General features: G+C 63.2%; 104 protein-coding genes and 1 pseudogene (2 of these 105 only partly in view). 53 read left to right on the plus strand and 52 right to left on the minus strand.

Annotation, left to right across the window (positions count from 1 at the left end; all coding sequences use genetic code 11):
• From RQP54_RS07480 to RQP54_RS07495, 4 genes are all read right to left on the minus strand, one after another.
• A protein-coding gene (locus tag RQP54_RS07480; RefSeq protein ID WP_315677557.1) for a hypothetical protein crosses the window boundary here: on the minus strand, positions 1–72 show its beginning. 582 nt of this gene lie to the left of the window's left edge; 72 of the gene's 654 nt are visible here — the first part of the coding sequence; its start codon is at positions 70–72; the stop codon falls past the left edge of the window.
• Between the two features lie 230 nt (positions 73–302).
• Positions 303–479: a hypothetical protein gene (locus tag RQP54_RS07485; protein WP_315677558.1), complete on the minus strand. Its 177-nt coding sequence runs from the start codon at positions 477–479 to the stop codon at positions 303–305.
• A 136-nt stretch (positions 480–615) separates the two neighbouring features.
• Entirely contained in the window at positions 616–1,476 is an 861-nt protein-coding gene (locus tag RQP54_RS07490; protein WP_315677559.1) for a hypothetical protein, read from the minus strand.
• Positions 1,469–2,251, minus strand: coding sequence for an NAD-dependent deacylase (locus RQP54_RS07495; RefSeq protein WP_315677560.1), 783 nt, complete (start codon positions 2,249–2,251; stop codon positions 1,469–1,471). The genes RQP54_RS07490 and RQP54_RS07495 overlap by 8 nt, the downstream gene beginning before the upstream one ends.
• 712 nt (positions 2,252–2,963) lie before the next feature.
• Here RQP54_RS07495 and RQP54_RS07500 point away from each other — a divergent pair.
• From RQP54_RS07500 to RQP54_RS07510, 3 genes and pseudogenes are all read left to right on the plus strand, one after another.
• Positions 2,964–3,638 (plus strand): hypothetical protein, encoded by a 675-nt coding sequence (locus RQP54_RS07500; RefSeq protein ID WP_315677561.1) that lies wholly within the window; start codon positions 2,964–2,966, stop codon positions 3,636–3,638.
• Positions 3,639–3,662: 24 nt separating this feature from the next.
• Positions 3,663–3,971, plus strand: coding sequence for a hypothetical protein (locus tag RQP54_RS07505; protein WP_315677562.1), 309 nt, complete (start codon positions 3,663–3,665; stop codon positions 3,969–3,971).
• A gap of 90 nt (positions 3,972–4,061) precedes the next feature.
• Positions 4,062–4,937, plus strand: a pseudogene (locus RQP54_RS07510) (SIR2 family NAD-dependent protein deacylase).
• Here the strand turns inward: RQP54_RS07510 and RQP54_RS07515 are convergent.
• The gene (locus RQP54_RS07515) at positions 4,913–5,833 is read right to left on the minus strand and encodes a DUF6745 domain-containing protein (RefSeq protein WP_315677563.1); all 921 of its coding nucleotides are present in this window, start codon (positions 5,831–5,833) and stop codon (positions 4,913–4,915) included. The pseudogene RQP54_RS07510 and the gene RQP54_RS07515 sit on opposite strands and share 25 nt — an antisense overlap.
• Before the next feature lie 1,117 nt (positions 5,834–6,950).
• Here RQP54_RS07515 and RQP54_RS07520 point away from each other — a divergent pair.
• Positions 6,951–7,640, plus strand: coding sequence for a hypothetical protein (locus tag RQP54_RS07520; RefSeq protein WP_315677564.1), 690 nt, complete (start codon positions 6,951–6,953; stop codon positions 7,638–7,640).
• Between the two features lie 31 nt (positions 7,641–7,671).
• Here RQP54_RS07520 and RQP54_RS07525 read toward each other — a convergent pair whose 3' ends face one another.
• Positions 7,672–8,685, minus strand: a complete 1,014-nt coding sequence (locus RQP54_RS07525; RefSeq protein WP_315677565.1) for a WYL domain-containing protein — start codon at positions 8,683–8,685, stop codon at positions 7,672–7,674.
• A 446-nt stretch (positions 8,686–9,131) separates the two neighbouring features.
• Here RQP54_RS07525 and RQP54_RS07530 point away from each other — a divergent pair, with 446 nt between their 5' ends.
• The gene (locus RQP54_RS07530; RefSeq protein WP_315677566.1) at positions 9,132–11,231 is read left to right on the plus strand and encodes an ATP-binding protein; all 2,100 of its coding nucleotides are present in this window, start codon (positions 9,132–9,134) and stop codon (positions 11,229–11,231) included.
• 172 nt (positions 11,232–11,403) lie between these two features.
• Positions 11,404–12,474, plus strand: coding sequence for a hypothetical protein (locus RQP54_RS07535; protein WP_315677567.1), 1,071 nt, complete (start codon positions 11,404–11,406; stop codon positions 12,472–12,474).
• 48 nt (positions 12,475–12,522) lie between these two features.
• On the opposite strand, the gene RQP54_RS07540 is transcribed toward RQP54_RS07535, so the two are convergent.
• From RQP54_RS07540 to RQP54_RS07560, 5 genes are all read right to left on the minus strand, one after another.
• Positions 12,523–13,074 carry a hypothetical protein gene (locus RQP54_RS07540; protein WP_315677568.1) on the minus strand — a complete coding sequence of 184 codons (552 nt, stop codon included), beginning with the start codon at positions 13,072–13,074 and terminating at the stop codon, positions 12,523–12,525.
• Between the two features lie 23 nt (positions 13,075–13,097).
• The gene (locus tag RQP54_RS07545) at positions 13,098–13,583 is read right to left on the minus strand and encodes an HAD domain-containing protein (protein ID WP_315677569.1); all 486 of its coding nucleotides are present in this window, start codon (positions 13,581–13,583) and stop codon (positions 13,098–13,100) included.
• Positions 13,584–13,976: 393 nt separating this feature from the next.
• Positions 13,977–15,086, minus strand: coding sequence for a two-component system response regulator (locus RQP54_RS07550; protein ID WP_315677570.1), 1,110 nt, complete (start codon positions 15,084–15,086; stop codon positions 13,977–13,979).
• Between the two features lie 4 nt (positions 15,087–15,090).
• On the minus strand, positions 15,091–18,432 hold the full coding sequence (locus RQP54_RS07555) for a response regulator (RefSeq protein WP_315677572.1): 3,342 nt from the start codon (positions 18,430–18,432) through the stop codon (positions 15,091–15,093).
• Complete coding sequence (locus RQP54_RS07560) at positions 18,429–20,870, minus strand: alkaline phosphatase family protein (RefSeq protein WP_315677573.1); 2,442 nt, start codon at positions 20,868–20,870, stop codon at positions 18,429–18,431. Before RQP54_RS07560 ends, RQP54_RS07555 begins: the two co-directional genes overlap by 4 nt.
• A gap of 73 nt (positions 20,871–20,943) precedes the next feature.
• On the opposite strand from RQP54_RS07560, the gene RQP54_RS07565 reads away from it, so the two are divergent.
• On the plus strand, positions 20,944–21,660 hold the full coding sequence (locus RQP54_RS07565; RefSeq protein ID WP_315677574.1) for a hypothetical protein: 717 nt from the start codon (positions 20,944–20,946) through the stop codon (positions 21,658–21,660).
• 39 nt (positions 21,661–21,699) lie between these two features.
• Here RQP54_RS07565 and RQP54_RS07570 read toward each other — a convergent pair whose 3' ends face one another.
• Both RQP54_RS07570 and rsmI read right to left on the minus strand, forming a co-directional pair.
• Positions 21,700–22,971, minus strand: coding sequence for a hypothetical protein (locus tag RQP54_RS07570; protein WP_315677575.1), 1,272 nt, complete (start codon positions 22,969–22,971; stop codon positions 21,700–21,702).
• Between the two features lie 76 nt (positions 22,972–23,047).
• On the minus strand, positions 23,048–23,995 hold the full coding sequence (gene rsmI, locus RQP54_RS07575; RefSeq protein WP_315677576.1) for a 16S rRNA (cytidine(1402)-2'-O)-methyltransferase: 948 nt from the start codon (positions 23,993–23,995) through the stop codon (positions 23,048–23,050).
• Between rsmI and RQP54_RS07580 the strand changes: the two genes are divergently transcribed.
• The 3 genes from RQP54_RS07580 to RQP54_RS07590 all read left to right on the plus strand — a co-directional run bounded on the left by RQP54_RS07580 (position 23,995) and on the right by RQP54_RS07590 (position 25,734).
• The gene (locus RQP54_RS07580; RefSeq protein ID WP_315677577.1) at positions 23,995–24,378 is read left to right on the plus strand and encodes a YraN family protein; all 384 of its coding nucleotides are present in this window, start codon (positions 23,995–23,997) and stop codon (positions 24,376–24,378) included. The two genes, rsmI and RQP54_RS07580, sit on opposite strands and share 1 nt — an antisense overlap.
• Positions 24,379–24,469: 91 nt before the next feature.
• A complete protein-coding gene (locus tag RQP54_RS07585; RefSeq protein ID WP_315677579.1) occupies positions 24,470–25,069 on the plus strand; it encodes a phosphoheptose isomerase in 600 nt (199 codons plus the stop codon).
• Positions 25,066–25,734, plus strand: coding sequence for a BON domain-containing protein (locus RQP54_RS07590; RefSeq protein WP_315677580.1), 669 nt, complete (start codon positions 25,066–25,068; stop codon positions 25,732–25,734). Before RQP54_RS07585 ends, RQP54_RS07590 begins: the two co-directional genes overlap by 4 nt.
• Before the next feature lie 81 nt (positions 25,735–25,815).
• Here RQP54_RS07590 and RQP54_RS07595 read toward each other — a convergent pair whose 3' ends face one another.
• From RQP54_RS07595 to RQP54_RS07605, 3 genes are read right to left on the minus strand one after another with little or no spacing between them, the layout of a single operon-like run.
• On the minus strand, positions 25,816–26,739 hold the full coding sequence (locus RQP54_RS07595; RefSeq protein WP_315677581.1) for an NAD(P)-dependent oxidoreductase: 924 nt from the start codon (positions 26,737–26,739) through the stop codon (positions 25,816–25,818).
• Positions 26,736–27,875 carry a PilT/PilU family type 4a pilus ATPase gene (locus RQP54_RS07600; RefSeq protein WP_315677582.1) on the minus strand — a complete coding sequence of 380 codons (1,140 nt, stop codon included), beginning with the start codon at positions 27,873–27,875 and terminating at the stop codon, positions 26,736–26,738. Before RQP54_RS07600 ends, RQP54_RS07595 begins: the two co-directional genes overlap by 4 nt.
• Positions 27,876–27,896: 21 nt before the next feature.
• Positions 27,897–28,940, minus strand: coding sequence for a type IV pilus twitching motility protein PilT (locus RQP54_RS07605; protein ID WP_315677583.1), 1,044 nt, complete (start codon positions 28,938–28,940; stop codon positions 27,897–27,899).
• A gap of 57 nt (positions 28,941–28,997) precedes the next feature.
• Between RQP54_RS07605 and RQP54_RS07610 the strand changes: the two genes are divergently transcribed.
• Both RQP54_RS07610 and RQP54_RS07615 read left to right on the plus strand, forming a co-directional pair.
• On the plus strand, positions 28,998–29,705 hold the full coding sequence (locus RQP54_RS07610) for a YggS family pyridoxal phosphate-dependent enzyme (RefSeq protein WP_315677584.1): 708 nt from the start codon (positions 28,998–29,000) through the stop codon (positions 29,703–29,705).
• The gene (locus tag RQP54_RS07615) at positions 29,686–30,978 is read left to right on the plus strand and encodes a hypothetical protein (protein ID WP_315677585.1); all 1,293 of its coding nucleotides are present in this window, start codon (positions 29,686–29,688) and stop codon (positions 30,976–30,978) included. Before RQP54_RS07610 ends, RQP54_RS07615 begins: the two co-directional genes overlap by 20 nt.
• Positions 30,979–31,060: 82 nt before the next feature.
• Here the strand turns inward: RQP54_RS07615 and RQP54_RS07620 are convergent, their stop codons facing one another.
• From RQP54_RS07620 to RQP54_RS07630, 3 genes are all read right to left on the minus strand, one after another.
• Positions 31,061–31,627, minus strand: a complete 567-nt coding sequence (locus RQP54_RS07620; protein ID WP_315677586.1) for a DUF3617 domain-containing protein — start codon at positions 31,625–31,627, stop codon at positions 31,061–31,063.
• 66 nt (positions 31,628–31,693) lie between these two features.
• Positions 31,694–32,170 carry an Lrp/AsnC ligand binding domain-containing protein gene (locus tag RQP54_RS07625; RefSeq protein WP_315677587.1) on the minus strand — a complete coding sequence of 159 codons (477 nt, stop codon included), beginning with the start codon at positions 32,168–32,170 and terminating at the stop codon, positions 31,694–31,696.
• Positions 32,167–32,592, minus strand: coding sequence for an Lrp/AsnC family transcriptional regulator (locus RQP54_RS07630; RefSeq protein ID WP_315677588.1), 426 nt, complete (start codon positions 32,590–32,592; stop codon positions 32,167–32,169). The genes RQP54_RS07625 and RQP54_RS07630 overlap by 4 nt, the downstream gene beginning before the upstream one ends.
• A 129-nt stretch (positions 32,593–32,721) precedes the next feature.
• Here RQP54_RS07630 and RQP54_RS07635 point away from each other — a divergent pair, with 129 nt between their 5' ends.
• From RQP54_RS07635 to RQP54_RS07645, 3 genes are all read left to right on the plus strand, one after another.
• Complete coding sequence (locus tag RQP54_RS07635) at positions 32,722–33,813, plus strand: ornithine cyclodeaminase (RefSeq protein WP_315677589.1); 1,092 nt, start codon at positions 32,722–32,724, stop codon at positions 33,811–33,813.
• Positions 33,810–34,736: an arginase gene (gene rocF / locus RQP54_RS07640; RefSeq protein ID WP_315677590.1), complete on the plus strand. Its 927-nt coding sequence runs from the start codon at positions 33,810–33,812 to the stop codon at positions 34,734–34,736. The genes RQP54_RS07635 and rocF (RQP54_RS07640) overlap by 4 nt, the downstream gene beginning before the upstream one ends.
• Before the next feature lie 180 nt (positions 34,737–34,916).
• Positions 34,917–36,290: a hypothetical protein gene (locus RQP54_RS07645; RefSeq protein ID WP_315677591.1), complete on the plus strand. Its 1,374-nt coding sequence runs from the start codon at positions 34,917–34,919 to the stop codon at positions 36,288–36,290.
• Between the two features lie 22 nt (positions 36,291–36,312).
• On the opposite strand, the gene RQP54_RS07650 is transcribed toward RQP54_RS07645, so the two are convergent.
• A complete protein-coding gene (locus RQP54_RS07650) occupies positions 36,313–37,278 on the minus strand; it encodes an FAD:protein FMN transferase (protein WP_315677592.1) in 966 nt (321 codons plus the stop codon).
• A 305-nt stretch (positions 37,279–37,583) separates the two neighbouring features.
• Here RQP54_RS07650 and nosZ point away from each other — a divergent pair, with 305 nt between their 5' ends.
• From nosZ to RQP54_RS07705, 11 genes are all read left to right on the plus strand, one after another.
• A complete protein-coding gene (gene nosZ, locus RQP54_RS07655) occupies positions 37,584–39,500 on the plus strand; it encodes a TAT-dependent nitrous-oxide reductase (protein WP_315677593.1) in 1,917 nt (638 codons plus the stop codon).
• A 61-nt stretch (positions 39,501–39,561) separates the two neighbouring features.
• A complete protein-coding gene (locus RQP54_RS07660) occupies positions 39,562–42,168 on the plus strand; it encodes a 4Fe-4S binding protein (RefSeq protein WP_315677594.1) in 2,607 nt (868 codons plus the stop codon).
• A gap of 10 nt (positions 42,169–42,178) precedes the next feature.
• Entirely contained in the window at positions 42,179–43,441 is a 1,263-nt protein-coding gene (locus tag RQP54_RS07665; RefSeq protein ID WP_315677595.1) for a nitrous oxide reductase family maturation protein NosD, read from the plus strand.
• On the plus strand, positions 43,416–44,345 hold the full coding sequence (locus RQP54_RS07670; RefSeq protein ID WP_315677596.1) for an ABC transporter ATP-binding protein: 930 nt from the start codon (positions 43,416–43,418) through the stop codon (positions 44,343–44,345). Before RQP54_RS07665 ends, RQP54_RS07670 begins: the two co-directional genes overlap by 26 nt.
• A 3-nt stretch (positions 44,346–44,348) precedes the next feature.
• Entirely contained in the window at positions 44,349–45,164 is an 816-nt protein-coding gene (locus RQP54_RS07675; protein ID WP_315677597.1) for an ABC transporter permease, read from the plus strand.
• Positions 45,161–45,700, plus strand: coding sequence for a nitrous oxide reductase accessory protein NosL (locus tag RQP54_RS07680; RefSeq protein ID WP_315677598.1), 540 nt, complete (start codon positions 45,161–45,163; stop codon positions 45,698–45,700). The genes RQP54_RS07675 and RQP54_RS07680 overlap by 4 nt, the downstream gene beginning before the upstream one ends.
• Positions 45,701–45,708: 8 nt before the next feature.
• On the plus strand, positions 45,709–46,350 hold the full coding sequence (locus tag RQP54_RS07685; protein WP_315677599.1) for a nitrous oxide reductase accessory protein NosL: 642 nt from the start codon (positions 45,709–45,711) through the stop codon (positions 46,348–46,350).
• Positions 46,351–46,431: 81 nt separating this feature from the next.
• Positions 46,432–47,376 (plus strand): PfkB family carbohydrate kinase, encoded by a 945-nt coding sequence (locus RQP54_RS07690; protein ID WP_315677600.1) that lies wholly within the window; start codon positions 46,432–46,434, stop codon positions 47,374–47,376.
• 25 nt (positions 47,377–47,401) lie between these two features.
• Positions 47,402–48,322: a pseudouridine-5'-phosphate glycosidase gene (locus tag RQP54_RS07695; RefSeq protein WP_315677601.1), complete on the plus strand. Its 921-nt coding sequence runs from the start codon at positions 47,402–47,404 to the stop codon at positions 48,320–48,322.
• Positions 48,323–48,378: 56 nt separating this feature from the next.
• On the plus strand, positions 48,379–48,798 hold the full coding sequence (locus tag RQP54_RS07700; RefSeq protein ID WP_315677602.1) for a nucleotidyltransferase substrate binding protein: 420 nt from the start codon (positions 48,379–48,381) through the stop codon (positions 48,796–48,798).
• Positions 48,798–49,130, plus strand: coding sequence for a nucleotidyltransferase domain-containing protein (locus RQP54_RS07705; protein ID WP_315677603.1), 333 nt, complete (start codon positions 48,798–48,800; stop codon positions 49,128–49,130). Before RQP54_RS07700 ends, RQP54_RS07705 begins: the two co-directional genes overlap by 1 nt.
• Before the next feature lie 83 nt (positions 49,131–49,213).
• Here RQP54_RS07705 and RQP54_RS07710 read toward each other — a convergent pair whose 3' ends face one another.
• The 7 genes from RQP54_RS07710 to RQP54_RS07740 are packed head-to-tail and all read right to left on the minus strand — an operon-like array spanning position 49,214 to position 56,132.
• Positions 49,214–50,026, minus strand: a complete 813-nt coding sequence (locus RQP54_RS07710; RefSeq protein ID WP_315677604.1) for a 3-keto-5-aminohexanoate cleavage protein — start codon at positions 50,024–50,026, stop codon at positions 49,214–49,216.
• Positions 50,027–50,036: 10 nt separating this feature from the next.
• Positions 50,037–50,456 (minus strand): hotdog domain-containing protein, encoded by a 420-nt coding sequence (locus RQP54_RS07715; RefSeq protein ID WP_315677605.1) that lies wholly within the window; start codon positions 50,454–50,456, stop codon positions 50,037–50,039.
• 10 nt (positions 50,457–50,466) lie between these two features.
• On the minus strand, positions 50,467–51,237 hold the full coding sequence (locus RQP54_RS07720; RefSeq protein ID WP_315677606.1) for an OAM dimerization domain-containing protein: 771 nt from the start codon (positions 51,235–51,237) through the stop codon (positions 50,467–50,469).
• Positions 51,234–52,796 carry a lysine 5,6-aminomutase subunit alpha gene (locus tag RQP54_RS07725; protein ID WP_315677607.1) on the minus strand — a complete coding sequence of 521 codons (1,563 nt, stop codon included), beginning with the start codon at positions 52,794–52,796 and terminating at the stop codon, positions 51,234–51,236. Before RQP54_RS07725 ends, RQP54_RS07720 begins: the two co-directional genes overlap by 4 nt.
• A 17-nt stretch (positions 52,797–52,813) precedes the next feature.
• Positions 52,814–53,902, minus strand: a complete 1,089-nt coding sequence (locus tag RQP54_RS07730) for a hypothetical protein (RefSeq protein WP_315677608.1) — start codon at positions 53,900–53,902, stop codon at positions 52,814–52,816.
• Positions 53,899–54,936 (minus strand): L-erythro-3,5-diaminohexanoate dehydrogenase, encoded by a 1,038-nt coding sequence (locus RQP54_RS07735; RefSeq protein ID WP_315677609.1) that lies wholly within the window; start codon positions 54,934–54,936, stop codon positions 53,899–53,901. Before RQP54_RS07735 ends, RQP54_RS07730 begins: the two co-directional genes overlap by 4 nt.
• 11 nt (positions 54,937–54,947) lie before the next feature.
• On the minus strand, positions 54,948–56,132 hold the full coding sequence (locus RQP54_RS07740) for a KamA family radical SAM protein (protein ID WP_315677610.1): 1,185 nt from the start codon (positions 56,130–56,132) through the stop codon (positions 54,948–54,950).
• Between the two features lie 151 nt (positions 56,133–56,283).
• Here RQP54_RS07740 and RQP54_RS07745 point away from each other — a divergent pair, with 151 nt between their 5' ends.
• The 4 genes from RQP54_RS07745 to RQP54_RS07760 all read left to right on the plus strand — a co-directional run bounded on the left by RQP54_RS07745 (position 56,284) and on the right by RQP54_RS07760 (position 62,325).
• On the plus strand, positions 56,284–56,742 hold the full coding sequence (locus tag RQP54_RS07745; protein ID WP_315677611.1) for an Lrp/AsnC family transcriptional regulator: 459 nt from the start codon (positions 56,284–56,286) through the stop codon (positions 56,740–56,742).
• 90 nt (positions 56,743–56,832) lie between these two features.
• Positions 56,833–58,974: an EAL domain-containing protein gene (locus RQP54_RS07750; protein WP_315677612.1), complete on the plus strand. Its 2,142-nt coding sequence runs from the start codon at positions 56,833–56,835 to the stop codon at positions 58,972–58,974.
• Positions 58,971–59,204: a hypothetical protein gene (locus tag RQP54_RS07755; protein WP_315677613.1), complete on the plus strand. Its 234-nt coding sequence runs from the start codon at positions 58,971–58,973 to the stop codon at positions 59,202–59,204. The genes RQP54_RS07750 and RQP54_RS07755 overlap by 4 nt, the downstream gene beginning before the upstream one ends.
• Positions 59,205–59,340: 136 nt before the next feature.
• Entirely contained in the window at positions 59,341–62,325 is a 2,985-nt protein-coding gene (locus tag RQP54_RS07760) for an L-glutamate gamma-semialdehyde dehydrogenase (protein ID WP_315677614.1), read from the plus strand.
• Here the strand turns inward: RQP54_RS07760 and RQP54_RS07765 are convergent.
• Together RQP54_RS07765 and RQP54_RS07770 are read right to left on the minus strand one after the other, a co-directional pair.
• Positions 62,322–62,816 carry a hypothetical protein gene (locus RQP54_RS07765; RefSeq protein ID WP_315677615.1) on the minus strand — a complete coding sequence of 165 codons (495 nt, stop codon included), beginning with the start codon at positions 62,814–62,816 and terminating at the stop codon, positions 62,322–62,324. The two genes, RQP54_RS07760 and RQP54_RS07765, sit on opposite strands and share 4 nt — an antisense overlap.
• Positions 62,817–62,826: 10 nt before the next feature.
• Positions 62,827–64,422, minus strand: a complete 1,596-nt coding sequence (locus tag RQP54_RS07770) for a HAMP domain-containing sensor histidine kinase (protein ID WP_315677616.1) — start codon at positions 64,420–64,422, stop codon at positions 62,827–62,829.
• A gap of 150 nt (positions 64,423–64,572) precedes the next feature.
• On the opposite strand from RQP54_RS07770, the gene RQP54_RS07775 reads away from it, so the two are divergent.
• From RQP54_RS07775 to RQP54_RS07785, 3 genes are all read left to right on the plus strand, one after another.
• The gene (locus RQP54_RS07775) at positions 64,573–65,334 is read left to right on the plus strand and encodes a substrate-binding periplasmic protein (protein WP_315677617.1); all 762 of its coding nucleotides are present in this window, start codon (positions 64,573–64,575) and stop codon (positions 65,332–65,334) included.
• Between the two features lie 174 nt (positions 65,335–65,508).
• The gene (gene ppk2, locus RQP54_RS07780) at positions 65,509–66,663 is read left to right on the plus strand and encodes a polyphosphate kinase 2 (protein WP_315677618.1); all 1,155 of its coding nucleotides are present in this window, start codon (positions 65,509–65,511) and stop codon (positions 66,661–66,663) included.
• Positions 66,660–67,283 carry a nitroreductase family protein gene (locus RQP54_RS07785; RefSeq protein ID WP_315677619.1) on the plus strand — a complete coding sequence of 208 codons (624 nt, stop codon included), beginning with the start codon at positions 66,660–66,662 and terminating at the stop codon, positions 67,281–67,283. Before ppk2 ends, RQP54_RS07785 begins: the two co-directional genes overlap by 4 nt.
• A gap of 42 nt (positions 67,284–67,325) precedes the next feature.
• Here RQP54_RS07785 and RQP54_RS07790 read toward each other — a convergent pair whose 3' ends face one another.
• The 5 genes from RQP54_RS07790 to RQP54_RS07810 are packed head-to-tail and all read right to left on the minus strand — an operon-like array spanning position 67,326 to position 72,343.
• Positions 67,326–67,784, minus strand: a complete 459-nt coding sequence (locus RQP54_RS07790; RefSeq protein ID WP_315677620.1) for a nitrate reductase cytochrome c-type subunit — start codon at positions 67,782–67,784, stop codon at positions 67,326–67,328.
• Positions 67,785–67,816: 32 nt separating this feature from the next.
• Positions 67,817–68,701, minus strand: a complete 885-nt coding sequence (gene napH, locus RQP54_RS07795) for a quinol dehydrogenase ferredoxin subunit NapH (RefSeq protein WP_315677621.1) — start codon at positions 68,699–68,701, stop codon at positions 67,817–67,819.
• On the minus strand, positions 68,698–69,540 hold the full coding sequence (napG, locus tag RQP54_RS07800; RefSeq protein WP_315677622.1) for a ferredoxin-type protein NapG: 843 nt from the start codon (positions 69,538–69,540) through the stop codon (positions 68,698–68,700). Before napG ends, napH begins: the two co-directional genes overlap by 4 nt.
• A 23-nt stretch (positions 69,541–69,563) precedes the next feature.
• Positions 69,564–72,092: a nitrate reductase catalytic subunit NapA gene (gene napA, locus RQP54_RS07805; protein ID WP_315677623.1), complete on the minus strand. Its 2,529-nt coding sequence runs from the start codon at positions 72,090–72,092 to the stop codon at positions 69,564–69,566.
• Between the two features lie 2 nt (positions 72,093–72,094).
• The gene (locus RQP54_RS07810) at positions 72,095–72,343 is read right to left on the minus strand and encodes a chaperone NapD (protein ID WP_315677624.1); all 249 of its coding nucleotides are present in this window, start codon (positions 72,341–72,343) and stop codon (positions 72,095–72,097) included.
• A gap of 190 nt (positions 72,344–72,533) precedes the next feature.
• Here RQP54_RS07810 and RQP54_RS07815 point away from each other — a divergent pair, with 190 nt between their 5' ends.
• The 9 genes from RQP54_RS07815 (at position 72,534) to RQP54_RS07855 (ending at position 83,630) form a co-directional block, all read left to right on the plus strand.
• Positions 72,534–73,181, plus strand: a complete 648-nt coding sequence (locus tag RQP54_RS07815; protein WP_315677625.1) for an ANTAR domain-containing response regulator — start codon at positions 72,534–72,536, stop codon at positions 73,179–73,181.
• Between the two features lie 353 nt (positions 73,182–73,534).
• A complete protein-coding gene (locus RQP54_RS07820; protein ID WP_315677626.1) occupies positions 73,535–74,779 on the plus strand; it encodes a CmpA/NrtA family ABC transporter substrate-binding protein in 1,245 nt (414 codons plus the stop codon).
• 25 nt (positions 74,780–74,804) lie between these two features.
• A complete protein-coding gene (gene ntrB / locus RQP54_RS07825) occupies positions 74,805–75,716 on the plus strand; it encodes a nitrate ABC transporter permease (protein WP_315677627.1) in 912 nt (303 codons plus the stop codon).
• A complete protein-coding gene (locus RQP54_RS07830) occupies positions 75,713–76,534 on the plus strand; it encodes an ABC transporter ATP-binding protein (RefSeq protein ID WP_315677628.1) in 822 nt (273 codons plus the stop codon). The genes ntrB and RQP54_RS07830 overlap by 4 nt, the downstream gene beginning before the upstream one ends.
• Positions 76,535–76,546: 12 nt before the next feature.
• On the plus strand, positions 76,547–79,000 hold the full coding sequence (nirB, locus tag RQP54_RS07835) for a nitrite reductase large subunit NirB (RefSeq protein WP_315677629.1): 2,454 nt from the start codon (positions 76,547–76,549) through the stop codon (positions 78,998–79,000).
• 11 nt (positions 79,001–79,011) lie between these two features.
• Positions 79,012–79,809 carry a type IV pili methyl-accepting chemotaxis transducer N-terminal domain-containing protein gene (locus RQP54_RS07840; RefSeq protein ID WP_315677630.1) on the plus strand — a complete coding sequence of 266 codons (798 nt, stop codon included), beginning with the start codon at positions 79,012–79,014 and terminating at the stop codon, positions 79,807–79,809.
• Between the two features lie 68 nt (positions 79,810–79,877).
• Entirely contained in the window at positions 79,878–80,261 is a 384-nt protein-coding gene (gene nirD, locus RQP54_RS07845) for a nitrite reductase small subunit NirD (protein WP_315677631.1), read from the plus strand.
• Between the two features lie 112 nt (positions 80,262–80,373).
• The gene (locus RQP54_RS07850; RefSeq protein ID WP_315677632.1) at positions 80,374–83,190 is read left to right on the plus strand and encodes a molybdopterin-dependent oxidoreductase; all 2,817 of its coding nucleotides are present in this window, start codon (positions 80,374–80,376) and stop codon (positions 83,188–83,190) included.
• Positions 83,191–83,255: 65 nt separating this feature from the next.
• Positions 83,256–83,630, plus strand: a complete 375-nt coding sequence (locus RQP54_RS07855) for a carboxymuconolactone decarboxylase family protein (protein ID WP_315677633.1) — start codon at positions 83,256–83,258, stop codon at positions 83,628–83,630.
• A gap of 21 nt (positions 83,631–83,651) precedes the next feature.
• Here RQP54_RS07855 and RQP54_RS07860 read toward each other — a convergent pair whose 3' ends face one another.
• From RQP54_RS07860 to RQP54_RS07895, 8 genes are all read right to left on the minus strand, one after another.
• Entirely contained in the window at positions 83,652–84,059 is a 408-nt protein-coding gene (locus RQP54_RS07860; protein ID WP_315677635.1) for an MAPEG family protein, read from the minus strand.
• Between the two features lie 60 nt (positions 84,060–84,119).
• Positions 84,120–85,358 carry an NADH:flavin oxidoreductase/NADH oxidase family protein gene (locus RQP54_RS07865; protein ID WP_315677636.1) on the minus strand — a complete coding sequence of 413 codons (1,239 nt, stop codon included), beginning with the start codon at positions 85,356–85,358 and terminating at the stop codon, positions 84,120–84,122.
• An 18-nt stretch (positions 85,359–85,376) separates the two neighbouring features.
• Entirely contained in the window at positions 85,377–86,564 is a 1,188-nt protein-coding gene (locus RQP54_RS07870; RefSeq protein ID WP_315677637.1) for a metallophosphoesterase, read from the minus strand.
• Positions 86,565–86,571: 7 nt separating this feature from the next.
• Positions 86,572–87,708: an L-dopachrome tautomerase-related protein gene (locus RQP54_RS07875; protein WP_315677638.1), complete on the minus strand. Its 1,137-nt coding sequence runs from the start codon at positions 87,706–87,708 to the stop codon at positions 86,572–86,574.
• A gap of 17 nt (positions 87,709–87,725) precedes the next feature.
• Positions 87,726–88,517, minus strand: coding sequence for an SDR family oxidoreductase (locus RQP54_RS07880; RefSeq protein ID WP_315677639.1), 792 nt, complete (start codon positions 88,515–88,517; stop codon positions 87,726–87,728).
• Positions 88,518–88,602: 85 nt separating this feature from the next.
• On the minus strand, positions 88,603–88,944 hold the full coding sequence (locus RQP54_RS07885) for a metalloregulator ArsR/SmtB family transcription factor (protein WP_315677640.1): 342 nt from the start codon (positions 88,942–88,944) through the stop codon (positions 88,603–88,605).
• Between the two features lie 144 nt (positions 88,945–89,088).
• Positions 89,089–90,015: an arginase gene (gene rocF / locus RQP54_RS07890; protein ID WP_315677641.1), complete on the minus strand. Its 927-nt coding sequence runs from the start codon at positions 90,013–90,015 to the stop codon at positions 89,089–89,091.
• A 1-nt stretch (position 90,016) separates the two neighbouring features.
• A complete protein-coding gene (locus RQP54_RS07895) occupies positions 90,017–91,027 on the minus strand; it encodes an asparaginase (protein ID WP_315677642.1) in 1,011 nt (336 codons plus the stop codon).
• Positions 91,028–91,157: 130 nt separating this feature from the next.
• On the opposite strand from RQP54_RS07895, the gene RQP54_RS07900 reads away from it, so the two are divergent.
• Together RQP54_RS07900 and RQP54_RS07905 are read left to right on the plus strand one after the other, a co-directional pair.
• Entirely contained in the window at positions 91,158–92,957 is a 1,800-nt protein-coding gene (locus tag RQP54_RS07900) for a carboxyl transferase domain-containing protein (protein ID WP_315677772.1), read from the plus strand.
• A 101-nt stretch (positions 92,958–93,058) separates the two neighbouring features.
• Complete coding sequence (locus tag RQP54_RS07905; protein WP_315677643.1) at positions 93,059–93,478, plus strand: hypothetical protein; 420 nt, start codon at positions 93,059–93,061, stop codon at positions 93,476–93,478.
• A 35-nt stretch (positions 93,479–93,513) separates the two neighbouring features.
• Here RQP54_RS07905 and RQP54_RS07910 read toward each other — a convergent pair whose 3' ends face one another.
• The 8 genes from RQP54_RS07910 to RQP54_RS07945 form a co-directional block, all read right to left on the minus strand.
• Positions 93,514–93,999 carry an acyl-CoA thioesterase gene (locus RQP54_RS07910; RefSeq protein ID WP_315677644.1) on the minus strand — a complete coding sequence of 162 codons (486 nt, stop codon included), beginning with the start codon at positions 93,997–93,999 and terminating at the stop codon, positions 93,514–93,516.
• 79 nt (positions 94,000–94,078) lie between these two features.
• Positions 94,079–94,738, minus strand: coding sequence for an urease accessory protein UreG (ureG, locus tag RQP54_RS07915; RefSeq protein WP_315677645.1), 660 nt, complete (start codon positions 94,736–94,738; stop codon positions 94,079–94,081).
• A gap of 46 nt (positions 94,739–94,784) precedes the next feature.
• The gene (locus RQP54_RS07920) at positions 94,785–95,462 is read right to left on the minus strand and encodes an urease accessory protein UreF (RefSeq protein WP_315677647.1); all 678 of its coding nucleotides are present in this window, start codon (positions 95,460–95,462) and stop codon (positions 94,785–94,787) included.
• A gap of 8 nt (positions 95,463–95,470) precedes the next feature.
• A complete protein-coding gene (gene ureE, locus RQP54_RS07925; RefSeq protein ID WP_409997534.1) occupies positions 95,471–96,010 on the minus strand; it encodes an urease accessory protein UreE in 540 nt (179 codons plus the stop codon).
• On the minus strand, positions 96,010–97,728 hold the full coding sequence (ureC, locus tag RQP54_RS07930) for an urease subunit alpha (RefSeq protein WP_315677648.1): 1,719 nt from the start codon (positions 97,726–97,728) through the stop codon (positions 96,010–96,012). Before ureC ends, ureE begins: the two co-directional genes overlap by 1 nt.
• Positions 97,728–98,033, minus strand: a complete 306-nt coding sequence (locus tag RQP54_RS07935) for an urease subunit beta (protein WP_315677649.1) — start codon at positions 98,031–98,033, stop codon at positions 97,728–97,730. The genes ureC and RQP54_RS07935 overlap by 1 nt, the downstream gene beginning before the upstream one ends.
• 9 nt (positions 98,034–98,042) lie before the next feature.
• A complete protein-coding gene (locus RQP54_RS07940) occupies positions 98,043–98,642 on the minus strand; it encodes a HupE/UreJ family protein (protein ID WP_315677650.1) in 600 nt (199 codons plus the stop codon).
• A gap of 13 nt (positions 98,643–98,655) precedes the next feature.
• Positions 98,656–98,958: an urease subunit gamma gene (locus RQP54_RS07945; protein ID WP_315677651.1), complete on the minus strand. Its 303-nt coding sequence runs from the start codon at positions 98,956–98,958 to the stop codon at positions 98,656–98,658.
• A gap of 91 nt (positions 98,959–99,049) precedes the next feature.
• Here RQP54_RS07945 and RQP54_RS07950 point away from each other — a divergent pair, with 91 nt between their 5' ends.
• From RQP54_RS07950 to urtE, 9 genes are all read left to right on the plus strand, one after another.
• Positions 99,050–102,511 (plus strand): ATP-binding protein, encoded by a 3,462-nt coding sequence (locus tag RQP54_RS07950; RefSeq protein WP_315677652.1) that lies wholly within the window; start codon positions 99,050–99,052, stop codon positions 102,509–102,511.
• Positions 102,508–103,476 carry a response regulator transcription factor gene (locus RQP54_RS07955; protein ID WP_315677654.1) on the plus strand — a complete coding sequence of 323 codons (969 nt, stop codon included), beginning with the start codon at positions 102,508–102,510 and terminating at the stop codon, positions 103,474–103,476. Before RQP54_RS07950 ends, RQP54_RS07955 begins: the two co-directional genes overlap by 4 nt.
• Positions 103,477–103,627: 151 nt before the next feature.
• On the plus strand, positions 103,628–105,937 hold the full coding sequence (locus RQP54_RS07960) for a bifunctional diguanylate cyclase/phosphodiesterase (RefSeq protein ID WP_315677655.1): 2,310 nt from the start codon (positions 103,628–103,630) through the stop codon (positions 105,935–105,937).
• Entirely contained in the window at positions 105,934–106,608 is a 675-nt protein-coding gene (locus RQP54_RS07965) for a methyl-accepting chemotaxis protein (RefSeq protein ID WP_315677656.1), read from the plus strand. Before RQP54_RS07960 ends, RQP54_RS07965 begins: the two co-directional genes overlap by 4 nt.
• A 143-nt stretch (positions 106,609–106,751) precedes the next feature.
• Positions 106,752–108,014, plus strand: a complete 1,263-nt coding sequence (gene urtA / locus RQP54_RS07970) for an urea ABC transporter substrate-binding protein (RefSeq protein WP_315677657.1) — start codon at positions 106,752–106,754, stop codon at positions 108,012–108,014.
• 72 nt (positions 108,015–108,086) lie between these two features.
• Positions 108,087–109,667, plus strand: coding sequence for an urea ABC transporter permease subunit UrtB (gene urtB / locus RQP54_RS07975; protein WP_315677658.1), 1,581 nt, complete (start codon positions 108,087–108,089; stop codon positions 109,665–109,667).
• Positions 109,664–110,767 carry an urea ABC transporter permease subunit UrtC gene (gene urtC / locus RQP54_RS07980; protein WP_315677660.1) on the plus strand — a complete coding sequence of 368 codons (1,104 nt, stop codon included), beginning with the start codon at positions 109,664–109,666 and terminating at the stop codon, positions 110,765–110,767. Before urtB ends, urtC begins: the two co-directional genes overlap by 4 nt.
• Positions 110,764–111,645 (plus strand): urea ABC transporter ATP-binding protein UrtD, encoded by an 882-nt coding sequence (urtD, locus tag RQP54_RS07985; protein ID WP_315677661.1) that lies wholly within the window; start codon positions 110,764–110,766, stop codon positions 111,643–111,645. Before urtC ends, urtD begins: the two co-directional genes overlap by 4 nt.
• A gap of 12 nt (positions 111,646–111,657) precedes the next feature.
• A complete protein-coding gene (urtE, locus tag RQP54_RS07990) occupies positions 111,658–112,350 on the plus strand; it encodes an urea ABC transporter ATP-binding subunit UrtE (protein ID WP_315677662.1) in 693 nt (230 codons plus the stop codon).
• An 18-nt stretch (positions 112,351–112,368) separates the two neighbouring features.
• On the opposite strand, the gene RQP54_RS07995 is transcribed toward urtE, so the two are convergent.
• Together RQP54_RS07995 and RQP54_RS08000 are read right to left on the minus strand one after the other, a co-directional pair.
• Entirely contained in the window at positions 112,369–113,199 is an 831-nt protein-coding gene (locus RQP54_RS07995) for an urease accessory protein UreD (protein WP_315677663.1), read from the minus strand.
• A gap of 66 nt (positions 113,200–113,265) precedes the next feature.
• A protein-coding gene (locus RQP54_RS08000) for an FAD-linked oxidase C-terminal domain-containing protein (RefSeq protein ID WP_315677664.1) crosses the window boundary here: on the minus strand, positions 113,266–113,397 show its 3' portion. Its footprint extends 1,347 nt past the window's final position; 132 of the gene's 1,479 nt are visible here — the last part of the coding sequence; the start codon falls outside the window, past its right edge — the gene reads right to left on this strand; its stop codon occupies positions 113,266–113,268.

The raw sequence follows: 113,397 nt of genomic DNA on the forward strand, positions 1-113,397 counted from the left end.
GCGATCTGGAAAATTCGTGGCTAACCAATCGGTCAGCTCCACAGGCAGATTGACCGGTTGATCGTCCTGCATATCTGCAGGACGGAACTCGTAGAAGTCACATTGGCGTATTCGAAACCACTCCTCAGGAGTAGATAAAAGCCTAGGCATGGTTACCTCATGTATGTGGTTGACTTGAAGTACTTATTTTGGGATGTATTGTTAAACCAATGAACAGGTTCCAGTTTCAACCGGTCCGTGTGATGCCGATGCGTATCTAGATGCTCCGTACTTGAGTGCGACAACCATCAGACAAATGGTATTCAAACTTGCATACGCATATGACCAGTCTCCTCATCAATGCTCTGAGACAAAGTTTGCACCAGATCCGCCATCGCCCGAACTCTCGCATCACCGCCTTTGTGATGAATTCGCAGTGATCCAAGCTTGGCTTTAACCTGCGTGACGACGACTGGCATCACCGATACGTCAGCAAACAAGCGTTCGACTTCGATGCAAAAACTATCAATGAGTGGGTACCACCCGTCGCCTCACTCAAAGCCCCAGTGCATCGAACTCTTGTCTGGTGTGGCATGGCGGTCCACAAACATACTGGGATACCGCTGAAACAGTCGGTCATCTAGCTCCTGGCGCATCTTCTTTTACCTTCTTGACGTAAGTCCTTTCAGGAGGGGATTTCCCGTCTTCCCAAACCGAATTTTTGACCCATTCGCCCTTGGAGATGTCGTAATTGAACTGGTACCGCACTACTACATCACACCACACAAAACCTATACGCAAAATCTCCTTGAGCGTAAGGGGCAGTCCACGCGAAATTTCCTCACTGTGCCGTAAGAGCTCATGAAAAATTCGGCCATGCGGCATAGGCTCAAACTCGTATCCATCAGGCCAATCTGAACCCGAAAGCACCCAATGGGGAGAAGCATCTGCTTGCTCCTCAAACAAACGCATTTTTAGTGCTGTCAACATGTCGTCACTGACCTCTCCATGGACAGGATCATCATCCCGGGCGATGAAGCTCAACTCGGCATCCATTTCATAGTCCCATAACGGGTCTTCCTCATTTGCCAAACAGCCATCAAGACTTTTCCCGATTTCTGTTGACCTGTCATCTATGAAGGAGGCAATGTCATTGAGATTTGCGTTGATGTTTTGGAGTTGATGCTGATCACAAGGTGGTAATTCCGTAGTCCGGCCTCGACTGAAGCCTTCATGATTCTTCCAATTCATTTCACTGAAACTATTGCGCATGTTGACTTCCAAATCGCTAAGGGACTGAGCCACGCGCAGCAGTTCGGCAGGCAAATCAATCGGGAAGTGTTTCAGTGAACGTAAGATTTCTAGGGCGTCAGAGTCTTGAGACAGGCTGGATTCAACTCTTTCAAGTTTCTGCTTGAACCAATACAGAGTTTCATTCAGCGACTCCAGTACGTATCGGGTAGGCGGTTTCATGTCTGGTGCGTCCAAATCAGACATGCTGAGATCCTTCGGATATAGCTTGGAGAATCGCAGGTAGAGCCTTCTCGGCCTTCTCTTTCAAGGTGAAGGTGGCCTGGTCATTCAATGCGGTTTCTTGGGGATTGACCTGGACTACACAAATAGGGCGTTTTGCTGCCATAAAAGCCAAATTGGCAGCCGGGTGAACATCCAACGATGTACCTATGCTGAAAAACAGATCGCAGTCGTTTACTGCGGCAACAGCATTGGCAAAATCGGCTTCTGGCAATCCCTCTCCAAACCAAACCACGCCTGGCCGGATCCACCCGCCACACCGGGTGCAACGAGGTTGAGGAGTTGAAGCCACAATCTGCCCCTCGGGCGAGGTCACATTCATAGTGTGCGGATGCGCACATGCTGCACACCTATGTGAGAACAAGCTGCCGTGAAGATGAATTACGCTTTGACTTCCTGCACGCTCATGCAGGTCATCAACGTTCTGCGTAATGACAGTGACTTTGGGCAGCAGTTTCTCGAAATTGGCAATTCCAAGATGACCGTCGTTCGGACTCGCCGCATGGATGGAAAGTCTGCGCAGTTCATACCATTTCCAGACTTCTTCGCGGTTGTTTTTGAAACCGTCCAGGGTGGCGTAAAGACGCCAATTCAATCGGTTCCAAGTGCCGTCTGCTCCATCACGAAATGTTGGAACTCCACTGGCCTTTGAAATTCCTGCACCAGTGAAAAAAACTGCATGGCGTGCATTGCAAATTTTTGTTATCAACCCTGCGGGTAACTTGCGCTCCGTGATCACGCTGACTCCTCTGAATAGATTAATTCTGAAGGTTGTCAGGTTACGATTTTGTACGACGAATTACGTCGCACAAAAGAAGGAAATTGTGACATCAAAACCACTTCCGGATGCCAATGTCCCCATACCTTCCAAGCCCGCGAGCACCCCGTTGCCTTAAAGAATTTGCACGATGGTTTCGTGCAAGTCACAGTCGATTTCTGTCCTCGATTGAATTCCGGAGAATCAGTAACTGGAGGTTCAAACTTGCATTCACTGACCTTCCTGGTTGCTTGCAGGTCTCAATCTCAGAAGGGGGAATTGATATATGGGTGGAATGGGACGATGAAACATTTGATCTCCTAGCGTCCTTTGATGTCTATCCGATCAAGGGGCCTAGCGGAACCGTTGAATGCAAATTGTGTTCACCACGAGAGGCCTACCCCAACCTTCGAGCACTGCTCAAAGACCATGTCTATGAGCCTTTCTTACAGTGGAGTAATGAAAAGCTCCACCCAGCACATGCTCTGGCGCTATACCGAAACAAAGGTTGCACATGGGCAAAGTTGATTCAGCCAGGTGCTGTTGACGATGAGCGTGATTGTCTACATGCACTTGTTCAATTCCCCCGTGTGGTCAGCAGTTCACAAGGCTCCATCGGTCATGCTGAATACGACGAATAACGTCGCATTGACAGCGATCATCTTGCTCATGACGATCAAACAAGGAGCTTGACATGACCGAGATACATGCTTACTCACCCGACGACACGCTTTGCTTCAAACTGCACACGGCTCGCACAGAGGTTCAAGAAACGGTTCAGGTCAGCATACCGGTTACCTTGCTCGTTCAACCCTCTCAGCAGGATCAGAAGGTCTTGGACATCCAAATCCGGGCTGCGCTACAGAACTTCATCGCTGCGGACTGGGTGTTTTCGACCATCCGTCGCGAAGGAGAAACTCTGGGCTATGAGCGGTTGCATCTGTCGGCCAAAGCCCGCGTTTCCCATGCTGAGATCTACAACCTCAAAGAGCGTGCCCGCAGTGCTGGACGCGAGGGCTTGGAGTTGGGTGACCCACGAATCAACTACAAACTTCCATCCACCAAAGTTTCTGAAGTCAACAACGCGATGCGCCTGCAATTGCTGGAAGACGTAATGCAGCAAATTCCGCTACTGAACAAAGCCACCAACAGGGAATGGCGCATTGGAGAAATCTATTTCGGTCAACGCAAGACGGGAAACGAGGAAGGTGTGACGCGCTTCGCAAAAGGGGGTTATCGCGAGGATTCTGATGAAGACGTTGGCTCAGATGTGGGCCTGACTGGTGGAGAGCGTTTTTCCCTGATCGCCGAAGTCACGCTGCGCAGCGTGAAGCCTGCGTCCGATGAGAGGTCTGTCTGCCCCAATTGAAGTCACTTCACAGTAGGCAAACCTATGCAAAAAATCCAACTGAACAAACCGCCCCCATTTCTCACTCACTATCTGCTTCTGCGTCCAGAGTGCTTGGTGCGCATGACCCTCCCTACCCACCTGACGCAGCACGAGGCCGACCGGTTGTCGGACTTCTTGAATGCCTTAGTACTCAGCCAGTCGAGCGATGATGGAGAGGATTGGCCATATGAAATGGACCTTGACCCCGATGGGGACTTGAATGAAGAAGAAATCGACGCAGAGGATGTTGAACTGGAGGAGTCTGAAACTCTGATAGAGGCGCAACGATTCGAGGACAAGACTGGCACCTGAGCTTCTCATCAGGGGGCGGTTGCTGGTGCACGCCATCTTGCCCACTAACAGTGCATAGATGGCGTGTGTATTTCGCTGAATTGGGTATTTATGACTTCAGATTTTCAGTTCCAAATTGATGCTGCAGCACTTGCTATTGCTGACGCCGACGCGCTGGTGATCACCGCTGGCGCAGGAATGGGGGTGGACTCTGGACTGCCGGACTTTCGGGGCAATGCTGGGTTCTGGAAGGCCTATCCAGCGTTGGCACACAGTGGCTTGGAGTTCACCAAAGTGGCGACCCCAACGATGTTTCAGGAAGATCCAACACTGGCCTGGGGCTTTTAGGGGCATCGTCTGAATCTCTACAGAGAAACCCAACCCCATAGGGGATTTTCAATACTCAAGCAGTGGGCGGACTCGAAGCCCATGGGAGCACGCATCTTCACCAGTAACGTCGATGGACAGTTCCAGAAAGCCGGTTGGAATGATGCCCAAATACGTGAGTGCCATGGGTCCATTCACCTACTGCAATGCTTGAACACCTGCACCGAGGAAGAATGGGAAGCTGACGGCTTTAATCCAGTTGTAGACCACGCACATTGCCGCTTGATCAACGAAATACCGAGATGCCGCAATTGCGGTGGTGTTGCTCGACCCGGCATATTGATGTTCAACGACTACGGATGGCTTGGAAATCGAATGGCCTTACAGCGCACGCTGGAGGAAATGTGGCTGGCCAAAATTTTCCGGGCAGGTGCCAAGGTGGTTGTGGTTGAGATCGGGGCCGGAACTGCAATTCCTTCGGTGCGAAATTTTGGGGCACGAATTGTCGAGCAATCGAGTGCTCGTCTGATACGAATCAACGCACGCGAATATGTAGTTCACAAAGAATCGGCCATAGGCATTGGCTTGGGCGCACTTGATGCCCTGAGCAGAATAGAAGCCGCCCGCGAAGCAACTCAAGACTCAAGCACCGGCGCGTAATCGCGCCAGTCTGAAAAAGTCAAAGATCCGTCCGCATTGCGCCAGGTGCTGGCTGTGGCCGCATGCACATTGGTGGCGGCTTCCCCGTCATAGGCCGTCGGATCTATACGCAACAGATACCGTTTGCACGCGCCGTCGGGCTCGGGCGTGCTGTTAAGCAGATCTACATAAATTGTGGGTAAGGCCCGTCCATCCTCATCAAAGTCATCTTCTTCGTCACTTAGCCACAATCTCGCGCTACGCAATCCGGGTTGCACGTGATTTGGACTTGCTTCATCGAGCAGCTTGAATCCACCATCAGCTGCGTAACGTTCAAGACCACCGTAGCGTTCAATCATTACGCTGCGAATTTCGCTATTGGTCTCTTCCTTGATCATTTGGACGGTGATCTGCGATGGTGAGGTGATGACGTTTTTGGGCACAGCAACGCCGTGCCACGCGAATACCTTGCAGCCATCGCCATACCGAATTGCAGGACCATCAGCGCAGTGCAACCGATCAGCTTCGTCCATACACCTTACTTCCGGCAGATCACTAAGAACACAAACTCCATCGAATAACCAAAGCCAGCCGCAGTTCTTTGCGATTTGGTACATCCAATGAGCCTGCTTGGGTTGTGCCAGCGGCAAGCCCGCTACGGCACTTGACGACATCCCACTGCATAGTCCCAGTGCTTCCAATTGGGTGGTGATAGTCCACCCCGACTCACCGAGGTCGTATTGGTAGTGCGCGTGGGCTGTGTGCAGTGAGTCCAGGTTGAACGCGGTGCGTAGATAGGCTCTCTCCAAAAGAGAATTTGCTGCTGCGGGTTGATGCCCTTGTGACTCTACCCGCAGCGTATTTTCATGTCCAACGACATGTGGCCATACTTGGAAATGGATCGCGCCGCGGTACATGGGTCGCGCCAACGGAACAGCGCATGCGTCAAATTGGTGCCCAATTTGCTTGGCCGTCACCTCCCAGGCACGTTGCCATATTTGGCTGCGTACTTCACCGAGTAGTTCCTCCCATCTCAGTAACAACGCCGTGGGGGATGGCATCCGGAAAACATCCCAGAGACAGGTCGCCGCATTTCTCGGCCCTAACGCTTTGACACTGGACAATATATCTGCCACCAAAGCGCCTTGCTCGGGTGAGCTCACCCAAATCGTTACTGGGGGACGTAAACCCTCATTGGAATAGAACTGCTGCACCCCTTCCTCTGCCATTGCACGGCAAGTGAGCGTTGATGCCGATGGTCTTACGTACGTTGATGACATGTGTCTTCAATCCCATACGTTAGAAATGCCAGCGGGCGCGTATTCCACTTGACGAGGAAGTTGATAGATTCCCGGTGGTATCTGTAGGGGCGCATGCTCTTCATGCCGCAATGTAACGATCGAGTGGACTTCCAAAAAGCGATTTCCGCCTGGTCCTACCCACAACCTCGCCTTGACGGGGTAGGAACACGTCAGTCCACTGGGAGCTCCAAATGCAAAGTCTTCATTTGCGGCACTGCCATCCCATAAATCGTAGATGGCGTGAGCATGTCCAGTGGATTCGCCATAGGCAAACACCAACCGCGTTCCATTGGCCGGCTGTTCAATACAACCCACGGGCAGACGTGGGACCTCTTGAAGCAAGACGTCTCCTTGACGGTAGGATTTGGGCAAAGGCATATCTACTCTCCGCAGGATTGATCGCCACGATTTGAACCCACTATCATTCATCTAAATACGACAAGATACGTCGCATAAAATTCATCAATCTATCGTTTGATACTGCCCTCAACTGTCGGACTGAATCAGCATACGCAGAGGTAACTCAGGTATCGACAGATGCTTGTGATATCGTTTCTCAACGATATGGAAAAAAAAAGCTTGTGAAGACAAAGCGTCTAGGCGTATGCGACACTTTACGTCGCAATTTGAGGCACTATTTCCCACCAGCCGAGGGCAGCAAGTCAAACGACTGACTTCGCCCTGCAGTGGCACAATGAATGAACCAAATTCAAGGCAGAAAGACGAGTTAGTAATGAGTAGTGTTCTCGAAAACGACGAAAAGGGGCCCAATGTGTATGGCGATGACGAGGACACAAGTGCGTTCTTGTCGGCTTTTCAAGTTGCATGGAAGAATTGCACCACCGACTACCAAAGCAGGCTCGTAAATTCTGAGCATACATTGCAGTCGGCCTTGTACTTCCACCTTCGAAATGCACTTGATCCCAAGCATTTCGTTCTTTACACGGAGATGGTAGTCAGGCTGGGCGAGGACGACAATGAAACGAAGAATAAGTCGGTAATTGACCTAGTCGTATCCAGACGCTTGGTTGATAGCAATCAACTGGAGGTCATTGGCGCTATCGAGGTGAAATTCACCCCACGAGGATGTCCAGTGAAGCATGCAGTTGAGAAAGACCTGCGTTCTCTCTCTGTGATTAGAAACCGCCGCTCAAGTGAGCACCGCGCAAATCTGAATGTGGAGCGTTTCGCCGGTGATGAGACACAAGTTCTAATCCATCGGGGACGAAAGATGGTTATTGCTGCTCTCATTGATTCCAAGCATAAAGATCGATTCGATCAACACTGCAATGATGGAATAGAGAAGGTTTGGGGTGGGCGTCACCCCAAAAATCTGGTTACAGCAATCGCCTACTCAAATGGTCCAATTGCAACTGATGTTTCCGGCGCGCCAATTGATCGATCACTTACAGAGTCGCTCTGATTCTGAAAGTAGTCCGCTGTAATCGTTTTGGCTATTGCACGCGTTTAACCAACTCTTTGGGCGCAAGCACTTCCACTCGCTTTCCAAACCCACGCAACCACCACTCGAGTTGCAGACTATCCACCACAGTCGCTGTAAATTCCAACTTGTCGCCTAGGTCTTGCACCTGCTGGTCCTTGCTGATTTTGCTCTCGGTTAGAAATTGGCCGCTGAGCTTTTCAATCCGAAACTTCAGCGTAATCTTTTCTCCATTCCCGAACCCAAAGCGTCCATCATCATCGTATCGAGCGAAGTCAAAATCGTTGACCCGCGGATGCTTCAGCTGCGAGTCTTTGGCTGAACGGAACCGATTCAATGCAAGCGCCCGCTCATTGTCATAGCCCTCAAACCTGCAGATCAAGAACAGGCGACTGCCTTGCTGTGCAAGGCCCAGTGGGATGACACGGCTCTGTTTTCTCTCGCCCTTTACATTGGTGTAGTCAACGTCCAGCCAGTGTTCAAAGTACAGCGCTGAACTCACCGCATCCATTACATCGGGTTTGATTTCGGGCGGGAGCAAAGGCATGTTCGGACTGACGACACGAATCTTGTCCAACCATCGCTTTTCCAACTTGGCATCTGCCGCCGGCCCCAAGTTGTATCGAGCCTGACTGAAAACCGAAGACATGGATTTGCTGATGCTTGGCGGCAGCAAGTAACTTAGATACTTCTCCGCCATTGTGAGTAGCAGGGACTCCTGAAGCGTAAGCCCAGGAATCGAGATGCCTTTGGCATCACTCTTCCACTTGTACCCATAGGGCTTGCTGCTGTCGTCTTTTTCGATGGCGAAATTTTCAGCAAGGGCTTCCATTTGCCTCTGTATTGAACGAACGTCACGCTCATAGCCCAAGGCATCCAGTCGCTCCTTGATCTGCGTAGTGGAAATTTTTCCCACCTTGGGAATCATGTCCAGTAGCGCCAAGGTCATCATCAATGTTTCATGGCCACTGGAGCGGCCAAAACTGGTGGGTTCGATCTTTGATTTGGATTTACGTGTTGTAGACATAGGCTCAATAGCTCCTGGGGCGCGATCTGACATTGGGCATGCAAGATCAGTCAACGTTGAATGAGCGGCGCATAGGCATGGAAATCAAGGTTCGCCATCTTTGATCGAATCAGAATTTTTTATCTCTTTGCGACGCGTGCAGTCGCAGCTCGAATGATTATTGATTCAATCCATCTCGGATCCAAGTGCGACGATAAACGATCATTTTTTTGAGACAGCAGCGCTATCGTTGGGAGCAGCTTTCAACACGCCATACCGCAAAGGGCTCCCAACAAAACTGACTCCATTCAGCAGAGAGAAAAGACTGAAGGCATTACTGTCGACTCAAAAAAAGTGAACAACCTGGGATGCGATCTCAAGGGGCATGCCACGAATCGCGACATTGGGATGCGTCACGATGTGTCGCATCAATCGACACAATTGAACGCTGAAACAAGGAGTTCCATATGTCATTCATTCGCACGAAGCGTGGAAGCATCGGCGCTATCGATACAAGGTCGATGGTGCGAGTCTGGTTGGTCAAAATACTCGTCGAGTTGGGCGCGCACAAGGAATTTCTTTCTGACCATTGTTTTTCGAACGACAGCATTGCTAATGCGATTGGCCTAGGCGGCTGGGTGGACTGGACGAGCAACGATCTTGACCGCAAAAAAGTCATGATTCAACTCCGCAAGATACACCGTGAAGTCTTGTCGCATCTCAATGACTACAAAGTGCCGGCGATTCTGAGAGAAAACGTCGAGCGCCTTGCAGAGCTGGCCGGACTCTCCGCCACAGACTGCCGGATACTTGAGTTCGCAGTGCTCATTCGCAATGAACCAGCTTTGGATCAAACCTGTGATCTCCTGGGCATGCTTTCATCACAGAAGGTCTTTCACGCGCTCTCTGTCATCTTGGGTCTTCATGAGGGAGACGTTCGGGCCTCGCTTTCATCGAGTGCGATATTGGCGAAATCTGGTCTGGTGGTGGTTGACCGAACTGGTAGCAGCCATTTGATTAGCAAGCTGGATTTGTTGTCCCATCACTTCGCAGATCTCATTTCGTCCAGCGATGTAGAACCCGAAGGCTTGCTCAAAGACACTGTGTATCGAGGCTTGCCTTCGAATCTCACCATAGCTGACTATGAACATGTTGAGGATTCGCTACATATTCTTCGGCCATTCCTGAAAAAGTCAATGGATACCGGACGCAAGGGGGTCAACATTTATGTGCATGGGGCACCGGGTACAGGTAAAAGTGAACTTGCGCGAACACTCGCGCAAGAGCTGCAATGTGATCTGTTCGAGGTTGCGAGTCAGGATGCAGAAGGTGACCCCGTTAGCGGCGTAAAGCGACTTCGTGCTTATCGTGCTGCGCAGTGCTTTTTCGCACTGCGTCGATCTCTTCTTGTTTTCGATGAAGCCGAAGATGTTTTCAATGATGGTGACGGTTTTATGGGGCGCAAAAGTACAGCCCAGTCCAATAAAGCATGGATCAACCGGATGCTTGAAGAGAATGTGGTCCCAACGATTTGGTTGTCCAACTCGATTCGAGGGATGGATCCTGCCTTCATCCGTCGCTTCGATGTTGTCTTTGAATTGACAGTCCCGCCCAAAAAGCAGCGTGAGCGCATCATTCGCTCTGTTTGCGATGACCTCCTGGACGAAAAGCAAGTGTCTCGGATCGCGGACGCTACAAATCTTGCACCTGCCATTGTTACGCGCGCATCATCAGTTGCGCGTTCAATTCAAACGGAACTTGGGGGGGCAGTTGGGGTTGCCAGCGCTATTCATAAGCTGATCAGCTCCACGTTGCAGGCTCAGGGGCACGGTGCACTGCATACGACCGAAACCAATCGGCTACCGGACATTTATGACCCCAACTTCATTCATGCTGATGCTGACCTGGTGAACGTTGCAACTGGACTTCAGTACAGCAAGTCTGGGCGAATCTGTCTTTATGGCCCACCAGGAACCGGAAAAACTGCATTTGGGCGGTGGTTGGCAGACCAGCTGGGCATGCCCTTGCTGGTGAAGCGCGCCTCCGACTTGATGTCGATGTGGGTTGGTGAGAACGAAAAGAATATTGCCCTCGCCTTCAAACAAGCAGAGGACGACGGCGCATTGCTATTGATCGATGAGGTCGATAGCTTCCTTCAAGACCGGCGCGATGCCAAGGCCAGTTGGGAATCGAGGCTGGTCAATGAAATGCTGACCCAGATGGAGTCTTTCTCGGGGGTGTTCGTGGCTTCCACCAATTTGATGACAGGCTTGGATCAGGCTTCACTTCGCCGGTTTGACCTGAAAGTGAAGTTTGGATTCTTGAAGCCTGATCAAGCCTGTGAAATGCTGGTTCGCCAGTGCGTGCACTTGGGCCTCGAAGCCCCATCTGCGTCTACCCTTGCCCGAACCGCCAGAATGAACATGCTGACGCCGGGAGACTTCGCTGCAGTCGCCCGTCAAAACAGATTCCGGCGGATTGGTTGCGCAAGTGATTTGGTTGATGCATTGGGTGCTGAATGCGCAATCAAGGAAGGCTCGCAGTCATCCATGGGGTTCTTGAACTGACTCACAACAAAGTTGGCTGAAGTATGCTGGCATGTGGTGGTGAGTTGCCCTGTAAATCGGGGAGGCCCATTGTGTTAAGTCCTCCTTGATCGGATCTGGGTTCTCGATCTATTTGCGACGCTTAATGTCGCAACCCGAATGATAGTTGAGTTATGCCAACTAGGACTTAATCATGACGACAAACAGTCACGACGCCTCCCACCTGCACGCCGTGAACATTGTGACTGGTATCCCCAGCGCTGAGGGAGTCAGTTCAATCCCAATTTCCGACTGTCAAATGCGTTCCCAATGCGGAAATTCAGATGATTTCTCAGAATGGGTCCAAATCCGCGTCATCGGGATAGGGCGTTCAGGTTGTCAAATCGTTGACCGTTTGTATCAACGGAAGTATGAGGAGCAATGTGTCCAACTCATCGCCATCGATGTCAACGAAGCTTCACTTTATCAATGCGGGGCTGACAAGCATATTCACTTAGCGGCATCTGTTGCGGATCGAGAAAAATACGTTGCTGAAATTCGCGTGCGTGTCGAGCAAGCAAAGGAGGCGATTTGTTCAGCAATGAGACGCGCGCACATGCTTTTCATCGTTGGCGAGGCAAGTGACTCAACTGGAAACGCTGCAGCCCCTTTGATTGCAAAGTGGGCCTCTGAGATGCACATACCAAATGTTGGTGCTCTCATCATGCCTTGCAAATCTGATACTGATATCGGCAATGAACTTGCTTACGATACTTTGAATCAGATGCGTTTGATCGCTGATAGTGTTATCGAGGTGAGCGCCGATGATGTTCGAAAACACCTGCACAGGCATGCGACATCCGCATGCATTTCGCTTGAGGCCAATGCTTTAGTCAGTGAGGCGATCAGAGGTGTTATCGATCTCGTCATGCTTCCAGGCTATGTGTGTGTGGACTTCGCCGATGTGTGCTCAGCATTCGATGAGCCTGATATAGGTGTCATCGGGATTGGGTTCGCTAGTGGCCCTGACCGTGCTCATTTGGCAGCGGAGCAAGCTTGGAGTAGTCCGTTAATGGGCGGCATTCAGACCTCTCAAATTAATGCACTGATTGCAATAATTTCTGTCGCACCGGGGACGTTCAGGTTGAGTGAAGGTAAGACTGTCATGACCACCATCCTGAACAAAGTAAGTAGCGAAACGTTCTTTATCTATGGAGCCCGTTTCAACCCCAGTCTCGGTGATCGGATTCAAGTGACAATCATCGCAACTGGCCACACTCGCTAACCATGCTCAGTTGAAATTTTCGATTGGGGACTACTGCACTCAATCCATTCATGCCAACCATCGATCTAGCAAGGATGACACATATGCCTTGTCCAGAACATGGCCAGCATTGGGAACCACCGTAGTTGGAATTTGGAGCATGCCAGCCCATCGCTTCACACTTTCTGGATCACTCTGCCAGTCTTGTGCACCTACATGGATTTCGCATCGCGTTGGAGGTGCGTAGGTGCCGGTTTCTGCCAACTCCATCAACTTCCCCGCATGCGGTGGAACGAATCCCATCCGCATCGTCTCATTGGAAAAATCCCCAATGATTGGGGATAACAGAAGCACCCATCCAACATAGGGAGGGAGCAGTCGCTGCGCATTCAAGAAAAGATAGGCACCGAAAGAGTTTGCAATCACTCGTGCCTCCGGCTTCCAAAACGCTGACTGAAGATCGTCTGCCACGATTTCAAGTTGCTCTGAAAACCTGAGCCTTCTAAATTCACCAATGGTTTCTCTCCCAGTGACTTCAAAGCCCCTGTTGGTCAGTGCTTGGCCAAGTCCGTTGGTCAGGCTTCCTCCATGCCCTGGGAGGTAGTAGATCGATGAACGCATCTTTACTTTCACCTATGCAAATCTCAATCCATGAGCAATACACCGTTACGGCCATGATCGAGCAGCGCATGCAAAGTTGGTAACTGCTCCACCAGCAATCCATGCTCTGATCGCGTCGCCAGAAGGTGCCCACACTTCGGGGAGAACCATTCGACAGTGTCATCTATAGCCACCCAGTGTGTTTGGGGTGTCGCATTTCTTCTTAGCCACTCACGACACTCCAGCTCCCGGTGGTATTGCAATTGATCCCGTGGAAGCGATCGCGAGTTGTCCGGATGTAAAACAGAGGGGGTTACGTCTATGACCCGTGCGCGAATTTCAGGAGTAAAAATTGCCTGCAGTTGCACCAAGCTATGGTCGTAACGCCAGCTAGAACTGATCACGACATCAACGTCTGGCGTTTGATGCAGAAGGCCTTCTAGCAATGGTAGCTTGCAAAAGAATGCATCGTTATTGCAGGGATCAGGATGGAGGACGCCGTCGAAATCAAGGAACAGAATGGTGGACATTCAGAAATGATGCATGGCGTATGCGACACGCAGTGACGCAAATGCGATTGTCTGCTTCGGAGCCCCAACTTCGACAAGTTGGAGTTCCGCTTTGGGTCGGGAGTACGCGTACGGTCCGAACCAGACCGGCCGTTGACGGCCCGGTTCTATCTCTGCACATTGACTGCCTGGTTTTAGCGGTACAGCGGACATAGGAGCCGCTGTGCCTCGAATGACTGGTAACGATCACCGAAGTCATTCGTGCCGCCGACCGCGACTGACTCAGTTCAGCCTTAACCGGTCTGTGCCAATGCAATTCACTGCAGCGAGCGGCTTCACTCACTCCGAACTCAGTCGGTCCTCGACCGGCCAGCACGAAGCAGTGTCTGGCCCACTGTGCTGTACGGGCTTGGCTCAGACCTCGTCGTCGGAGTATTCGGTGGCAATGGCGCGGAAGCCCGCTTCCACGGCCAGGAAGGCGTCGATGACGTCGGGGTCGAAATGGCTGCCTCGGCCCTCCAGCAGGATGCTCTTGGCCTTGGCATGGTCAAAGGCCGGCTTGTAGACGCGCTTGCTGATCAGCGCGTCGTAGACATCGGCCAGGGCCATCAGGCGGGCGGACAGGGGAATGGCGTCGCCGCGTAGTCCCTGCGGGTAGCCCGAACCATCCCATTTCTCCTGGTGGCAGTAGGCAATTTCCTTGGCGCACTCCAGGAACGGTACGCTCTTGCCCAGGCGCGCTTCGGCGGCTTCGATGGCCGCACGTCCGAGCGTGGTGTGCGTCTTCATGATCTCGAACTCTTCGGGCGTGAGCCGGCCGGGCTTGAGCAGCACGTGGTCCGGAATGCCCACCTTGCCGATGTCGTGCAGCGGCGCCGACTTGAACAGCAGGTCGATGGTGTGGTCGTCCAGCGTGGCAGCGTATTTCGGCAGCTTGCGCAGCTCCTGTGCCAGCAGGCGCACGTAGTGCTGGGTGCGCACGATGTGTCCGCCGGTTTCGTTGTCGCGCGTCTCGGCCAGCGAGGCCATGGTGAGGATCGTGACGTACTGGATTTCGCGCAGGTCTTCGGTGCGCCGCTGCACCTCTTGTTCCAGGTACTGGTTCTGGTCCTTGAGGAAATCGGCCGACGCCTTCAGTGCAAGGTGGGTCTTGATGCGCGACAGCACGATGGGGGGGCTGATGGGCTTGGTGATGTAGTCCACGGCGCCCAGCTCCAGACCGGTCTGCTCGTCGCTGGTTTCGCTCTTGGCGGTGAGAAAGATGACCGGAATGTCCCGGGTGTCGGGGGACGCCTTGAGCTGGCGGCAGACCTCGTAGCCATCCATCTCCGGCATCATGATGTCGAGCAGGATGAGGTCGGGTTTGGCGTCACCCGCCACGATCTTGAGTGCCCGCATGCCGCTGTTGGCGGCCTTGACCCGGTAGTGCGGGCCCAGCAGGTCGTTCATCAGCGAGAGGTTGGTCGGGGTGTCGTCCACCACCAGGATCATCGGGCGTTCGGCGGGGTTCGTCGTGGTAGGCATGGTGTCATTCCTGGGTGATCAGTTCCAGCGCCTCATCCAGCGCGAAACCAATGATGGCATTCTTGATCCGATGGAAGCTGCGGGGAAACGCCGCCATGAACAGGGATTCCCGTTCCAGAAAGTAGCGTTCGGCACTGGGGTCGTCTTCGGACAGCAGCATTTTCAGGCCAGTCAGGGCTTCTTCCACGGCTTCACTGGCAAACGCTACGGGGCTGGCCGCAGGCGTCTCCTGCAGGGGCAAGGCGGTCTGCAGTGCAGCTACCAGCTGCGCCAGGCTTGCGCGAACCTGTTCCAGCGCTGCTTGCCGGGCGTCGAGGCTGGCGGGCGGGGTCTGGCGCAGCAGGTCTTCCAGCGAGCCGGCCAGCGCCTGCAGGCCGCTGGCGCCAATGGTGCCGGACAAGCCCTTGAGCGTGTGTGCCACCCGCTCGGCGCCCTTGCGGTTGCCTTGGTCCAGTTCGTGGGCAATGCGGTCGGCCGCGTCGGACTGGTGGACCAGGAAGTCGCGCAGCAGGCCCAGATAGCGCTGGCGGTTGCCCAGGCAGCGGCGCAGTCCGGCCACCATGTCCAGGCCCTCGATGGCGCTGGGCAGGTCTGCCGCAGACGGATCGGCTGCCGGGGCAGGTGCCGCGGCGGAGCCCGGGGCGGCAACGGCCACGGTGCGTTGGCGCAGCGTGGCGGTGGGTATCCAGCGCAGCAGCACCTCGAACAGCAGGTGCGGCTCGATCGGCTTGGCCACGAAGTCCACCATCCCGGCATCCTTGCAGCGCTGGCGATCCGCCGCCATGGCATTGGCGGTCATGGCGATGATGGGGATGCGGCTCCAGCCGGGCAATGCCTGCAGGGTACGGGTGGCGTCGATGCCGTCCATCTCCGGCATCTGCATGTCCATCAGGATGGCGTCATAGCTGTTCTGTTGCGCCATCTCGACCGCTTCGCGCCCATTGTTCGCCACCTGCACCAGCACACCGGCCTCTGCCAGCAGCTCCTGGGCCACTTGCTGGTTGAGCGGATTGTCTTCGGCCAGCAGCACATGGGCATTGGCCAGGGCCTTGTAGGCGAGCGCGTCACTGGCGGTGGCGTGCTGGCGTTCACGCGCGGCATCCAGCGGCTCGCCAGAAAGCAGGCGCACCATGCTGTCGAACAGCAGCGACGGATTCAGCGGTTTGGACAGCACTTCGTGCACGCCGGCATCTGCTGCCTGCTGCAGCACGTCCTCGCGCGAGTAGGCGGTGACGATGGCCATGTGGGGTTGTCGCGGCAGTTCCAGGGTCTGGATCAGCCGCGCCGTCTGCACACCCGTCATGCCGGGCATCTGCCAGTCCAGCAGCACCACGTCGGGCAGCTGGTCCTGTTGTGCCAGCGTGCGCAGGGTTTCGAGCGCCTGTGGCCCCGATTCGACGCTGCTCACCTCGAAGCTCATGCTGGCCAGCAGCTTGACCATGACTTCGCGGGCCAGCGCGTTGTCGTCCACCACCAGCACACGGCTGCCGCGCAGGTCGGGCCGTGGCAGGCGTGGCTTGATTTCCTGGTGGCCGACGCCGACGCGCGCCGAGAACCAGAAGGTGGACCCCACACCCACCTCGCTTTCGACACCCACGTCGCCACCCATCAACTGGGCCAGTTGCTTGGCGATGGCCAGGCCCAGGCCCGTGCCGCCGTATTTGCGGGTGGTGGAAGCGTCAGCCTGCTGGAAACTCTGGAACAGCCGAGCGATCTGCTCCTGCGTCAGGCCGATGCCGGTGTCGTGCACGGCAAAGCGCAGCAGGGCATGGGCCTCGGTCTGTTCCAGCACTGAGACGCGGATGTCGATCGTGCCCGACTCCGTGAACTTGACCGCATTGTTGGTGTAGTTGATGAGGATCTGGCGCAAGCGCAGTGCATCGCCCAGCAGCACCGGGGGGACGTCGGGCTCAACGTTGATGATGAGTTCCAGCCCCTTTGCCGCCGCCTTCTCGGTCACCAGCGTGGCTACGTCGTCCATCAGGCTCTCCAGCATGAACTGCAGGTTCTCGATCTGCAGCATGCCCGCTTCCACCTTGGAGAAGTCGAGGATGTCATTGATGATGCCCAGCAGGTGCTGCCCCGATTGCTGGATCTTCTGGATGTAGTCGCGCTGCTGCGGGTTGAGTGCCGTGTTCTGCGCCAGAAAGCTCATGCCGATGATGGCGTTCATCGGCGTGCGGATCTCGTGGCTCATGTTGGCCAGGAAGTCGCTCTTGTGCCGGTTGGCCGCTTCGGCCGCCGCGCGGGCTTCCTGAGCCGCATTGAACAGACGCACGTTTTCCATGGCGATCAGGGCCTGGTCGGCGAAGGTGCGCAGCAGTTCGGTCTGGTGAACGGAAAACCCCCCCGTCAACGCCCGTCCGACCAGAATGAAACCGCGCAACTGCTGTTCCTGCCGCATGGGGCACAGGACCAGGCTGTTCATCCCCACGGCCTGCATGCATTCCCGCACCAGCTGGTCCTGCGCGGTCTCGACTTCGGTGCCCATGTCGATGAGCAGTTCGCCGGCCTCCAGCACGGGGGCCAGGGGAAACGCTGCCAGCGACGTGGGGAACAAACGGTGCAGTGGTACCAGTGCGTCGGACTGCGTGGTGCTGGCACTGGCCACACGGATCTGATCCCCTTCGACCACACACAGGCAGGCGATGTCGCCCGACAGGTTGCTGCGTGAATTCGAAGCGATGGCATCGAACACCGGTTGCACGTCACTGTGGGAGCTGGCGATGACCTTCAGCACGTCGGAGCTCGCCGCCTGGCGATTCAACGCCTCGCGGGTCTCGTTGAAGCGGCGCACGTTCTGGATGGCGATGACCGCATGGTCGGCAAAGCCTTCGAGGATCTCGACTTCCTTGGGGCTGAATCCCCCCACCTGGTCGCGGCCCACATACAGGGTACCGACACCCTGGCCCTCGGACACCAGCGGCACGAACACAATGGAGCGGGTGCCCGTGGCCGCGCTGTTGCGCCGCAGCGTTTCCGTCACCCCCGGATCGTTGTGGATGTCGTTGTACTGGATGATCTGCTTTTCCTTGATCGCGCGTCCGGTGTTGGAGCCCGGCACCAGCTTGCTGGGCAGGTAGCGCGCCAGGTCTTCCGAACCCGGCCCGAAATGCGCGCCGAGGTGGACCACGTCATCGTCTTCGAGGTAGAGGATGCCCCCGTGCAGGCCCTTGAACAGTTCGAAGCAGACCTCGGTGATCTTCTTGAACACCGGCTTGGGGTCATCGGTGGACTGCCCCATGACCCGCAGGATGCCGGCCGATGCGTTTTGCCGCGCCTGGAACTCGCGCTGCTCTTCGGCGCGCAGGCGGCGTTCCTCTGCCAGGGCCTGTTCCGGGTTCATGCAAGCGGGCCCTGCAGCTGGCGCGAAAGGCGGTGCAGCCCGTCATGGAGGGTGGCAGCGTCCCGTGCCTGGGCCAGCACCTGCAGGGAGAGCGCCTGCACCTCTTCGTGGCCGAGGCGCCCGCGGGCCATGGCCGTGATGATGCGTGGCACCATCAGTTCGTGCAGATCGCTGATGCGTTGCGGGCGCTGGCGCCCACCACCCTGACGCGGGTGCGATTGGTCATACGCAGGCTGCAGCGCGGGGGCGTCCTCGCGTGGCGCGCTGCGTGTGAGCACCCCTTCGAACGTGGGGGCGTGGCGCACGCGGTCGCCCATGCACCAGCGTGCCTGGGGTACTCCTGCCCATTGGAGCAAGGTCGCGAGGATGGAGGTGGAGTCGTACGCCACAGGCGTGTTGGACCGGAACACCGTGCGCTCTTCGATCCACGGCGAGACCAGGATGGTGGGTACCCGCACACCCATGAGGTCATAGCGGAAGCCGTCGTTCACGTCGTTGGGCCAGGGGTTGACGGCGCGCGGTGGGGGCGCATGGTCAAACACGCCGCCGTGTTCGTCGAAGGTGATGACGAACAGGGTGTCCTTCCAGGCCGGGCTGCGGCGCAGGGCGTCGTAGATCTCGTTGAGGGCGATTTCACCTACCAGGGGATCGGCGCCCGGGTGGTAGGAGGTGGTGCCGGCCATGGCGATCCAGATCGGCTCCAGGAAGCTGAAGGCCGGCAGCTTGCCCGCCAGTGCATCGGCCTTGAAGCGGTCCACCGTGTCGAGGAAGCTGGTAGGGTTGCCCGCAATCGCCGTATCGACCGACGGGATGGTGCCCTGGAGGAACAGGTGGTAGGTGTGGACAAAGTTCATCCACTCGACCGAGTGGTAGAGCTTCCAGTCGGTGAAGCCATTGCTCCACAGGGTTTTCCAGATCGACGCCCGGTGCGGATTGCTGGGCCAGTACTGGTAGGTCGGGCCGTTCTGGAAGTTGTTGAGTTCGCCCAATGCCGAGCCGGTGAAGGCAAAGGCGCGGTTGGGGTCGGTCGGCCCGGGCATGGAGCAGAACCACGCGTCCGAGACCGCAAAGTTCCGGGCCAGGCCGTTGAGGATGGGAAGTTGCTGCGGGGAATAGCCCTGCATCACTTCATGCACACCGTTGTTCCAGACAAAGCCACCCATGCCCGGCGTGAGTTGGCGCTCGTAGCCCTGCGGCTGCCCGTAGAACAGCTGGCGCAGCACATCGGACTTGTCGTGGAAGGGGTCGTTGGGCAGGAAGTCGAGGTCGTAGTCCTCGCTCAGCTGACCGCCCTGGTACTGGCTGACGGGCACGCGAACCGGCGTCTTGCCATCGGGCCCGCCACAGGGGTCGATGTTGAACATGTCCGCGCTGGCGCCATCGAAGGGGCGGTCATGGCCGATGAAGCGGATGCCGGTGTCCTTCTTGTCGTAGAGCCAGCCGCAGACATGGTCGAAGCTGCGGTTCTCCAGCATCAGGTAGACCACATGCTTGATCTTGTCGCGCATGAAGTCCATGGTGCCCGGTTCCTTGGCCCGTGCCGGGTCGATGCGCCGGGGCTGCTGGACGCTGGTGAGGGTGGTGTGGGCGTCGAAGCCTTCGGGCAGGGCTCCCTCCCGCACGGGGCCGGTCAGCGGGTCGGCGCTGGTGGGGTCGAAGCGCCACAGCTGGTAGCGGCGCGTGGTGGTGTCCCAGCACAGCACCTGCTCCCCAATGGGCACGAGGCGGTGCTGTGGCCCGATGTGGCTCCAGCGCCCCTGCTGCACGGCCGGCAAGCCCAGCGGCATGATCGCTTGGGGGTCGAAGCTCCACAGCCAATAGTCCCCGGTTTCCGGCAGACGGTCGAGCACGTAGTTCCCCAGCGGGATGAGTTCGTGGTCGAAATCGATGGTGTCGAACGATCCCTGGGGCGTGTAGGGCGTGGGCAGCGGGTCCTGACTCTGGGCACTGCCAGGGTTCAGTTGCAGCGGGTTGGGGTCGAAGTTCCAGAGCTGGAAGGTGCCACGTCCCATGGTTGGGATGACGTTGAGCATGAAGCTGCCCAAGGGCAGCAGCATGAGGTTTTCTCCGGAGTCATAGCTTTCCTTGGCGCCATTGGGGTTGCCGAAGTCTGCCCGGTAGCTCCAGAACTTCGCCTTGGTCCACAGGCCCTTCTGCAGGGCCGGGGCCATGAGCGGGTTGGGGTTGGCAGGGTCGAAGGCAAACAGCCGGTAGGGGAACACCGGCTGGTAGTCCTTCAGCACCATCGGGCCCCATTCCAGCAGGTAGCGACCGATGGGGGCGATCTGGTGCGACCTGTCGAAGCGGGCCTGATCGCCCAGTGGCACGGCCTGCAGCAGGTCCGGGTGGTCAGGGCGGAACTGCCAGATGCCATAGGCGTCGCTGTCGTCGCGTCGGCTGATGAGGAAGTCATCGGTCTGCTGCAAGGCTGGGTGCATGGGGTTTCTCCACATTTGGCACAGGGCTCGAATATATTGCGGCTTTCGTCGACATTTGCTCAAGGAGGTTTTCATGTCGCAATTTCCCGAAGCCATGCCCCATGGTGACATCCAGGAAGTGTTCCCGAACGTCTTTTTCGTGACGGGCACCATGAAAACCGTGCTGATGGGGGCGCATTGGCACTTCAGCCGCAACATGACCATTGTGCGCGAGGGCCAGGACCTCACCCTGATCAACGCGGTACGCCTGTCCGATGAGGGGCTGGCAAAGCTCGATGCACTGGGTCGTATCAAGCATGTGGTCAAGATCGGCGCGCTGCACGGACTCGACGATGCCTTCTACAAGGACCGTTACGGTGCCACCTTCTGGGCCCTGCCCGGCATGCAGCACAGCCATGACCTGGTGCCGGACCGGTTGCTGGCGGAAGCGGGGGACTTGCCGTTCTCGGGTGCCAGTCTGTTCGTCTTCCAGCACACCAAGTTGCCCGAATGCATCATCCGCATCGACCGCGAAGGCGGCATTCTGGTGGCCTGTGATGCGCTGCAGAACTGGCTCGCACCGGACGCCTTCTTCTCGGACGAGTCGCGGCAGATGATGACGCAGATGGGGTTCTTCCAGCGCGCCAACATCGGACCGGTGTGGATGCAGGTCAACGAGCCGCAGGCCCAGGATTTTGTGCGCCTGAAGACGCTGTCGTTCAAGCACGTGCTCCCCGGTCACGGCTCGCCCTTGCGCGACCAGGCGCAGGAGGCGTTTTCCGAGCGCTTTGCCCAGGTATTTGGCCTCTGACCGTACGCGCGACTCCCGGATTGCGCAGGCGTGCGGGGGTCAGGGCTTGCTGTTGCCGTAATCCGGTAGCGGGCAGGCCTGGTTGCCGTGTGCCTTGCACCAGGCCTTGGCGCGGGTCGTGTCCCAGGGAGCAAACTGCGGGCTCTTGTCGATGACTGCGTTCATGCACAGTTGCTGTGCCTGCGCGGGCGCAAGGTGTGCCCCCAGATAGGCATCGTGGCAGGCGGCCTGTACGGCCACCGGGTCGGCGTCCGGCGTATCGCCCATCTTCTTCGCAAAGCATGCCGATGCGAGGTCCTGGCCCACGGTGGTCAGGAGTCCTGGGCAGCTCTGGTAGACCGCAGCGATGGGGTGGTTGGCGCCCGAGTAGGCGGACTTCCGGTTCGGTGCCTGGGGGTCCAGTGCCACGGTGCCGGCCTTCAGCACACCGGTGGGCTGGTCCGGGTAGACGGTATTCCAATAGCCGGTGGCTTCCTTGCCGAACACGATCACCGGCAAGCCTGTGCGAGGCGTTGCCCTTTGGGTGAGCGATTGCAGCATGGCGGGGATGTATCCCGAGCCGGAGGCACCCCAGTATTTCACGGCATTCTCGGTGGTGAAGCAGCCGCTCTGGCCGCTGCCCGGGGCCGCAATCGGGAAGATGTCCACCGTGGTGGTGTAAAGCGTCCAGTCGTCAGGCGCAACGCCCACCGACACCAGCAGGCGGCGCCAGCGGTTGAGGGTGGCGTTGTTGAGGTAGTCCGACTGCTGCATTGCTGTGTAGGGGGGGTAGTGCAGCAGCATGACCATCTTCTGGGCTTGCATGGGCAGGCCTAGTGGCAGATAGAACTGCCAGGGCCCCACGCAATGCAGGGCATTGCCATTGGCGTCCTGGCCTTTCGGTTCCCAGCAGTTCCGCTCAGGGCTGTTCTGGCAGGCCTGAACCCCGGCCAGCCCCAGTTGACCGGTCTTGAGCCAGGCAGGATGGCGCTGGACATAGGACTGGGCCTGCGCCTGGGCAGACTGGAACGTGACCTGGTAGCCCTGTTCACCCAAGGGCGTCACCTGCAGGTTGCAGGCGTCGGTAATGCGGTCACGCACCAGCGTGTTCTGCAGGTAATACTGGATGCTCGCCGCCACCGCCATGGATTGGTCGTAGTCGGACATGCTCGCGGTACGAATCACGGGATAGAGCTGGTCTACCTCCAGTTTGTTCCCCAGGACATAGGTGATGGTCGGCGCAGTGCAGGCGGCCTGCGCTGCCGTGAGCCCTGTGGTGAGTGCCAGTACAGCAAGCAGGCACTTGGCAAGTAGATGCGCAACAGATCGCATGGAACAGTCTCCTCGTGGTTTTGGCGGCAGCTGGCGGGGTGGCCCGCGTCGGTGAAGATGCAATGGGGGCATGGATTCAGGCCGGGCCACCCGGGCCCAGTGTGTCATCGGAATCCTCTTTTTTCAACGCCAGCGCCTCCTCATACAGCGCATTGCGGTGCTCTCCGGTGATCTCTGCGGCCAGCTTCACCGCCGTCTTCAGCGGCAGTTCAGTCATCAGCAGCTTGAGTAGCTTGGTATTGCCGCCCCCCTGGGCCGCCACGGGAGCCGGGTGCAGCACCAGCACGAATTCGCCGCGCTGGCGGTGGCTGTCGGCCTGCAGCCACGAGGCAAACTCGGCGGCTGGCATCTGGGCGATGGATTCGAACTGCTTGGTGAGTTCGCGGCCCACCGTGACCTGCCGTTCCCCCAGCACCGCCAAGGATTGCGCCAGGGCCAGGATGCGGTGCGGGGCTTCGAGCAGCACCACAGCGCGCGCTTCGGCCGCCAGTGTCTCCACGGCACTGGCGCGCTCACCGGCCTTGGCGGGCAGGAAGCCCTGGAACACGAAACCCGAAGTCTCCTCACTGGTGGCGCCAACGGCGGCGGCGCTGAGCAGGGTGGTCACGCTGCTGGCGCCGGGCAGGGGCATCACGCGCAGGCCGGCCGCGTGCACGGTGGCCACCAGGCGTGCGCCGGGGTCGCTGATGCCGGGGGTGCCGGCGTCGCTCACATAGGCGACACGCTTTTGCTGCTGCAATAGCGACACTACGCCTTGCGCAGCTTCGCTTTCGTTGTGCTGGTGCACGGCCAGCAACTGGTGGCTGCTCTTGTCAATGCCGTAGGCGCGCAGCATCTGCTGGGTATGGCGGGTGTCCTCGCAGGCAATGGTGTCGCACAGTTGCAGCACCTGCAGGGCGCGCAGCGTGATGTCGGCCAGGTTGCCGATGGGGGTGGCAACCACATACAGCGCGCCGGCGGGATAATGCTGGTTGCCGGCAGCGTCGCTGGCGGCGCGCAGGGCAGAGGAATAATCGGTCGTCAATGGCAACTCTTTTCTTCAGGCAGGCCAGCACCACCAAGGCCTTGGGCGATGCTGCCGAGGACGCGGCCCTGGCGCACCTGCACAAGGCGGGCTTGCGGGTGTTGGAGCGCAATTATCGGACGCCCGGGCGCGGCGGTGGTGAAATCGACCTCGTCATGCGCTCACCCGACGGTACCGTGGTGTTTGTGGAGGTGCGCCGACGTGCCGACAGCCGCTTTGGCGGTGCAGCGGCCAGTGTGGGTGGAGACAAGCAGCGGCGCATCGTGTTCGCAGCGCGGCACTACCTGCTGCGCCATGGGGGTGAGCCGGCCTGCCGGTTCGATGTGGTGACAGTGCAGCCCTCGGGGCTGGAATGGATACAAGGAGCTTTCGATGCAGGCTGAACGCCGCCGCCACCCCCGGGCAGGGGACGCTTTACCCCCGGTAACCACGCCCCCCGCAGGGACAGAGGAGGCCGAAGGTATCATCGGGCACATGCTCGAACAACGGATCCAACAACATTTCATCGATAGCGCCGACCTCAAGTACAAGGCGGCGCAGAGCCTGAGCGCACCCATCGCGGCAGCGGTTCAGGCCATCCTGGCCTGCGTCACCGGTGGCGGCAAGGTATTGGCTTGCGGCAATGGTGGCTCAGCGGCCGATGCCCAGCACTTCTCGGCCGAATTCGTCGGCCGCTTCGAGCGTGAACGCCCCGAACTGGCGGCCATCGCGCTCACGACCGATACCTCCATCATCACCGCGGTGGGCAACGACTACTCCTACGACGCGATCTTCTCGCGCCAGGTGCGGGCCCTGGGGCAACCCGGTGACGTGCTCATTGCCATCACCACCAGCGGCAATTCCAGCAATGTGCTGGCGGCCATCGAGGCGGCCCATGCCCGCGACATGGTGGTGGTGGGGCTGTCGGGTCGCAATGGCGGCAAGATGGCCAAGCTACTGCGTGACACCGACGTGCACATCTGTGTGCCGCACGAGCGCACGGCCCGTATCCAGGAAGTCCATATTCTGGCGCTGCATTGCATCTGTGACGGCGTCGATGCCCAATTGCTGGGCGATCAGGAAGGTAACGCATGAAGACAGGTTTGATTCAACGCACGGTGCTGATACTTGCGGCGGCTTCGGCGCTGGGCGCGTGTGTGCCGCTGGTTCCGGCCATGATGGGTGGAGCCGTCGTGGGTGGTGCCATGGTGGCCAGCGACCGCCGTACCTCGGGCACGGTGGTGGAAGACCAGGGCATCGAGTTCAAGGCCGGTGCCCGCATCCGCGACAACCTGGGCGAGCGGGTGCACGTGAACGTGACCAGCTACAACCGCCAGGTGCTGCTGACCGGTGAAGTGCCGAGCGAGCAGGACAAGCAGTTGGTCGAGCGCATCGTGGCCAACGTCGAGAACGTGCGCAACATCGTCAACGAGCTGGGCGTCATGGGCAATTCGACACTCGCGCAGCGTTCCAGCGACTCCCTGACGACGGGTCGGGTCAAGGCGGCCATCGTGGATGCGCAGGACCTGTTTGCCAATGCGTTCAAGATCGTGACCGAGCGCGGTACCACCTATGTCATGGGGCGTGTGACGCAGCGCGAAGCCAAGCGTGCCACCGAGATCATTGCCGCCACCAGTGGTGTGCAGCGCGTGGTGCGGGTGCTGGAAATCATCAGCGAGGACGAGCTGGCGCGCTTGCTGCCGCCACCCAATGCCCAGAACAACCGGGCACCGGCCAAGGACGAGGGCTACACCAAGTAGCTGCGCCTCTCCCGCTGTGGAATACAAGAACGGCCCGCGAAGGGCCGTTTTGCTTTTTCAGTCTGCCGGTAGCAGCCAGCGTCAGCGCAAGCGCTTGATCAGGCTGCTGGTATCCCAGCGGTTACCACCCATGTGCTGCACATCGGCATAGAACTGGTCGACCAGGGCCGTCACGGGAACGCGTGCGCCGTTGCGGCGGGCTTCTTCCAGCACGAGCCCCAAGTCCTTGCGCATCCAGTCCACGGCAAAGCCGAAGTTGAACTGGTCGGCGACCATGGTCTTGCCGCGGTTGTCCATCTGCCAGCTCTGCGCGGCGCCCTTGCCGATCACATCCAGCACCTGGTTCATGTCCAGTCCAGCCTTCTGGCCGAAGGCAATGGCCTCGCTCAGGCCCTGTACCAGGCCGGCAATGCAGATCTGGTTGACCATCTTGGCCAACTGTCCGGCACCGCTCTCGCCCAGCAGGGTGAAGGCCCGCGAAAAAGCCATGGCCACGGGCTTCACGGTTTCGAAGGCTGCGGCATCGCCCCCGCACATCACGGTCAGCAGGCCGTTTTGCGCACCGGCCTGGCCACCCGATACCGGGGCATCGATGAACTGCAGGCCCTCGGCGCGGGCAGTCGCGCTGAGCTCGCGCGCCACATCGGCCGAAGCGGTGGTGTGGTCGACGAAGATGGCGCCGGGCTGCATGCCGGCAAAGGCGCCGTCCGGGCCGACGGTGACGCTGCGCAGGTCGTCGTCGTTGCCGACGCAGCAGAACACGATGTCGGCGCCCTGGGCTGCGAGCCGCGGCGTGGCCGCGAATTTCAGGTCACTTCCGCCGGTAGCCCCCGTCAATGCTGCGTGCCACGCTTCCGATTTGGTAGCAGTTCGGTTGTAGACGGTCACGCTGTGGCCAGCCAATGCCAGGTGGGCTGCCATGGGGTAGCCCATGACGCCCAGGCCGATGAAGGCGACGCGGCGCGAAGGGGTGGTTTCGTAGGTTTTCGGATTGGTCTGGGTCATTGGACGATGGTCATGTTCTCGGTGCCGGCGGCCAGGTCGGTGGTGCGGCCGCGCTGGCTGTTGAGCTTGATCTGCAGGCGCAGGTCGTTCACGGAGTCGGCATTGCGCAGCGCGTCTTCATAGGTGATGGCGTTGAATTCGTACAGGTCGAACAGTGCCTGGTCGAAGGTCTGCATGCCGAGGTTGCGGCTCTTCTTCATGATCTCCTTCACCTCAGAGACGTCACCCTTGAAGATCAGGTCGGAGATGAGCGGGGAGTTGAGCATGATCTCGACTGCCGCCACGCGGCCCTTGCCGTCCTGCTTGGGGATCAGGCGTTGTGACACCAGGGCCTTGAGGTTGAGCGACAGGTCCATGAGCAGCTGTGCGCGACGCTCTTCGGGGAAGAAGTTGATGATGCGGTCCAGCGCCTGATTGGCGCTGTTGGCATGCAGCGTGGCCAGGCACAGGTGACCCGTCTCTGCGAAGGCCACGGCGTGTTCCATGGTCTCGCGGTCGCGGATCTCGCCCATCAGGATCACGTCGGGTGCCTGGCGCAGGGTGTTCTTCAGTGCAGCCTCCCAGCTGTCGGTATCCAGGCCCACTTCGCGTTGGGTCACGACACAGTTCTTGTGGGCGTGCACGAACTCCACCGGGTCTTCCACGGTGATGATGTGGCCGTAGGAATTCTCGTTGCGCCAGTCCACCATGGCTGCCAAGGTCGTGGATTTGCCGGAGCCGGTGGCCCCGACCATGATGCACAGGCCGCGCTTGGTCATGGCCACGTCCTTGAGCACCTGCGGGACCCCCAGCGAATCGATGGTCGGCAGGGTCATCGGAATCACGCGCAACACCAGGCCGATGCGCCCCTGCTGCACGAAAGCGTTGACGCGGAAGCGCCCGATACCCGGCGGCGAAATGGCGAAATTGCTTTCCTTGGTCCTCTCGAACTCGGCAACCTGCTTGTCGTTCATGATGGAACGCGCCAACGCCAGCGTGTGGGCCGGGGTCAGCGGCTGCGGCGACACCTTGGTGACCTTGCCGTCCACCTTGATGGCGGGGGGGAAATCCGCCGTGATGAACAGGTCCGAGCCATTGCGGCTGATCATCAGACGCAGCAGGTCGTTGATGAATTTACTGGCTTGATCGCGCTCCATGAGAGCACCTCCTTGACTGGGTTAGCCGGGGAAATTCTCGGGAATCTTCGCTTTCGAACGCGCCTCGGCCGGGCTGATCACGTTGCGCCGCACCAGGTCGGTCAGGTTCTGGTCCAGCGTCTGCATGCCCACGCTGTTGCCGGTCTGGATGGCCGAGTACATCTGGGCCACCTTGGCCTCGCGGATCAGGTTGCGGATGGCGCTGGTGCCCAGCATGATCTCGTGGGCCGCCACGCGGCCCTGGCCGTCCTTGGTCTTGCACAGGGTCTGCGAAATGACGGCCTGCAGCGACTCGGACAGCATGGCGCGCACCATTTCCTTTTCTTCGGCCGGGAACACGTCGATGATCCGGTCGATGGTCTTGGCGGCACTGGAGGTGTGCAGCGTGCCGAACACCAGGTGGCCGGTTTCCGCCGCGGTCATGGCCAGGCGGATGGTTTCGAGGTCACGCATTTCACCCACCAGGATCGCGTCCGGGTCTTCACGCAGGGCGGACTTCAGCGCGGCGGCGAACGACAGGGTGTGCGGCCCCACTTCGCGCTGGTTGATCAGGCACTTCTTGGATTCGTGCACGAATTCGATCGGGTCTTCCACCGTGAGGATGTGGCCGAACTCGCTCTCGTTGAGGTAGTTGATCATGGCCGCCAGCGTGGTGGACTTGCCCGAACCGGTGGGGCCGGTCACCAGCACCATGCCGCGGGGCTTCAGGGCCAGGTCGGCAAAGATCTTGGGGGCGTTGAGCTGCTCCAGCGTGAGGATCTTGCTCGGAATGGTCCGGAACACCGCGCCGGCACCGCGGTTGTGGTTGAAGGCATTGACACGGAAACGCGCTAGGCCGTCGATCTCGAACGAGAAGTCGATTTCGAGAAACTCTTCGTAGTGCTTGCGCTGCCCATCGTTCATGATGTCGTACACCATGGCGTGCACCTGCTTGTGGTCGAGCGCCTCCACGTTGATGCGGCGCACGTCGCCGTGGACACGGATCATGGGGGGCAGACCGGCGGAGAGGTGCAAGTCCGAAGCTTTGTTCTTGACGCTGAAGGCCAGCAGTTGGGTGATGTCCACAGAAGTCTCCGAAGGGTGGGCGGATAAGGCGCTTTTGTTTGCTACGCTTGGAGCATTATGACCATGATTGCCGACAATCTCCATCAGGTGCAGGCCCGAATCGACGCCGGCGTGGCGGCCGCTGGGCGGGTCCTTGGCAGTGTGCAGTTGTTGGCCGTTTCCAAGACCTTCGGGCCCGATGCAGTACGCGATGCGTTTGCGGCTGGGCAACATGCCTTTGGCGAAAACTACATCCAGGAGGCGGTGGACAAAATCACCGCTCTGGCTGACCTGCGCTCCCAGCTGCAGTGGCACTGCATTGGCCCCATCCAGAGCAACAAGACGCGCCCGGTGGCGGAACACTTCGACTGGGTACACACGGTGGACCGGCTGAAGATCGCCCAGCGCCTAAGTGACCAGCGCCCGGCCGACATGGCGCCCTTGCAGGTCTGCATCCAGGTCAACGTGGATGGTGGTCCTACCAAGTCGGGTGTGGCGCCGGAGGAGGCCCTGGCGCTGGCCCGCGCCGTCGCCGCACTGCCGCGCCTGCAACTGCGCGGCCTCATGTGCATCCCCGAGCCCGCTCCTAATTTTGAAGCTGCCTGCGCAGTATTTGCAAGGGCTAGAGCCCTATTTGATTCCCTGAATGCCCAGGGGTTGGCGCTCGACACCCTGTCCATGGGCATGAGCGCCGACCTGGAGGCCGCCATCCACAGCGGCAGCACCCTGGTGCGCGTGGGCAGCGCCATCTTCGGGGCACGGGACTATGGCACAACTGCGCACTGAGCGGTGCCGCAAACGCGAGGAAACCAGGGTGGACCCAATGATCAGCGCCCCGCGGCGCAGCAAGCTGGCCGTAGTGCGTGCGCTGGGGCTTCTGAGCCTGCTGGCTGCCACAGCGGCCTGCAGCAGCGACCCGAGCAGCACCGCACGTGTGGTGTACGACAAGCAGGTGCAGGTGCCGTTTCCACCAGAGTTGGTGCAGGCAGGTGTCAAGGGCATCCAGTTTCGCCACTTTGATTGGAACGCGCAGACGGATGAAATTGCGGCCAGCGCCGAACAAGGCCCCTGGGTCTACATCGTCAACGCCAAGACGGGGGAAACCAAAACGCTGCGCAGTGGCGTGCGTGGCGGCGGGCGAAAAGTGGCATGGATACCGGGAACGACCCGACTGGTGGCCGAGCGCACCCAGTCGGACGGCAAGGTGACTGAGCTGTTCGCCCGCGTGTACGACACCAGCAAGGGGCCGGAGGACTTTCAGGAAACGCCCTCGTCCAATGTGATGGATGTGGTGCGCGGAACCGTACTGCCGGATGGTCGCAAAGGTTTTTTAGTGTTTGGCTACCCCCGCAAAATGCCCAATGAAAAGGGGGAACTAGTGCGCGTAGAACACTACGCCGCTCTTTACGCAGAACCCGACTGGAAACTGGTACGCACGGTGCGAGGTTATCCCAAGGACGACAACGACTACCAAATCGAAAGAGCCGATGCCGCCAATACACCGCGCGGCCTACTGGTAGCTACACAGGCCTACAACACCTACCGACCTACGGGAGTACCGGCCACCGATGGCAGCGGTCGGATGCAACGACCCGACGAAATCCGGGTCATCAACCTCAATACCCAAAAGATTGAATGCGAGATCGATATTCACGATGGGGATTACACGGATTGGGCCCATGGAGATAGAAGACACGCTTTGTCGCTTGACGGCAAATGGTTGGCGGTAGTGGCTGTATGGAATATTGATCTGTATGACATGACAACGTGTCGCCGCAAATACCAGCTATCAAAGGGGGATGTTATGCATAGCACTCCACCCTTTGGGGGTCAGGCGAGTTTGCGATTTACACATGACTCTCAATACCTGATTACCGTCGGTGGCGATATCCGTACCAAGTTGGGTGGCTACTTGAACGTGTGGCGTGTGCAGGATGCCCGGCACATCTACGGGGAGCAGGTGGAAACACCGGAGGCCTTGGGAGTTTCGCCCACTGACAACCGATTTATCGTTGGCCATCAGCGCGGTGACATCAGTTTTTTCCGCATCAAGGACTGAACCGGTTCCTTGGCATGGTTTCAATACAGATTTGCTACTCAATTAATAGCTTTGTACGTAGTATTTCTTGGGGCCAGGGCCATTATTTGCCCGGTGATTGCCCCAGCGGCTTGATGTTGCCGCAATCCGCGCCGAGCCACTTGCCGCTGCCCTGCATGTCCATCTTTTCGGGTTGGCCCTTGACGGTGGTGGTCATGGCCATCCTCATGCTGTAGGCCTCGCGGCCCTGGAACGTGACTTCACCCTCGCCGCTGCTGGGCGGGTTGGTGCAGGTAAAGCTGTACTTCATGGTGTTGCCGACGCGAGGAGACTGGGTGTGCTTGCAGTCACCGCGGCGCTCGGCCGGTATCTCGTTGCGCTCGGCCATGTCCTTGCTCATGCACACCTTCATGCGCATGCCGCCATCACCGGCGGGGCCGCCCATCTGCATGCCCTGCTTGGCCATCATGTCCTGCACCATCTTTCGTTGCTCGGGCGACATCGACGCCATCTGCTGGTTCATCTGTTCCATGGCACCCGCCATGCGCCCGCCTTGGGCGCCCTGCATCTGGGTGGTAATTTCCCACAGGCCGGGCTGCAGGGTCTGGGCATGGCCCAGGGCGGCGCAGGCTGTCAGCCCGACGGTAGTGATGGCGCGAAGCAGTGGCATGGCATGGCCTCCTCAAAAGGCCATTGTGCGCCGCGCGACCGTGTTTGGAAAGCCTCGGCCCGAAGGCTAGCCGAGCGGGATGTGGGTGCTGCTCTTGACCTCTTCCATCACCGCGTAGGTGCGGGTCTCGCGCACGCCGGGCAGCTGCCACAGCACGGTGCCGGCAAAGGCGCGGTAGGCGTTCATGTCGGCCATGCGGGTCTTGAGCAGGTAGTCGAAGCCGCCGGCCACCATGTGGCACTCCATGATTTCGGCGCGCACCTGCACCGCGGCCCGGAATTCGTCGAACACATGCGGGGTGGTCTTGTCGAGCAGCACTTCCACGAACACCAGCATGCCGGCGCCCAGCTTGAGCGGGTTGAGCCGCGCCTCATAACCCAGGATGAAGCCATCCTTGGTGAGTCGTTGCACCCGCGCCAGCACTGCCGTGGGCGACAGGCTCACGGTTTCGGCCAGCTTGAGGTTGGAGATGCGCCCATCTTCCTGCAGGCAGCGCAGGATCTTGAGGTCGATGCGGTCCAGTTCGGCGTTCTTGTCGGTCATGACAGGCGGTAGGTTTCGAGGTGGATGCTGGTTTCTGTACTGCTGATGCCGCGGATCAGGCGGATGCGCTCCAGCACCTTGGAGAGTTCCGACAGGTTAGCGGCGCGCAATTCGGCCAGCAAGTCCCAGCGCCCGTTGGTGTCGTGCAGGGCAGCCACCCCCGGCTCGCCCAACAGGCTGGCGATCACGGCGCGGGTTTCGTTGCCCTCCACGGCCACGCTCATCCAGGCATGGATTTCATTGGGCTGGGCATCGGGGCGCAGGCGCACCGTGTATCCCACGATGGTGCCGTTGTCTTCGAGGCGGGTGATGCGGTTGGTGACAGTGCCGCGGGAAACACCGAGCTTGGCGGACAGGGTCGCCACGCTGGTGCGTGCATCCTTGCGCAAGAGCGCAATGAGTTGGTGGTCTATTTCATCCATGGCTGACTATTTGGCAATATGAACTATCTATTTGTCAAGTTTTTGACGAAAAGCTAGCATAGTTGACGATTTACTTTGATATGGCGTTTGCAGACACTTCTCCAAGCTTTGATTGACAGGAGACACACCATGCAAAACACCAAGACCGTCAGCACCCAATTCCTCAGCGTTCAGGACGTCGCCGCCATCGTCGGCCGCGTCGGCATCCGCACGGTGCTGGAGCGTTTGGCCCAGCGCATTGACGCCGACTACCAGCGCTGGCAGTCCTTCGACAAGGTGGCCCGCGTGGCAGCCCATTCCGCCGAGGGCGTGATCGAACTCATGCCCATTGCCGACGACACCACCTATACCTTCAAGTACGTCAATGGTCACCCCAAAAACACCAAGGACGGCCTGCCCACCGTCATGGCCTTCGGCGTGCTGGCCGACGTCGACACCGGTGCGCCCGAACTGCTGACCGAGCTGACCCTGACCACGGCGCTGCGCACGGCCGCCATGTCGGCCGTGGCTGCCCGCGCGCTGGCCCGTCCCAACAGCAAAACCATGGCCCTGATCGGCAATGGCGCGCAGGGAGAGTTCCAGGCCCTGGCTTTCCACTACCTCAACGGCATCGAAGAGATCCGCCTGTTCGACATCGACCCCGCCGCTACAGCCAAGCTCATGGACAACCTGGCCCACACCGACCTGCGTTTCGTGGTGTGCAACAGCACGGCTGAGGCAGTGCGCGGTGCCGACATCGTGACCACCGTCACGGCCGACAAGACCAATGCCGTGATCCTGAGTGCCGACATGCTGGAGCGCGGCATGCACATCAACGGCGTCGGTGGTGACTGCCCCGGCAAGACCGAGATCCACCCCGACGTGCTGCGTGCATCGAACTGCTTCGTGCAGTACGAACCCCAGACCCGCATCGAAGGCGACCTGCAGCACATGCCAGCCGACTTCGCCGTCACCGAACTGTGGCGCGTGCTGCGTGGCGAAGCCGCCGGGCGTACCTCGGAGCAGGAAATCACCTTCTTCGACTCGGTAGGCTTCGCGCTGGAAGACTACTCGGCACTGTGCCTGCTGCGTGACCTGGCCCTGGAGCTGGGCATGGGGCAGAAGGTGTCGCTGGTGCCCAACCTGCCCAACCCCAAGGACCTGTTCAGCCTGATCCGCCCGGCCCAGGCCGCGGGCCTGCGCGTGGTGGGGGCTGACACCGAGCTGGCACTGGCGGCATGACCACCTCCCCCTACACCTCCGTCAGCCTCATCGGCGCTCCCACCGACATCGGCGCCGGCGCCCGTGGCGCCAGCATGGGCCCCGAGGCCCTGCGTGTCGCCAACATCGGTGCCGTATTGGCCAGCCACGGCCTGGACGTAGCCGATCGCGGCAACTTGAGCGGCCCGCCCAACCCCTGGCTGCCCCCGGTCGATGGCTACCGCCACCTCGACGAAGTCGTCCACTGGAACCGCGCCCTGCACGATGCGGTGTACGCCGAACTCGGACTGGGCCGCATGCCCATCGTGCTGGGCGGTGACCACTGTCTGGGCATCGGCTCCATCTCGGCCGTGGCCCGCCACTGCCGTGACACCGGCAAGAAACTGCGCATCCTGTGGCTCGACGCCCATGCCGACTTCAACACCAGTGCCCTCACCCCCAGCGGCAACATCCACGGCATGCCCGTCGCCTGCCTGTGCGGCTTTGGCCCGAAGGAACTCATCGAGATCGGCGGCCAGGTGCCGGCCATTTCCCCGAAGTGGGTGCGCCAGATTGGTATTCGCAGCGTCGACCCCGGCGAGAAGCGCTTCGTGCACGAGCAGAACATCGAAGTCTTCGACATGCGCTACATCGACGAGATGGGCATGCGCTCGGCCATGGAGATGGCCCTGGCCCTGATGGACGCCAACACCCATCTGCACGTGAGCTTCGATGTCGACTTTCTCGACCCCGAGATCGCGCCCGGGGTGGGCACCACCGTGCGTGGGGGCCCGACCTACCGCGAAGCGCAGCTGTGCATGGAGATGATTGCCGACACCGGGCGCCTGGCCAGCCTGGACGTGGTGGAGCTCAACCCGGCGCTGGACATCCAGAACAGCACCGCCAATGTGGCGGTGGACTTGATCGAGAGCCTGTTTGGCAAGAGCACGCTGATGCGCAAGTAGTGCTTGCCGCACGCTACGCTTGAAGGCATGGGCACCCCGATGCGGAAGTAGGGCCTGCTGCCGACTGCGGCTAGCGGCACCGTGTGTGCGTCCAATGGCACCTTGGAAGTCTGCGCAAGTGGATCGCAATCGGGAATAATCGCGTTCCGGGTGCCGCCGTGGCGCCGCCGGGAACTCGCCTTGCAAGAATCGCTGACCCTGTCTACTGTCCCCCCTGCGCCGGATGTGGCTACTGCCACGTCCGCGGAGGGGGCGCAACCCCTGTCCCACCTGGTCGCCCAGGTGCAGGCTTTGCGCAGCGTGGTCCAGAGCCAGAAGGCGCAGCTCCAGATTCTCCAGGCACAGCAGCAGGCCCAGCCCCTGGTGGGGTGGACCACCGATGCCCCGTGGGGATTGGCGCTGGAAGGGCTGGTGCTGGGCATGGTGGCGCTGGGTCTGGGGGCAGCATCGATGTGGGGGTTCCGACCCGCACCGGGGCGCAGGCCGGCGGTGGTTTCTCCGCCTCCAGCCGCCATTTCAGCGCCCCCTGCCTTCTCGGACAGCTTGCTGTACCTGGCGGACCAGGAGGATGAGCCTGACGCCCCTGTCGCGGTGCCCGCCAGCCTGCACGACCCGCGGTACGACCACCGTGGCCGCGTCTTTGCCCAGGACGAGGATGATGTGGAACTGGATTACTACCGCATGGCACTGACACGGCAAGGGCTGTCGGTCACGGCTGGAGCCGGGCGCGTCGACTCCGACCGGGTGCCCTTGGATGGTGGTGAAGATCGCCACGAGCATGCGCATGGCGAATCGGTCCCCAGCGCTTTTGCCAGCCCACCGTCAGGATTCGAGTTCGACCAGCGCGCGGCCGCTGAAGAGGTGGAGCGTGTCCGTCGCTACCTGGCGCAGCGCCGTGCTGACCGGGCCAAGGCCCATGAACAGGGCCTTGCGAGCAGCCCTGTGGCAGCGGCGCAGGAGCCGCCTCCAGCGCGTCCGATCAGCGAAGAGGGGGGAACAGGCCACCAGGAAGCGGCGCAAGGGGCCATGACGTGGGAGGCCTTGCTTCCGAAAGAGGAGCAGCTGGCGGCGCCCCAGCAGCCGGTGATGGTCCCGCCGGAGCCCTCGTCCGCGGAGGGTGTTCCAGACCACACGGATTTGGCGGAAGGGGCATCCTTGCTCGCTGCATTGTCCGAGGAGGACACAGGCGTTGCAGGGATCACGCCCGCAACTGAAGCAGACACCGCGGATCCGGCCATGAACCTGCTCGAATGGGAGACGCCGGTGGCGGCCCAGACAGAGCCGGCGCAGGCCGTGTCCGATGACATGGCACCGGATGGCCTGGAGCTGGGCTTGCCCAACGCGGCGGTTCAGTTGCAGTTGGCCCAGGAATTCCGCGACCTCGGGCTGTGGGACGAGGCCCGCGAGCGCGTGCTGGAGATTCTGGCGCAGCCCGATGATGGACACCACGCTCAGGCCCAGGCCTTGCTCGACGAGCTGGCCCAGACAGCACCCGCGCGTCTGGAGGTGGAGCCGGAGTTCAGGGACCCCTGGAGCCTGCCTGGCGAGGGCTGAGCGCTGGCCGTACTGGCGCGCTTCAGGCCTGCAGCAATGCGCGCATGCCCGTGCTCATCCAGATGCTGCGGTCACGCTCCACCACCAGGCCCTGAACACCGGGTGCCTGCGCCAGCTGCCGCTGCGCGAAGCGGCGCCCTGCCACCAGGGTGGCTGCCCCCCAACCGTTGACCTCTGCGGCCTCACGGGCGACGAATACGGCGCCATGCGGCCCTTGGGCGGGGTAGCCCGTGCGCGGGTCCAACACATGGTGGTAGTGCCGGCCGTCGCGGTCAAAGCAGCGCTCGTAGTCGCCGGACGATGCGACGATGCCGTCGTGCAGGGCAAGGGTTCCGAGTACGCGGTCGGGTTGGCGCGGGTCACGTATCCCGATGCGCCAGGGCATACCCTGGTTGCCTCCGCTGACCAGCACGTCGCCGCCACCATTGAGCATGGCGCTTTCAATGCCACCGGCACGCAAGGCGGCCATGCCTGCCTGCAGGATGGGCAGTTTTGCTATTCCCCCCAGATCCAGTCGTGTGCCCGAACGCCGTAGCCGGGCCGTGCGGTGCACGGGGTCCAGCACCAGATGGGACTGCTTGACCAGGGGAAGCTGTGCGCGCACCGTTTCCGCACTGGCCACGTGCTCGTGTCCCGGGCGGAAGTCCCAGTCGCGCAGTGACCCGACGGTGACATCGAATGCACCCTGGCTGCTGGCGCCGAGGGTCAGCGCGCTCTGCAGCACGGCAAACAACTCGGGCGGCACGGGCTGCGGTGCCTGGCCGGCGGCTGCATGCAGGCGGTCCAGGGCGTTGTCCGCCACATAGCGGCTCATCATCTGTTCCAGGCGGGCCATGGTCAGCCAGGCGGCATCCATGGCGTCGTGGGCTTGCTGGGCGTTGGCGTGGTTGACCTGCAGATCAATCTGGGTGCCCAACAGGGTGCGCTGGGTTCTCTGTGTGCCCGCACGCGCCATGGGAGGCACCAGCCACAGCGCGCCCAGTGCCATCGGGGCACCAAGCAGCGTCCGTCGGCGAAGCGGTGCGCAGGACGTTGGAATAGCCGAAAGGGAAGGATGGGATGAAGGCATGCAATTCTCCGGCGCAGGCATCAACGCCCACAGTACGGGAGCAGCGATGCTCGCACGGGTCGGCAGGCCGTGCACGGGCAGCTTCCAGACTTTTGATGCGAATTTGATTTTTTATAAGTCACAAACCGTGGCCCAGGCGCACGATAGCCCTCGCCCTGGTAAGGCAACGCGCACTGACGCTCCAACAACGAGAGCGCAGGCGAACTTCAAACAAGGATCAGATCATGAGTCACGACGATCAACTGGCGGCAAAGGGAATCGGCCGCCGTGGTTTCATCAACACCGCCGCCCTCGCCAGCCTCGCTGGCGTAGTGGCCTGTACCGAAAAGCCGGCCGAGAGCGCTGCTGCAGCCCCTGCAGCCCCTGCAGCCGGTGGTCATGCAGCGCCCGCGGGTGTGCATCCCAAGCCCGGTGAACTCGACAGCTACTACGGCCTGTGGAGTGGCGGTCATACCGGTGACGTGCGCGTGCTGGGCCTGCCTTCGGGTCGCGAAATCCACCGCATTCCGGTGTTCAACCCCGATGCGCTGGTGGGCTGGGGCATCACCAACGAATCCAAGAAGGTCATGGGCACCAAGGCCAATGGCGATCTGCGCTACACCGTGGCCGACACCCACCACGTGCATGCCTCCTACAAGGACGGCAACTACGACGGCCGCTATGCCTGGGTGAACGACAAGATCAACGGCCGCATGGCCCGCATCCGCCTGGACTACTTTGTCTGCGACAAGATCACCGAGATCCCCAACATCCAGGGCTTCCACGGCATCTTCCCGGACAAGGCCGACCCGGTTGATCCCAAGATCAACTACACCACCCGCGTGTTCGCCGGTGCCGAGTTCTCCATCCCCCTGCCCAACAACGGCAAGGACGCTGGCAAGGCCGAGGCCTACCGTTCGCTGTTCACCTGCGTGGATGCCGAGACCATGGAAGTGCGCTGGCAGGCCCTGATCGACGGCAACTGCGACCTGGTGGCAACGTCCTACGACGGCAAGCTCGCTGCCACCAACCAGTACAACACCGAAATGGGTGCCGTGTACGCGGACATGATGTCGGCCGAGCGCGATGCCTGTGCCTTCTTCAACATTGCCCGCATCGAAGAGGCTGTGAAGGCCGGAAAGTCCAAGACCTATGGCGACTCCAAGGTACCGGTGGTGGATTGCACCCGTGCATCCAACAAGGACCCCAAGACCGCCCTGGTCGGCTACGTGTCGGTTCCCAAGAACCCGCACGGCGTCAATGCATCGCCCGATGGCAAGTACTTCATCTGCGCCGGCAAGCTCTCGCCCACCGGTACCGTGATCGAACTGGCCAAAGTGCTCGACTGGTTCGACGGCAAGATGGAAAAACTCGACGACGCGATCGTGGCCGAAGTCGAACTGGGTCTGGGACCGCTGCATACTGCCTTCGACGGCCGTGGCAATGCCTACACCACCCTGTTCCTGGACAGCCAGGTCGTCAAGTGGAACATCGAGAAGGCCATTGCCTTCCACAAGGGCGACAAGAACGCCAAGTACGTGGTGGACCGCGTGGACCTGTCCTACCAGCCGGGCCACCTGAACGCCTCGCAGTCCGAGACCAAGGCGGCCGACGGCAAGTGGCTGGCCATTGGCTGCAAATTCTCCAAGGACCGCTTCCTGCCTGTGGGCCCGCTGCACCCGGAGAACGAGCAGTTGGTGGACATTTCGGGCGACAAGATGACCCTGGTGGCCGACCACCCGGTACGTGGCGAACCGCATGACTTCATCATCTTCAAGCGCGACCTGCTCAAGCCAAAGCAAGTCTATGAACTCGATGACTTCCCGCTGGCGACCAAGGACCCGGCCCAGGGCGGCATCAAGCGCGAAGGCAACAAGGTCACCGTGCGCCTGACCTCGCAGGCCCCAGCCTTCAGCATGACCGAAATCAAGCTGAAGAAGGGTGACAACGTGACCCTGATCCTGACCAACCTCGACAAGGTGGAAGACCTGACCCACGGTTTTGCGATTCCGAAGTACAACGTGAACTTCATCGTGAATCCGCAGGAAACCGCCTCGGTGTCTTTCGTGGCCGACAAGCCCGGCATTTTCTGGGCCTACTGCACGCACTTCTGCCACGCGCTGCACCTGGAGATGCGCTCGCGCATCATCGTCGAAGGCTGAGTCTTTGCCTGAAACGTTCCGGCACGGGATCGATCACCGTGCCGGAATGGAGAAGTTGTTCATGCTTTATCTACCAAAGCGATTTGCGGCCTTCTTGGCCGCCTTTTTTTTCGCATGGCTCCCTGTGTTGGCCTGGGGTGGTGCGTATGAGGCGCACTTGCCGGATGACCTGGCAACGGCCAAGGACCTGTGCGCCCTGCTGCCGTGCAAGGATGTCTTTCCGGGGGCACTGAGCTTCTCCGAGCGCATGGGCTCGCCGCCCTACGTGCAGGCCTTCGGCGAACCCGAAGCGTCGGGCAAGAAGAAGCTGCTGGGCTATGTGATGCTGTCCACCGACATCACCGACACGCCGGCCTATTCCGGCAAGCCCGTGGTCACGCTGATCGGCATGGACGTGCAGGGCCGTTATGTGGGCGTGAAGGTGCTCAAGCATTCCGAACCCATCCTGCTGCTCGGGATCCCCGAGTCGGCTCTTATCAAATTCAACGACCAGTACCTGGGCAAGTCGGTGGCCGACAAGATCGAAGTCGGCCCGTCGCGCCCGGATGAGAAGGTGCTGGGGGTGGACGCCATTTCGGGTGCCACCGTGACCGTGATCGCCCAGAACCAGGTCATGCGCCTGTCGGGGACGGCGGTGGCACGCCAGGTGGGTATTCTGGAGCCCGTGGTGCGTTCCGCGCCGAAGTATGCGGTGACCGGCGCGCGCTGGTCGTGGGCCGAGCTGGTGGACAAGGGGTTGGTGCAGCGCCTGTTGGTGCGGCCCGAGCAGGTGGGGCTGCCACGCGGCTCCGAGCCCTTCATCGAGATGTGGTTCGGCGACCTGAACCACCCGGATGTGGGCGCCAGCATCCTCGGCAAGAACGGCTTCGAGAGCCTGCGCTCGCGCATCAAGGACAACGAGTCGGCGCTGTTCATCATCCGAACCGCCGGTTTGGAGAGCTTCAAGGGTTCGGGCTTCGTGCGTGGCGGCATCTACGACCGCGTGCAGGTCAAGCAGGGGGGCGACTCCTTCACCTTCCGTGATACAGACTACTTCAACCTCTACGGTATCGAGGCGGCAGGAGCTCCCTCGTACACCGAGTCGGCCATTTTCGTCATCCGTGCACAGGGCTTCTCGGCTTCCTACCCCTGGAAACTGGCCTTCCTGGGCAACAAGGTGGACCGCGCCACCGGGCAGCGCACCTTTGCCAATTTCGATGCCAAGTACTGGCTACCGGCCGAGGTGCTGCAGGGCGGCCGCCCCGAAGTGCAGGAAGATGAGGAGCCCTGGAAACGGGTGTGGAAGACGCGGGCGTTGCCCATTGCGCTGTTTGCGCTGCTGCTGATTGCCGTGGGTGTGGTCTACGCCTATCGCGAGCGCCTGACCCGCCTGTCCACCCACAAGAACAAGTGGCCGGTCAATGCGTTCAAGTACACGGCCTGGGGCTTGAGCATCGGCTTTGTCGGCTTCGGTGTCATGGCGCAGCCGTCCATCACCCAGGTGCTCACCTGGTTCCATGCGTTGCTGTTCCAGTGGACCTGGTCGCTGTTCCTGTCGGACCCGTTCATCTTCCTGTTCTGGATCTTCATCATCGTCACCGTGTTCCTGTTCGGGCGCGGCCTGTTCTGCGGCTGGTTGTGCCCCTTCGGTTCGCTGTCCGAGGCGCTCTACAAGCTGGCCCGGGTACTGGGGCTTAAACGTTTCCAGTTCGAACTGCCCGCACGCTGGCACCACCGCCTCAAGTGGGTCAAGTACGCCATCTTCTTCGGTCTGCTCACCGTGTCCATGTTCTCCATGGGACTGGCCGAGGTACTGGCCGAAGTGGAGCCTTTCAAGACCACCTTCCTGGTGGGCATCCAGAACCGCGCCTGGCCCTACGGCCTGTTCGTGTGCGTATTGCTGGGCCTGTCGCTGTTCACCGAGCGCCCCTACTGCAAGTACATCTGCCCCTTGGGTGCCTCGCTGGCCATGCCCAGCACCTTCCGCTGGTTCGGCCTCAAGCGCAAGCAGGACTGCAACAGCTGCAAGGCCTGTGCCGTGGGCTGCGGTTCACAGGCCATCGATGCGGCCGGGCGCATTGACCACCGCGAATGCCTGCACTGCCTGGACTGCATGGTGCTGTACACCGACCAGAAAGGCTGCCCACCCTTGGCCAAGGAGCGCAAGCGCCGCGAACGCGACGGCCTGCAGATCACCCCCATCGGGGCCGATGGCTACTTCATCCCGATTCAACCGGTGGCGATGGATGCCAAGGTGGCCAACGGACCTGACCCTCGCATGCCCACCCCAGCGGTGGCCGTGGCGGGGCGGGACAACGCCCGCGGCCTGCAGTGGATCTGGCTCGAGTTGCGAGACCACCTGTGGCCCTGGAGCAGCGAAGGTGCCGGCAGTCGCCGTGCCTTGCAGTGGGCCGGTTATGCCCTGGCCGCCGCGGTGAGCGTGGCCTGGGTGCTTGCCGGCACCGGGCGGCTGTCGCAGGTCGCCATCATCGGCTGGTGGTTTGGCTGGAGCGTGTACGAGGTGCTGATCCGCCTGGATGCCAAGCGCTATGTCAAGGACGGCCCCTGGTGGAAGGATCGTTACCGCGAAGCCGGTGTGATGGACATGCTGAGCTACGTGGCCTTCAAGAACTTGTTGCTGGGTGCCGGGCTCTTCCTGGTACTGCGCGCGGCCGGTTGGTTGGTGTGATGATCGGGCAATGAAAAACGGTCTGCTTGTTACGGCCTTGCTGGCCACTTCTGCGCTGGCGCAGGCGGCGACCATTGCCGTGCCCGCAGGCGCGGACCTGCAGGCGGCCATCCACAGCGCACGCAGCGGCGATGTGCTGGAAATTGCCGCAGGGACCTACCGCGGCAATTTCCGCATCGACAAACCCTTGACCTTGCGCGGCCTCGGCCGCCCGGTGCTCGACGGGGGCCTGCAGGGCGATACGGTGCGTGTCATTGCCACCGACGTCACGCTCGAAGGCCTGCAGGTACGCAACTCGGGGGCCGACCTCAATGCCCAGAATGCCGGCGTCTATATCCAGCCCGGTGCCGACCGCGCCACGGTGCGCGACTGTGCACTGAGCTACAACCTGTTTGGCCTGTGGATCGAGAAGGCCAAGGATGTGCGCGTGGAGCGCAACAACATCACCGGCATGCGCGACCTCAATTCCTCGCAGCGCGGCAACGGAATCCAGCTCTACAACACCACGGGCGCCCGCATCATCGGCAACACCATCGGTTTCGTGCGCGATGCGCTCTACGTGGACGTGTCGCACCATGCCGAATTTCGGGGCAACAAGCTGCACCACAGCCGCTACGGCACGCACTACATGAACTCCTACTACAACCTGTGGGAGGACAACGACAGCTACTACAACCGCGGTGGGCTGGCGCTCATGGAAGTGAAGAACCAGACCGTGCGCAACAACCGTACCTGGGGCAACTCGGACCACGGCATCATGCTGCGCACCATGCAGGACTCGGTGGTCGAAGGCAACGTGATTGCGGGCAACAACCGTGGCTTCTTCATCTACGACGTGGAATATGTCAAGGTTTTGAATAACCTGGTGGTCGACAATCGTGTCGGAGTCCACCTGTCGGCGGGCTCCACGCGCAATGTGGTGGAAGGCAACGATTTCGTCTCCAACCGCGAGCAGGTGCGCTATGTGGGAGCCAAGGATGAAGTGTGGGGCAAGGAGCGTGGCAATTTCTGGAGCAACTACCTCGGGTGGGACCGCGACGCCGACGGCGTGGGCGATGTGCGCTACGAGGCCAACGACATGGTGGACCGGCTGACATGGCGCTACCCGCACATCAAGCTGTTGCTGGCCAGCCCGGCGGTGCAGGCGCTGCGCCTGGTGGCCCAGCAGTTCCCGGTGTTGCGCGTACCCAGCGTGGTGGACCCCAAGCCCCACATGGAACCCACCCACACGAATTGGAGTATCTGGCGTGACAAGCACTACCCCGGCCAATGACGTGGCAGTTGCTGCGCGTGGCGTGGCCAAGCAGTTCGGCCGCCTCAAGGCGGTCGACGGCGTCGACCTGGCCGTCCACCGCGGCGAGATCTTCGGCCTGATCGGCCACAACGGCGCGGGCAAGAGTACCCTGTTCAAGATGATGCTGGGTCTGCTGGTGCCCAGCAGTGGTCAGATCCAAGTGGACGGCGTGGACGTGCAGGGGCCGGACTTCCGTGCGGCTCGGCGGCGCATCGGCTACCTGCCCGAGCACGTGGTGCTGTACGACAACCTCAACGGGCTGGAGACCCTGCAGTTCTTCGCCCAACTCAAGGGTGCGCCCCTGGCGCAATGCCAGCCCGTGCTGGAGCAAGTGGGCCTCAAGCACGCGGGCAGTCGTCCGGTGCGCGAGTACTCCAAGGGCATGCGCCAGCGCCTCGGTTTTGCGCAGGCCTTGCTGGGCAACCCGCAGGTGCTGTTCCTGGACGAGCCCACCAATGGCCTGGACCCGCAGGCCATCCGCGACTTCTACACCACGCTGCGCGGCCTGTGCGCCCAGGGCGTGACCATCGTGATCACTTCGCACATCCTGGCCGAGCTGCAGGAGCGGGTGGACCGGCTGGGCATCATGGCCAACGGGCGCCTGCAGGCGGTGGGCACCGTGGCGGCCTTGCGCGCGCAGATGGACATGCCGCTGGTCATTGTGGCCCAGCTCAGCGCGCAAGGGCTGGTGGCGGCGCAGCAGAAGGTGCTGCGCCTGCCGGGCGTGACCTGCACCAGTGCACCCGGCGGGCTCTCGGTGCAGTGCCCGCGCGAACGCAAGGTGGACGTGTTGGCGGCCCTGAGCAGCCTGGGCAGCGAGGTGCACGATCTGCAGGTGCAGGAGCCCTCGCTCGAAGATGTGTTCCTGGGCTGGAAGGAGTAGCGCATGGAATGGAGCCAAATCCTGACGCTGGCCTCCAAGGAGTTCAAGGACCGCCTGCGCAACAAGTGGGTGCTGGCCGTGGCGCTGGTGTTCACGGTGTTCTCGCTGGTCATCACCTACTTCGGTGGTGCGGCACAAGGGCAGGTGGGGCCGCGCTCCATCGAGTTCACCATTGCGTCGCTGGTGAGCCTGGTCATCTACCTCATTCCGCTCATCGCCTTGCTGCTGGGCTTTGACGCCGTGGTGGGCGAGCGCGAACGCGGCTCGCTGGACCTGCTGCTGTCCCTGCCCATCACCCGCATGGAGCTGCTGCTGGGCAAGTACCTGGGCCTGGCGGCGGCGCTCACACTCTCCACGCTGGGCGGCTTTGCGTTGGTGGCGGTGCTGCTGTACCGGCAGTTCAGCTCGGCGGGCCTGTTCCACTACGTGGGCTTCATGCTGAGTTCGGTGCTGCTGGGTCTGGCCTTTCTGAGCCTGGCGGTGTGCATGTCGGTGCTGGCGCGCGAGCGCACCCGGGCTTCCGGTTTTGCCATCGCGCTGTGGTTCTTCTTCGTGCTGGTGTTCGACCTGCTGCTGCTCGGTGCCCTGGTGGCAACCGGCGGAAAGTACGGAGGCGACCTGTTCGCCTACCTGCTGCTGCTCAACCCGGCCGACGTGTTCCGCATCCTCAACGTGTTTTCGCTGGAAGACGTGCGCACCCTGTACGGCCTGACCAGCGTGGTTCCCCCCGCATTGGCGCGCCCTTGGCTCATGGGGCTGGTCATGCTGGCCTGGATTGCAGGCCCGCTGGCCGTGGCGCGCTGGAGATTCAAGGCATGACATACCTCTCTCTTCCGACCCTGCGCCGCAGTGCTCTTGCACTCGCCCTGCTGGCCCCCTTGTCGTTCGCAGGCTGCGATTCTTCCGGAGGGGCCAAGGCGATGGCACCGCTGGAAATTGACGCCAGCACCACCTGTGAACTCGATGGCATGCTGCTGGCCGACTACCCCGGACCCAAGGGCCAGGTCTTCTACAGCGGCCAGGACAAGCCGCAGTTCTTCTGCGACACGGTGGAGCTGCTGCACACCCTGCTGCTGCCGGAACAGGTGAAAGCCTTGGCAGCGGCTTATGTGCAGGACATGGGCAAGGCCGACTGGGACAAGCCCCAGGGCCAGTGGATCGATGCCAAGACCGCCCTGTACGTGTTCGGCGGCAAGCGCCACGGCTCCATGGGCCCCACCATTGCCAGCTTTGCGCTGGAGGCGGACGCCCAGGCCTTTGCCAAGCAGTGGGGCGGCAAGGTGGTGCGCTTTGCCGACATCCAGCCCACCATGGTGGACCTGAGCGGCGGCGCCCTGCACGACAGCAAGATGTAAACGTCGCCATGGCGTCTCCTGTGCTTGCGCCACCGCCCGCCCGCTGGCTGCTGCTGGCGTTGTTGATGGCCGCCACGTTGCTGGCTGGTTGGGGCGGCTGGAAGCACTACCGCGCCCGCATGGCGGACGCTGCGCTGGAAGACGGCTACTGCGTGGTGGCCCCGCCCACCCGTTTCGACCCCGCCTGGGGCGTGGGCCTGCTCGAACCTCGCCCCATCCCGGCCGATGCGCGCTGCCCGGTCTGCGGCATGTTTCCGGCGCGCAAGCCCGAGTGGGCGGCGCAGCTGATCTTCGCCAACGGCGACACCCAGTTCTTCGACTCGCCGCTGACGCTGTTGGTCTACCTGCACGACGTGGGCCGCTTCGCGCCCGGCCGCAGCGCCGCCGAGGTGCAGTCGGTGTGGGTCACGGACGGCGGCACGCGCCGCTGGATCGACGCCAAGGCTGCGTTCTATGTGCATGGCTCGGACGCCCTGGGACCCATGCGCGCGGGCAACCTGCCGCCCTTCGCCACCGAAGTCGCCGCCCAGGCGTTCGCGCAGCGCCGTGGCGGACAGGTGCTGCGCGCGGATGCGCTCACGCCCACGCTGCTGGACCGTATGATCCAACCCCACCGGCACGCCCAGATGGGGGTGGGTCCAGGCGCGTGACGCTCCGAATTTGGTAGCTGTCTACGCAATATCTGTGCGGGCTATGGCCCGTTTTGATGGTTATTCTTCGAAGAGGGCGGCATGGAGCGGCAAGCAGCGGTCGTGGTCATCGGGGGGGCGAGCCTCGACATCGTGGCGTCCACCGAGGCACCCCTGGTCCTGTCGGACTCCAACCCGGGCCACGTGCAATGTGCCGCGGGTGGGGTGGGGCGCAATGTGGCCCACAATCTGGCGCGCCTGGGCCACGCACCGGCGCTGGTCACCGTGCTGGGGATGGATGCCTTTGCCCAGACGGTGCTGGAAGCCACCCGCGCCGCAGGCGTCGACACGCGCTGGTGCCTGCAGCTGCCCGGCGAACGCACCGCCACCTACCTGAGCCTGCACGGCGTGGACGGTGACATGGCGGTGGCCATCAACGACATGGCTATCCTGCAGCGGCTCGATGCCACCGTGCTGGCGCCGCTGCGTCCTCAGTTGCAGACCGCCCGTTGCCTGGTGCTGGACTGCAATCTGCACGCCGCCGCGCTGGAGTGCCTGCTCGACGAGCCCGTGGGACCGCCGGTGCTGGTGGACGCGGTCTCTGCCATCAAATGCCCGCGCCTGAAGCCTTGGCTGGACCGCATCCACACCCTCAAGGCCAATGCGCTGGAAGCCGCCGCGCTGACCGGCGTAGCGGTGCAGTCGGTCGACGACGCACAGGCCGCCGCACGCGTCCTGCACGCCCAGGGCGTGGCCCAGGTGGTGCTGAGCCTGGGGGCGCAAGGCGTGCTGTGGAGCACAGGCGATGGTGAAGCCGGGTTCTGCCCCGCCCGAGCGGTACCGGTGGTCAACACCAGCGGCGCCGGCGACGCGCTGCTGGCAGGCCTGGTGCATGGCCAGTTGCAGGGCTGGCCCCTGGCGCAGGCCGTGCCCTGGGCCATGGCCTGTGCCGAGATCACCTTGCAAAGCCCGGTGGCCAATGCGCCGGAGCTGTCGCTGGCGGCCGTGGAGCGCCAGTGCGCCATGGCACACTCCCCCTCCCGCTGATCCACTGCTCGCCCAAGGCCCTGCCATGACCACTCCCTATCTCGACATCGCTCCCGAAGTGCAGGCCGCGCTGCAGTCTGGCCAACCCGTGGTGGCGCTCGAATCGACCATCATTTCCCACGGCATGCCCTACCCGCAGAACGTGGCCACGGCCTTGCAGGTGGAAGCCGAGGTGCGCGCAGCCGGGGCCGTGCCCGCCACCATCGCCATCCTGGGCGGTCGCCTGAAGGCGGGCCTGAGCCATGCCGAGATCGAAGCCCTGGGCAAGGCGGGACGCGAGGTGGTGAAGGTGAGCCGGCGCGACATTCCCTTCATGGTGGCGCAGGGCCGCATGGGGGCCACCACCGTGGCCTCCACCATGGTCATTGCGGACATGGCGGGTATCCGCGTGTTTGCCACCGGCGGCATCGGCGGCGTCCACCGGGGCGCACAGCAAAGCTTTGACGTCTCGGCCGACCTGCAGGAGCTGGCGCAGACCCCCGTAGCCGTGGTCTGTGCCGGTGCCAAGAGCATCCTGGACCTGGGGCTCACGCTGGAGTACCTGGAGACGCATGGCGTGCCGGTGGTCGGCTACCAGACCGAGTGGCTGCCGGCCTTCTTCACGCGCGAGAGTGCCTTCAAGGTGGACTACCGCCTCGACACACCGGCTGAGATTGCCCGCGTGCTGCACGCCAAGTGGGCCATGGCCCTGCGCGGCGGCATGGTCATCGCCAACCCCATCCCGCACGAATACGCCATGCCACGGGACGCGATCGACGCCGCTGTGGAGCAGGCGCTGCTGGAGGCCCAGCAGCAGCGCATTGGCGGCAAGGAGTCCACCCCCTTCCTGCTGGCGCGCGTGTGCGAACTGACCGGCGGCGACAGCCTGGCTGCGAACATCCAACTGGTGCGCAACAACGCCCGCTTGGCCAGCGCGGTGGCGCGGGAGCTGCTGGCGCTGAAGTAGCGATGTGTTGTGGCTACGATAGAGACCATTGCTCGAGCACGAGAGAAGGAGATCCCATGAATCAGGAAGACATTCGCTGGAAGCAACGTTTCAGTAACTTCCAGCGTGCGTTTTTGCTGTTGCGCGAAATGCGCGAACGTGAAGTGAAGTCCTTCTCCCAGCTGGAAAAGGAAGGGGCTATCCAGCGATTTGAATTCGCTTTCGAGTTGGCCTGGAAGGTGTTGAAGGACTACCTGGAGGCTGAGGGCGTCCAATTGGAAAGCAATACGCCGCGCCAGGTGATCAAGCAGGCCTTTGCGGCGGGCTTGTTGCCAGACGCACAGACCTGGATAGACATCATGCTGCTGCGCAACAAACTCTCCCACACCTACGACCAACAGGTGTTTGAACAGGCCTTGCACACCATCCGCGACGAGTACTTCCCCGCCTTCGAGCGGCTGTACGACGAATTCGTGGTGCGCAGCCTCCAAGCCTAATGGCATCGCCCGAGGGTACCGGACTGTCACAGGCCGATCTGTCGGCCATTCAGGGGGTATTTCGCCAGTTTCCCTGGTTGCAGGAGGTGCGGCTCTACGGTTCACGGGCCAAGGGCAACTACCGGTCCAACTCTGATGTGGACCTGGCCCTGATGGGCCCGGTGCCCGCGTTGCAGGCCCAGGCCGTCGCCTTGGCACTAGACGAACTGCCGATGCCCTACCTGTTCGATGTCCAGGCCTATGCCGACATTCGGCATGCGCCGCTACGCGAGCACATCGATCGGGTCGGTTTGGTGCTGTACCGCGCCAGCGAGGAAGGAACAGCTCGCTAAGCCTGCCACTGTCCGGGCGCACCAGAGTCTAGGGCGCTATGAAAATGGTAGCATATTGCGCAATATCTACCATGGCTATAGCCCTATTGGATGCCCAAGAGCTGCCGCGCTTGGGTGGGCGTGGCCACTGGGCGGTCGAGCTCGGCCGCGAGCCGTGCGATGCGTGCCACCAGCTGGGCGTTGCTGCTGGCGAGTTCGCCCTTGCGGTAGTACACGTTGTCCTCGAAGCCCACGCGCACGTGGCCGCCGAGCACGATGGCCTGCACCGCTAGCGGCAGTTGGGCCGCGCCAATGCCGGCCACGGTCCACGTCGCACCCTCGGGCAGTTCGCCCAGCAGGTACATCAGTGCCTGCGGCGTACCCGGCATGGCGCCGGGTACGCCCAGCACCAGGTCGAAGTGCGCCGGGGCGTCGAGCAGGCCCTTGGCCAGCCAGCGCTTGGCGGTGTGCAGCATGCCGCTGTCAAAGATTTCCAGCTCGGCCTTCACACCCTGGGCGCGGATTTCGCGCGCAAACACTTCCATGTCGGCCGGGTGGTTCATGAACACGTCGCCACCGAAGTTCACCGAGCCCATGGACAGCGTGGCCATCTCGGGCTTGAGCGTCACCGGCGCCAGGCGTTCCTGCGGTGTCATGCCTACGGCGCCGCCGGTGCTCACCTGCACGATCACGTCGCAGCGCTTCTTGACCTCGGCAATGATGCTGCGGTAGACCTCCTTGTCCTGCGTCGGGGTGCCGTCGGCCAGGCGGCCGTGCACATGGACGATGCTGGCACCTGCTGCAGCGCATTCGGCCGCAGCCACGCCAATCTCTTCGGGCGTGATCGGCAAGGCCGGTTGCTGTGCGCGCGTGACCTCGGCACCGGTCAGGGCGGCGGTGATGATCAGGGGTGTCATGGCCAATTCCTCAGCGTGCCTGGGACAGCGCTCCGCGCTGGCATTCGGCCGGCACCACGCAAGTGCCGCTGGCGCGGCACACCACCACCGGTGGGTCCAGCACGTCGCAGGCAGAAGGCTGGCCGGAGATGTAGGCAGCGGTGATGACCTTGCGCGCCTCGAAGGTCATGGCGCGCGAGGTCTTGCCGAGGCGGGTGATGGTGCCCACGGCCTCGATGTAGTCGCCGGCGCGCACCGGGGCCAGGAACTCGACCTTGTCGTAAGCCACGAACAGGCCCTCGTCGCCGTCGCTGCGGATCAGCAGTTCGGTGGCGACGTCGCCAAACAGTTGCAGCATCTTGGCGCCGTCCACCAGGTCGCCGGCGTAGTGGGCGTCGTGCGATCCCATGCGCAGGCGGATCATGCTGGTGATGGAAGTGGTCTCGGTCATGGTGTATTCCTTAAGCAGCTTTGCGCTTGATCCATTCATCGATGGCAAACGAGGCCACGTTCTCGGCGTAGCTGCCGGGGCCGAAGCCCGCGTCATAGCCCAGTTCCTTGGCCAGTTCGTGGCTGATGCGCGGGCCACCCACCACCAGGATCACGCGTTCGCGCAGGCCTTCGGCTTCGAGCAGGTCTGACAGGCGCGTGAGGTTGTCGAGGTGGATGTTCTTCTGCGTCACCACCTGCGACACCAGGATCACGTCGGCCTTCTCCTCGATGGCGCGAGCCACCAGGTCCTCCGAGTCCACCTGCGCGCCCATGTTGATGGCACGCACCTCGTGGTAGCTCTCCAGGCCCTTGTGGCCGTTGAAGCCCTTCATGTTCATGATGGCGTCGATGCCCACGGTGTGCGCATCGGTCTCGATGCAGGCCCCCACCACCACCATCTTGCGGCCCATCGACTCGGCAATCTTGGCATTGATGGCGTCCTTGTCCAGTACCTCGAATTCGGGTTTGGCGACCTTGATGCGCGCCATGTCCACGCGGTGCTTGCACTGGCCGTAGACGACGTAGAAGGAAAAGCCTTGGCCCATGTCCTCGCTGTGCACGACCGAGGGTTCTTCCAGGCCCATCTGGAGCGCCATCTGGCGCGCGGCCTCCTTGCTGTTCTCGTCCAGCGCCACGGGCAGCGTAAAGGACAGCTGTACTCGTCCGTCGTCATGGGTATCGCCGTAGGGCTTGACCCAGCGCGGCGTGTGTTCTTCGTGGTGGAGGTCGTGAGTGCTCATGCTGCAGCTCCTTGCGCGCCTTGGGGCAACATCAATTCAGGGAAAGGGTTGTAGTAGTCGGCGTCCTTGTCGAGCACGCCGTCCAGGCCCTTGCCGCCGGTCAGCGTGCGCGAGATGTCGGCAAAGGTGCCCTTAGCGATGGCGGCGGGCAAGCCGGTGCGCTCGATCTCGGCCAGGATGTCCACCGTTTCCTGCAGCACCTGCTGCGCGCGGCGCTCGATCTGGCCGCCCGGTGTGAACTGGATCTCGGCGTGCAGGTCGCGCATGGTGCTGAACACGTACTTGGCGTTCTGCACCGACAGGAATCGGTCCTGGATGAAGGGGGTGTGGATGGCTTCGGTCATCATGCCCAGCAGGTGGATGTTCTGCTGCGTCAGCACCGACACGGTGTTGAACAGTGCGTCCTGCACATGGCCCTTGAAGATGTTGCCGGTCATGAACTTGGTGGGTGGCATGTACTTCAGGCTGGCCTGTGGGAACACCTGGCGCACCAGCTGGGCGTGGGCCAGTTCCCACAGGAAGCCGTTTTCCAGCTCGGGGTTGATCTCAAACGCATGGCCCAGACCCATCTGTTCGGGCTGCAGGCCCGACAGGTAGGCGAACTGCTCGTTGATGAGTTGTGAGGCCAGCACGGTGTGGGCGGCTTCCACCGCATCGGCGGTGGTGAGGTAGTTGTCTTCGCCGGTGTTGATGATGATGCCGGCATAGGCATTGACCATGCGCGAGAAGAACTGGTCCACGAAGGTGCGCTGCATGTTGATGTCGCGGAAGATGATGCCGTACATCGAATCGTTGAGCATCATGTCCAGGCGCTCCATCGCGCCCATGGCAGCGATCTCGGGCATGCACAGGCCCGAGCAGTAGTTGGTCAGGCGGATGTAGCGGCCGATCTTCTGTCCCACCTCGTCGAGTGCTGCGCGCATGAGCTTGAAGTTCTCCTGCGTGGCATAGGTGCCGCCGAAGCCTTCGGTGGTGGCACCGAAGGGCACGTAGTCCAGCAGGCTCTGGCCGGTGGAGCGGATCACGGCAATGATGTCGGCACCCTGCTCGGCGGCTGCGCGGGCCTGCTTGATGTCCTCATAGATGTTGCCCGTGGCCACAATCAGGTACAGCCAGGGTGCCTTGCCTTCACCCAGGGTCTGCAGGTAGTGGTCGCGCTGGGCGCGGTTGCCTGCAATGCGCTCGCACATGGTCTTTGCCAGGGCCTTGGCGTGTGCGCGAGCGGCTTCGAGGTCCGCGGGGCGCTCCAGCACCAGCGTGCCCTTAGCCACACGTTCGGCCACGGTCTGGGCGGTGAGTCCATGCTGCGACATGGTAGCGGCCAGCACGGGAGCGGCGCCCAGGCCCAGCAGGCCCTGTTCGCGCAGGTGGTCTACCAGGCGGTTCGGCAGCGGAATCTGGTTTTCGTCCACACCGTCCACACCCAGCAGGCGCACGGTGGCGCGCTCCACGGTGGTGGTGGTGCGCCGGTTCATGGTGTCGAACACCTGGCGCGCGATGGCGCGGGCGCTGGTGCGGGCGCGGTCAATCTGGGCGGCGTCGAGTTGAAGTTGTGCCATGGTGTATTCAGTCGCAATCAGGGTTGGAGCAGCACGTCGCTGACCACGTGCTCGGGCCAGGCGCTGCGCGCCTCGGCCAGGAACTCGTGGGCGTCAAAGCTGCCACCGAACGGGGAAAAGGGGTTCAGGGTGATGCCGGCCATGCGGATGGCACGCAGCGCGCACACATGGCCGCCCTGGCGTTCGAACTGCGCCAGGTCCACGGCATCGATGAAGAGCTTGGTGCCGTCGGCCACTACCAGGGTCAGTCCTGGGTGGGCTTGCAGCAGTGTTGATAGGGCCATCCACAGGCGCCGTGCCACGGCCCCGGACACCGCGATGGTGCGCACGGGCGTACCCATGAGCTGCAGCAGGCGCGGCGCGGCGTTGAGCGTGGCCACCGCCTCTATCCACAAGGGGTGGCCCTCGGCATCCCAGGCACCCACGCCGCCGCAGTCGAAGGCTGGTGCTACTTGCGTGGCCAGTGCCTCGTCGGCTTGTGCGATGCCCAGAATGGCCAGGCGATCGCGCGTCTTGCGCAGCACGTCCTGCACGCCACCGCCGATGGCCGCGCCTGTGGCCAGCACCACCCCGTCGGCAATGGCCGGGGAGGCATGGTGGCTGCGACCCAGCGCACCGTCGAGCAGCACCAGTTCGGCCCCGCACTGGCGCAGCAGGGCAATCACGCGGTGCTGGTCGTGGCTGCGCGAGGCACCGGCCACTTCCATCTCACCGCCGTCCAGGGCCTTGACCAGAACGACCTCGCCCATCGGGCTTTCGATGCCGGTGCCGCCCAGCAGCCGCGTGCGCACCTTGGCACGCAACAGCGTGTCGCGCGCGGTGGCCACCAGGCAACCGGGCGTGACCATGACCGGGGGTTTGGGGATGGAGAACACCTGGTCGCGCTCCTCACCGTCTCGGCCGATGGAAGTCAGGCCCACGGCCACATGGGCCTGGTGCGCCTGTGCCAGCAGGTGGTTCAGCGATACCGTCTTGCCGGTGTTCTTGGTCATGCCCATGACGGCCACGGTGCGCAGCTGCAGCGCCTGCACGCTGGCCCACAGCGGGCTGGGGCGGACGGCAGGGGGTGTTGGGCGGGTAGGGGCCAGCATGGCGGTGTGGCTCACACGTACAGCGTTTCGAACAGCGTGCGCAACCGCGGCGACTCGCGCAGCAGCTCCAGCGCGTAGACCGCATGGTCCTTGGCGTAGCCGTTGCCCACGATCATGTCCACGTCCTTGCCCACGCCTTCGGCGCCCAGGGCCGCAGCGGTGAAGCTCGTGGCCATGGAGAAGAAGTACACCGTGCCGCGCTGGCGCGTGGCCAGGATGGAGCCCAACTCGGTGTGCTGGATGTTCACGCAGTTGATGACCACGTCGGCCAGGCGGCCCTGGGTCACGTCTGAGATCGCACGCATCATGGCCACGGCGTCGGTGGCGTCGACCTGCAGGGCGTGGTCTACCCAGCCCAATTCCTGCATGCGTTCACAGTCCTTGGCGAAAGGCGACACGCCAATGACGCAGCCCGCGGGGCCTGCGCGCTTGCGCGCCTCGTAGACGCACAGCGTGCCCGACTTGCCGCCACCACCGACCACCACCACGGTGTCGCCGGGGCGTACCAGGCGGGCGGTCTGGGCCGGGGCACCGGCCACGTCCAGAATGGCCAGCGCCACCTTTTCGGGGATGTCGGTAGGCAGCTTGGCGTACAGGCCACTCTCGAACAGGATGGCCTGGCCGTCGATCTCCACCTGGTCCTGCGCCAGGTGCAGCGCCTTGATGCGCTCGATCTTCAGTGGCGTGAGCGAGAGCGAGACCAGGGTGGCGATCTTGTCACCCACCTGCAAATCGGTCTTGCCTTGCAGGGCGGCTCCGATGGCGGCCACGCGGCCGATGAGCATGCCGCCCGAGCCGGTGACCGGGTTGTGGTGCTTGCCACGCTGGGCCACGATGTCGAGGATGGCCGCTTCAATGCGGGCTGGGTCGTTCTCAGAGGCCTTCTTGATCTGCGTGAAGCTGGCGGCATCGATGTTCAGGGCATCGACGTCGATCAGGATCTCGTTGTCCCACAGGGACATGGTGTTGTCGATCTTCCAGGCGGGCTGGGGCAGCACACCTTTCGGTTCGAGAACGCGGTGGGTGCCGTAGGGGCAGCCGTGTTGCATGCTGGCTCCCATCAGTTGCTCACGCTGGGCAGAGCGAAGTCCTGGCCCAGGCCCGGCATCTCCACGGTCTTTCCGGCGTAGTTGCGGCACTTCACGGTGGTGCCGCTGCCATCCGGCAGGGCTTCCTCACGCACGTAGGTCGGGATGATGGGCAGCTTGCCCAGGCCGCCCAATCCGTCGACGATGAAGGTGGGCACGGCCGGGCCGCTGATCCAGCCGCGCAGACCTTCGTAGAGTTCGAGCATGCGGCGGTGCGGCACGATGAAGTGGTGGGCACCTTCCACCATGTCGGTGGAATACACGTAGTAGGGGCGCACGCCCATCTCGATGGTTTGCATGAACAGCTCGCGCATCACTTCCACGCTGTCGTTCACGCCCTTGAGGCACACGGTCTGCAGGCCCATCATCACGCCAGCCTTCTGGATCATCTTCACGCGCTCACGCAGCAGCGGGGTAATTTCCTTGGGGTGGTTGATGTGGATGTTGACCATCTGCACGCGGTGCTTCTCCAGCACAGCGCACAGCTCGGGGGTGATGCGTGTCGGCAGTTGCACCACCATGCGCGAACCCATGCGCAGGAAGCGCACGTGGGGCGCGCGGCTGCGGATCTGGCCCAGGATCTCGTCCAGGCGCTCGTCGGTGAAGGTCAGCGGGTCGCCACCCGAGAGCAGCACATCCTCGATGTTCTTGTTGTTGGCGATGTAGTCGATCGACGCTTCGATCTCGTCCTTGTGCACCGAGCCGGTGGGTTGGCTCACCATGCGCTTGCGGGTACAGAAGCGGCACAGCGTGGCGCAGGTATTGCTCACCAGGAACAGCACGCGGCGGGGGTACCGGTGCACGATGCTGGTGCCGGGAATGGTGTCACCCTCTTCGCCCAATTGGTCGAGCATGGTGGCAAAGCCGGGTTTGGTCTGCTCGTGGAACGAGGGCAGGTACTGCAGGCGGATCGGGCAGTTCGGGTCGTCGCGGTCCATTAGCTGCGCCATGTAGGGCGTCACCGCAATGGCGAACTTGGAGTACACGGTGCTGTCCACGTCTTCCACTTTGTTCAGCACGCCCATGAGTTCGCTGTGGTGGGTGTAGCGGCGGGCAAACTGTTTCTGCCAGGACTCGCTCTTGGGGTCGTAGGCCTGGAGTTCTTCCCAGGTCTGGAGCTTTTTGGGGGTGTGGTTGAAGTCGACTTTCTGCAGCATGGCGGCCTCCTGGGCGGTGGGGTGCCAGGGCGGAAATCCCTGTGCACTGGATTAGTGCAGGAAGTCTATTTGCGCATTGCGCCGACAAAAACAAGCAAAGTGATCGATTTTCATTGCCGATAAAATTCAATATGTAAACTATTGATTCACTATGACTGAAACCTTGCTCAAGCCCAACCTGGACGCGCTGGACCACCGTCTGATCGAACTGCTCAAGGTCAATGCGCGCCTGCCCTTGGTGAGCATCGCCAAGGCCTTGGGTTGTGCGCGCTCTACGGCCCAGCTGCGTCTCAAGGCGCTGGAGGATGCCGGCGTCATTACCGGCTACACCGTGGGTGTGAGCAGCACCCGCGGGCCCAACGCCATCCGCGCCATGGTGCTGATCTCCATCGAATCGCGGAACGAACCCAGTGTGGTGCGCGAACTGGCCAAGCGCCACGAGATCACCAAGCTGTATTCGGTCAGCGGCCGCTACGACCTGTGTGCCATGCTGCTCACCGACACCACGGCCGAGTTGGATGGTGTGATCGACCGCATCCGCGCGGTCCAGGGTGTGACCGACACCTTCTCGACCATCCTGCTGTCCACCAAGCTGGACCGCCCCGAGTAGGTGTTTTCGCCAGTGGCGTGATAAGGGTGCACGTGCCTAGAATGCGCGGCCCCGAACGTTGGGGGGCATCGGTACAGAAAGCACACCACCATGCAAGACGATACATCGCCGCCCCTGGACCAGGAGCTGGCGCGCCTGCGGCACAGCTTGGGCCCGAGTCCTGCGCCCATGGAGTTGCTCACGCGCGCCGTGGAGCAGAGCCCGTTCGGTATCGTGGTCATGGATCTGAAGGGCCAGGCAGAGTACTGCAACCACAGCTTTACCGCCATGACAGGGTACGACCTGCACGATCTGCAAGGGGACGACCCGCTGGCGTGGAACTCGGTGGAGGAGTGCCGCACGGTGTACCAGCAACTGCTGGCCTCGCAGACCCAGGGAGAGCGCTGGAGCACCGATTGCGAAAGCCGCCGCAAGGACGGCTCGGTCTACTGGGAGCGTCAGGTGGCGTCGACGCTGCGCGATGCGGACGGACAGCACACGCACCTGATCGTCGTCAAGCAGGACATCAGCGAGCGCAAACACAAGCGCGACAGCTACGAACGTACGCGGCGGCTGCAGGAACAGGCACTGATTTCCAGCAGCAATGGCATCATGATCACGCGCAGCGATGCCGATGACCACTCCATCGTCTATGTCAATCCGGCGTTCGAGCGCATCACCGGCTACAGCGCCCAGGAAGTGATCGGGCGTGAAGGGCGCTTTCTGGTGCGCGACGATCTGGCGCAACCGGCCTTGGAGTCCATCCGCAGCGCACTGCGTGACAAGCGCGAAGGCACCGCTACGCTGCGCAACTACCGCAAGGACGGCACGCTGTTCTGGAACGAGCTGCACATTGCGCCGGTGCGTGACCTCACGGGCGAGTCCATCACGCACTTCGTCAGTGTCATCAATGACGTCAGCGAGCGTGTGCAGTACCAGCAGGCGCTGGAGTACCAGGCCAACCACGACAGCCTCACCGGCCTGGCCAACCGCAACCTGCTGACCGACCGTATCGAGCAGGCCATTGCCTGGGCGCGTCGCAACAACCACGTCATTGGGGTGATGCTGCTGGATCTGGACCACTTCAAGCGCATCAATGACGCCTCCGGCCACGCCGCCGGGGACGCCTTGCTCAAGGAAGTGGCCAGCCGATTGCGCCATTGTGTGCGCGAAACGGACACGGTGGCCCGCCTGGGCGGTGACGAGTTTGTCGTCATCCTCACCGACCTGCCGCAACCCGACGACGTGGACCATATCGCCCAGAAGGTACTGAGCGTGCTGGCACGCCCGGTCGAACTGGTGGGGCGCGACGTGCAGGTCACGGCCAGCATCGGCGTGGCCCTGTACCCGCGTGATGGCGACCATGGCGAGGTGTTGCTGCGCTACGCCGACATGGCGATGTACCGCGTCAAGGAGCACGGTCGCAACAGCGTACGCCAGTTCGCGCCCGAAATGGGAAGCGCCGCCATCAGCCGGTTGGACATGGAGGCGGCGTTGCGTCGGGCCATGGAGCGCGGCGAGTTCGTGCTGCATTACCAGCCCAAGATCGACCTGGCGACCGAACGCACGGTCGGCGCCGAAGCCCTGGTACGCTGGCAGCATCCGCAGATCGGTCTGGTGCATCCAATCGAATTTATCCGTCTGGCCGAGGAGACCGGCCTGATCCTGCCATTGGGCGAGTGGGTGCTCGAAGAGGCCTGTCGCCAGCAGGCCCGCTGGGCTGCGCAGGGGTGGGGCGATCTGCATGTGGCCGTCAACATGTCGGCCCGCCAGTTCCGCCAGGACGACCTCAGTGACCGCATCGCCGCCGTCATCGCGCGCACCGGCGCCAACCCGCGTCAGATGGTGCTGGAGCTGACCGAGAGCATGGTGATGCAGGATGTGGATACCACGCGCATGACCCTGCAGGCGCTCAAGGAGCTCGGGGTTGCGCTGTCCCTGGATGATTTCGGTACCGGCTATTCCAGTCTGTCCTACCTGCGACGCTTCCCGATCGACGAGCTCAAGATCGATCGCTCGTTCGTCAACGACATTCACACCAACGAAGACGATGCCGCCATTGCCAGCGCCATCATTGCCATGGCGCGCAGTCTGGGCCTGGCGGTGGTGGCGGAAGGCGTGGAACGGCGCGAGCAGGTGAGTCAGCTTGCCACCATGGGCTGTCACCAGGTGCAGGGGTACCTGTATGCGCGTCCCATGCCGGCAGACGTCTTTCTCCAGCGGCTGCAGTCTCCCAAGGAAGGGACGGCATGAACAAGATCCAATGGCACACCCTGCAGGCGGCGGAGCTGTCGCAACTCTTGCAGCAGACCGAGTTACTGGAATCGCGCGCGGTGGGAGCGACCACGGTCTACCACTTGGCTCTACCCGGGCGGGAGTTGCTTGCGCTGTCCCTGCCCGATGGCCAGGCACTGGTCATGGAGCCGCAATCCTATCCCGCGGTCAATCGACGAAAGCGTCCGGGTTCCGAGTCGGCTGACTAACGCAGAGTCCATCGGTCTGGTGCGGCGCATCCGCCTGGATGGATGAATTTAGTGTTGCGATTGTTGAAAAATATAGAGAAATATTTCGTCTTATTTTTCTACCATTGCGTATCCGTTTGTTTTCACGAGAAACGCAATGACCACCCAAGCCGCCCCCCGCCAACGCCTGCCCTTCCCCTACCGCGACGAAACCGAAGTGGTTTCGCACCGCCTTGCCAGCCTGTCGACGGCGCTGGACTGGGCCGGAGCAGCCAAGGTGGCCACGCCCTGGGTGCAGGCCGTGCGCCAGAACCCGCCACCGTTCTGGGCCATGGAAAGCCTGCTCAAGGAATACCCCATTTCCAGCGCCGAAGGCCTGGCCCTGATGCGTCTGGCCGAAGCGCTGCTGCGCGTGCCCGATGCCGAGACCGCCATTGCCCTGACCGCCGACCAGCTCGGTCGCGCCGACTTTGACGACGCGGGCGACAAGACCCTGGCACGCCTGTCATCGACCGCCATTGCCATGAGCAAGAAGTTCCTGCCGGACGCCCAAGGCGAAGCGGGATTGCTGGCCAAGCTCGGTGCGCGCTCGGTGGTGGCGGCCACGCTGCGCGCCGTACAACTGCTGGGGCGTCAGTTCGTACTGGGCCAGACCATCGGCGAGGCCATGGATGAAGCCGCCTCGGCCAAGAAGAAGATCAAGCAGCTGCGCTACAGCTACGACATGCTGGGCGAGGGTGCCCGTACCGATGCCGATGCATTGCGCTACCTGGCGAGCTACCAGAACGCTATCAAGTCAATAGCTGCCCACGTACATTCCACCGGGGCTTGCGAGCAAAACGACGGCATTTCCATCAAGCTCAGCGCCCTGCACCCGCGCTACGAAGACGCGCAGATCGAGCGCGTCATGGCCGAGCTGGTGCCGCGCGTATGGGGTCTGTGCGAGCAGGCGGCCCAGGCCAACATCAACCTCACCATTGACGCCGAAGAGGTGGACCGCCTGGAGCTGTCGCTGGAGGTGTTCGAAGCCCTGGCGGCCAAGGTGGCGCAACACTACCCGCAGTGGACTGGCTTTGGCCTGGCCATGCAGGCCTACCAGACACGTGCGCTGGAGCTGATCGAGCACATCGCCTCGATCGCCCGCAAGTACCGCATCAAACTGATGTGCCGCCTGGTCAAGGGCGCTTACTGGGATGCCGAGATCAAGCGCGCCCAGGAAATGGGTCTGCCGGCCTACCCGGTGTTCACCCACAAGCACCACACCGACATTTCCTACCTGGCCTGCGCCCGCGCCCTGCTGGACGCCCCCGACGCCATCTACCCCCAGTTCGCCACGCACAACGCCGGCACCATTGCCGCCATTTTGCAGATGGCCGCCAAGACCGCCGCGCCCTTCGAGCTGCAACGCTTGCACGGCATGGGTGAAGGCGTGTACCGCGAGGTGCTGAAGAACCCGCTGATCGCCTGCCGCGTCTACGCCCCCGTGGGTGCGCACAAGGACCTGCTGGCCTACCTGGTGCGCCGCCTGCTGGAAAACGGCGCCAACTCCAGCTTCGTGCACCAGCTGGCCGACGAGTCGGTGGGCATGAACGAACTGCTGATCTCGCCGCTGCGCCTGGAAGGTGAAAGTTCACTGCCATTGCCCTTGGACATGTTCGGCACGGCCCGCAAGAACAGCGCCGGGCGTGATTTGGCCGACGCTTCCATGCGTGCCGCCCTGCTCGAAGCGCTGGAAACCGTGCAGGTGCCGGTCGTGCCGGAGTTCGATACCAAACTGGTTGCTGGCGCCTTGTCGGAAAGCGTAGCCTGCTACAAGACGTGGAGCAAGACGGATGTCGCCGAGCGCACCCGCCTGCTCGAAGCGGCGGCCGACGCCTTGGAAGCCGAGCTGCCGCGCTTCTGCGCATTGCTGGTGAAGGAAGCCTTCAAGACCTGGGGCGATGCCGTGGCCGAAGTGCGCGAGGCGGTGGACTTCCTGCGCTACTACGCGGTCGAAGCCCGGCGCATCATGCAACCCATGGCCATGCCTGGCCCCACCGGCGAGAGCAACGAGTTGCGCCTGATCGCCCGCGGCCCCTGGGTCTGCATCAGCCCCTGGAACTTCCCGCTGGCCATCTTTCTCGGCCAGGTCGCTGCGGCATTGAGCACCGGCAACACCGTGCTGGCCAAGCCTGCCGAGCAGACACCTGGTGTGGCGCTGGAAGCCGTCAAGCTGCTGCACGCCGCGGGCATCCCGACTGCCGCGGTGCAGCTGCTGCACGGCCCCGGTGAAACCGTGGGCGCGGCCCTGGTGGCGGCCCCTGGTGTGGCAGGTGTGGTGTTCACCGGCTCGACCCAGGTCGCCAAGATCATCAACCGCACCCTGGCGGCTAAGGACGGCCCCATCGTGCCGCTGATTGCCGAAACCGGTGGCATCAACGCCATGGTCGTGGACAGCACTGCGCTGCCCGAGCAGGTGAGCGATGCGGTGATGCAGTCGGCCTTCCGCAGCGCCGGCCAGCGCTGCTCGGCCCTGCGCCTGCTGTGCGTGCACGCCACCATCGCCGACCACGTGGTCGAGATGATCCAGGGCGCGGCCAAGGAGCTGGTGGCCGGCAACCCGGCGCTGCTGTCCACCGACGTTGGCCCGGTCATCGACCGCGAAGCCTTCGAGGGCATCAGCGGCCACATCGCTCGCCTGAAGAAGGAAGCCAAAGTGTTGGTGGCCCCCGAAAACAATGCGCAGGCAGCTACACAAAATGTAGCGAATCTGATTGCACCGCACGCCTTCGAGGTGAACGCGATTGCCGACATGCAGCAGGAAATCTTCGGCCCGGTGCTGCACATCGTGCGCTGGGATGGGGACCCGGCTGCCGTCATCGAGCAGATTAACGCGCTCGGCTACGGCCTGACCATCGGCATCCAGAGCCGCATCGACAGCCGGGCCCAGGCCCTGGCCCGTGCGGCGCATGTGGGCAACGTCTACATCAACCGCAACCAGATCGGTGCCGTGGTGGGTGTGCAGCCCTTCGGCGGCGAAGGCCTCTCCGGCACCGGCCCCAAGGCCGGTGGCCCGCACTACCTGTACCGCTTCTGTGCCGAGCAGACCATCACCGTGAACACCACGGCCGCAGGTGGCAACGCGGCCTTGCTGGCGGGCTAACGGCTCACCGTGGTGGGTGATGCGGGCTGCGCGTTGTCGCGGGCCCGCGCAACCCGGGCGTCCACCCAGGCCCGCGCGGCCACCGGATCGGTGAACAGGCCGAAATCCGTCTGCGAGGCGGCGAACAAGGCTTCAAAGCGCTGGCTCAGAAGGCCCATGCCTTCCACCGGTTCGGCACAGACCCAGGCCAATGCAACGGCACCGCGGGCGTTCTGTTTGAATTGGGCAAACCCCGCTTCGTAGGCGGCCAGGGCTTCGGGTGACATGAGTGCACTGTGGCGCCAATGGACGATGGCGCCGACGCGCTGCTGCGGCCGCCATTGCGCCACGATGCGCTGGCGCGCCTCACCCAAGGCCCGCACCCATTCCAGGTTGAACGGGCCGCGCACCTCGTAGCACAGTACGTCGCCATCGGTCCAGATGCGGAAGTCGCCATGGGCTGCAAAGCGCCCTGCGCCAATGTCACCCAGTGCAATACGGTATTCAGCCATGCCCGGCGGCTCAGGCAGTGGGTGCTTCGGGGGCCTTGCGCGGCAGGGTCACCGTGACCGTGGTGCCTTGCCCCAGGGTGCTGGTCACCTCGATGCTGCCACCCAACAGACGCAGCACGATCCCGTGCACGATGTTCATGCCCAGACCCGTGCCACCGCGCCCCATCTTGGTGGTGAAGAACGGGTCAAAGATGCGCTGGCGCACCTCGTCCGGCATGCCCACGCCATTGTCGGCCACCCGCAACACCACCTGATCATCCCCGGCAGCATGCACGTCCACGCGCAGGGTGTGTTCCGTGCCTGCCTCGAAGGCATGGTGCACGGCGTTCATCACCAGGTTGGTCAGCACCTGGCCGTAGCGCCCCGGGAAACCGTCGCAGCGCAGGTTTTCGTCGAAGTGGCGCTCCACGGTGCAGCCCGACTTGCGCAGCGTGGGGTGCAGCATGTTGAGGATCTCATGGCTGACTTCGCCGATGTCGAAGTCGCGCCGCTGGTCGCTGGCATGGTCTACCGCCACCTGCTTGAAGTCGGCGATCAGCCCGGCACTGCGCCCGAGGTTGCTGGAGGCCAGGGCCAGGCCTTCGTGCAGGCGGCGCAGCAGTTCCTGCAGCTCCGACTTGCGCAGCGCCCCCTGTGCCAAGTTGCCTTCCACGGTGAGTACGTCGTTCTCGAGCGTCGTGGTCACCGTAAGCGCATTGCCAATGGGGGTGTTGAGTTCGTGTGCAACACCCGCCACGATGCGCCCCAGCGAAGCCAGCTTTTCGGTCTGCACGATTTCCTTCTGCGCCCGCTCCAGGTTGTTGAGGGCGGACTCCAGCGAGGCGGTGCGTTCGGCCACCCGTTGCTCCAGATGCTGGTTGACTTCGAGCAGCGCGGTATTGCGCGCCTCGAGCTGGGCAATCAGATCCAGCAGCGCGCGCCGCGTGGCGTCGAGGCTGGTGGCCAGGGATCCCACCTCGTCGTGGAAGACCGGACGGATAGGGCTGGCAAGCTGGCCCGATTCGATGCGCGAGGAGGCTTCCACCAGCCGTTTGAGTGGCCGCACCAGTCGCCACTGGAGCAGGATCACGATGAACACCAGTGCCAGCAGCGACGACTGGGCGGCGCCTACCAAGTACTGCTGGCGCAACTCCTGCAGCCGGGCCAGGTAGCCTGCCGTGGACATGCGGATGCGGAGTTTGCCCACCACGGCACCATCGCGTTCGATGTCGCGGATGACCTCCACGCCGGGTTCCGTTCCGTCGGGCTCGCGGTTGCGGTCCCGCTCCGCGAATGGCACGCCCTTGTGGTCCCAGACGGAGATCGACGTGACATCGGGGTTGATGAAGGCGGCTTCGATGATCGAATCCGCCTGCTCAGGGGCAAACTGCCACAATGGCTCACGCAGCGCCAGCGCTGCCAGCAGACCCAAGCGATCGAGTTCCTGCTGGATCTGGCGTTCATGGCTCTCGCGCAGCAGGCTGGTCTGGCGCAGGTAGGTGGCCACGGAACCCACCAGAACCCCCGCCACGACCGTGAGCCCGATGGCCACGCGCAGCGAGCGCAACCCACGTCCTAAACGGCTCAGGTAGGTTACGGCAGTGGAGTGCGGGGGAAGTGATGCCATAGGGATTGAACGCCTCATCCTACCAGCGATCAAGCCCACTTGCCAATGCGCGAGGGGCTCCCTACACTGGGTTCGGACAGGGAGTGTCGCGTGCGCAACGGGTGTACCAAGGTTCCGTGCTTACGTGGTTGGATCGGGGAGGTATGGGGCATGGCCGGATTGTTTGGGAAGCGACTGCTGCTGGGTGTGCTGGCCGCTGGTGCCATGGTGTTGGCACGGGCGGAGAACCTGGTTGTGTTCGGCGACGACAGCTACGCACCGGTGGTATTCATGCGTGAAGGCAAACCGGCGGGTATCTTGGTGCGCATCCTGGAGCGAGCCGAGGCACTGACTGGCGACCATTACGACATTCGGCTGTCCCCTTGGAAGCGCGCTTACGAGTTGGCGGCGCGTGGCGAAGGCGGGGTGATGGGTGTTTCCTTCAACCACGATCGCGCCCGCATCTTCGATTTCTCCAAGCCTGTCTACGACGACGACATCCAGGTGGTGACACTGGCAGACAAGACCTTTGCCTTCAGCCAGCTCAGTGACCTCAAAGGCAAGCTCATTGGTGGTGTCCACGGTGCCAGCTATGGTGATGCGGTGGATGCTGCCATCGCCAAGGGACTGATCAGCATCGAACGCGATGTGGGCCAGGGAGGACGCTTGCGCAAGCTCCTCGCGGGACGGCTGGACGCAGCCTTTATCGGCAATGGCAGCGTGGGACTGGAGACCGCGATTGCCTCGGAGCCGATGCTGCGCGCCAACCGGGAGCAGTTCGCCGTCCTGCCCAAGCCGCTCACGGTGGATCCCTTGCACCTGGCGTTTGCCAAATCCATGGACAAGGCAGCTGCCATAGCCCGCTTTGACGCCGCGGTGGAAAAGTTGCGCAAGAGCGGCGAACTGCAGCGCCTGCAGCAGGCCCTGAACTGACACCCCTTGGGGTGTTGATTTAAGTCAAGCCTGGGCAGGAAAAGCAGTACCTAAACCCAGCAATACAGTGGGAGATTGCCCCTGACCGGCGCGTGCCCGGCGTAGCATCCATCGGAGCGCTCTGCCATCTCCGGCGGAGCCCGTATCGCAACGCAATGGAGGGCAGAGTACAGCATGGCAAGCACCAACAATCCACAGTCGGCATCCCGTCCCGCAGCATCCCCTGTGCCGCGCAAACCCCGTCGCGCGAACCGTGGCGACATCGCGCCGAGCGCGCGGGTGGCTGGCATCGAGAAATTCGTGGCCCAGGAGGCCACCGAGGCGGCCCAAGGCAAGAAAGTGGCTGCCGCGCTCGAACTGGTGAAGCCAGGTGCCCAGGGTAGCCCGGCGCAGCGGGCCCAGGCCCTGCGCGCCATGCTCGAAGGGGCATCCAGTGACGATGCCCGCGTGCTGCGTCAGGCGCTGGCATCAGGCGGACGCAAGAGCAAGGACAAGGGCATTGATCCCGACGACGAACTCAATGCCGACTGGCGCGATGGGGGTTACCCGTACAAGAACCTGCTGCGGCGCGCCACCTACGAAAAGGACAAGTTCCGCCTGCAGGTGGAGCTGCTCAAGCTGCAGGCCTGGGTCAAGGAAACGGGTCAGCGCGTCGTCATCCTGTTCGAGGGGCGCGATGCGGCGGGAAAGGGCGGCACCATCAAGCGCTTCATGGAACACCTGAATCCGCGCGGCGCACGGGTTGTGGCACTCGAGAAGCCCACCACGGAAGAGATGGGACAGTGGTATTTCCAGCGCTACGTGCAGCACTTGCCCACGCGTGGCGAGATCGTGCTGTTCGACCGCAGCTGGTACAACCGGGCCGGGGTCGAGCGCGTGATGGGCTTTTGCACCGACGCCGAATACCAGGAGTTCATGCGCCAGGCGCCCGAGTTCGAGCGGCACCTGGTACGCAGTGGCGTTCACCTCATCAAGTTCTGGTTCAGCGTGAGCCGCAAGGAGCAGCGCCGCCGCTTCAAGGAGCGCGAGAACCACCCCTTGAAGCAATGGAAGCTCAGCCCCATCGACATGGCCTCGCTGGACAAGTGGGACGACTACACCCGTGCCAAGGAAGCGATGTTCTTCGAGACCGATACGGCGGACGCACCCTGGACCGTCATCAAGAGTGACTGCAAGAAGCGCGCACGGCTCAACGCCATGCGCTATGTGCTGCACAAGCTGCCCTATGGCGCCAAGGACACCGAACACGTGGGCAAGCTCGACCCGCTGATTGTGGGGCGTGCCCACGTGGTCTACGAGCGTGGCGAAAAACCGGCGGCCATCCTGTGAGCGCTGTGGACGGCTTGGATGCAGTGCAGTGGGTGCAAACGCTGATCCACAGCCGCGCCAACGTCGGCCCCAAGCGCCTGGTCGCTCCGGGGCCGGACGTGCAACAGCTGACAGCCATGCTGGAGTCTGCCTGTGCCGCACCGGACCATGGGCGCTTGCGGCCCTGGCGCCTGGTGTTGGTGCCCCAGGACAAGCGCGCCTTGCTGGCCCAGGCCTTTGTCGATGCCCTGCTGGAGCGCGACGCCACGGCCACGCCGGAGCAGCGCGGCATGGCCGCCGAGAAAGCCTTTCGGGCCCCGGTGCTGCTGGTCGCGGTGGCGCGGTTGGCAAGCGCAGAGCCGCCCCTGGACGCAGAGCAGCAGACCGGCACCCCGGTGCACGATTTCGAGCGCCTCGTGACCCTGGGCTGTGCGATCCAGAACATCCTGCTCAGTGCCCATGCGGCCGGTTTCGGTGCGGGTCTCACCAGCGGCCAGGCCATGCGAAGCCATGCGCTGCGACGCTTGCTGGCGCTGCAGGCCCATGAGCATGCGGTGTGCTGCATCAACCTTGGCACGGTGTCCAGGCACCGGCCTGCAGCCGAGCGCCCGGGATTGGGCGATTCGCTGCAAATCTTGTAGCGTGCGGCGCTTTCCGGGCGCCGGCACGCACTCGGATCGGGCCTATTTCTTCGCCGGTGGCAGGTAGCCCTTGAAGTTGTTGGCCACCAGGGGCTTGGCGTCGACCTGCGGGGCGTGGCAGCTGTTGCACTGCCAGCGGCGCATGTCGAGCTGGGGCTCGGCCTTGGGGTCGGCGTTGGCAACGAAGTGGCTCTTGCCCGCGCGGGGAATCTTCTGGCCACGGAACTTGTCATGGATGTGGCAATCCAGGCAGGCGTTCTCTTCCGAGGTGATGTCACTGAAGCCGTCCACCTTGTGCGGAATCACCGGCGGCTGGTTCTGAAACGTGCGTGGCACCAACTGTTGGGCGCCTGGCTTGCTTCCTTGGTAGGTCTTTTCCACCGGCGCCGCATCCTGGTCGCTGACATCGGCGCCGCGCATGCTGGTCACCGTTTGTGCTGTGGCCCAGCACGCCACGGCGGTCATGACGGCTGCCAGGGTGAATTTGAAGGTCGTTTTCATGATGAGCTCTCCACAGTGAAAAGTCGTTGGATTCAGGATTGAAGGGGTTTGTCCGCCGCAGGCTTTGCGTCGGTCAGGGTAAAAGCGAATACGTTCTTGGCACACACGTCGATGCAGCGTGCGCAGTTGCTGCAGTCGCCTGCCGCGATGACCGGGCCGATGCCCTTCGGTGCACCCTTGAGCGGCAGCTTGATGACATGCTGTTCGGGGCACACGGCAAAGCAGTCCAGGCAGTCGTTGCAGGCTTCGCGCTGGGTGGCACTGATGCGCACTAGGCTCTTGCGTCCCAAGAGACCATAGAAGGCTCCCACCGGACACAGGTGGCCGCACCAGCCGCGCTTCATGACGAACAGATCGAACAGGAAGATGGCGAGGATCAGCAGCCATCCCATCCCCATGCCGAAAATCAGGCCCCGGTGCAGCATGGGCACCGGGTTCACCAGCTCCCAGACGATGGTGCCGGTACTGGCAGCCAGCACCAGGATCAGGCCCAGCATCCACAGGCGTGCGCTGCGCGGCATGTCGGCACCGCCACGGATGTCGAGTTGGCGGCGCAGGTAGCTTGCAGCATCGGTGACAGGGTTGATGGGGCAGACCCAGGCGCAGAACACGCGCCCGCCCACCAGGGCATAGAAGGCCAGCACGATCAGGGCGCCGATGACGGCATTGCGCTCGGGGGTATGGCGCGTGACCAGCACCTGCAGCAGCAGCAGCGGATCGGTCAGCGGCAGGGTGTTCAGGGTGTAGCTGTAGCTCAGGTTGCCCTTCACCAGCCACCAGCCGAACCAGGGGCCCACCAGGAACAGTCCGAGCACGCCCAATTGAGAGGCCCGGCGCAGCAGCAGCCAGCGGTGCGCGCCCCACCAGCCCTTGGCCTGCAGTGCGTCGAAGCCGACGGGGAGGGTAGCGCGGCTCATCGTGGCGACTCCATGCCACGCGAGGGCGGCGGCACGTCGCTTGCGGGGTCAAAGTGGCCGGGCAGCTTCATGCCCTCGGGCATGCGGTCCGGCAGGTCTACCAGGCCCTTGTCTTCGACCAGCGAGCGGCCCCCGGCCTTCCTCTTCTCTTCCCAGCCGAGGCGGTAGTGGGCACCGATTTCGCCCTTGGCCAGCTTGACGGGGTAGACCTTGATGGCCGCCGTTTCGAGTACGCATGAGGCCTCGCACTTGCCGCAGCCGGTGCACTGGTCGGAGTGCACGGTGGGGAGGAAGAACGCATGCTTGTCGGTGCGTTCGTTGTGCTGCAGCTCCAGCGTGATCGCCTTGTCGATGGCGGGGCACACGCGGTAGCAGACATCGCAGCGCAGGCCCAGGAAGTTCAGGCAGGTCTCGTGGTCGACCAGTACCGCCAGGCCCATCTTGGCCTTGCTGATGTCGGTCAGGCTGTGGTCGAGCGCGCCGGTCGGGCAGGCCTTTACACAAGGAATGTCCTCGCACATCTCGCAGGGCTTGTTGCGCGCCACGAAGAAGGGTGTGCCGGTGGCCACCGCTTGCTCCGGCCTGGCCAGCGAGAGGATGTCGTAAGGGCAGTCGCGCACGCACAGGCCGCAGCGGATGCAGGCACTCTGGAAGTCTTCTTCTGTCCCCGCGCCGGGAGGGCGGATGGCCCCGGCTGGCAGCGCTTTGGCGTGCTGGGCCAGCATGGCCAACCCCAGACCGGCCGCGCCCACGCCGCAGGCCATCTTGGTGGTGTCCAAGAGGAACTGGCGGCGCCCTGCACGTTGGGCATTGCGCTGGGCCGGGGTGGTCTCTGCCATGGTGCTTCAGTGCTTCAGCGTGCTCAGGCCTTGACGATCTTGACGGCGCACTTCTTGAAGTCGGTCTCTTTCGAGATCGGGCAAGTGGCGTCCAGCGTGAGCTTGTTGACCAGGCGGTGCTCGTCGAAGAAGGGCACGAACACCAGACCCAGCGGCGGCTTGTTGCGACCACGGGTTTCCACACGGGTGCTGATCTCGCCCCGGCGCGAAGCGATCTTGACCGTGTCGCCACGCTGCAGGCCGCGTTTCTTGGCGTCTTCGGGGTGCATGTAGACCCAGGCGTCAGGCATGGCGCGGTAGAGCTCGGGTACACGACGGGTCATGGAGCCGGTGTGCCAGTGCTCCAGCACGCGACCGGTGCACAGCCACAGGTCGTACTCGGCATCGGGCATTTCGGCGGCCGGCTGGTAGGGCAGCGCGAAGACCACGGCCTTGCCATCGGGAAAACCGTAGAAACGCATGCCTTCGCCCTTGGGAACATAGGTGTCGTAGCTCTCACGGAAGCGCCACAGGGTTTCCTTGCCGTCGACCACCGGCCAGCGCAAACCGCGGGCCTTGTGGTAGGTGTCAAACGGTGCCAGGTCGTGGCCGTGGCCGCGGCCGAATTCGGCGTATTCCTCGAACAGGCCTTTTTGCAGGTAGAAGCCCAGTTCCTTGGACTCGTCGTTCTCGAAGCCCTTGTACATCTCGGAGGTCGGGAACTTGTTGACCTGCCCGTTGGCGAACAGCACGTCAAACAGGGTTTTACCCTTATATTGGGGGTTCTTGTCGAGCAACTCGGCAGGCCAGACTTCGTCGGTCTTGAAGCGCTTGGAAAACTGCACGTACTGCCACAGGTCGGACTTGGACTGCCCGGCGGGCTTGACCTGCTGGCGCCAGAACTGGGTGCGGCGCTCGGCGTTGCCGTAGGCACCTTCCTTCTCCATCCACATGGCCGAAGGCAGGATCAGGTCGGCCGACATGGCCGAGACCGTGGGGTACACGTCGGAGTGCACCACGAAGGCCTTGGGGTTGCGCCAGCCGGGGTAGGTCTCGCCGTTGGTGTTGGGGCCGGCTTGCATATTGTTGTTGGTGGTGCACCAGAAGAAGCCCAGCTTGCCGTCCTTGAGTGCGCGGCTCTGGGCCACGGCGTGCAGGCCCACCCAGTCGGGAATGGTGCCGGCCGGCAGCTTCCACAGCTTCTCCGTCAGTTCGCGGTGCTTGGGGTTGCCGACCACCATGTCGGCGGGCAGGCGGTGGGCAAAGGTGCCCACTTCGCGTGCCGTGCCGCAGGCGGAGGGCTGGCCAGTGAGCGAGAACGGGCCGTTGCCGGGCTCGGAGATTTTGCCCACCAGCAGGTGGACGTTGTAGATCATGTTGTTGACCCAGGTGCCACGGGTGTGCTGGTTGAAGCCCATGGTCCAGTAGGACACGATCTTGGTCTTGGGGTCGGCATAGGCCTTGGCCAAGGCTTCGAGCTTTTCCTTCGGCACACCGGAAATCTCGTGGGCCTTGTCCAGCGTGTACTCGGCGACGAACTGCTTGAACTCGTCGAAGCTGATGTCGCTGGCTTTGCCGGGGTCGCCCTTGGGCTTGCCGTCGGCACCGGGGTAGCCGTTGTTGCCCGCTGCCACTTCCAGCGGATGGTTGGGGCGCAGTCCGTAGCCGATGTCGGTCACGCCCTTCTTGAACTTGACGTGCTTCTTGACGAAGTCTTCGTTGACCGCGTTGTTCTGGATGATGTAGTTGGCGATGTAGTTCAGGATCGCCAGGTCAGACTGCGGCTTGAAGATCAGCTCGTTGTCGGCCAGTTCGCAGGTGCGGTGGCTGAAGGTGGACAGCACATGCAGCTTGACATGCTTGGCCGTCAGGCGGCGGTCGGTGATGCGGCTCCACAGGATGGGGTGCATCTCGGCCATGTTGGAGCCCCACAGCGCGAAGGCGTCGGCGTGCTCGGCGTCGTCGTAGCAGCCCATGGGTTCGTCAATGCCGAAGGTCCGCATGAAGCCGGCCACAGCCGAGGCCATGCAGTGGCGTGCATTGGGGTCGAGGTTGTTGGTACGGAAGCCTGCCTTCATGAGCTTGGCGGCGGCATAACCTTCCCACACCGTCCACTGGCCGGAGCCGAACATGGCGATATTGCGCGGGCCGCCTTCCTTGAGCGCGGCCTTGGCCTTCTCTTCCATGATGTCGAAGGCCTTGTCCCAGCTGATGGGGGTGAACTCGCCGTTCTTGTCGAACTGGCCGTTCTTCATGCGCAGCAGGGGCTGCTCCAGGCGGTCCTTGCCGTACATGATCTTGGACAGGAAGTAGCCCTTGATGCAGTTGATGCCCTTGTTCACGGGTGCATCGGGGTCCCCCTGGGTGGCGACCACGCGGTTGTCCTTCACGCCCACCAGCACACCACAGCCGGTGCCGCAGAAGCGGCATACGCCCTTGTCCCAACGCACGCCACCATCCTTGGATGCGGCGGTGGCGGCCAGGGCCTCGGCCCCGGGAATGCTGACGCCAGCCACGGTAGCGGCGGCGGTAACGGCTTGCGCCTTGATCAATTCACGACGGGTAAGTTGCATTTTCAGATCTCCTGATCAGGGTGGGATTCGGTTTGCTGGTAGACCATGGCAATGTTGAGGACCCCCTCTTCACGTCCAATGGCTTCGTACTGGTCCGTCGCGCTGCGGTCGCTTTCGCTTTCGAGCGTGATGACGATCTTTCCGTCCTCGCTGGCGGCATGGATTTCCACGCCGGGCATGGAGGACAGGCGCGCCCGCACGGCAGGCTCTCGCCCGGGCTGGGCATAGACGATGGCACTTGAAATGTTCACAAAACTGCTTTCCATCAGGGCAGCACCCGCGGACGAGGGAATATCCGAGTGCAGCGCTTGGTTATGTCCCTACAAACTGTAGGTTATTCACAGACAAAAACCATGACAAACATTAAGAATTGGGAAGAAACGGTCCCGCAATTGCGGGTTAACCCGCAGATTTCGGCATGAAACTTGCGTCGCCAAGGCCATGAATGAAGCCTTGCGAATCGTGGTCGTCTCCCCTGAGCTGGATGCCTTTGCGCCGGACGATGCCCACGCGCAGACCCAGATCGGACGCTCGCGCAGCCTGCGCATCGGTCTGCTCGAAGGTGGATTCAACCTGGTGGCCGTGCTGCCGGCCGACCCGTTCCTCGACGAGCGCCTGGAACAGTTGCGGCCGGACCTCGTGATCGTGGATGCGGAGAGCGAGGCGCGTGACGCGCTGGAGCACGTGGTGATGGCCACGCGCGACGCACCCCGCCCCATCGTCATGTTTACCAATGACCAGGATGCGGAAACGGCACGCGCGGCGGTGGCGGCTGGGGTGTCGGCCTACGTGGTGGCGGGGCTGGCGCCAGAGCGCCTGCGCCCTATCCTGGACGTGGCCATGGCGCGCTTCGAACGTGATCAGGCCATGCAGTCCGAGCTGGCCGATGCCCGTGAAGAAATCCATGCCCTCAATTCCGCCATGAAGGACCGTGCCGTCATCGACCGGGCCAAGGCTTTGCTCATGCAGCGCCAGTCGCTCGATGAGGCCACCGCCTATGCGCGCCTGCGCAAGGCCGCCATGGACAAGAACCTGCGTCTGGTGGAAGTGGCCCAGCGCATGCTCGATGCCGCTGAATTGCTGGGCTAATCCGGGCACGTGGCGAGGATTGGCGTGCATGGTGCACTGCAGCAGTGCCCCAACCGCCGGCATGGTGCAGGGCACCAATACGGTGCAAGTTGTCGAATTCATGGATTAGTCAGGCTGTAGCCCTCGTATTCATTGCGCAAGACGCTTCAAGTTGTATAGCGGATGCGTGCTTGCGAGACTTGGCACGCTCATTGCATTAAGAAACCCGAGCCCCGCAAGGGGTGGTCCAGGCCCCGTCCAACGGCGGGTGGGGCTGGTGGCCAGAAAAGGACAACGGCGTCCCCCGACCAGTGCAGCCTGCTGTACCTGGTCGGCGGACGCCTTTTTTATTTGCCATCCAAAGGAGTACTGCCATGTCGACATCGGAGAAACCCACCATGAGCCGCCGCACCATCCTGCAAGCCGCCGCAGTCGGCGCCACCGTCATCGACCCCGCCTTGCGTTCCGTGGTGTACGCCGCAGGCAGCGACGCACCGGAAAAGACCGAGGTGAAGATCGGATTCATTCCGCTGACCGACTGCGCCAGCGTGGTCATGGCGAGTGTGCTGGGGTTGGATCAGAAGTACGGCGTCAAGATCATCCCGACCAAGGAAGCGAGTTGGGCCGGTGTGCGCGACAAGCTCGTCAACGGCGAACTCGACTTTGCCCACGTGCTCTACGGCCTGGTCTACGGTGTGCATCTGGGCATCGGCGGACCCAAGAAGGACATGGCGGTCTTGGCCACGCTGAACCACAACGGCCAGGCCATCACCCTGTCGAAGAAGCTGGCGGAGAAGGGTGCCGTGGATGGGGCCGGACTGGCCAAGCTGATGGCCAGCGAAAAGCGCGAATACACCTTCGCCCAAACCTTCCCGACCGGTACCCACGCCATGTGGCTCTACTACTGGTTGGCCGCCAACGGCATCAACCCGCTGAGCGATGCCAAGGTCATCACCGTGCCGCCTCCCCAGATGGTGGCCAACATGCGGGTGGGCAACATGGACGGCTACTGCGTGGGCGAGCCCTGGAACCACCGCGCCATCATCGACGGTATCGGCATTACCGCAGCGACGACCCAGGACATCTGGAAAGACCACCCCGAGAAGGTGCTGGGCACCACGGGCGACTTCGTCAAGAAGTACCCTAACACGGCCCGCGCTGTCACGGCCGCGATCCTGGAGGCGGGCAAGTGGATTGACGCGGGCTTGGTGAACAAGAACAAGATGGCCGAAACCATCGCCGACAAGAGCTACGTCAACACCAGTGTCGACGCCATCAACCAGCGCATCCTGGGCCGCTACCAGAACGGTCTGGGCAAGACCTGGGACGACCCCAACCACATGAAGTTCTACAACGATGGGGCCGTCAACTTCCCCTACCTCAGCGACGGCATGTGGTTCCTGACGCAGCACAAGCGCTGGGGCCTGCTCAAGGATCACCCCGATTACCTGGCAGTGGCCAAGCAGGTGAACCAGGTCGAGATCTACAAGCAGGCCGCGGCTGCGACCAAGACGCCCGTGCCCAAGGACCTGATGCGCAGCTCGAAGCTCATGGACGGTGTGGTCTGGGATGGCAAGGACCCGAAAAAGTACGCCGACAGCTTCAAGGTCAAAGCCTGATCGCCACCTATCCGGAGAACACACCATGGTGAGTGCTGTATTTCATGCGCCGCTGGACGGCGCGACCACGACGGAGTCGGCTCCTGCCGCCGTCACGAAGCGACCGGCTCCGCCGCAGCCGATGACACCCGAGCCCGTGGCTACCCCGGGCTACGACTGGCGTGGCCTGATGCTGCAGGTGCTGCCGCCCTTCTTCGGGCTGGTCTTGCTCATCGGCATCTGGGCGCTGGTGAGCATCGGCACCAAGAGCAGCATCCCCAGCCCCTGGGAAACCGCGCAGCAGGCCATCGGCATCTTCAGTGATCCGTTCTACCGCAAGGGCCCGAACGACCAGGGCGTGGGCTGGAACGTGCTGATGAGCCTGCAGCGCGTGGCCATGGGTTTTGGTCTGGCAGCGGCGGTGGGCATTCCGGCCGGCTTCCTGATCGGGCGCTTCACCTTCCTGAGCCGCATGTTCAACCCGCTCATCAGCCTGTTGCGTCCGGTGTCCCCCTTGGCCTGGCTGCCGATCGGTCTGCTGGTGTTCAAGGGCGCGAACCCCGCCGCCATCTGGACCATCTTCATCTGTTCCATCTGGCCCATGATCATCAACACCGCGGTGGGCGTGCAGCGCGTGCCGCAGGACTACATGAACGTGGCCCGCGTGCTCAACCTGTCCGAGTGGAAGATCGTCACGCGCATCCTGTTCCCCTCCGTGCTGCCCTACATGCTGACCGGCGTGCGCCTGGCCGTGGGAACCGCCTGGCTGGTGATCGTGGCCGCCGAGATGCTGACCGGCGGCGTGGGCATCGGCTTCTGGGTGTGGGACGAGTGGAACAACCTCAACGTCAAGAACATCATCATCGCCATCTTCGTGATCGGCATCGTGGGGCTCATTCTCGAATACGCCCTGATCAAGGTGGCCACCGCCTTCACCTACGAGGACGTGCAATCATGAGCAGCCTGAAGTACATCGACATCCAGGGCGTGGCCCAGACCTTCAAGACCAAGAAGGGCCCCTTTGTTGCGCTGCGCGACATCGACCTGACCGTGGCCAAGGGCGAGTTCGTGGCACTGATCGGCCACAGCGGCTGCGGCAAGTCCACGCTGCTGAACCTCATCGCCGGGCTGACACGCCCCACGCAGGGCACGCTGCTGTGTGCCAACCGCGAGATTGCCGGCCCTGGTCCCGACCGCGCGGTGGTGTTCCAGAACCATTCGTTGCTGCCCTGGCTCACCTGCTTCGAGAACGTCTACCTGGGCGTGGAGCGCGTATTCGGCCAAGGCAACCCTGGCGCACCCGCCGAAACCAAGGTCCAGCTCAAGGCACGCACCGAGGCGGCGCTGGCGCTCGTTGGCCTTGGTCATGCGGCGCAGAAACGCCCCGGGGAGATCAGCGGCGGCATGAAGCAGCGCGTGGGCATTGCCCGTGCCCTGGCCATGGAGCCCAAGGTCCTGCTCATGGACGAGCCCTTCGGCGCGCTTGATGCGTTGACGCGCGCCAAGCTGCAGGACGAGTTGCTGGAGATCGTGGCCCGCACCCAGAGCACCGTGGTCATGGTCACGCACGACGTGGACGAGGCCGTGCTGCTGTCCGACAAGATCGTGATGATGACCAACGGCCCTGCGGCCACCATTGGCGAGGTGCTCTCCGTGGACCTGCCCCGCCCACGCTCCCGTGTGGAATTGGCCGACAACACGGAATACCTGGGCTACCGCAAGGCCGTCATCGACTTCCTCTACACCCGCCAGGGGCACGTAGAAAAAGCCGCATAAGGAGTCAGGACCATGGACATGAAACTCCCTCCCGGTGTGAAGCAGAAGCTGGTGATGGTGGGCAACGGCATGGCCGGTGTGCGCACAATCGAGGAGCTGCTCAAGGTGGCGCCCGGCCTGTACGACATCACGGTGTTCGGTGCCGAGCCACACCCCAACTACAACCGCATCCTGCTCTCCCCGGTGCTGGCCGGCGAGCAGACGTTGGACGAAATTGTTCTCAACCCGTTCCAGTGGTACGCGGACAACGGCATCACCCTGCATGCAGGCAAGAAGGTGGTCGAAGTGGACCGGCAAAAGCGCCTGGTCCGTGCGGACGACGGCACCGAAGTGCCGTACGACCGCTTGCTGCTGTGCACGGGCTCCAACCCCTTCATGCTGCCGGTGCCGGGCAAGGAACTCGCGGGCGTGATTGCCTACCGCGACATTGCCGATACCAACGCCATGATCGAGGCGGCGGCTCAGTACAAGCATGCCGTGGTGATCGGCGGGGGACTGCTGGGGCTGGAGGCCGCCAATGGCCTGATGCTGCGCGGTATGGACGTGACCGTGGTGCACGTGATGCCCACGCTCATGGAGCGCCAGCTCGACACCGTGGCCGGCGGCATGCTGCAGAAGTCGCTCGAAGCCCGCGGTCTGAAGTTCCGCATGGGCGCGCAGACCCAGGAGCTGGTAGGTGGTGACACAGGGCGTGTGACCGCAGTGAAATTCAAGGACGGCAGCACCGTGCCGGCCGACCTCGTAGTGATGGCCGTGGGCATCCGCCCCAACACCGAACTGGCCCAAAGCATGCACCTGCATGTGGACAAGGGCATCGTCGTCACCGACACCCTGCAGACTGTGACTGACCCGCGCATCTACAGTGTGGGCGAGTGCGCGGCCCACCGCGGCGTGGCCTATGGCCTGGTCGCGCCGCTGTTCGAGCAGGCCAAGGTGGCCGCTAATCACCTGGCGCAATACGGCATCGGCCGCTACACCGGCTCGCAGACTTCCACCAAGCTCAAGGTCACGGGTATCGATCTGTTCTCGGCCGGCAACTTCACCGGTGGCGAAGGTTTTGACGACATCGTCATGAGCGACCCGGCCGGTGGCGTGTACAAGAAGCTCGTGATCCAGAACGATGTGCTGGTGGGTGCCTGCCTGTACGGCGACACGGTGGACGGCAGCTGGTACTTCAAGCTCATCCGCGAAGGACGCAACATCGCCGACATCCGCGATACGCTCATGTTCGGCGAGAGCAACATCGGCGACGTGGGCCACCAGGGCCAGAACAAGGCGGCCGCCATGGCCGACACGGACGAGGTGTGCGGCTGCAACGGCGTGAGCAAGGGCAGCATCTGCAAGGCCATCAAGGAAAAGGGCCTGTTCACGCTGGATGAGGTGCGCAAGCACACCAAGGCCAGCGCCTCGTGCGGCTCCTGCACCGGCTTGGTGGAACAGCTCATCATGTTCACGGCGGGTGGCGACTACTCGGCCACCCCGAAGAAGAAGGCCGTGTGCGGCTGCACCGAGCACAGCCACCAGGACGTGCGTGAAGCCATCTTTGCGCAGAAGCTGCTGAGCATCGACGCAGTGTTCAAGGCGCTGGACTGGAAGACGCCCAATGGCTGCGCGACCTGCCGCCCGGCAGTGAACTACTACCTGATCTCCAGCTGGCCCAAGGAAGCCAAGGACGACCCGCAAAGCCGCTTCATCAACGAGCGCAGCCACGCCAACATCCAGAAGGATGGCACCTACAGCGTCATCCCGCGCATGTGGGGCGGCGAAACCACCGCGGACGAATTGCGCCGCATTGCCGATGCGGTGGACAAGTACAAGATTCCCACCGTCAAGGTCACCGGTGGTCAGCGCATCGACCTGCTGGGTGTCAAGAAGGAAGACCTGCAGGCGGTGTGGAGCGACATTGGCATGCCCTGCGGCCACGCCTACGCCAAGGCGCTACGCACGGTGAAGACCTGTGTAGGCAGCGAGTGGTGTCGCATGGGCACCCAGGACTCTACGCAGATGGGCAAGGACCTGGAGAAAGCCATGTGGCGCATGTATGCCCCGCACAAGGTCAAGTTCGCCGTGTCGGGTTGCCCGCGCAACTGCGCCGAAGCCGGCATCAAGGACGTGGGCGTGATCGGGGTAGACAGCGGTTGGGAGATGTACATCGCCGGCAACGGTGGCATCAAGACCGAGGTGGCGCACTTCTTCACCAAGGTGAAGACGGCCGCCGAGGTGCTGGAGTACACCGGCGCCTTCATGCAGCTGTACCGCAAGGAGGGCTGGTACCTGGAGCGCACGGTGCACTACGTGAACCGCGTGGGGCTGGACTACGTCAAGCAGCGCATCCTGCACGACGAAGCCAACCGCAAGGCGCTGTGGGCCGAACTGCAGTTTGCCCTGGACGGCGAGCCCGACCCCTGGTTCGAGTTCGACAAGGCCCGTGTGGACACGCGTCAGTTCGACGCGATCAGCGCTTAGGAGTCCCGGGTATGCAACGTCGACACATGCTGGCCCTGGCCGGTGCTGCCGTGTGCAGTACGGTCATGCCGGGAGCCCATGCCCAGGTGGCTGACCTCAGCGACGCCATCAACAAGGCCGGGCGCCAGCGTATGCTGAGTCAGCGCATGGGCAAGGCCTGGTTGGCGCTGCTGCAGGGTGTGGAGACCGGCACCGCCCGCCAGGTGCTGGACAAGTCCATCGCCCTGTTCGACCGCCAGTTGGTCGAGCTCAAGGCCTATGCGCCCAATGCTGACCTGCAGGGTACCTATGAGCAGCTTGAGCCCCTGTGGTCCCAGTACAAGGCGGTGCTCGTTGGCAGTGCACCCGCCAAGGCCTCTGCGCCCGACCTGCTCAAGCTCGACGCCCGCGTGCTGGCGCTGGCCCATCAGGGCACGGTGCAGTACGAAGCTGCACTGGGCAAACCGGTGGGCAAGCTCGTGAACGTGGCCGGGCGCCAGCGCATGCTGAGCCAGCGCATGGCCAAGTTCTACCTCGCCGCCACGGTGCCCGTGGAAGGGGCTTCGGCCCAAGCGGAGATAGACAAGGCCCGTGCCGAGTTTGTGGCCGCGATGGAATTGCTGCGCACAGCACCCCAGGCGACCCAACGCATCCGCGACGAACTGCAGGTGGCGGATGGCCAGTGGATGTTCTTCGACATGGCCTTGCACAAGCTCAAGGAGGGTGCGCCTGCCGGCCGTGCCCAGTCCGACATCTTTGTGGCCAGCGAGAACCTGCTCACGGTCATGGACCGGGTCACGGGCCTGTACTCCAGCCTGAAGACAGTATGAAATTGGCGCTTGTCCCGCATGAATATTGTGTATGTAGCTACTGAAACGATAGCAACTGAAAGAATCCTATGACCGAATGGAAACGCATCTGCCGCCTTGACGAGATCCCTGCGCTGGGTGCGCGCCGAGTGGCCCGCAGCCGGGGACTGGACGTGGCCATCTTCCGCGGTGCCAATGACCGTATCTTTGCCCTGCTGGACCGTTGCCCGCACAAGGGCGGTCCGCTGAGCCAGGGCATCGTGTTCGGCGAGAGCGTGGCCTGCCCGCTGCACAACTGGACCATTGCGCTCACCGACGGCAATGCCCAGGCGCCCGACGAAGGCCACACCCCGGTGTTTGCGGTGCTGGTGAAGGATGGAGAGGTTTACCTTGACGCCGCCGAACTGGCTAGCCATGCCACCGAGTGGACCCGCCCAGTTGCCGGTCCGGCGTGCCGGCTGGTGGCGGCCTGAACCTGGGGCGTCGGCATGCAGGAAACACGGAGCACCTGCCCCTACTCCGATCTCGCTGCGGGCGCAGCGGTCGCTTTGCGAGCACTTGGAAACGCCTACGTAGGGGCACAGCATGATTGAGACGCGCTCCACCTGCCCCTACTGCGGCGTAGGCTGCGGCGTCATCATCGAAAGCGATGGGGCCCAGATCACCGGCGTGCGGGGTGACCCCCAGCACCCGGCCAACTTTGGGCGCCTGTGTTCCAAGGGGTCGACCCTGCACCTCACGGCCAGTGCACAGGTCAATGCCCAGGTGCGCCTGCTGCAGCCGTTGCAGCGCTTTGAGCGCGGACAGGCTCCGCAGCCCGTGGCGTGGAGCGGCGCCCTCGATACGGTGGCCACCCGTCTGGCGGACACCGTGCGCACCCACGGGCCCGATGCCGTGGGCGTATATGTGTCCGGCCAGCTGCTCACCGAGGACTACTATGTGTTCAACAAGCTCACCAAGGGCTTGCTGGGCACCAACAACATCGACACCAACTCGCGTCTGTGCATGAGCAGCGCCGTGGCCGGCTACAAGCAGACCCTGGGGGCCGATGCGCCGCCCGCCTGCTACGACGACCTGCAGCACGCCAGCACGCTGTTCATCGTGGGCGCCAACCCGGCCTTCGCCCACCCGGTGCTGTTTCGCCGCGTGGAAGACGCCAAGCGCGCCAACCCGGACCTGAAGATCATCGTCTGCGATGTGCGCCGTACCGACACCGCCGAGCTGGCCGACCTGTTCCTGCCCATCCAGCCGGGTACCGATGTGGCCCTGTTCCACGGCATGCTTTCCACCATGCTGTGGGAAGGCTGGGTGGACAGCGCCTTTATTGCGGCCCATACCGAGGGCTTCGAGGCGCTCAAGGCCACCGTGCGCCCCTACACCCCGGAGCTGGTGGCGCAGCTCTGCGGCATCACGCCCGCGCAGCTGCACCAGGCCAGCCGCTGGTTCGCCGGCGTGCAGGACGATGGTTCGCGCCGCCCCTCCTTAAGCCTGTACTGCCAGGGCCTCAACCAGAGCAGCGCAGGCACCGACAAGAACGCTGCGCTCATCTGCCTGCACCTGGCCACGGGGCAGATCGGCAAGCCCGGTACCGGCCCGTTTTCGCTGACGGGTCAGCCCAATGCCATGGGCGGGCGGGAAGTGGGTGGCCTGGCCAATTTGCTCAGCGCCCACCGCGACCTCGCCAACCCGCAGCACCGCGCCGAGGTGGCCGCGCTGTGGGGTGTGGACCGCGTGCCCGAAAGACCCGGCAAGACCGCCGTGGAAATGTTCCAGGCCGCCGCCGATGGCGAGATAAAGGCCCTGTGGATCGCCTGCACCAACCCGCTGCACAGCCTGCCCGACACCAGCACCGTGCGCCGGGCCCTGGAGCGCGCCGAATTCGTGGTGCTGCAGGACGCCTTTGCCACCACGGCCACGGCCGCCTATGCCGACGTGCTGCTGCCCGCCACCACCTGGGGTGAAAAGGAAGGCACCGTGACCAACAGCGAACGCCGCATCAGCCGCGTGCGCGCTGCTGTGCCGCCCCCGGGTCCGCTCGACAACGGGCCGCGCCACGACTGGCGCATCGCGGTCGATGTGGGACAGCGCCTGGAGCGCTTGCTCGCCAGCCCCGCCTCCAGTGGCACGCTGTTCCCGTACGACTCCCCCGAGTCGGTGTGGAACGAACACCGCGAGAGCACCCGCGGGCGCGACCTCGACATCACGGGCCTGTCCTATGCCCAACTGGAACAGGCCCCGGCCCAGTGGCCCCAGCCCGAAGGCGCAGCCCAAGGCAAGGCGCGCTTGTACGAAGACGGCGTGTTTCCCACCTCCACCGGGCGGGCCCGCTTTGTGGCGGCGGACTACCGACCGGTGGCCGAGCCGCGCGACGCCCGCTACCCCCTGGCCCTCACCACCGGGCGGCTGCGCGACCAGTGGCACGGCATGAGCCGCACCGGTACCCTGGGACGCCTGTTCGGCCACGTGCGCGAACCGGTACTGTCCCTGCACCCGCAGGACATGGCGGTACGGGGGCTGACCGATGGCGACATCGTGAGCGTGCGCTCACGTCGCGGCAGTCTGTACATCCCCGTGCAGGCGAGTTCCGACCTGCTGCCTACGCAAGCCTTTGTGCCCATGCACTGGGGCCCGGAGTTGCTGGGTGGGCAAGATGCCCAAGGCGCACCTGCCACCGGCGTCAACTCGCTGACGAATCCGGCCTACTGCCCGTCGTCGAAGCAGCCCGAGTTCAAGCACAGTGCCATTGCGGTGGACAAGGCTGTGCTGCCCTGGGGCTTGGTGGCCATGGCTTGGATGCCTGCCGAGCAAGCGCTGCAGATCCGTTCGGCGCTGGGGGCACTGTTGGGAGGCTTTCGCTATGCCGCCTGTGGCGTGTTCGCGGGGGATGACGCCACCCAGACCGGTGTATGGCTACGCGCCGCCCATGAAACGGCGGTAGCGGATGAAATCGTGTTGCGTGTGGAAGCGCTGATGCGCCTGGATGGCCTGGCGACAGCGCGCTACGCCGATGCCCGTACCGGCCAGCGGCGCAGCGTGCGCACCCGGCCCCAGGGGGCAGACACGGTGCTGGCGGCCTTTGCCCTGGCGGGGGATACCCGTTCGCAGGCCTGGGTCGCGGCGCTGCTGGAGCAGACGGGCGCCGTACAGGCATTGGGGCGCTCGCTCCTGGCCGCCACCAGCCAGCCACCACTGCCCATGGCCGCACCGGCCAAGGTCGTGTGTGCATGCTTTGGCGTCACGGAAGATGCCATCCAGCGCGGCCTGGAAGCGGCCAGCGGCGATGCGGCGCAACGGCTCGGTGCCGTGCAGCAGCAGCTGAAATGCGGCACCAATTGCGGCTCCTGCGTGCCGCAGCTGCAGCGCATGGCGCGCTTGGTGGCGCAGCCGGTGGCGGCGACCTGAGCACCGGCGCGGCGTGGTCCGGACCGGTCGATGACAATACCGGCCTCGATCACGAAGGAGAAGCAATGGACCAGCAGTACGAAGAAGGCCTGGCACGGCGCAAACAGGTGATGGGCGAGGCTTTCGTGGCCAAGGCCCTGGGCGGCGCCACCGCCTTTACCCAACCCCTGCAGGACCACATCACGCGCAATGCCTGGGGCGATGTGTGGCTGCGCGACGGGCTCGACCTGAAAACCCGCAGCCTGGTGACCATTGCCATGCTCACGGCGCTGGGGCGCAGCACCGAACTCAAGGGCCATGTGCGCGGCGCGCTGAACAACGGGGCCAGCGTGAAGGAGATTCAGGAAGTGCTTCTGCACGCCACCATCTACTGCGGCGTGCCCACGGCCGTGGAAGGCTTTCGCGCAGCGGCCGAGATCATCGACGCGCCGACTCCCTGAGCCGGCGCGGCCATGCCTGCGTCAGCCGGTGAACAGGCAGGCCGCCATCCACAGGCACAGGCCCAGCTGCACACTCCAGAAGCTGGCGCGTACGAACACCTGCACCGGTCCGGTTCCCCAGAGGTGGGCCAGTGTCTGACCGACGCGTGCGTACAGCACGAAGGGGGCAAGGGTGTTCACGCTGCCGCTCTTGTCCATGGCCGCAGCCGCCAGCACGATGGCGGCGAACACCGGAAGGTTTTCCAGGCAGTTGGCGTGGGCGTCTTCCACCCGCTTGATGAAGGGCGCGTCGTCGGCGGGCTTGTTGCCGCGCGGCCAGCTGTTGATGGGCGTTCCCTTCAGAAAGCGCAGCCCGCGGTACAGGAACACCAGCGCAATCAATGCCAGGGTCCACAGGGCAAAACCAACCAATGCTTGCAAAGCGGTCATCGCTAACGTCTCCTCATGTTGTTGTGGATGCGTACCTTAACGCCAAAACAGGTGCAAGCGTCAGCGCGGGGTCTTGGCCATCCATGCGCGGTAGCGTTTCGTGAGGTGGCGGGCCCGCCATTGGTCCCGCACCAGGGAGAACACGGCGCTGGGGTGGCGTAGCGGGTGCTTGCCCGCACCCACGCGCTGCAGCTGGCGTCGCACCAGCGCCATCGTGGCCAGCGAGGCAATGGCCTTGTTCTTGATGCGGACCTGCGGCTCCAGGTTTTCCACGTCGCGGCCCGTGCGCCAGTGCTGTGGCAGGTCGGGGCACTGCGCCAGGGCCGTGCCCATGCCCACCACGTCCACGCCCTGCGCCAGCACCCGCTCTGCCACGGCCAGGCGGCGGATGCCGCCGGTGGTCATGATGGGCAGCGTGGTGCCTTGTGCTATCGCCTGGGCGAATTCCAGAAAGTAGGCCTCGCGCGCCAGGGTGCGGCCGTCGCGCGTCCGGCCCTGCATGGCCGGGGCTTCGTAGCTGCCGCCTGAGAGCTCGACCAGATCGACTTGACGCTGAGCGAGCATGGCCACCACCTGTTTGGCGGCATCAGCGTCGAAGCCGCCGCGCTGGAAGTCGGCGGAGTTGAGTTTCACTGCCACGCAAAAGCCCGGTTGCACGGCTGCGCGCACGGCATCGACCACGGCCAGCAACAGACGGGCACGGTTGTCCAAGCTGCCACCCCAGGCGTCGGTGCGCCGGTTGGTCAGCGGCGAAAGAAATTGGCTGATCAGGTAGCCGTGTGCTGCGTGAATCTCTACACCGGTGAATCCCGCGTTTTCCGCCCGCAGGGCGGTGTCGACAAAGTGCTGGATGGTTTGTGCAATCTCTGCTTCGCTCATGGCCCGCACCGGCGCAAAGAGCTTGGAGTGCTTGCCGAGGTCTACCGCCACGTCCGAGGGTGCCCAGCCGGGTTGTCCCAGGGCGGCCCAGACCTGGCGACCGGGGTGGTTGATCTGCATCCACACCTGGCCGCCCCGGCTGCGTGCAGCGGTGGCCCAGCGGCGAAATGGTTCGGGCGGCGTGTCCTTCTGCAGCACGATGCCGCCGGCACTGGTCAGCGCGCGGGCATCGACCATCACGTTGCCGGTGATGAGCAAGCCCGTGCCACCCTCGGCCAGGGTTTGGTACAGGCGAATGATGTCGTCGGAAGGAAGTTGCCCGGGGCCGGCGAGTTGCTCTTCCATGGCCGCCTTGGCGATGCGGTTGGGCAGGGTGCTGCCATTGGGCAGCGTGAGTGGGGAAAAGAGTGCAGAGGTCATGGTGTGCTCGAAACGAATTCAGGAGGCGGGGCGCAGGGTGAGCAGCGTGATCTCGCTGCGGAAGTGGCGCTTGGGTGGGCCCCAGTAGCCGGTACCGACCGAGGTGTAGCTCCACATCTGCTGGAAGCGGTGCAGGCCTTTCACCACCGGCTGCTGCACACGCACGAAATGGTTCCACGGCCACCACTGGCCACCATGGGTATGGCCGTGCAGGGCCAAGTGGTAGCCCGCGTCCGCCCCGGCAGGTGCCGTGACGGGTTGGTGGGCCAACAGCAGGCGTACGTCGGCTGCGGCGCCTGCGCCTGCAATGGCGGCGTGCGGGTCGCAGGCCAGTTCGCGGAAGAAGCGGCCGGTGCTGTGGTCGGTGACGCCAGCCACCGCCAGGGTGGCGCCATCGCGCTGCACCACGAAGTGTTCGTTCAGCAGCACGCGCATGCCCAGGCGGCGGAATTCACGCACCCAGGATTCGGCACCGCTGTAGAGCTCATGGTTGCCGATGACCAGGGCCACGCCCTCGCGTGCCTGCAGTTGCTGCAAGGGGGCCACATGGCTTTGTAGCGTGGGTACATCGCCATCGACCACGTCGCCGGTGATCGCCACCAGGTCGGCCTGCAGGGCGTTGACCTGGTCCACGATGCGTTGCAGGTAACCGCGCCGGATGGTCGGGCCGACATGGATGTCGGTGATCTGTGCGATGCGAAAGCCGTGCAGCTCGGCAGGCAGCCCGTCGATGGGAATGTCCACCTCCACCACGCCAGCGCGCACGCGGGCCACGACGAATCCTGCGGCAGTGAAGAGGGTCGCCAGCAACACGGCGATCCATGCCGAGGGCTCGGCCCAGCCCAACACCGGCACACCCGCCCAGTGCAGTGCAGGCAGCAATACGGCGCGCAGCAGCGCCAGTACGAACAGGCTGGAGAATTGCCCCAGTGCCAGCAGGCCGGTCCAGGACAGCGCTGCGCCCCAGCGCGGGTTGCTGGTGCGTAGCGACAGCAGGCCCGCGGGGATGGCCAGGGTGCTGAGGGCCAGATAGCCCCCCAGGCCGATGCCAAAAGGTGTGCTCGCCGAACCCGCCAGCAGTGTCCACAGTCCGTAGTGGAGTGCCGCGATCAGCGAGACCGGAATGGCCAGAGGGAGCCAACGACGCAAACCTTGCGGTGCTTGGCTGCGCGTCGCTGGCGCAGGGGCGGTGGTAGTGCGGTTCATGGTTTTCTCACTGTATGGATATGGCAGGTAGGCGCAACAGGCGATAGGGGCGGTGGGCGACCAGTCGCTCCAAGGAAGGTGGCCTTGCGAACTGATCGATGTATGCGGGAATGGCACTGTCGGTGAACAGCAGTGCGCCATCGGGCGCCTGGACCACACCGTCAGCCCAAACCACTTGGGGGTCACTCACCAACGTTTCAAGCTGGCCATCGTCCCGTCGGCGCACCAGACCCCCATGCTCAATGTCGGTAAGGATGACTCGCCCTCTCGAATCGATGGTGATGCCGTCCGATAGTGGCTTGACGCCTTGGTCTTCCACCAGTTGACCCAGCGCAGCCTCGTCGAATTCTGGGTTGCTGAGCGCAGCCAGAGGAACCCGGTACAGGTGTTGATGGCTCATTCCACCGAAATACAGCCACTGGTCATCATCGCTCAGCGCGATCCCGTCCACGCCCACGGCAAAGTTCACCAGGCCGTAGCCCAGCTTGTGCGGGCCGAGCGGCGTGCGGATCGTCCAATCCTGCGCTTGGGTGCTCGGATGCTGTTCCAGGCGCAGCAACAGTCGCCCGCTTTCCGGTTCGAACACCGCTATGGCGGGGCGGGTGAACTTGAACAACCCGGTGTCTGCCAGGATGACGCGACGTCCGTCTGCAGTGATCCGCAGATCCTGGGCAAAGGGAAGCACCCCTTTGTCAAACCAGTGTTCATAGACCTTGGCATTGCTGGCCAGGCTCCACGCGGTCAGGCGCGTGCGTGCATGGTCCAGCCCGGCCGGCTCAATCAGCCACAAGCGGTTCTGCCGATCGACGGTCATCCCGAATACGCCTTGCCAGTCCTTTTGGGCCTCCAGGCTGGGCCATGGCACGGGCTTTCCGTTGACCACTTCGAACATCGTGGGACCAAACCGCTCGGCCTTGGCAAACGGGTGGTAATTCATGAAGGTTCGGCCATCAGCAGCGACAGCTACGTTGCCAGGCGGGAAGTCCAGTGTCGCAACTGTCTGCAGGCTGCTTGCCGGGGTCAGCGCCGGCGTTGCCACGCTGGGGTAGGCGCTGCCGCCTCCGTGGACAAGTTTCAGCCAAAGCATGCCCAGTGCCAGTGCGATAGCCAGCACTGCGCCTATTCGCAGGGTCCAGGTTTTCATGGCGTTCTCCGGTGCGCTCAGGCAGCGGCGGGCTTGGACATGTGCTTGACCAACGCGGTCACCATGGCCCGGGGTGTGAACCGCACGCTTTGGGCCATGATCCAGTTCATGCAACCAGGGATGTAGACGCGTTGGCCGCGCTGCATGGCACGGTAGCCCTTGGCGGCAACGTCCTCCGAAGTGGGGAGCCGCTTTCCCTTCACCAGCGCGGATGCGTGCATGTCGGCCTTGTCCTGGAAGCCCGAGGCCGTGGGCCCGGGGCACAGGGCCGTGACGGTGACGCCATGCGGAGCCAGTTCGGCCGCAATGGCTTCCGAAAAGCTCAGCACGAAGGCTTTGGTGGCGTAGTACACGGCCATGTAGGGGCCGGGTTGGAAGGCCGCTGTGGAGGCGGTGTTGAGCAGCTTGCCGCGGGTGGCGATCAGGTCGGGCAGGAAGAGTTTGGTCAGCACCACCACGGTGTTCATGTTGAGTTGCATCATGGCCAGTTCCGGGGCCAGTGCCGAGTCCTTGAACTCGCCGAAGCTGCCGTAGCCGGCGTTGTTGGCCAATGCGTGCAGGGTGATGTTGCGGGCCTTGATGTCGGCGTGCAGTTTCTGTGCGCCGTCGTTGGTTTCCAGGTCGGCACCGATGACCGTGACGGTGACCTGGTGTCGTTGCTGAAGCTCATCGGCCAGGGCCTGCATCTTGGCCACACTGCGGGCCGCCAGTACCAGGTGGTAGCCGTCACGGGCAAATTCATGGGCCAGGGCTTTGCCGATGCCCGAGGAGGCACCGGTGATGAGGGCGGTTTTGTGGGCTGCAGTCATGGCGTTCATCCTATTGGTTTAATCCATTCGACGGATTGGGTTCAAAAAATGGCACCGAAGTGCCAGGGGTCAAAAATGCATGGGCTCAGGTGCAGGACACCTCGGCCTGTTCCACCAGCCGGCGCAAGTCGGCCAAGGCCGTATCGAGCGACAAGCTGTAGAAGTTTTCGCGGGACACCCGCTCCAAGGTGATCAGACCGGCCTGCATCAGCACCTTGAGGTGGTGCGAAATGGCAGGGCGCGAGAGCGGCATGCGCTCGGCGATCTGGTTCACGTTGAGGCGTTCGTCCTGCGCCAGCAACATCACGATGTCCTGGCGAAACTTGTCCCCCAGGGCATTGAACACCGGAGCACAGGCCCGAAAGCTGACCATCACATCCTCCAGCGAGGCGGTGGTGATAGGAGCAGGTTCGTTGATTGCGTTCATATGTTCAAATGTTTAAACGAATTGTGTCAAAGCGCACGACGCTTGGCAAGTGAAGCGGAAATACCCTGCAACATTGGAAGGGTATTCGAGCGAACCCTACTTGTGCATCAGCGTGCTCTTGCCTTCAAGCGAAGCTTGGGCGAACTATTTGCGCATCAATGTACTTTTGCCAAACAGGCTCTCGATCAGGTCCACCGCCACATTGGCGGTACGGTTCTGGATGTCCAGCGCCGGGTTGAGCTCCACCACGTCCAGGCTGGCCAGGCGGCCGGTGTCGGCAATCATCTCCATGCACAGCTGGGCTTCGCGGTAGGTGGGTCCCCCACGCACCGTGGTGCCGACACCGGGTGCGATCTCGGGGTCGAGGAAGTCGACATCGAAGCTCACGTGCAGGTGGGTGTTGGCGTCCATCAGGGCCAGGGCCATCTCCATGGCCGAGCGCATGCCCATCTCGTCGATGTAGCGCATGTCGAAGACTTCGATGTTCTGCTCGTGCACGAAGCGCTTTTCGCCGGGGTCGACGCTGCGGATGCCAATCTGGCGCACCCACTTCGGGGAAATGGCCGGCACCTGGCCGCCGATCTCGATGAGTTCCTTGGGGCCAAAGCCGCACAGGCAGGCCACGGGCATGCCGTGGATGTTGCCGCTGGGGGTGAGGGTACTGGTGTTGAAGTCGGCATGGGCGTCGAGCCACAGGATGCGCAGCTTCTTGCCCACTTCGCGGCAGTGGCGGGCCACGGCCGAGATGGAGCCGATGCCCAGACAGTGGTCACCGCCCAGCACGATGGGCATGCGGCCCAGTCCGAGTTCGGCGTACACCGCATCGTGCAGGGCACGGTTCCAGTGGACGACCTCGTCCAAATGGCGGTAGCCATCCACGGGGGGTAGCCAGGGGTTGGGTGGGCCACTGAGGTTGCCGCGGTCGGCCACGTCCAGGCCGTGGCTGGCCAATACGGTACCGATGTTGGCGACACGCAGGGCCTCGGGGCCCATGCTGGCGCCACGGGCGCCGGCGCCAATGTCGGTGGGAGCGCCGATGAGGCTGACGGAGGTGTAGGGGGAGGTGGTCATGTCAGGCGGCCATGAGTTGGAAGACTGGTTTGCGTTCACCCACGGCCAGACCGCGGGCATTGGTGATGCTGCGCTGGCGCCAGGGCTCCAGCTCCACGCGCTGGACGTCGTCGAGCCAGCCGAGCTGTTCCAGCACCTCGATGGTGGCCGCATACAGCGGGGGCCGGGCGCCGTCCTGCACCTTGATGGCAAAGGCCACACCGCGCGACTTGCTGGCCACGCACTGCACGCCGTCGGCGCCGATCTTGCTGACCCAGTCGCCACGGCCCGCGCGCATCAGCGCCAGGTCGTTGCGCCCGGTGCCGCTGACCAGCTCGGGGTGGTCCGTCATGGCTTGTGAGAGCTGGGCGAACACGCCCCCGAACTCGGCATCCTGCGGTCCACTGGCCAGTCGCGCATAGGCGTAGGCCAGCTTGGCCAGTGGCATGGCGAAGTTGGGCGCTGAGCAGCCATCGATGCCCATGGGCATGTCCTGCGGCGCCATGCGCACCACCCGGGCGACTGCCTCGCGGATGGCGATCTGTAGGGGGTGATCGGGTGCGTTGTAGTCGTCCAGCGGCAGGCCGTGCTGCAGGCAGTAGGCGACAAAGCCGGCGTGCTTGCCGCTGCAGTTGTTCTGGGCTTGCGTGAAGCTAACGCCATCGGGTGCACCCTTGTCAAAAAACGAGAAGCGCAGGGGTACATGGCAGCCGCAGCGCAGTGAGGCCACGCCGCCACCAGCCTTGGCGAGCATTCCCTGAGCCAGTTCCACATGCATCTCTTCCCCATTGTGGCTGGCACACAGCATGGCGAGTTCGCGGCTGTCGAAATGGAACTGCCGGTGCCCGTGGCCCAGCAGCAGCGGCAGGGCCTGGAAGGGTTTGAGTGTGGAACGCGTGAAGACTACCTGCTGCGGGTTGCCCCAATGGGCCAACAGGTGCTCGCGCGTATTGACCACGGCCACGGCGCCGAGGTGCAGGTTCTCGCGCAGCGTGCCGCGGGTGGTTTCGATTAAGGGGGAAAACGGATGCATACGGGGTGTCCCTCTTCAGCAATGCCGGGCATTATGGGCCGGACCGGCCAAACACGCGCGTTTGTCACCGACTTGACTACGCACAGGGCAGAAATCCGCGGGTCACCGCACAATGCCGCCCATGCACCCCATCCACTCCCCCCTGCACGCACAGATCGTCCAATGGCTGGTCCAACCCGGCCAAGCCGTCGCTCGTGGCGACCTGCTGTTGATCGTTGAAGCCATGAAGATGGAGCACGAGATACGCGCCGAGGTTGGCGGCGTGCTGGGGCCGCACTTCTTTGTCGCAGGGGAAAGCGTGGAAGACGGTGTATTGCTATCAAACATAGAGCGGTCTACGCAGGATATACAAGGGCTTGAGGGCAAAACTGAAGACAAGGTCGGAGAAGGTGGCGATTCCGCCGATCGCGCCGACCTGCAGCGCTGGCGCACACGCCTGGCGTTCACGCAGGACGCCGCCCGCCCCGATGCGGTGGCCAAGCGCCATGCGCTGGGCATGCGCACGGCGCGCGAGAACATCGCTGCGCTGGTGGATACTGGCTCCTTCGTTGAATACGGCGCCCTGGCCGTGGCGGCGCAGCGCAGCCGCCGCAGCGAGGAAGACCTGATTGCCAACACACCGGCCGACGGCATGGTCTGCGGCATCGGCACGGTGCACGGACAACGCACGGTGGTGATGGCCTATGACGCCACCGTGCTGGCCGGTACCCAGGGCATGCGCAACCACCAGAAGACCGACCGCATGCTGGGGCTGGCGCTACAGCACCGCTTGCCCGTGGTGTTGCTGGCCGAAGGTGGCGGGGGACGGCCCGGGGATGTGGACATGCCCATCGTGGCCGGGCTCCACGTGACAACCTTCGCCAGCTTCGCGCGGCTCAATGGTCGCGTGCCGGTGGTCGGCATTGCCGCAGGGCGTTGCTTTGCCGGCAATGCCGCACTGCTGGGTTGCTGCGACGTGGTCATTGCCACCAAGAACAGCAACATCGGCATGGGCGGTCCGGCCATGGTCGAAGGCGGGGGATTGGGTGTGTTCCGGCCGGAGGACATCGGCCCGGCCGCGGTACAGCATGGCAAGGGGGTGATCGACGTGCTGGTCGACGACGAGGCGCAGGCCGTGGCGGCTGCGCGCCAGTACCTGGGCTACTTCCAGAGCGCACCGACAGGGTGGCAGGCGCCCGATGCCGCGGCGCTGCGCGCCGTGGTGCCGGAAAACCGACTGCGCGTCTACGACACCCGCCTGGCCATCGAGGGCATTGCAGACACGGGTTCGGTGCTGTACCTGCGCATGGGTTTTGGCTTGGGGCTGCACACCGCGCTGGTGCGTATCGAAGGGCGGCCGGTGGGCGTGCTGGCGAACAACCCCGCGCATCTGGGGGGCGCCATCGACGCCGACGCTGCCGACAAGGCCGCGCGCTTCCTGCAGCTGTGCAATGCGCACGGCCTGCCTGTGGTGAGCCTGGTCGATACGCCCGGATTCATGGTGGGCCCGGCCACCGAAGAGACGGCCCAGGTGCGCCACGTGAGCCGCATGTTCATCGCCGCTGCGCACCTGCGCGTGCCCTACGTGAGCGTGGTGCTGCGCAAGGGCTACGGGCTGGGTGCCATGGCCATGACGGCGGGCGGCTTCCATGCCCCGCTGGCGACCGCGGCCTGGCCCAGTGCGGAGTTCGGGGCCATGGGGCTCGAAGGCGCCGTGCGGCTGGGCTACCGCAAGGAGTTGGAAGCATTGCCGCAGGGCCCGCAGCGCCAGGCGTGGTTCGACGAACTGCTGGCCCGCCATGTCGAGGCTGGGAGCGCCCTCAACATGGCGACCACGCTGGAGATCGATACCGTCATCGACCCGGCCGACACCCGGGCCTGGTTGGCTGCCACGCTGTCTGCCGGGCGTGTGGAGCCGCATGACGGCTTCGGGGCCATCGACACCTGGTAGGCGGCCAAAAGCCCGATTCAGCCGCCTGGAGCCCGTGTTTTTCCCGGTTTACGGCGGGCCGCGGCCCCGCTACGATGTCCGCTCCAATGCAGGAGGGCGCCGTGAGAACGCTGGGTGGTATGTGTGTTGCGATGCTGCTGTTGACGCAGGGGGCCATGGCCCAGCAAGCGGCTTCGCCTGCGCGGCTGGCACCCGAGTCGCCCTTGAGCGCCCAGATCCGCAATCCGCAGGACGCGGCCATCGTCCAGCGGGCCGATGCCCAGCGCAGCGCGCTGGAAAACGAGGTCAAGGACTACCTGGTGCCCCTGCGCGCCTGGGATGGCAAATCGCGCCCACCGATCGGCGTGTCCCTGCTGGCCAACGGCACCGGCCCCGTGGACATGGTGTGGGACACCTCCACGCAAACCATGGCCGCCCAGTGGCGCCTGGTTCAAAAAACGGACAGCGGGCAAAAGCTGTACTACACCACCACCGTCAACGAGTCCGGTGCGCTGAACTTCAGCATTTCCTCCCGGTTCTAAGTGGCGAGTCGCCTCGACGCCTGGCTGCTGCTGGGTCAGCCGGGCTGCGATCGCGTGGCCTCCAGCCGGGAGGTGAACTCCTGCCGAAGTTGCTTGCGAACCAATGCGGCAGCATGCCGGCGCTGCTCATCGGGGGTCGACGGCTGCAAAGGCGGAACGGCCACGGGCTTGCGCTCGTTGTCCACCGCCACCATGGTGAAGAAGCAGGAGTTGGCGTGGCGCACCACCTGGTTCTGGATGTTCTCCGCAATCACCTTGATGCCGATCTCCATGGACGAGGTGCCGGTGTAGTTCACGGCCGCCAGAAAGGTCACCAGTTCTCCCACGTGGATCGGCTGGCGGAACATCACCTGATCGACCGACAGCGTCACCACGTAGCAGCGCGCATAGCGGCTGGCACAGGCATAGGCCACCTGGTCGAGCATTTTGAGGATGGCGCCACCATGGACGTTGCCGGAAAAGTTGGCCATGTCGGGCGTCATGAGCACGGACATGGTGAGTTGGTGCGCAGGCAGGTGCATGGTGCCTCCAGAAAGCGGGATCGGGCTGGCAGTCTAGCCGGGTCGGATGTCACGCCGGGCCCGACCCTGGGCAAGCGCACTACTGGGGCTGCAGCATGCCCCGCTGCTCGATGAAGCGAACGACCTGGTCCAGCCCGGCCAGTGTCTTCAGGTTGGTCATCACGAACGGCTTCTTGCCGTCCGCCGGGCCCCGCATGCGCTCGGTGTCGCTGCGCATGATGGCCAGGTCAGCCCCCACGTGCGGCGCCAGGTCGGTCTTGTTGATGACGAACAGGTCGCTCTTGGTGATGCCGGGGCCACCCTTGCGCGGAATCTTCTCGCCGGCCGCGACGTCAATCACGTAAATCGTCAGGTCGCTCAGCTCGGGGCTGAAGGTGGCCGCCAGGTTGTCGCCGCCGCTCTCCACAAACACGACGTCGGCATTGGGGAACTCGCCCAGCATGCGGTCGATGGCTTCGAGGTTGATCGAGCAGTCTTCGCGGATGGCGGTGTGCGGGCAGCCGCCGGTCTCCACCCCCAGGATGCGTTCGGGCGGCAGCGCGCCGCTGATGGTGAGCAGGCGCTGGTCTTCCTTGGTGTAGATGTCGTTGGTGATGGCGATCAGGTCGTACTGTTCGCGCATGGCCTTGCACAGCATTTCCAGCAGCGTGGTCTTGCCGGAACCCACAGGGCCGCCAATGCCCACGCGCAATGGCGGGAGGTGTTTGGTGCGGTTCGGTATATGGTGCAGTGCGGTCATGGTGTTGCTATGGAAATGAAAGCGTCGTACGCATGTTCTATGCGGGCTAGGACCGGAAAATGCGTGAATATTGGATTTCGTGCTGGCTGCTCAGGATGGCCAGCATGGGCGCGAAGGCCTGGCGGGTCTCTTCGGTGGTGGCCAGCGCGTGGTCCACCGCCACCGGTATGTCAGTCGCCAGGGCCGAGAGGATGCGCTGCCCGGCGCTCTGACCCAGCGGTACGGCCTTGATGGCGGCCTGCATCAGGTTCTCGGCCCAACCGAAGGCGAAGGCCAGCAGGCATTCACGCACCGGGGCTCCGGTGGCGCTGGCGGCCAGCGCAAAGGCCACGGGGTAAGTGGGCTGCTGGCCCGCCAGCACGCCGATGTCTTCAGCGCTGGCCGTCGTGTGGTTCTTCAGCCATTCCAGCAGGCTCTTGCCCATCTGTTCACTCTGGGCGCGCAGTTCGCTGCTTTCGCGTGTCTTCAGCACCCACTGGTTGAGCGCGGCCACGCGCTCCATGTCGCGTTCCTGCCAGGCCGCAATGGCCTGCGCCACCACCGGCAGTTCGGAGCGGGCCAGGCTCAGGTGCAACTGGTCCACCAGCCACCGTAAGGCCTGCGCTTCGGTCGTGACCAGGCCGTGTTCCACCGCTGCTTCCAGGCATTCGGAATACGAGAAGCCGCCGATGGGCAGGGCGGGCGAAGCCAGCCACATCAGTTGCATCAGGCTGCTGTCACGCATGGTGCTGCTCAGTGGTCGTGGTGGTGGTGTCCGCCCGGGCCATGCGCGTGGTGGTCATGTCCGTGGTCATGCCGGTGTCCGCCATGATGGCCTCCCGTGGCGTAGGCACCGTTTTCGGGCTCGAAGGCCTCGTCCACCGCGGTCACGATCAGGTGCATGGCGCGCAACATGTCGGCCAGCACGTGGTCAGGCTCGATCTTCAGGTGGTCTGGCTGCAGCTCGATGGGCACGTGGCGGTTGCCCAGGTGGTAGGCGGCGCGGATCAGGTCGAACGGCGTGCCATGGGCGCTGCAGTGGGTGATGCGCAGCACGGCCTGGGGGGCAGCCCGCACGGCCACCAGGGAGCCGTCCTCCACCACCAGCACGTCGCCGCCGCGCACCACCGTGCCCCGCGGCAAGAATACCCCGAGGCAGCGCCCGGTCGAGTCGGTCGCATCGAAGCGGCTTTTCTGGCGCACGTCCCAGTCGAGTTCGACCGTGGGCGCGCGCTGCAGCAGGGCCCGGGCCAGTCCCTGGCCCTGTGGGAGGCATTTGGAGGCGTGCAGCATCAGAACAGGAAGTAGCGTTGCGCCATGGGCAGCTTCACGGCGGGTTCGCAGGTCAGCAGAACACCGTCGGCGCGCACGGCGTAGGTCTGGGCGTCGATCTCCATGGTGGGCAGGTAATGGTTGTGCACCATGTGCTGCTTGCGCACGGCGCGGATGTTCTTGGCAGCCGATACGTTCTTGGCCAGGCCAAAGCGCTCCTTGACTCCGGCCTGCATGCCGGCCTGCGACACAAAGGTGAACGAGCCCCTGTGCAGCGCACCGCCGAAGCTGCCGAACATGGGCCGGTAGTGCACCGGCTGCGGCGTGGGGATGCTCGCGTTGGGGTCGCCCATGGCGGCGTGGGCGATGAAGCCGCCCTTCAGGATCAGCGCAGGCTTCACGCCGAAGAAGGCCGGCTTGTAGATCACCAAGTCGGCCCACTTGCCCACTTCAATTGAGCCCACCTCGTGGCTGATGCCGTGCGCAATCGCGGGGTTGATGGTGTACTTGGCCACGTAGCGCTTGGCGCGGAAGTTGTCGTTGCGCACGGTGTCCTCGGCCAGCTTGCCGCGCTGTGCCTTCATCTTGTCGGCCGTCTGCCAGGTGCGGATGATGACCTCGCCCACGCGGCCCATGGCCTGGCTGTCGCTGCTCATCATCGAAATCGCGCCCATGTCGTGCAGGATGTCTTCGGCCGCAATGGTTTCCTTGCGGATGCGGCTCTCCGCAAAGGCCAGGTCCTCGGCAATGCCGGCGTCCAGGTGGTGGCACACCATGAGCATGTCCACATGCTCGTCGAGCGTGTTGCGCGTGTAGGGCATGGTGGGGTTGGTGGAGCTGGGCAGGAAGTTGGCCTGGCCCACTACCTTCAGGATGTCCGGCGCGTGCCCGCCGCCCGCGCCTTCGGTGTGGAAGGCACACAGTCCGCGGCCCTGGGTTGCCGCAATGGTGTTCTCCACAAAGCCCGACTCGTTGAGCGTGTCGGAGTGGATGGCGACCTGGATGTCGGTGGCGTCCGCCACGTCCAGGCAGTTGCTGATGGCGGCCGGGGTGGTGCCCCAGTCTTCGTGCAGCTTCAGTCCGATCACGCCAGCGTTGATCTGCTCGTGCAGGGCAGCGGGCAGGCTGGCGTTGCCCTTGCCGAAGAAGCCCAGGTTCATGGGGAACGCGTCTGCTGCCTGCAGCATGCGCTCGATGTTCCAGGGGCCGGGGGTGCAGGTAGTGGCAAAGGTGCCGGTGGCGGGGCCCGTGCCGCCGCCCATCATGGTAGTGACACCGCTGGACAGCGCTTCTTCGATCTGCTGCGGGCAGATGAAGTGGATGTGGCAGTCGATGCCACCGGCGGTCACGATGTTGCCCTCGCAGCTGATGATCTCGGTGCCGGGCCCGATGACGATGTCCACGCCCGGCTGCGTGTCGGGGTTGCCGGCCTTGCCGATGGCGGCGATGCGCCCGTCCTTGAGGCCAATGTCGGCCTTGACGATGCCCCAGTGGTCCAGGATCAACGCGTTCGTCAGCACGGTGTCCACGACCCCTTCAGCGCGCGTGCGCTGGCTTTGCGCCATGCCGTCGCGGATGGTCTTGCCGCCGCCGAACTTCACTTCTTCGCCGTAGCTGCCCGCGGCCAGCGTGTAGTCCTTTTCCACCTCGATCAGGAGGTCGGTGTCGGCCAGGCGCACGCGGTCACCCACGGTGGGGCCGAATATTTCCGCGTAGGCGCGGCGGTCGATAGTGGCCATCAGAGTACTCCTTGCACGAGACCGCGAAAGCCGTAGACGATGCGGTCGCCGCCAATGTCCACCAGCTCCACGGTGCGTTGCTGTCCGGGCTCGAAGCGCACGGCCGAACCCGAGGGGATGTTCAGCCGCATGCCTTGCGCGGCTGCACGGTCAAAACCCAGTGCGCCATTGGTCTCGGCAAAGTGGTAGTGCGAGCCGACTTGTATCGGTCGGTCGGAGGTGTTCTGCACCACCACGGTCAGGGTGCGCCGGCCGGTATTGAGGGGGTGTTCGCCTGCGTCGATGAGAAGTTCACCGGGTGTCATGGTTACGCCTCAGCCCAGTTGCAGCAGCAAGCCCAGTCCCGAGGCGGCGACGGCCCCCCCGGCGATGCGGCGGCCCCAGGGGCTGCTCCGCAGGGCCCAGCCCAGGGCCAGTCCGATGGCATGCAGCCCCAGCGTGCCGACCACCATGCCGGCGATCGCCAGCACCGGGTCGGCCGCTGCCGCGAATTCGGCGCCGTGGGCCAGGCCATGGAACAGCGCAAATCCACCGGCCAGCACGATGGATGCAACGCCGCCCAGCGCATGGCGCGCAAGCACCAGCAGTCCCAGCACCAGGACCGAAGCGGCCACCAGGGGCTCCACCGCAGGGCTTGCGACGCCTTGCAGGCCCAGCAGTGCGCCGAGCAACAGCAGGTTGGCAAAGGCCAGTGGGCCGCGCAGCAGCGTGCTGTCCAGGCGCTGAGCCACCAGTGCGCTCCAGGCTCCCACGGCCAGCATGGCCAGCAGGTGGTCCGTGCCCAGCCAGGGGTGCAATAGCCCTGCCATGAAGCTGGCGTGGACGTGTTCCTGGGTGCCAATATGGGCGCTGGCCACCGTACTGATTGCGCAGGCAGCTATGAAAAACAGAGCGTTTGTGGGTTTCTTGTACATGGCGAACCTCCGTTCAGATGATGGGTTGGTGCACGGTGACGAGCTTGGTGCCGTCCGGGAAAGTCGCTTCGACCTGGATGTCGGGAATCATCTCGGCCACACCATCCATGACGTCGGCGCGTCCGAGCACGGTGCGGCCTGCACTCATGAGCTCGGCCACGGTACGGCCGTCGCGTGCGCCTTCCATCACAGCGGCGCTGATCAGGGCCACCGCTTCCGGGTAGTTCAGCTTCAGTCCGCGCGCCTTGCGCCGCTCGGCCAGCAGGGCAGCGGTGAAGATCAGCAGCTTGTCTTTCTCTCTCGGCGTGAGTTCCATAGGGCCTCGGCATGTAGGGGACTTGCAGGCCATCAAGCAAAGGCCGTGCCGACTTCTGGCGTGGTGGCATGAAACCTGCACTGCAAGGGGGGTGACCCACCCTGCCACTCCCCTTCCGCCGCGCCTGGACGCCCCCCCGCAACGGGTGGTCAAGGTGCGTCGCGACTACAACACCTGGGTGGCCAGCGAAACCCTGGAGGACTACGCGCTGCGCTACACCCCGGAGCGTGCCCGCCGCTGGAGCCCCTGGTGGGTGGCAAACACGGCCTTTGGCGCGGCTTCCTTCCTGATCCTGGAAGCGGTGGGTGCCACGCTATTGGTGCAGTACGGTTTCTGGAACGCGCTCTGGGCCATTGTCTGCACCGGTTTGGTGATTGCGCTGGCGGGCATACCCGTCAGTGCCTATGCGGCCCGTTATGGCGTCGACATGGACCTGCTCACGCGGGGGGCGGGCTTTGGCTACATCGGCTCCACCATCACCTCGCTCATCTACGCCTCCTTCACCTTCATCTTCTTTGCGCTGGAGGCCGCGGTGATGGCCTATGCGCTGGAGCTGGCCTGGGACATTCCCCCGACCTGGGGCTACCTGATTTGTGCCGTGGTGGTCATTCCGCTGGTGACCCACGGGGTCAGTGCGATCAGTGCACTGCAGGTTTGGACGCAGCCGATCTGGCTGGTGCTGCTGGTGGTTCCCTTCGGCTTTGTGCTGGCACGGGACCCACAAGCCTTTGCAGGGATCGTGCACTACGCTGGGGAGAAGTCCGCCACGGCGGGGTTCGATCTGCACCTGTTTGGTGCCGGCCTGACCGTGGGAATCGCGCTGATCACACAGATGGGAGAGCAGGTGGACTACCTGCGTTTCATGCCGCCGCAGCGGCCTGGCGGCAAGCGCCGGTGGTGGGCGGCAGTGCTGGTGGGTGGGCCGGGCTGGGTGGTGCCTGGGGTGCTGAAGATGCTGGGTGGTGCCTGCCTGGCCTACCTGGCCATTTCGCACAGCGTGCCGGTGGACCGCGCAGTGGATCCGAACCAGCTCTACCTGGTGGCCTACGAATACGTGTTTGCGAGCCTGCCCTGGGCCATTGCCGCCACGGCCCTGCTGGTGGTGGTGTCGCAGCTCAAGATCAACGTGACCAATGCCTACGCCGGCTCGCTGGCCTGGAGCAACTTCTTCTCGCGCCTCACGCACAGCCACCCCGGGCGGGTGGTCTGGGTGGTGTTCAACTGCTTCATTGCCTTCCTGCTCATGGAAGCCAACGTGTTTGCGGCTCTGGGGCAGGTGCTGGGCCTGTACTCGAACATCGCCATTGCCTGGATGATGGCGGTGGTCGCCGATCTGGTCATCAACAAGCCGCTGGGTCTGTCGCCACCAGGCATCGAGTTCAAGCGTGCCTACCTGTATGACATCAATCCCGTGGGCGTAGGCGCCATGGTGCTGGCGTCCACGCTGTCCATTGCGGCCTACCTGGGTGCCTTTGGGGCCTTGGCGCAGGCTTTCTCCGCCGTCGTGGCGCTGGTCACGGCCATGCTGGCGTCGCCGCTGATCGCCTGGTGGACAAAAGGGCGCTTCTACATCGCCCGCCCGGCGCGCGGGCTTGGCACGGAGCTGCGGTGTGTGGTGTGTGAACGGGAATACGAGGGCCCGGACATGGCGCACTGCCCGGCCTACCAAGGGCCGATCTGTTCCCTGTGCTGCACGCTGGATGCGCGCTGCGGTGACATGTGCAAACCCCATGGCAACCTCTGGGTGCAGTGGGATGCGGCCTTGCGCTCGCTGACGCCGCGGCGCTGGTGGCCTCTGCTGGGACAAGGGGTGGGGCCGTTCCTGCTGCTGATGGTGCTGACGGTGCCCTTGCTCGCCGGGGTGTTTGGCTTGTTCTACCAGCAGGAACTGTCGCATGTCGACCCCTACTCGCCCTGGAAGGACGACATCACGCAGGCACTGCAATCGACCTTCTTGAAGGCCTTTGCGGCGCTGGTGTTCGTGGCCGGGCTGGCGAGCTGGTGGCTGGTGCTGGCGCAGAAGAGCCGGCGTGTGGCGCAAGAGGAGTCGAACCGGCAGACGCACCTGCTGGTGCAGGAAATCGCCTCGCACGAAAAGACCGATGCCGCATTGCAGGCCGCCAAACGCGAAGCCGAGGAAGCGCGCGAAGCGGCCGAACGCGCCAACCAGGCCAAGAGCCGCTACATCAGCGCGGTGAGCCATGAGCTGCGTACCCCGCTCAACAGCATCCTGGGCTATGCCCAGCTGCTGGGCGAAGACGCCAGCATTCCGACCCACCGGCAGCAGGCAATCCAGGTGATACGCCGCGGCGGCGAGCACCTGCTGTCGCTCATCGAAGGCACGCTGGATCTGGCCCGCATCGAAGGCGGCAAGCTCACCTTGCAGGCGCAGCCCCTGGAGTTTGCGCCGCTGATGCAGGAGCTGGCGGACCTGTTCGCGCTGCAGGCATCCGAAAAGGGCCTGCGTTTCATCTTCGATGCGCAGGGTGAGCTTCCGCAATGGGTCAAGGGTGACGAGAAGCGCGTGCGCCAGATCCTGATCAACCTGCTGGGCAACGCCATCAAGTACACCCGGCAGGGTGAAGTCCGGCTGGTGGTGCGCCATGCCCGCGAGATGGCGCACGTCGAGGTGCACGACACCGGCGTGGGCATTGCACCGGAGGAGCTGCCACACATCTTCGAGCCTTTCCACCGCACCGTGGCCGGGCAGCAGGCCGGACAGATGGGCGCCGGGATGGGGCTGACCATCTGCAAGATGCTGACGGACCTGATGGGTGGCGAGTTGCAGGTGCGCAGCACGCTGGGTCAGGGTACGGTGTTCCAGGCCCGCCTGTTCCTGCCCGAATTGCGTGGAGCGGTCCCGCAGGCCACGCGCCTGACAAGTCGCCCGACGGGCTACGCGGGTGACCGGCGCGCCGTGCTGGTGGTGGACAACGAAGCGGCTGACCGCCAGTTGCTGACCGATGTGCTGGAGCCCTTGGGGCTGGTGGTGCACACCGCCGCCAACGGGCACGAGGCTCTGCACATGCTGGCCACGGGTGCCAGTCCCGACGCCGTTCTGCTGGACCTGGCGATGCCCGGCATCGACGGCTGGGAGACCTTGCGCCGCATGCGGGCCCTGTGCCCTACCTTGCCCCCCGTGGCCATTGTCTCGGCCAATGCCTTCGACCGCGCACTGGACAACGGAATGGGTGTCACACCGGAGGACTTCCTGGTGAAGCCGGTGCGCCACAGCGATCTGCTGGATTGGCTGCAACGTCGACTTGCACTGCAGTGGACCCTGCAGACAGCCCAGCCCTTGCCCGCTGCGAAGGCGTGCGAACCGCCCCCCGCACCCGCCACGGTGCCGATACCCGCGGCGGAACTGCAGACCCTGGCCGACCTGGCCGCCCTGGGCTACCTGCGCGGAGTCGAAGCACGGCTGCAGCAATGGCAGCACCTGTACCCGCTCGCCCAGGCATTCGTTGACCGGCAACAGGCGCTGGCGCGGGCCTTCCGATTCGAAGACATGCAACGAGAACTGGACCTTGCGATGACAGGGAGGACACCATGACCGAACCCACCACCATGCCCGACCGCGACAGCAGCGAAGTGGTGCTGATCGTTGACGACGTACCCGACAACTTGGCCGTGCTGCACGATGCACTCGATGAATCGGGTTTCACGGTGCTGGTGGCGACCAGCGGTGCAGCGGCACTGCAGCGCGCCTTGCAGGCCCGCCCGGACATCGTGCTGCTCGACGCCGTGATGCCGGGCATGGACGGCTTCGAAGTGGCGCGCCGCCTCAAGGCAGACCCCCAGACTGCAGCGATTCCGATCGTGTTCATGACCGGCCTGACAGAAACCGAGCACCTGGTGGCCGCACTGGAGGCGGGCGGGGCCGACTACGTGACCAAGCCGATCAAGCCCAAGGAGGTGATGGCACGCATGGCGGTGCACCTGCGCTCGGCCCGTGAAAAGCGCCAGACGCGCAATGCGCTCGATGCCTTTGGCTATGCCTCCATCGCCGTGCGCGTGATGGACGGACGACTGATGTGGGAAACCCCCCTGGCGCGCGCGCTGCTGGAGGAATACTGCGGCGCCGCAGCGCCGGTGACGGCGCCCGAGATCCTGTCGTGGATCGCCACCTCGATCAAGCTGCTCAAGATGGGCATGGAGCCCACGCGGTTCATCCTGGAAAAAGGCGCAAAGCGCCTGACCATGCGCCTGCACCAGCAGATCGGCGACAGCGAGGAGGGCGGCGACTGGCTGATCGTGATGCGCGAGACCTCCGATGCCGCGGTCATCGAAGCCATGAGCCTGTCCCTGGGCCTGACGCGCAAGGAGGCCGAAGTGCTGTACTGGGTCGTCAAGGGCAAGACCAACAAGGACATCGGCGACATCCTGGGCTCCAGCCCCATGACGGTGAAGAAGCACCTCGAGCACATCTACGAGAAACTGGGTGTGGAGACGCGCACGGCCGCCGCCGGCATGGCCGTGGGACGCATCCGCCAATTGCACCCGCAGTGGGAAGCCTGAACCCCAAGGCAGTGCACGGCCCTGTCCAGCGCCTGGGGTGGGCGCCAGGAATATAGGGTTTTTACCTATATTGGTGCAGTGGACGGGCATTTTGCGTGGCACGCAAGTTGCCTGCACATGCCTTGCGAAGGCAAGGAGTCCGGGTATGCATATGTTCGAGAAAATGGGTGTGCGTGCGGGGCTGGGAGCAAGAAATGGTGCCCGACTGAACGATCTGGTGCGCCTGTACCGCGCGCAAGGGGTTGTCGAGACTGCTGCCGCCTATGGGCGCTGGTGGTACGACCAGGCGTCCGGCGCTTTTGCCGTGTCGCATTCCGCAGCGCGTATCCTGCACGTGGAAGCCGGCGTGCATGCGTCACTCGACGAAGGCCTGATGGCCGTCGTGCAGGACGACCTGGCCGATTTGGCGGACGGCATCGCAGCCGGTGGTTCCGCACCGTGCGAGCGGGAGTTCAGGGTCGTGTCGGCCGCCGAGGGCGTGCGCTGGGTGCGCCTGCAGGAAGTGCCGGAACTGCAGCCAGCCCAAGGCGTTCGCAGTGGCATCGTGCGCGATGTGAGTGCACTCAAGATGGCCGCCATGCGCGAAGGCATGGGATTTGCCATGACCCAGTACCTGATCGGCGCGCAGACACCCGAGGAAACGCGCGCGCACGTCATTGCCCTGATTTGCCAGCATCTGGGGTGGGATTGGGGTGCCTACTGGGCGGTGCAGAACCAACAGGGCGCAGACGCTGCGGACGGGCCCTTGCTGCGCTGCGAATCGGTCTGGCAGGCCAGTGTCCACGACACCGCCGAATTCACCGCCGGGTCATGCGCTGTGCCCTTGCGCGCCGGTCAGGGGCTGGTCGGTACGGTGTGGTCCAGCGGCGAACCGGCCTGGGTCGAGGACGTTGGCAACAGCCCTACCGGCGCGCAGCGCTACGGGCGGCGGGCGTGCGGACTGCGCTCGGGCTATGCCTTTCCCGTCACCTATGTGGATGCCGATGGCCAGCGCCACATGCCCGGTGTGCTGGAGTTCTACAGCGTGTTGGGCCGCCAGCCCGATGCGCAGTTGCCGCGCATGTCGCAGACCATAGGGGCCATGCTGGCACAGATGTCGCAGCGCCTGGAGCACCAGGCCCAGGTGCTGCGTCTGGCCCAGGTCGATGACATGACCGGCTTGTTCAACCGCAGCCATTTCCATGCCTGCCTGGCCCGTGCCTGCGAGGCGGGCGCACGCGCCGGCGAAGGTTTCGGCCTGGTCTACATCGACCTGGACCGTTTCAAGCCGATCAACGATGCCTATGGCCATGAAGCCGGCAACGCTGTCCTGCGCGAGTTTGCCCAGCGCCTGCAGGGCTGTCTGGTGGAAGGCGCTGTGGCGGCTCGCCTGGGGGGCGACGAGTTCGCGCTGCTGGTGCCAGCCGACGCCTTGGGGGCGGTGGCCGCCTTGCTGGAACAGGTGTTGCTGGCAGCCAGTGCACCGTTCCAGTTCGAGGGCCATGAACTGACGGTCTCGGCCAGCGTGGGGCTGGCGTCCTTTCCTGAGGATGGGGACAGCGTTGCCGCCCTGCTGCAAAGTGCCGACGCCGCCATGTACCGCGTCAAGAACAGCGGACGCAATGCGTTCCACATCTCTGCCGGTGCCGGCGCGGGGGCCGTGGCGCAGCAGCAGACAGCACTGGCGCAGCGTCTGGCGCTGGAATCCGACCTGCACCACGCGCTGGCTGGCGAAGGACTGCACCTGGTGTACCAGCCGATTGTGGATGCCACCACGGGGCACATGCAGGCACTGGAGGCCCTGATCCGCTGGCGGCGCGGCGATGGCAGTCTGGTATCGCCGGAAACCTTCATTCCCATTGCAGAACAAAGCCACCTGATCGTGAAGATCGGGCGCTGGGTGTTGAGCCGGGCCTGTCGCGACCTGGCGCAATTGCGCGCAGTGGGTTGCTCAGGGCTGCGCATGCACATCAACATGGCGGCCAGCGAGTTCACCAGCGACCAGTTGCTGCAGACACTGCAGGACCACATGGCGGCCTGGCAGCTGCCCCCGGATGCACTGTGTCTGGAGTTGACCGAAGGCATGCTGATGCAGCGCCCGGACCAGGTTATTCCGGTGATGCGGGCACTGCGCCGCCAGGGTGTCGGCATCAGCCTGGATGACTTCGGCATGGGCCATTCCTCACTGGCACTGCTGCGCACGCTGCCGATCTCGTCGCTCAAGATCGATCGCTCCTTTGTGCGTGACCTGGCCACCCAACGCAACGACTACGCCATCGTCAAGACCATCATCGACCTGGGGCAGCTGATGGGACTGGAGGTCATTGCCGAGGGCATCGAAACCGTGCCGCAACGGGATCTGCTGGCGCAGGCCGGATGCGTGCACATGCAAGGCTACCTGTTTGACCGACCCCTCACGCTCGACGCCTTGCTGGCGCGGGCTGGGGGTGCCTGCAATCCAGAACCAGGGAGGTGCACATGAGCACATTGGCGAGCATTCAATCCGTTCCGTCCGCTGCGCGCGGCGCCATCAGTGGCGATACCTTCGCCAAGATGATCAACTTGTCGGGGCGTCGGAGGTTTACCTCGCAGCGCGTGGTGCTGTACACGGTGCTGGCGGCCCAGAACGTGCCCGACGCCTTGGCAACGGCGCGAGAGGCGCTGGGTCTGTTCCGTGCCGCACACAGCGCCCTGTTCGAGCAAAGCGCAGACATGCCCGGACTGTTCAGTCCTGGCTTGCGCGAGGCGTACCTGGGGCCAGCGCGGGGACACCAGCGCATGCTTGACTTCATGGCGCTGGCCGACCGCACCCTGCACGCCATCGAGTCCGGCTGGCAGCGACAGGTTCCCGGGCTGCTGGAGCAGTTGGTCGACAGCACCACGCCGTTGCTGGCCACGCTCAATGCCATGACCGCGCTGTACGAGCAGGAGGCGCGCGAACACGCGCAGGCCATGGAGAACAAACTGCATTCGGCCATGGGCGAGATCCGGACCATATCCAAGCAGGCCCAGGTGGTCGCCATGAATGCGCGCATCGTGGCGGCCCGTGCCGGGGATGTGGGCAGGGAGTTTGCGGTGGTCGCCACGGAGTTGATTTCGATCACCACGAACATCGACACGGTCCTGCAAGGTGCCATGGACAAGGCGGCCTGACGCGGTCGGTACGGCTGTACGCCATCCGGCGTATTCCGGGAAAACCCGATGCTTTCTACAGTGAAGCCATCGACCACCACGGTGCGGAAACGGGTTCCGCACCGGGTGGGTCGAAAGACTTCATCAACCCCTGGAGAGCACGCATGCAACGTCGATTCACCCTCAAGGCACTTACCGCCGCCGTGGCCCTGTCCACCCTGGCTTCCGTTCCCGCACTCGCGGCCGACACCATCAAGGTGGGCGTGCTGCACAGCCTGTCCGGCACCATGGCCATTTCCGAGACCGTGTTGAAGGACACCGTGCTCATGGCCATCGACGAGATCAACGCCAAGGGTGGCGTGCTCGGCAAGAAGCTCGAGCCCGTGGTGGTGGACCCCGCGTCCAACTGGCCCCTGTTCGCCGAGAAGACCAAGCAGCTGCTCACGCAAGACAAGGTTTCGGTCATCTTCGGTTGCTGGACCTCGGTGTCGCGCAAGTCCGTGCTGCCCGTGGTGGAAGAGCTCAACGGCCTGCTGTTCTACCCGGTGCAGTACGAGGGTGAAGAGCTGAGCAAGAACGTGTTCTACACTGGCGCGGCCCCGAACCAGCAGGCCATTCCTGCGGTGGACTACCTGATGAGCAAGGAAGGCGGCGGCGCCAAGCGCTGGGTGCTGCTGGGCACCGACTACGTGTACCCCCGCACCACCAACAAGATCCTGCGCGCCTACCTCAAGAGCAAGGGTGTGAAGGAGTCGGACATCGACGAGAAGTACACCCCCTTCGGCCACAGCGACTACCAGACCATCGTGGCCGACATCAAGAAGTTCTCTGCCGGTGGCAAGACGGCCGTGGTCTCCACCATCAACGGCGACTCCAATGTGCCTTTCTACAAGGAACTGGGCAACGCCGGCCTGAAGGCCAAGGACGTTCCCGTGGTGGCCTTCTCGGTGGGTGAGGAAGAGCTGCGCGGCGTGGACACCAAGCCGCTGGTGGGCCACCTCGCTGCCTGGAACTACTTCATGAGCATCAAGAACCCCACCAACGATGCCTTCATCAAGAAGTGGAGCGACTACGCCAAGGCCAAGGGCATTGCCGGCCACAAGGACAAGCCGCTGACCAACGACCCGATGGAAGCCACCTACATCGGCATCAACATGTGGAAGCAGGCGGTCGAGAAGGCCAAGTCCACCGACGTGGACAAGGTGATCGCTGCCATGGCCGGCCAGACCTTCACGGCACCGAGCGGCATCGTCTCCAAGATGGACGAGAAGAACCACCACCTGCACAAGTCGGTGTTCATCGGCGAAGTCAAGGCCGATGGCCAATTCAACGTGGTGTGGAAGACCCCCGGCCCGGTCAAGGCCAAGCCCTGGTCGCCGTACATCGAAGGCAACGAGAAGAAGCCTGACGAGCCTGTGAAGAAATAAGGCGCTGGCAGGGAGACAGGCCGCCGCCTCCAGAGGGTGGCGGCCTTTTTTGATTACCGGAGTACCTGGCGCATGCCGAAACACTTATTGCAAACACTGCTGCTTGCTACGCTATTCGTAGCTGGCAACGCATATTCCCTCAGCGCTGAAGAGGCCAAAGCCATGGCGTCCGGCGAGGGGGATGCCCGCATTGCGGCGCTGCGCCAGGCGGTGAGCCACGCCGACGAACGGACCCTGGCGTTCATCCAGGCGCTGGCCGACGACAGCGTCAAGCTGGTAGCCGGCAAGCCCGTGGTCGTGCAGGGTGCGCAGGGCACCGACCCCGTGACCGGGCAGGCCGTGTCCGTGCCCGCCACGGCTGAAGACGTGATGAACAACAACCGCATGCGCGGCGAACTGGATGCCGCGCTGGCAGCAGCGAAACTGCTGTCGCCCGAGGTCGCGGTGCGCCGTGAGGCCATCAAGACGCTGCAGGGCGAGGCGGATGCTGCGCGCCTGCCGCTGCTGGACAAGGCCTTCGCTGCAGAGACCGATGCCGAACTGAAGGAGAGCCTGGGGCTCATGCGTGCGGCTGCCTTGCTCGACAGCAGCGAACGTGGGCGCCGCATCGAGGCGGCGCAACTCTTGGCCGGAAGCTCGCAGGCCGCCACCAAGACCTTGCTGATTGGGCGCCTGCAGGCCGAAAGCGATGCCGAGGTCCGGTCTGCGCTGCAGAAAAGCCTGCGCGCGGTGGAAGGGCGGCTCGCTTGGGGTGACCGCCTCGGGGCCGTGTTCTCGGGGGTCAGCCTGGGCTCGATCCTGCTGCTGGTGGCCTTGGGCCTGGCCATTACCTATGGCCTCATGGGGGTCATCAACATGGCCCATGGTGAACTCATGATGATCGGCGCCTATGCCACCTACGTGGTGCAGGTGCTGTTCCAGAAATACCTGCCCGGGGCCTTTGACTGGTACCTGCTGGTCTCGGTGCCCGTGGCCTTTGCCACCGCGGCATTGGTCGGTGCGGCCCTGGAACGCAGCGTCATCCGCTTCCTGTACGGGCGGCCGCTGGAAACCTTGCTGGCCACCTGGGGCATCAGCCTGATGCTGATGCAGTTGGTGCGCACCCTGTTCGGTGCACAGAACGTGGGGGTGGAAAACCCGAGTTGGATGAGTGGGGGTGTGCAACTGATGGGCAACCTCTCCTTGCCTTACAACCGCCTCGTGATCGTGGCGTTTGCGCTGGCGGTGCTGGCCACCGTGTGGTTCCTGATCGAAAAGACACGCCTGGGCCTGTTCGTGCGCGGTGTCACGCAGAACCGGCCGATCGCCAGCTGCATGGGCGTCAACACCGCCCGCATCGACACCTATGCCTTTGCACTGGGTTCGGGCATTGCGGGTCTCGCAGGCTGTGCGCTGAGCCAGATCGGCAACGTCGGCCCGGACCTGGGCCAGGGCTACATCGTGGACTCGTTCATGGTAGTCGTGCTGGGGGGCGTCGGCCAACTGGCGGGCACCGTGTATGCGGCACTGGGTCTGGGCGTGCTCAACAAGTTCCTCGAAGGCTGGACTGGTGCGGTGCTGGCCAAGATCGCCGTGCTGGTGTTCATCATCATCTTTATCCAGAAGCGCCCACAAGGCATCTTTGCCATGAAGGGTCGGAGCGCAGAAGCATGAGCAAAATCAACCTTCCTCCACCAGCACCGCTGCTGAGTCGCCGCGGCTGGGCTACCTGGCTGGCAGCCGTGGTCGTGCTGTGCGCGCTGGTACCGGTGTTCAACCTGCTGATTCCCGCAGACAGCGTGTTCCACCTCAGTGACTTTGCCGTGGCCCTGGTGGGCAAGATCATGTGCTTCGCCATCTGCGCGCTGGCGATGGACCTCATCTGGGGCTACACGGGCATCCTGAGCCTGGGGCATGGGCTGTTCTTCGCCTTGGGGGGGTATGCCATGGGCATGTACCTGATGCGCCAGATCGGCCTGGACGGCAACTACAAGAGTGCGTTGCCCGACTTCATGGTTTTCCTGGACTGGAAGACGCTGCCGTGGCACTGGACCTTGTCGGACAGCTTTGTCGCCACGCTGATCCTGGTGGTCGCCGTCCCGGGCTTGGTGGCACTGGTGTTCGGCTTCTTTGCCTTCCGCTCGCGCATCAAGGGGGTGTACTTTTCCATCATCACCCAGGCCATGACCTTCGCCGCCATGCTGCTGTTCTTCCGCAATGAAACCGGCTTCGGCGGCAACAACGGATTCACCGACTTCAAGCGCATCCTGGACATTCCCATCGCAACGCCGGGCATGCGCATGGTGCTGTTTGTGCTGACCGCAATCGCGTTGCTGGGCTTCTTCCTGCTGGCGCGCTGGCTCGTGAACTCCAAGTTCGGGCGCGTGCTGCAGGCTGTGCGCGATGCCGAAAGCCGCGTCATGTTCAGTGGCTACTCGCCCCTGGGATTCAAGCTCACCATCTGGGTCATCTCGGCCATGATGTGCGGCGTGGCCGGTGCCCTGTACGTGCCCCAGGTGGGCATCATCAATCCCAGCGAAATGAGCCCGGCCAACAGTATCGAGATCGCGGTCTGGGCGGCGGTGGGCGGGCGGGCGACGCTGATCGGCCCCATCGTCGGTGCCTTCCTGGTCAACGGGGCCAAGAGCTGGCTCACGGTCACCTATCCGGAGTTCTGGCTCTACTTCTTGGGGGCGCTGTTCATCGGCGTGACGCTGTTCCTGCCCGATGGTGTGATCGGCCTGGCGAAGAAACTCAAGGGGAGCGGAAAATGACGCCCGATCTGTTGGAACAAGGCGCTCGCCGGGTCGAGGCGCGCATGGCGGCGCTATCGGCCCGAACGGGGCAGACCGAATCAGGGGGGCGCTCGGCAGGCTTCTCGCGCCTGGCCAAGGCGGGCGAGGTGGACGTCACGCATGGACGCATCCTCTACCTGGACGACGTGCATGTCAGCTTCGACGGCTTCAAGGCCATCAACGGCCTGTCGCTGGACATCGCACCGGGGGAGCTGCGCTGCATCATCGGCCCCAACGGTGCTGGCAAGACCACGATGATGGACATCATCACCGGCAAGACGCGGCCGGACTCCGGCACGGTGTTCTTCGGCTCCACCATCGATCTGCTGCGCTACAAGGAAGCCGAGATTGCGCAGCTCGGGATCGGGCGCAAGTTCCAGAAGCCCACGGTGTTCGAGCAGCTCAGCGTATTCGAGAACCTGGAGCTCGCACTCAAGACCGACAAGGGCGTGAAGGCGTCGATGCTCTTCCGGCTTGACTCGCAGCAGGGCGACCGCCTGCTGGAAGTGCTGCATACCATCCACCTTGCCGACAGTGCCACCCGCCAGGCCGGCACCCTGAGCCATGGCCAGAAGCAGTGGCTGGAGATCGGCATGCTGCTGATGCAGGACCCCAAGCTGCTGCTGCTGGACGAGCCGGTGGCCGGCATGACCGACGAGGAAACCGAACGCACGGCGGAGCTGTTCCTGTCGCTCAAAGGCAAGCACTCGCTCATGGTGGTGGAGCACGACATGGGCTTCATCCGCAGCATCAGCGAGATCGTCACCGTGCTGTGCGATGGCGCGGTACTGGCCCAGGGAACGCTGGACCAGGTGCAAGCCGATGAGCGTGTCATTGAAGTCTATTTGGGCCGGTGAGGTGGATGCGACATGCTGAAAATCAACAACATCAACCAGTATTACGGCGGCTCCCACATCCTGCGCGATGTGAGTCTGGAGGCCGAGATTGGCAAGGTTTCGGTGATTCTGGGCCGAAACGGCGTGGGCAAGACCACGCTGCTCAAGTCCATGATGGGGCTGGTTCCCATCCAGTCCGGCACGATCGAGTTCGAGGGCACGCCGATCCAGAAGCTCACGCCCTACGAGCGCGCACGCCTGGGCCTGGGCTTTGTGCCGCAGGGGCGCGAGATCTTTGCGCGCCTCACGGTGGAGGAGAACCTTCGCATGGGCCTGGCCTACAAGCGTGCGGGTACGCCGATACCGGCCGAGCTGTTCGAATTGTTCCCGGTGCTCCAGCAGATGCTGAAACGGCGCGGCGGCGACCTCTCGGGCGGGCAGCAACAACAACTGGCCATCGCGCGCGCCTTGGCGGCGGGCCCCAAGGTACTGATCCTGGATGAACCGACCGAAGGCATACAGCCCAGCATCATCAAGGACATCGGCCGCGTCATCCGCATGCTGGCCGACCGCGGCACGATGGCTATCGTCCTGGTAGAGCAGTACTACGACTTCGCCCGTGAACTGGCCGACCAGTACGTGGTGATGGAGCGCGGCAGTGTGCTGGCCCGGGGCAAGGGGGCCAACATGGAGGCCGACGGGGTGCGCGAACTGGTGGCCATCTGACCACACCAAAATCTGGCCTTACATCGCCCAGATGCGGGGCTGGGTTGGAGCCTGTTGCCACAAGGTTTGCAGCCACTGCAGGCGAATGGCGCGCAACAGTTCCATGGCGGGTTCGACCACCGGTGCCAACGCCCGGACCACGACCACCTGCGGGTGTGGGCTGGTGGCGCCGGCCCAGGCCGCCAAGGGGTGCTGCGCGATCACGCTGCGTGCAGCCTCGAGCGCCTGCTCCCGGCGCGCGCGACCCAAGGGCTGGCCGCTGACGAACCAGCAGGTGGCCAGGCAGCGGCGCCCGGCCAGTCCGGCCGGGCCGTCCATCAGGCGCGTGTCGGACGCATCCACCACCCCGCGTTCCAGCCAAACGCCCTCCAAGGTCAAATGCTGCAGCAAGCGTCCGCTGTCGAAGGGCTGTCCAGCCAGCGGCAGCCCCAGTGCAGTCACGTCCCAGCCCATGGCCTCTGCACCCGGCGCCATGGACAGCGTCGTCCGGTTTTCGGCCTGGCAACCGCTGTAGGCAATGGTCTCCAGGGGCAGCCATTGCAGCCGTGCGTCTGCGGCCAGGTGCAGGCTCGTATGTTGCGCGGCCAGCGGCCCATCGCTGCGGTAGAACCGGCTGGCACCCGGCGTCGTGACCAGGGCCTGTGTGCCGGGCTCCAGGTGCACCTCGAGTTCCAGCGTGTCCCCCCCCACCAGCCCGCCAGGCGGATGCACCAGCACGTTGTGGCACAGGGCATCGCCTTCCGGGTAGAGGCTTTGCAGCACGCGCAACGGCCCGCTGTGCGTGTGTGTTGCAACGGTCTTGCCGTTACGCAGTTGGTAGTGAAGGTCGAGGCGGGCGTGCCAGGGCATGCGAAGCGATGGAAGTGGTCGGTGCCCGGGACCAAGCAGGATTCGCGCCAGCGCAGCGCCTATGACTCAGAAGCGCTCCAGCTCCGGGTGCTTGATGACACCGCCACGCACCAGCATCTTGCCGTACTCCGCACAGCGGTGCTTGGTCGGGATCACCTTGCCGGGGTTGAGCAGCTCTTTCGGATCGAAGGCGGCTTT

This window comes from Curvibacter sp. APW13, from assembly GCF_032337135.1.
In the GTDB taxonomy this organism is placed as follows: Bacteria; Pseudomonadota; Gammaproteobacteria; order Burkholderiales; family Burkholderiaceae_C; genus Allorhodoferax.

What these genes read in the sequence shown, in the direction of transcription:
- RQP54_RS07995 (WP_315677663.1), bottom strand. Translation starts at nt 113,199, where the DNA reads ATGCCCTGGCACGCCCGCCTCGACCTTCACTACCAACTGCGTAACGGC.
- RQP54_RS07590 (WP_315677580.1), top strand. Translation starts at nt 25,066, where the DNA reads ATGAAGACAGGTTTGATTCAACGCACGGTGCTGATACTTGCGGCGGCT.
- napA (WP_315677623.1), bottom strand. Translation starts at nt 72,092, where the DNA reads ATGCAACTTACCCGTCGTGAATTGATCAAGGCGCAAGCCGTTACCGCC.
- RQP54_RS07865 (WP_315677636.1), bottom strand. Translation starts at nt 85,358, where the DNA reads ATGACCTCTGCACTCTTTTCCCCACTCACGCTGCCCAATGGCAGCACC.
- RQP54_RS07875 (WP_315677638.1), bottom strand. Translation starts at nt 87,708, where the DNA reads ATGAAAACCTGGACCCTGCGAATAGGCGCAGTGCTGGCTATCGCACTG.
- RQP54_RS07595 (WP_315677581.1), bottom strand. Translation starts at nt 26,739, where the DNA reads ATGACCCAGACCAATCCGAAAACCTACGAAACCACCCCTTCGCGCCGC.
- RQP54_RS07885 (WP_315677640.1), bottom strand. Translation starts at nt 88,944, where the DNA reads ATGAACGCAATCAACGAACCTGCTCCTATCACCACCGCCTCGCTGGAG.
- urtE (WP_315677662.1), top strand. Translation starts at nt 111,658, where the DNA reads ATGCTGAAAATCAACAACATCAACCAGTATTACGGCGGCTCCCACATC.
- RQP54_RS07850 (WP_315677632.1), top strand. Translation starts at nt 80,374, where the DNA reads ATGATTGAGACGCGCTCCACCTGCCCCTACTGCGGCGTAGGCTGCGGC.
- RQP54_RS07690 (WP_315677600.1), top strand. Translation starts at nt 46,432, where the DNA reads ATGGAGCGGCAAGCAGCGGTCGTGGTCATCGGGGGGGCGAGCCTCGAC.
- RQP54_RS07675 (WP_315677597.1), top strand. Translation starts at nt 44,349, where the DNA reads ATGGAATGGAGCCAAATCCTGACGCTGGCCTCCAAGGAGTTCAAGGAC.
- RQP54_RS07620 (WP_315677586.1), bottom strand. Translation starts at nt 31,627, where the DNA reads ATGCCACTGCTTCGCGCCATCACTACCGTCGGGCTGACAGCCTGCGCC.
- RQP54_RS07550 (WP_315677570.1), bottom strand. Translation starts at nt 15,086, where the DNA reads ATGCCTACCACGACGAACCCCGCCGAACGCCCGATGATCCTGGTGGTG.
- RQP54_RS07695 (WP_315677601.1), top strand. Translation starts at nt 47,402, where the DNA reads ATGACCACTCCCTATCTCGACATCGCTCCCGAAGTGCAGGCCGCGCTG.
- RQP54_RS07855 (WP_315677633.1), top strand. Translation starts at nt 83,256, where the DNA reads ATGGACCAGCAGTACGAAGAAGGCCTGGCACGGCGCAAACAGGTGATG.
- RQP54_RS07635 (WP_315677589.1), top strand. Translation starts at nt 32,722, where the DNA reads ATGCAAAACACCAAGACCGTCAGCACCCAATTCCTCAGCGTTCAGGAC.
- nirD (WP_315677631.1), top strand. Translation starts at nt 79,878, where the DNA reads ATGACCGAATGGAAACGCATCTGCCGCCTTGACGAGATCCCTGCGCTG.
- RQP54_RS07745 (WP_315677611.1), top strand. Translation starts at nt 56,284, where the DNA reads ATGACTGAAACCTTGCTCAAGCCCAACCTGGACGCGCTGGACCACCGT.
- RQP54_RS07760 (WP_315677614.1), top strand. Translation starts at nt 59,341, where the DNA reads ATGACCACCCAAGCCGCCCCCCGCCAACGCCTGCCCTTCCCCTACCGC.
- rocF (WP_315677590.1), top strand. Translation starts at nt 33,810, where the DNA reads ATGACCACCTCCCCCTACACCTCCGTCAGCCTCATCGGCGCTCCCACC.
- RQP54_RS07725 (WP_315677607.1), bottom strand. Translation starts at nt 52,796, where the DNA reads ATGGCACAACTTCAACTCGACGCCGCCCAGATTGACCGCGCCCGCACC.
- ntrB (WP_315677627.1), top strand. Translation starts at nt 74,805, where the DNA reads ATGGTGAGTGCTGTATTTCATGCGCCGCTGGACGGCGCGACCACGACG.
- RQP54_RS07860 (WP_315677635.1), bottom strand. Translation starts at nt 84,059, where the DNA reads ATGACCGCTTTGCAAGCATTGGTTGGTTTTGCCCTGTGGACCCTGGCA.
- ureC (WP_315677648.1), bottom strand. Translation starts at nt 97,728, where the DNA reads ATGGCCACTATCGACCGCCGCGCCTACGCGGAAATATTCGGCCCCACC.
- RQP54_RS07500 (WP_315677561.1), top strand. Translation starts at nt 2,964, where the DNA reads ATGACCGAGATACATGCTTACTCACCCGACGACACGCTTTGCTTCAAA.
- RQP54_RS07665 (WP_315677595.1), top strand. Translation starts at nt 42,179, where the DNA reads ATGAAAAACGGTCTGCTTGTTACGGCCTTGCTGGCCACTTCTGCGCTG.
- RQP54_RS07610 (WP_315677584.1), top strand. Translation starts at nt 28,998, where the DNA reads ATGACCATGATTGCCGACAATCTCCATCAGGTGCAGGCCCGAATCGAC.
- RQP54_RS07840 (WP_315677630.1), top strand. Translation starts at nt 79,012, where the DNA reads ATGCAACGTCGACACATGCTGGCCCTGGCCGGTGCTGCCGTGTGCAGT.
- napG (WP_315677622.1), bottom strand. Translation starts at nt 69,540, where the DNA reads ATGGCAGAGACCACCCCGGCCCAGCGCAATGCCCAACGTGCAGGGCGC.
- RQP54_RS07525 (WP_315677565.1), bottom strand. Translation starts at nt 8,685, where the DNA reads ATGTCTACAACACGTAAATCCAAATCAAAGATCGAACCCACCAGTTTT.
- RQP54_RS07945 (WP_315677651.1), bottom strand. Translation starts at nt 98,958, where the DNA reads ATGGAACTCACGCCGAGAGAGAAAGACAAGCTGCTGATCTTCACCGCT.
- urtA (WP_315677657.1), top strand. Translation starts at nt 106,752, where the DNA reads ATGCAACGTCGATTCACCCTCAAGGCACTTACCGCCGCCGTGGCCCTG.
- RQP54_RS07820 (WP_315677626.1), top strand. Translation starts at nt 73,535, where the DNA reads ATGTCGACATCGGAGAAACCCACCATGAGCCGCCGCACCATCCTGCAA.
- ureG (WP_315677645.1), bottom strand. Translation starts at nt 94,738, where the DNA reads ATGACCGCACTGCACCATATACCGAACCGCACCAAACACCTCCCGCCA.
- RQP54_RS07580 (WP_315677577.1), top strand. Translation starts at nt 23,995, where the DNA reads ATGGCAACTCTTTTCTTCAGGCAGGCCAGCACCACCAAGGCCTTGGGC.
- RQP54_RS07935 (WP_315677649.1), bottom strand. Translation starts at nt 98,033, where the DNA reads ATGACACCCGGTGAACTTCTCATCGACGCAGGCGAACACCCCCTCAAT.
- RQP54_RS07560 (WP_315677573.1), bottom strand. Translation starts at nt 20,870, where the DNA reads ATGCACCCAGCCTTGCAGCAGACCGATGACTTCCTCATCAGCCGACGC.
- RQP54_RS07490 (WP_315677559.1), bottom strand. Translation starts at nt 1,476, where the DNA reads ATGTCTGATTTGGACGCACCAGACATGAAACCGCCTACCCGATACGTA.
- RQP54_RS07660 (WP_315677594.1), top strand. Translation starts at nt 39,562, where the DNA reads ATGCTTTATCTACCAAAGCGATTTGCGGCCTTCTTGGCCGCCTTTTTT.
- RQP54_RS07720 (WP_315677606.1), bottom strand. Translation starts at nt 51,237, where the DNA reads ATGAGCACTCACGACCTCCACCACGAAGAACACACGCCGCGCTGGGTC.
- RQP54_RS07790 (WP_315677620.1), bottom strand. Translation starts at nt 67,784, where the DNA reads ATGAAAACGACCTTCAAATTCACCCTGGCAGCCGTCATGACCGCCGTG.
- RQP54_RS07565 (WP_315677574.1), top strand. Translation starts at nt 20,944, where the DNA reads ATGTCGCAATTTCCCGAAGCCATGCCCCATGGTGACATCCAGGAAGTG.
- RQP54_RS07710 (WP_315677604.1), bottom strand. Translation starts at nt 50,026, where the DNA reads ATGACACCCCTGATCATCACCGCCGCCCTGACCGGTGCCGAGGTCACG.
- RQP54_RS07650 (WP_315677592.1), bottom strand. Translation starts at nt 37,278, where the DNA reads ATGGCACTGGGCGCGCTGTGGCTGGTGCCTCCCATGGCGCGTGCGGGC.
- ppk2 (WP_315677618.1), top strand. Translation starts at nt 65,509, where the DNA reads ATGGCAAGCACCAACAATCCACAGTCGGCATCCCGTCCCGCAGCATCC.
- RQP54_RS07895 (WP_315677642.1), bottom strand. Translation starts at nt 91,027, where the DNA reads ATGCATCCGTTTTCCCCCTTAATCGAAACCACCCGCGGCACGCTGCGC.
- RQP54_RS07505 (WP_315677562.1), top strand. Translation starts at nt 3,663, where the DNA reads ATGCAAAAAATCCAACTGAACAAACCGCCCCCATTTCTCACTCACTAT.
- urtD (WP_315677661.1), top strand. Translation starts at nt 110,764, where the DNA reads ATGACGCCCGATCTGTTGGAACAAGGCGCTCGCCGGGTCGAGGCGCGC.
- RQP54_RS07960 (WP_315677655.1), top strand. Translation starts at nt 103,628, where the DNA reads ATGTTCGAGAAAATGGGTGTGCGTGCGGGGCTGGGAGCAAGAAATGGT.
- RQP54_RS07540 (WP_315677568.1), bottom strand. Translation starts at nt 13,074, where the DNA reads ATGCGTTCATCGATCTACTACCTCCCAGGGCATGGAGGAAGCCTGACC.
- napH (WP_315677621.1), bottom strand. Translation starts at nt 68,701, where the DNA reads ATGAGCCGCGCTACCCTCCCCGTCGGCTTCGACGCACTGCAGGCCAAG.
- RQP54_RS07750 (WP_315677612.1), top strand. Translation starts at nt 56,833, where the DNA reads ATGCAAGACGATACATCGCCGCCCCTGGACCAGGAGCTGGCGCGCCTG.
- RQP54_RS07705 (WP_315677603.1), top strand. Translation starts at nt 48,798, where the DNA reads ATGGCATCGCCCGAGGGTACCGGACTGTCACAGGCCGATCTGTCGGCC.
- RQP54_RS07770 (WP_315677616.1), bottom strand. Translation starts at nt 64,422, where the DNA reads ATGGCATCACTTCCCCCGCACTCCACTGCCGTAACCTACCTGAGCCGT.
- RQP54_RS07555 (WP_315677572.1), bottom strand. Translation starts at nt 18,432, where the DNA reads ATGAACCCGGAACAGGCCCTGGCAGAGGAACGCCGCCTGCGCGCCGAA.
- urtC (WP_315677660.1), top strand. Translation starts at nt 109,664, where the DNA reads ATGAGCAAAATCAACCTTCCTCCACCAGCACCGCTGCTGAGTCGCCGC.
- RQP54_RS07940 (WP_315677650.1), bottom strand. Translation starts at nt 98,642, where the DNA reads ATGTACAAGAAACCCACAAACGCTCTGTTTTTCATAGCTGCCTGCGCA.
- RQP54_RS07735 (WP_315677609.1), bottom strand. Translation starts at nt 54,936, where the DNA reads ATGCAACACGGCTGCCCCTACGGCACCCACCGCGTTCTCGAACCGAAA.
- RQP54_RS07920 (WP_315677647.1), bottom strand. Translation starts at nt 95,462, where the DNA reads ATGCGTGACAGCAGCCTGATGCAACTGATGTGGCTGGCTTCGCCCGCC.
- RQP54_RS07830 (WP_315677628.1), top strand. Translation starts at nt 75,713, where the DNA reads ATGAGCAGCCTGAAGTACATCGACATCCAGGGCGTGGCCCAGACCTTC.
- RQP54_RS07815 (WP_315677625.1), top strand. Translation starts at nt 72,534, where the DNA reads ATGAATGAAGCCTTGCGAATCGTGGTCGTCTCCCCTGAGCTGGATGCC.
- RQP54_RS07585 (WP_315677579.1), top strand. Translation starts at nt 24,470, where the DNA reads ATGCTCGAACAACGGATCCAACAACATTTCATCGATAGCGCCGACCTC.
- nirB (WP_315677629.1), top strand. Translation starts at nt 76,547, where the DNA reads ATGGACATGAAACTCCCTCCCGGTGTGAAGCAGAAGCTGGTGATGGTG.
- RQP54_RS07740 (WP_315677610.1), bottom strand. Translation starts at nt 56,132, where the DNA reads ATGCTGCAGAAAGTCGACTTCAACCACACCCCCAAAAAGCTCCAGACC.
- RQP54_RS07520 (WP_315677564.1), top strand. Translation starts at nt 6,951, where the DNA reads ATGAGTAGTGTTCTCGAAAACGACGAAAAGGGGCCCAATGTGTATGGC.
- RQP54_RS07955 (WP_315677654.1), top strand. Translation starts at nt 102,508, where the DNA reads ATGACCGAACCCACCACCATGCCCGACCGCGACAGCAGCGAAGTGGTG.
- RQP54_RS07765 (WP_315677615.1), bottom strand. Translation starts at nt 62,816, where the DNA reads ATGGCTGAATACCGTATTGCACTGGGTGACATTGGCGCAGGGCGCTTT.
- RQP54_RS07700 (WP_315677602.1), top strand. Translation starts at nt 48,379, where the DNA reads ATGAATCAGGAAGACATTCGCTGGAAGCAACGTTTCAGTAACTTCCAG.
- RQP54_RS07600 (WP_315677582.1), bottom strand. Translation starts at nt 27,875, where the DNA reads ATGGAGCGCGATCAAGCCAGTAAATTCATCAACGACCTGCTGCGTCTG.
- RQP54_RS07755 (WP_315677613.1), top strand. Translation starts at nt 58,971, where the DNA reads ATGAACAAGATCCAATGGCACACCCTGCAGGCGGCGGAGCTGTCGCAA.
- RQP54_RS07910 (WP_315677644.1), bottom strand. Translation starts at nt 93,999, where the DNA reads ATGCACCTGCCTGCGCACCAACTCACCATGTCCGTGCTCATGACGCCC.
- ureE (WP_409997534.1), bottom strand. Translation starts at nt 96,010, where the DNA reads ATGCTGCACGCCTCCAAATGCCTCCCACAGGGCCAGGGACTGGCCCGG.
- RQP54_RS07880 (WP_315677639.1), bottom strand. Translation starts at nt 88,517, where the DNA reads ATGACTGCAGCCCACAAAACCGCCCTCATCACCGGTGCCTCCTCGGGC.
- RQP54_RS07685 (WP_315677599.1), top strand. Translation starts at nt 45,709, where the DNA reads ATGGCGTCTCCTGTGCTTGCGCCACCGCCCGCCCGCTGGCTGCTGCTG.
- rocF (WP_315677641.1), bottom strand. Translation starts at nt 90,015, where the DNA reads ATGACCACCTCCCCCTACACCTCCGTCAGCCTCATCGGCGCTCCCACC.
- RQP54_RS07570 (WP_315677575.1), bottom strand. Translation starts at nt 22,971, where the DNA reads ATGCGATCTGTTGCGCATCTACTTGCCAAGTGCCTGCTTGCTGTACTG.
- RQP54_RS07715 (WP_315677605.1), bottom strand. Translation starts at nt 50,456, where the DNA reads ATGACCGAGACCACTTCCATCACCAGCATGATCCGCCTGCGCATGGGA.
- RQP54_RS07615 (WP_315677585.1), top strand. Translation starts at nt 29,686, where the DNA reads ATGGCACAACTGCGCACTGAGCGGTGCCGCAAACGCGAGGAAACCAGG.
- urtB (WP_315677658.1), top strand. Translation starts at nt 108,087, where the DNA reads ATGCCGAAACACTTATTGCAAACACTGCTGCTTGCTACGCTATTCGTA.
- RQP54_RS07630 (WP_315677588.1), bottom strand. Translation starts at nt 32,592, where the DNA reads ATGGATGAAATAGACCACCAACTCATTGCGCTCTTGCGCAAGGATGCA.
- RQP54_RS07530 (WP_315677566.1), top strand. Translation starts at nt 9,132, where the DNA reads ATGTCATTCATTCGCACGAAGCGTGGAAGCATCGGCGCTATCGATACA.
- RQP54_RS07775 (WP_315677617.1), top strand. Translation starts at nt 64,573, where the DNA reads ATGGCCGGATTGTTTGGGAAGCGACTGCTGCTGGGTGTGCTGGCCGCT.
- RQP54_RS07870 (WP_315677637.1), bottom strand. Translation starts at nt 86,564, where the DNA reads ATGAACCGCACTACCACCGCCCCTGCGCCAGCGACGCGCAGCCAAGCA.
- RQP54_RS07515 (WP_315677563.1), bottom strand. Translation starts at nt 5,833, where the DNA reads ATGTACCGCGGCGCGATCCATTTCCAAGTATGGCCACATGTCGTTGGA.
- RQP54_RS07545 (WP_315677569.1), bottom strand. Translation starts at nt 13,583, where the DNA reads ATGTCCACCATTCTGTTCCTTGATTTCGACGGCGTCCTCCATCCTGAT.
- RQP54_RS07965 (WP_315677656.1), top strand. Translation starts at nt 105,934, where the DNA reads ATGAGCACATTGGCGAGCATTCAATCCGTTCCGTCCGCTGCGCGCGGC.
- nosZ (WP_315677593.1), top strand. Translation starts at nt 37,584, where the DNA reads ATGAGTCACGACGATCAACTGGCGGCAAAGGGAATCGGCCGCCGTGGT.
- RQP54_RS07535 (WP_315677567.1), top strand. Translation starts at nt 11,404, where the DNA reads ATGACGACAAACAGTCACGACGCCTCCCACCTGCACGCCGTGAACATT.
- RQP54_RS07625 (WP_315677587.1), bottom strand. Translation starts at nt 32,170, where the DNA reads ATGACCGACAAGAACGCCGAACTGGACCGCATCGACCTCAAGATCCTG.
- RQP54_RS07680 (WP_315677598.1), top strand. Translation starts at nt 45,161, where the DNA reads ATGACATACCTCTCTCTTCCGACCCTGCGCCGCAGTGCTCTTGCACTC.